The organism is Paraburkholderia sp. CNPSo 3281 (assembly GCF_024206515.1).
Taxonomy (GTDB): Bacteria; Pseudomonadota; Gammaproteobacteria; order Burkholderiales; family Burkholderiaceae; genus Paraburkholderia; species Paraburkholderia nodosa.
The window spans coordinates 112,821-228,163 of the sequence record NZ_JAMBPS010000004.1 but is presented as its reverse complement, the minus strand read 5'-3'; the positions used below and the strand labels follow the sequence as shown (position 1 = coordinate 228,163).

The following is a 115,343-nucleotide window of genomic DNA, read 5'->3' as shown; positions in this document are numbered from 1 at the left end:
GTTGCCCAAATCTGCGTGGTCCTGAAACCGGGAACGGCTGCGAAAGCATGGCCCGGTTCTTCGGAATCGCTCAAGATTACGGACTTGCCATTGTTTTGGCCGGTCACAACGCGACGTACCATTTCGTATCTCTCCTAGTCCTGAATAACCACGACGTTGACGAAGCCCGTGACGCGCTTTGCCGCGTCTTCCAGCGCTTCATTTGCTTGATCGAGCGTGTAGGTGTGGTTCTTGAACGACGACACATCGAGCGTACCTGCCTCGATCATCGCAACCAGATCCTGGCCTTCGCCAACCGTGAACCAGAGCGAGCCGATCACCGACAGCGCCGAGCACATCATTTCGTGCATGTTTACCGGCACTTCGTTGATCTGGGCGCCGATTTCCACGAACTTGCCGCCGCGACGCAGAGCACCGAATGCGTCTTTGGTGACTTGCATGTTCGGGCCCGGAGCGATAGCGTCCACCACCGAATCGACACCCACGCCGTCCGTCTGCTCTTTGGCCCATGCAGCCAGGTCCGACGATCTGTTGGCGACCGAGTACGTCAGGATACGAGCCGGGTCGATTGCCTTGACCTGCGCCAGCGTTTGCTCGTTGCGAGCCACGACCAGGATCTTCGTCGCGCCCATGGCACGTGCGATCAGCGTGGCGCACAGGCCCAGCGTGCCCGTTCCGCCGATGATCATCACCGACTTGCCGGCCGCGACTTGTGCTTTGCGCAGACCCGAATAGGCCGTGCCGAGATAGCCCATACGCGCACCGATTTCGAACGAAACCTTCTCGCCGAGCTTCACCAGACCGTCAGCAGGCGCCGTAGCGTATTCGCTGAGGCCACCGTACGGGTACTCTTCATACAGGAACTGCGACTTCGGTCCGAAACCGAAGTAGCCCTGGAATGCGTAGGCTTCGCAGTTGATGGGCTCGCCCACGCGGCAGGCGTGGCACGAACCGCACGAACGGCCCGGATTGATGTATACGCGGTCGCCGACCTTGAGGCCCTTCACTGCGGGACCGACTTCAGCCACCACACCCGCCGCGTCCAGACCGTAGACGGCGGGCAGTGCCGCATGCGCCAGATACGGTTTTTCCGAACGGTAGTTGGTGATCACATTGCCCAGATTCGGAACGATGCCAGAAGCCTTGAGCTTGATCACGACGTCGGTCGGCCGCTTGAGCGTCGGATACGGAATCGTATCAATGCTGAACGTGCCCGACGTGTTGTCGTGGAGGCGCGCAGCGCGCATGTATCGGCCTTCGTTGCTCATTCGTGCGTCTCCTTAAAATGCTCCTGACGCACAGTGCGCCAGGAACCGTCACTACGTGTCCGCTCTGGATCAGAAAGAATGAATCAGGCCGAGGCTGAATGCCGTTTGGCGGCCACCCGAAGCCGGACCCGCAGCCATCAGGATCCATGCCGGACCACCCGACGATTGCTGGAATGCCAGCGTGGAATACAGGCTCGTGCGCTTCGACAGCAGATAGATCAGCGAAAGCGTTTCCTGATTCACGTGCTGCTCGTTCAGCACGTCGTTGCCCTTTTGGTACTGATACGAGAAGTGCGCGTGCAGCGGAGTGGACAGTTCATACGTCAAATCGGCTTCGTAGACGTCGATGCGTGCACTATTTTCCGTGTTCTCCGTATTCGTATACAGCGCAGCGAATTCAGCAGCGCCCAGGATGTACGAAGCACCAACGCCGAAGTTACGAATACCGTCATTACCGTCGTTCAACGACGGATACTTGATATACGTGTATGCGCCATTCAGCGAAAAACCACCATTGCGGTAGTTCACACCGAAGCTCTGTGCCGAGTTTGAACCGAAGTTGCCTGCGACGCCGCCGAAGCTGTACAGACCACCGAAGGAGAGGCCGTTGTACGTCGGGCTCGTGTACTTGATGGCGTTCGGGATCGCCGAACCCAGGAGACGGTCGAAGTCGAATGAGCCGTTGCCGGGACCGCCGCGCGGGCTATCGAGGCCCTGGAACGAGCTTTGGCGCAAGTTCATTGCGTTGACAACGGGGAATGCGGGACCCCAGCGCTCTGCAACCAGCGAATCGAACATAAAGTCGATTTGATTACCGGCGGTCAGCGTACCCCACTTTTCGTCCTTAAGACCAACGTATGCCGTATGGCCGAACAGACCGTTGATCATCGCGCCGTTGTTCATGTTGAACTGGCCTTCCAGCTTGAAGATCGCCTTGGTGCCGCCACCAAGATCTTCACTACCCACGAAACCGAACAGATCAGGTGCTTGAGTATCCGGGTCGATGGACACCAATTTCTTGCCACCGACGTTCGACGTGTACATGACACCCGAGTCTATAAGGCCGTAGATCTGAACGGATTGTGCGTTGGCGTTGACTGCCACTACCGACCCGATCAGTAGTGCAAATTGTTTGATCTTCACTTCTGGCTTCTCCTCACCTGTCAGCACCCACCTGATTTACGGGCACCGTGTTTAGCGCTGTGTCCTTGGGGACCGCGATTTATGACTCCCCTCTGCAATCGAGGGAGTCACCTCCGTGCGTGACGGCTAACCGTCACCAATTTTATTTTTGAGCTTTGAGCAGATCCAACGCCACGTCAACGATCATGTCTTCCTGGCCACCGACCATACGGCGCTTGCCCAGTTCGACCAGAATGTCCACGGTGTTCAGACCGTACTTCCTGGCCGCGACTTCTGAGTGACGCAGGAACGACGAATACACGCCTGCGTAGCCAAGGGCGAGCGTTTCACGGTCCACACGAACGGGGCGATCCTGGAGCGGGCGCACGATGTCATCGGCCGCATCCATCAACGTCATCAGATCCGTGCCGTGATTCCAGCCCATGCGTTCTGCCGCGGCAACGAATACCTCCAACGGCGCATTGCCGGCGCCGGCGCCCATACCGGCGAGCGATGCGTCGATACGATCACACCCTTCTTCCACGGCAACGACAGAGTTTGCAACACCCAGCGACAGGTTGTGGTGGGCATGCATGCCCGTCTGCGTTGCGGGATCGAGGACCGCCTTCAAAGCACGGAAGCGATCACGGACGTCTTGCATCGACAGCGCACCGCCGGAGTCCACGACATAGATCGTGGTGGCGCCGTAGCTTTCCATAAGCTTCGCCTGCCCAGCCAGTGCTTCCGGCGTGGTCATGTGGCTCATCATCAAAAAGCCCACGGTATCCATGCCGAGTTCACGTCCGTATTCGATATGCTGCTTCGATACGTCGGCTTCCGTGCAGTGGGTAGCAACACGGACCACGCGCGCACCCGCCTGGTAGGCAGCCTTCAGATCGTGAATCGTGCCGATGCCGGGCAGCAGCAGGGTCGCGATCTTCGAATGCGTCACCACGTCAGCAACCGCCTCGATCCACTCCAGGTCCGAGTGTGCGCCGAAGCCGTAGTTGAAGCTCGAACCCTGCAGACCGTCACCGTGCGCGACTTCGATAGAATCGACGTTCGCCTTATCCAGCGCGCGTGCGATGTCCTGCACGTTCTGGATCGAATACTGATGGCGAATCGCGTGCGAGCCGTCGCGTAGCGTAACGTCCGAGATGTAGAGTTTCTTGCCCTGAGTCATTTGCAGTCCCCTTATGCGCCGATCATGGATTGAGCCATGCGCTCTGCGGTACGCATGCCGGCGCTGGTCATGATGTCGAGGTTGCCTGCATAAGCGGGCAGGTAGTGTGCGGCCCCTTCCACTTCGAGGAAGATCGAGGTCTTCAGACCGCTCAACTTGCCGAGTCCGGGAATGTTCAGGTTCTGAACTTCATCGAACTGGACCTTCTGCTTCAGACGATACTTGACAGCTTTAGAAGGCTTGCTCATGTCTGTCTCCTTGCTTTCTGGTTATGAAGCTACAACCACAGAAACTTAAAGGCCAAGCTCGCTTCGGTCGCGGGTAAGCGTGTCGATCACCGCGTACAGGATTTTTTCGGCGCAGGGCATCAGGTCGGGAACGTAGGTGGCGCCCATGCCGCCCAGTCCCTCGGCAACAGGCACTGGCGCGCCCTGAGCCGGCCACGGCCAACCGATGCGAGCAGTCGGCACACCGTAACGACGCAATGCCGCACCGTCCGTTTGACCGGCCAGCATGTCAGGTACGCCATGCGGACGGCCCTCGATGTGCTCCCAACCTCGCCTGGCCGACTGAATAATCCAGTTTTCTGGGTCAGTGGTGCCGCCCGGGACCGAGCCGTACATCTCCCAGTCCATCGTGATTTCCCGATGACGAGTCTTCACGTCCTCGATGAAGTTCGCGAACTGTGCCTTGACATCAGCGGGGCTCGTCCGGGGATTCACACGAACGTCGAAGAAAATCTCTGTGACTGCGGACGGGAATGCAGGTCTTTCGATCTGACCGCCACGAACGCCGGCAATCCAGCCATGGGGCTCGATAACGCCCGACGTATTGCGTTTCGTGTATTCAGGAAGCCATGCTTGCAGCTCCTGAATCACCGTGGCAGCGGGAACCACCGACGAACGGAAACCCGGCACGTCGTGCGGGATACCCGCATAGCCCATCGTGCCCTTGACTGTGATCTTGAACCACGCCATACCCGGCTCTTCGTGGTAAACCCAGTTCCACGGCTTCATGATGATTGCGAAATCGGGGTACATGCCACGATTCAGCAGATTGATGACGCCATTCGACATGCCCGAATGACGCTCCTTGATGTCAACGGGCATACCGCCATCGGCCATACCGACAAGCAGATTGCCATTCAGCGGAACACCCGTTTCCAGCACTGCCGTTGCCACTTCAACGTGCGTGGCAATCATGCCCTTCGGATTCGAAGCGCCGAGGCCGAATACCCAGTCTTCGATCTGCCTGGCGTGCGGCTGCAAATCGGCTTCTTGACCGGGGCCGGAAAGAATCTCTTCTTCCTTGGTGCGATCCAGGTGCGTGTCAATAGGCGCATAAAGCAGCAACGACGCGCCGCCACCGGTGCCCCGGTGCTCACCCATAACCGATCGGCTGATGGCCGAGTTGTCGTACGTTTTCGTTTGCAGCCCGATCATCTCCATGTGCTGCTGCATATAGTCAGCAGCATCACGCGTCGAACCCGTAGGGCTGTGAATGTCCGTCAGCTCGAACAGCAGCTTTTGAAGACGCTTCGAACTCAGGTTGGCCTTAGCCCTTTCGTACCATTCGGTTTGCTGAGCCGAAAACGGGATTTGCTTCGTAGGATTGAATTCCATGTGCCCATTCCTCAATTCGATGCAACAAACTGCTCTGCGAAAATCAAGTCCGGCTTCATGCCCAACTCGATCAGACGCCTGGTTGCCGCGTCGATCATCGGCTGCGGGCCGCACAGATAAGCCACCGTGTTCGGATCCGTCACATCCCCTTCCTTGAGGGCCGAGACCGGTGACCCTTCGTGCATGTCTTCCGTAGCGTTGCGATCCACGCAGATGCGGGTCTTCAACGTCGGCAACCAGTGCTGACGCAGTTCCATGTCATCCAGCGCAAACAGCGCCTCAGGGACCGCGCAACCAAACGAGAGCAGCATCGGCGGCTTCTTGCCCGAGGCCTGCCTGAGGCCATCGATCATCGACAGGATCGGAGCCAGACCCGTCCCACCGGCAACGAAGATGTGCGGCGCGCGACGATGCTCTTCGCGCAGGAAGAACGCGCCATAGGGGCCCTTCATCGTCAGAACCTGGTCCACTTGCGCCTCGTTTTCGAGGAACGTGGACATCGCCCCATTGGGCAGCAGCCGGACCAGAAATTCCATCTTCGGCAGCGTCAGCGAGGTAGACGACGGGCTGTAGCTGCGGAGAACACCCAAACCCGGGACCGTGATCTGCATGAACTGCCCGGGCCTGAATTCGAGCCAGTTGCCTTCGGCCAGCTCGACAGTCAGACGCATGACATTGGGCGCGATACGCTCCACGGAGTCGATGAAGACCTTCACCTCCTGGGCGACCGACGAGCCGACTTCCGAACCGTATGCGACGTTGATTGAACAATCCGATTCAGCCTTCGTCACGCAGAGCAGCCGGTTTCCTTCTGCGTATTCCGAAGCCAGGAGCGTCGAACTGGCGCCAGGGATAGTCACGGCCTCACCTTCCGCGAGCTGGCACGTGCAGGACGCGCAGGCCCCGGCCTTGCACTGATACAGCACAGGCACTTCTGCCTTGATTGCGGCTTCGAGAATGTTTTCACCCGACCCGGCGGCAAATGTACGGCTCACGCCGTCTGCGAAGTTAATGGTTACCTGATGAGCTTGGGTCATGACTTAATCCGCAAAATAAACACTTTCAATATCAATCAAGCCAACCCAGGCGGGACCTGACGATGCCAATCACTGTGGCGCTGCAATACCATGCCGACCATACACAGCAGGTCATCTTGATACTTGCGGCCAACCAGTTGCCCACCGATGGGCAATCCTTGCTCGGTAAATCCAATGGGTACCGACAATGCGGGGTGTCCCGAGGCGTTGAACGGCGACGTGAACTGAATCAGACGCCGGTTAGCCTCAGGATCCGAAGCCAAACCCGCCAACTGTTCATACGTCGGTGCCGCATAGGGCTGCACCGGAGCCAATACGACATCCACTTCTGTGAATACCGCGTCCATCTCGCGGGTAAACTGCTGAGCATCACGAATGATTCGCTCGTAGTCCACAGCCTTGAATTCGCGTCCCTGATCAATCAAACGGGCCAGTGCGGGACCGTATTCAGCGGCCTTGTCGGGATACGTCGCTCCATGAGCAACAGCTGTTTGAACCCCGCAGTGATGCTCCCAGTTGGAACTGGTCGCCCGCGTATCCGGAACCTTGATGCTCTTGATTTCGCCGCCCGCCTCAGCAAGGATGACCTTGACCTGCTGAATCGCGCGCTGAATCACGGGATCGACGCCATCCGAAATCCACGATTCGTCCACGCCGATTCGCAATCCCTTGAAGCCTTTCAGGAAATTGTCGAATCGTTGCTCGTCGATGGTAGCGAGCAGGCGTTGCGTATCGTGACCACCAATGATTGCGAGAAGGAGCAGCACATCACGGGCCGAGCGAGCCATGGGGCCCACGTGATCCAGCGATGCGGCCAGTTCCATCGTGCCCTTACGGCTGATCGTGCCGTAAGTCGTTTTCAATCCAGTCAGATTGTTAGCTGCACTGGGGAAACGCACCGAGCCACCCGTATCCGAACCGAGCGTGCCATAGCACAGACGAGCCGCCGTAGCGACACCGCAACCCGAGGAACTCGCACCACACCAATGCGCGGCACCCCATGGATTAACAGGATCAGGGATCGTCGGATGGTGGATGGCAAATGCGCCCTCCGTCATTTGGAGTTTGCCCAGCATCACCGACCCTGCATCTTGCAGGCGTTGCACGACCGTCGCGTTTTCCGTGGGTACGCGCTGGGCATGGATCGGCATACCACCGGCAGTCACTATGCCCTTGGTATCGAACAAATCTTTAACTGCGAGCGGAATACCGTGCAGGGGGCTCCTTACGTCCCCGGATCGAATCTCCTGCTCTGCTTGCTCTGCCTGCTTCAACGCCAGCTCAGGAGTGACACGAGCATAGCTATGCAAATTCGCGTCCAGTGCTTCCACGCGGGCCAGAATCGCCGTGGTGACTTCTACCGGACTGATCTTGCCACTGCGAATCTGCAACGACAGGTCGTAGATTTCGAAATTAGTCAGGTCGCGTGGAAGGCTGCTCATGACGGATACGGATGATAAGTTTAGTTATGTCAAGGCCTGATGGCACACAGAAACGAGAATGGAGACCGAGAGGAATACGAACCGATCTCCTTCCTCGTAGACGGGCATCAGGGTGCTATAAGGTGTCAAGGAGAACTGATAGGCACCCTGACGAGTGCCGACCAATCCTTAGAACCAGACTTGTTCTACAAAGTACGCCGGGCGCTTGCCATCAGCGAGTTCCTTGAAGCGCGTGCTATGAGTCTTCACTGCACCGTAGACGCCCTTGCCAGGCTTCGCGATGCCACGGTTGTGGCGCGAAGCGAGCTTGCGCCACGTGACCGGTGAGATGTCGGTCGACACCAGTTGCTCGTCATCCCAGCCCGTGCCGTCCGCGTAGAAGTGCTGCATACCTTCGCGGGCGTAGAGGTCGCAGTCGTTGAAGCCGTGCAGGCACAGCTCCTTGTACACGCGGTCAAAGCGGTACTTGAACTTCTTGCGATCTTCTTCGGTCGGGCAGATGCGGACCAGCACTTCCCAGTACTCGTGCAGATCGTCCGTGATCGGAACGTACCACTCGTATTGAACGACGTGCTCTTCCGGCCAGTTTTCGACCATGAGGACGCCCGGAAGGACCACCGACGTGCGATAGAAGCGACCGTTCAGGTTGTCGATCTTGAGGCCCAGTTGCTTGTTTTCCAGCACCGGCTGCCACTTGTCCGTGAACAGCCATTGCATCATGCCCTTCGGACCATTTTCGTCTTCAACGACCTGAATGCAGTCGTCCGAGACCGGCAGAATGCCCAGCGGGAGCACCCAGTCGTTCACGTGAACGATGGAGTTGTCCTTGTGAACCAGGATGTGCGCGTTGTCGAAGCCGTTTTCGCACGCGATACGCCAGTTGCCGAAGCCCGTGCGGTGCATGCCGTGAGCGACTGCGTTTTCGTCCAGGATCGATGGCGTGTCCGGCCACAGCGGGTGCGGGAAGCGCTCGTTGTTTTCCGGGAAACGGAACGGCAGGTCATCCGACAGCGGGGGAACGTCTTCGAGCGGGAAGTCGTCTTCACGAACGAATACGAAGATCATGCCCGCGACTTCCTGAACCGGGTACGTCGTGATACCGGTCGTGCCGATCAGCTTGTCGTCCGGATTAGCAACGATGGTCGAGAGCTTGCCGTCGTCCAGATTGAACGTGAAGCCGTGGTACCAGCACGTGATCGTTTCCTTGCTGAAGCACATCGGCTTCTCGGAGAGACGAATGCCACGGTGGACGCACTGGTCCTTGACTGCGTAGACCTTGCCATCGACGCGTCGCAGCACGATGGGCACGCCGGCGATCATGATGCCCTTAATGCCCGTCTGGAGTTCTTCTTCGTTCTCGGTCGTGGTTTCCACCAGTTCCTTGCTGAACATCGCCGGATACCAGTGGTTGATGAAGCCCCAAGCTGCGTCCTTGTAGGGCTGGTATTGCGATTGCGACTTTGCATCGTTGTAGCGCGAATCGCTGATCGAATGCTGCGCTACGCGACGGCGAACAACAGTTTGGTCCGACATCTGTATGTCTCCTCGGAGGGGGTTAGCCCTTGTAAAGGGGGTAATTTTTTGCGCACCAGGTATGGCAGTGACCGCAAAACAAATCGTATTTCCCGACCGCGCAGTCGACACTCCAATGACTACGAGCCCTATCCCATCTGTGCATTCAATATGCGTTTCGAGGGTTTATCCCTACAAACGAAAACGGGGCTCCTGAGAGCCCCGTTCGGGTTGGCGCTTGACTTGATCAACTATTTCATTCGTAGTACTTTGAGTTTGGAGCGTGGCGTAATTGTCCGCAAGGGCAAGCCCTTCGCATCATCGGAAGCATTTGGCGAGGCGGCGCGCAATTTCCGGATTCTTGCCGCACGTGGTGGAGATCTTCAGTTGACGCTCAGCCGGGGGCGTCAGGTGCGAGTTCGTGACACTCACCCGTTAGCCCGCTTAACGAGTTAGTGTTTCGCTAGGGGTCTCGCCAAACCAACGTTTGTAATAAGTGGTGAAGTGCCCTAGATGGGCAAAACCCCACTGATACGCTACCGCTGTCACCGTTGTATTTTTTGGGTCAGAGTTCAACAACTGCTCGCGCACCCGATTGAGCCTGATGCTCTTCAGCAGGTGCATGGGTGATGTATTCCGGTACTTTCTGAAGCCTGTGTATAGCGAACTGGTGCTGACCCCAACGTGCTCCGCAATGGTCCCCACCGTAATAGGCTCGTGCGCCCGCTCCTCGATGAAAAGCTCGGCTTTCCTGATAAACGCCGGAGTCACGGAGCGTGACCGATCTTCGTTGAGTGCCAGACTATGATTGCTTGCTTGACTGATGAGCAGCAGTGAGCCAATCATCTGTTCGATTTGCGCTGCCAACAGCGGCGATGACGAAGGCGTACCGCCCAGGTAGTCGAAGAGCCACTGCATGGTGGAAGCCCACCGTCTGCCGGCTGCGGAATCGAGCGGCATCGCAGTTTCGAATTCCACCCGGGTATGCGCTTCCTTGCCGAGATGCTGTCCACACAGGCGCTCCACCAAACCGCGATCAATACGGAGAATCAGCTTTTCGGTGCCCGTCGCATGAACGATTTCATGTTGTTGTCCGGCATTAAGAATCGAACCTACCGTAGGCGATGAACTGACGGACTGGTTGCCATTGGTGATGTGCTCACCGCCACTGAGTGGCACCTGTACTAAATAGAAATCATCAAATGTAGTCGGTCGAATCCTGAGTTCGCCGCCGTAGCTCATTCGTCCAATGCCGATTGATCCGTACTTTCGATACATTAGACGCGCATCGAGTTTGCCGCGCACATCAATATTTCGAAGTTCGTTCTCGCAGAATGTACGCGTCCCCCAATCTCTGGCCTGCTCTATATCCCGGGTCCGAAATAGCTCGGCCTCATTTGAGGGACTGGAGTCATCGTCAGCCTCAGAATGAAACTCCTCTTTCTGTTTCATTGATTAATAACTCGGAAGATATTCAGCTATTTGGGATCGGGATCGGATTTTAAATAATTATACATTCCTTAAAACAACTCACCCATACGTGTCTCCCCTACAACGCGAACTGGCCCTGATCAATCGCGGAGGTCGAATTCAGCTGTTGCCGATGATTTCCTCGGGCGCGCATTCGATGCGGGGTCGGAGTTCAATAAACGCACAAGGAACCCCACCCCACCGTCTCCGTCTATTTTTGACTGCTCTCTTGAATGCTTTGATCGCGCTCAAGATCGTTGCTCGCAGACTATGCCAACCCCACTTGGTGAACTATCCAATTCGTGCACGGACTATCCCGATACTGCAAGAACCGTAGCCCCGACTGGGTCAACGCTGAACAGGAAGGTAAGCTTGGCGGAGCGGGCACGAACGAAAACACGAATGGATTGCTGAGGCAGTACTTCCCGAAAGGTACCGATCTCTCCGTCTACTCACAGGGCAGGCTTAATGCCGTGGCAAGGCGGCTCAATGAGCGCCCCCGAAAAACACTAAACTTCGATACATCGGCTGAGCGATTTCATCAAACCGTTGCATCGATCGGTTGAATCCGCAGCCGCCCTCCGCCGATCCCCACCTTCCCCCCAAACTCCGCAAAGCAATCAAAAAGCCCCTCTCCATTCGGAAGAGGGGCTTTCGCGTAACGTGTGATGCGTTAGTGCGACGTGCTGCGAGACCACGCAAGACAGTCCGTCAACGCAATGCCTTACTGGCCGAAGTAAACCGGCTTCAAACCGGTAATAGCCGTGGGTGCGCCAGATGCTGACGATCCGCTGACCATCCCGCCGTAACTGCTCCCGCCGTTCTGCGCGGTCACGCGCGCTTCGGCAGCCTGGATATCGGCGGGATAGCTTGCATTGTCGCCGTCCCCGACATGATAGCCAGCCTGTTCGAGCTGGACGAGCTCGGCGCGAACTTGTTCAGTCGTCACGGCGCCGTTCGTCTGCGCGAACGAGAGAACCGGAGCAGCCGCGATAGTCAGGACAACGACAGTTTGAGCAAGGTATTTCATGATGAGTTACCTCCAACGATTGCCACGTACGGTTCGACAAGTCTTCCTGTATGCAACCGGCGTCAACGGCCCATCGATGCAGTGAAGCAGGGTGCGTTCAAGCGAGCTGGCCGCACATCCGACTGACCTCGGCGCCAGGGGAGCCGCCCAGTCACGCGAGCGCGAGCGGCGCCATAACTAGCCGTTTCACTTCGCTGATTTCCTCCTGTAACGAACGAAATCCTGCTCAAAGCGAACCTCTTTGCGTCGAGCACGACTGTGTTGAACATATGCAAACGATTCCGCGCTTGAGGGCAGCTACAGCGAGCATCGAGCAGGCTCGCATCGCCATGCGCTTGCCCGTCGCACGGGTCCGGCAGAGGCACTGGCGGCAGAGCGCTCAGTGTTGGCCAGTTACGACTGTATGCGCCGACCCCATGTGCATGAACCAGGCGCCCGTCCTAAAAGAGGCTAGGGGATTGCCTTATTCAGTGGGCAGACTCAGCCCTATTGGCTCTCGATCCACTGAATTGCGAACCGCGTCAGCTCCTTGCCGCTACGGATGTTCAGCTTTTCCTTGATATTGGCCTGGTGCGCTTCGATGGTCTTCACGCTCCGGTTCAGCTTCTCTGCGATATCGCGGCTGCTGAAGCCGAGCCCGATCAGGTGCAGAACTTCGAATTCCCTTTCCGAAAGGTTCGCAATTTGGCCCTCGGGCTTTTTGTGTGGGACGGCAAGCGCCCGCGCGAGCTTTTCATGCATGGCGGCGCTCATGTAGATGTTGCCTGCCAGCACTTCGCGGATGGCACTCACGACATGCTCCGTGGCCTCGAGTTTCATCAGATACCCGTTTGCCCCGGACCGCAGTGCGCGTTCGGCAAACAAGCTTTCGTCATGCATGCTGAGGACAAGGATCGCGAGATCCGGATAACGGTGCCGCAGCGTCTTGACCAGCTCGAGGCCGGAGTCCGTCTGCAGACTAATGTCCACAATGGCCATGTCGGGCAGGCATTCCATCGCCGCGAGCGCTTCTTCGGCGCTGCCCGCCGCACCGCAGACGTGCAGATCCTCTTGCAGATTGAGCAAGAGCGTCATTCCGTCCCGGATGATGGGGTGGTCATCCACGATAAGGATTTGAGTCGCACGGCCTGGGCTAGCGCAATTCCTCTGCATGGCCAGTACCCTCCGGTAGCGGATAGCTAATGGCGACGGTGGTGCCGCCCAAGCCGTTGCGGGTCACGGTGCAGGAGCCGCCCAGAAGGCTTGCCCGGTGACGCAGGTTGTGCAGTCCAAGACCCGCGGCACGCTCCATTTCTTCCGGGCCGATGCCTACCCCGTCGTCACTGATCGAAAGCGTCTGGAGACCGCCCGCCCGCTCGAGGTCGATCCAGATGCGGTGGCCATGACAATATTTCAGCGCGTTGTTGACGGCTTCCTGTGCTGCCCGGTACAGGTTGATCTGCAGCAGCGGGTCCAGCAAGTCCACATCCGGCGCGATCCGCAGCTTGCAATCTACGCCGTTGAGCGCGCCAGCCGTCTCCGCCAGCGCATGCAATGCGTCCGCAAGTCCGCCATATTCCATCGCGACCGGATCCAGGCCATGGGCAATCCTGCGGGTCATCAAGGACGCCTGCTTCACCAGGCCCACGACGATAGCGGCGTCGGCGGCGGCCGGGTGACCCTGCGTCTGCAGTTTCTGATTCAAGGCGGCGCAGTACAGGCCGAGACTGGTCAGGTGTTGCCCGAGCCCGTCGTGCAGTTCCTGGCCGATGAGTTTCTGTTGCTGATCGCCGATCTGGATCAGTTCCCCTTCCAGCAGACGGCGTCGCCCCATCTCCTCTTTTAGCTCGTTGTTCGCCTTCTCCAGGTCTTCGGTGCGCTCCTCGACGCGTCGCTCCAGTTCGATGCGGGCCGCCTGCAGCAGGTCATGGGCGCCCCGTTCCTGAGCGCGTGCCGCCGCCAGCAACAGTCCCGTTACCGCCGCGACGTTCGCGAAGGCACACCACCTCACGAGGCTGTCCACAGGAGAATCGGCAGCAAAGGGCCCCGTGCCGTGGGTAGTGCCCCAGATGGCCACGACTGAGACCATCAGCGTCACGATGCTGGCGCCCAGGCGATCGAAGCGCAGGGCCGCCCAGATAATGAATGGAAAGACCGCCAGAGCGGCAGGATAGTAGCCGTGCCCGGCAAGTTGCGGGGCACCGAAAATAAGGTAGCTGACCCAAAAGGTCGCCGCAATGAGTCCGCACGCTTCCATGATCCGCTGTGCGGATCGGAGAGGGTTCGAATACGTGAGGAAGCTGAACAGGGCCGGCGCCACGACGAGGACCCCCATCATGTCGCCGAGCCACCATTTCAGAAAGGCTGCGGCATACCCGGCGACCGGCACGAGTCCCCCTCCCAGCAGAGCGGTCGTGCCGACCAGCGCACTGACTGCAGTACTCATCACCGCAGCGAGAGCGATGAAGGCCAACACATCGTTGATGCGCTCCAGGGTGATCTGGAATCGTGTCGCGCGGTTCAGCAATAGCGCTGCCATCAACGGTCCAGCCATCGAGCCGATGCCTATCGCCGCGGCGACGGCTGCAGGCACGCCTCCCGACACGTTGGCGAGAAAGGAACCAACGACAATACCCGGGGCGACTCCGACGCCCAGAGCGAGCAGCGCAACGAGAGCGATGCCACTTGAGGGCCATACAAGAGAGATTGCGCCGCCCACTACCGCATAGGAAAGGCCTAGCTTTGCACCTGCGAAATACGCCAATGCAACCATTCCGGTGTGCAGGAAGAGGCTGAATCTGGAAGTGTCCCGAATGGCAGCCATTTTCGCTTCCAATCCAGAAGCCGGGGTGCGAATACGCTACGTGCTCCCTGTGGGTGAACGCGGAGGGAGCCCCGTCAGTCAGTGAGTCACTCGGCGCTTGTTCCCGACCTGACCTCATGATTGTGGGGGCACGCACCGCGTTAATCAAACACTACACAGCGCTCTTTGTGCGTGAATTACTTCACGTTACGGCTGCACTCCGATGACGGTCGCCAACGCCGCAACCGTCGAATCGCTTACGTCCTCATGTCGAAGCGCCTTTCAACAACGTCAGGTTCTCCGCTCGTTGGTGCGGGCATGACGACCGTCACGCGAGCCTGGCTTCGCCGTCGCGTCAACGTTGCGCGAATGGAGTCACCTGAACGGCGCTTGTCAGATCGATCTGGATCCCCAAAAAAGCGCCGGGCTAAAAAGCCCGGCGCGGAGTTCGCAGTAGAGGCAACAGGGCCCGGCACTCCCACGACGTGTCGGGCGCCATTGTCGATGCGATTCTCCCGGCACACCGTGATCAAACTCGAAGACCGTGGCGTCCGCCGCGCGCCGCCTCGCACGCCAGCGAACCCACGCTTGAACTCAGCCGTCGCGGAAGATAAAGCTATACGCGCTCAAAGCCGGCACGCCGCCCAGATGCGCGTACAGCACCTTCGACCCCGGCTCGAATTCGCCGCGGCGCACTTTGTCGATCATGCCGTGCATCGACTTGCCCTCGTACACGGGATCGGTCAGCACGCCCTCCAAGCGCGCGCACAGGCGAATCGCCTCCAGCGTGCCTTCGTTCGGCAATCCGTACTCCGGGCCAGCGTAACGCGTGTCGAGAATCACGTCCTTTTCGCTGATATCGCGGTTGAGATCGACGAGCCCGGCGGTATGACGCGCAATGCGCGTGATCTGCGCGTGGGTCTTCTCCGGCGTAGCCGAAGCGTCGATGCCGATTACGCGGTCCGCACGGCCATCCGCTGCAAAGCCGACCACCATGCCCGCCTGCGTGCTGCCCGTCACCGAGCACACGACGATGTAGTCGAACTTGAAGCCCAGCTGCGCCTCCTGGGCCCGCACCTCCTCGGCAAAGCCCACGAAACCGAGGCCGCCGAGCGGGTGCTCCGAGCAGCCCGCCGGTATCGCATACGGTTTGCCGCCCGCCGCGCGCACGCTTTCGAGCGCCTCCTCCCAACTCGGTCGAATGCCGATGTCGAAGCCGTCGGGTACGAGCCGCACGTCCGCGCCCATCATGCGCGACATCTGGATGTTGCCGACCCGGTCGTAGACGGCATCGGAATAGTTGACCCAGTTCTCCTGGACCAGCACGCACTTCATGCCGAGATGTGCGGCGACGGCTGCGACCTGCCGCGTCTGGTTCGACTGGATGCCGCCAATCGAGACCAACGTGTCGCAACCTTGAGCGAGCGCGTCGGGAATCAGGTATTCGAGCTTGCGCGTCTTGTTGCCGCCGAACGCAAGTCCGCTGTTGCAGTCCTCGCGCTTCGCATAGAGCTCGACCTTGCCGCCGAGATGCTGGCTCAGGCGCTTGAGCGGCTGGATGGGCGTGGGTCCGAACGTGAGTGGATAACGGGGGAAACGCTGGAGGTTCATCGAATATCTCCGGGAGGTCGGCACATGCGGGGCGTGGTCAACGGTCGGTGCGCGCCTGGAACGCGCAACCCGATGGAGAAATGTTAGGCGCGTTGCCGCGAAATGAGCTTGCTAAACAAATATCGACAGCCTACGTTTAAAGCATTCGCTTTGACTCCAGAGCAGTTTTAATTTGCGAAGCGACTAAAGGACGCAATGAAATTAGCCAGACGCTCTCCCACTACGCCGAATGAGCCGCTCGCATTGGATCGCATCGATCGCGCGATCCTCAGGCATTTGCAGCAGGACGCATCGATTTCCAACGTCAGCCTCGCGGCCAAAGTGAAGCTCAGCGCGCCCGCGTGCCTGCGGCGTGTCGAACGGCTCAAGGAGTCGGGGCTGATACGCGGGATCGTAGCGTTGCTCGATCCGAAGGCGCTCGGCGCAGGCATGCTGGTCGTGATCGGCTTCGTGCTCGACCGCTCGACGCCCGAGGCGTTCGCCGCATTCGAAAAAGCGGCACAGAAGGTTTCAGGCTGCGTGGAATGCCACGTCGTCACCGGCGAATTCGATTACTTCATGCTGGTGCGCACGCGCGACAACGAAAGCTTCAACCAACTGCATGCAGAGCAGTTGTTGTACTTGCCGGGCGTGCGGCAGGTCCGCAGCTTCATGGTGCTCAAGGAGATCCTGTCGACGCACGCGTTGCCGCTGTGACGGTGCGCGCGCGAATGCGATCCATTGAATTGGATGCGTGAATTTCGATGCGGCGCGGGGAAATGAATCAGGATGATGAAGCAACGTGCCCGAAGGCCACGCGTTCTGTTGGTGGAGGTAAGCGGGATCGAACCGCTGACCTCTTGCATGCCATGCAAGCGCTCTCCCAGCTGAGCTATACCCCCATGCAGAACGGCTTCCGCGCCAGTGGGATGACGCAGAATCGAGCAATGTCAGCTAATGGACCTGCTCGAAGAGCGGCGATTATATACGTCGCGCACGCAACCTCGCAAGCAGTCTCGCGCGCTCGCCAGGAACTATACTGGAGTCCTTACGATTACCCGCAAAAGCAAAAAGCCGGCTTATGAGCCGGCTCTCTTGCGCCATTCTCAGCACAAGCGCGAGAATGCAGTTCATTCCAGTATCACCACGCAGTTTCAGCGCACGAGACTCGATTCAATTTTGGTGCCGACGGCGAGACTCGAACTCGCACAGCTTTCGCCACTACCCCCTCAAGATAGCGTGTCTACCAATTTCACCACGTCGGCAATCCAATACAACCCGGGACTCGTTAGATCCCGTCCATTCTCGCCTCGTGGGCTCGAAGGGTCGCCATTGTATCGACTCGCCGCGCATTTTTGAAGGCCCTGCGCGAAGATTTTTTAAGGCCCCGCGCCAACACTTAAAACTCCAGCGTTGAGGTCAATTCCAGCGTACGTCCGAGTCCTACGCCTAGTTGATTCGACCCCGCCGCACTCCAGTAGCGCCGGTTGGCCGCGTTCTCCAGATTCGCCTGCACCGAAACGCGTTTGCCGTACACGCGCGCTGCGTAACGCACGCCTGCGGTCAACAGCGTATAGCCGCCAATCTGCGCCTGGTTCGCGTTGTTCACCTGGCGCGGCCCCACGTAATAGATGCCGCCATTCACCGAAAGACCCGCGAGCACCGGCACGCGATATTCGGCAAACAGGCTCGCCGTGACGTGGGGCGTATTCTCCGGCGTCTTGCCGACGAGCGTCGGGTCGGAAGAATCGATCTGCTTCGCGTCGAGATAAACCGCCGATGCAGTGAGCGAAACGTCCTTCGTCACATCGCCCTGCACCGAAAACTCCACGCCGCGATAGCGCGCGTTGCCGTCCATCACATAGACGTTGTCGGCATTCGTTTCGGCGCTGGCCTGTTTGAGGTTGAAGAGCGCAAGCGATACGAGCGCATTGCCGGCGAGGCGCGTGCGCACGCCCACTTCCTGCTGCCGGCTCACTGCCGCGGGCAGGATCTGGTTCGCGTTGACGGCCGTAGCCGGCGCGCTGCCCGCCGATTCGAGCGCTTCAACGTAGCTCGCGTAGACGCTCGTCTGCGGCGTGATGCGGTAGGTGATACTGCCCGAGGGCGACGTGTGGTTGATATCGGAATCCGGCGTACCGGCCTGCGAGGTCATGTACTCCGAGCGACGCACGCCGGCCACGACCTGCAGGCGCGGCGTGATGTCGATCTGGTCGAACACATAAACGCCGCTGTTGCGCACGTGCTGCGCGTAGAACTGCCGCGCGCCGCCGCTTTGCTTGAGCGTCGTGATGTCGATCGGATCGTAGAGGTTTTGCGCCGCCGTATAGGTGTACGTCGTGAAGTCCGGCTGAAACAGCCAGTTCTGCACGACACCGGTCGTGACCGTATGCGTGAACGGTCCGGTCTTGAAGTCGCCGTTCACTTCGAGGCGCACGTTCTTGTTCTCGTACATCTGCCCGTATTGCTGGCTGCCTTGCAGCGTGCCCGCGCCGGTTGCGACGTTGTACTTCTGGAACACCCAGGCCCAGCGGTCGCGCCGCGTGATCGACTGGCCGAGCGAGAGCATCGCGCTCCATTGGTCGTTGAACGCATAGTCGGCGCGCACGAGCTGCGACGTGGCGCTCGCCGTTGTCGGCCTGTTGTTCGGCACGAGCAGCTTCGAGGGGTCCGGCATGGCAGGCAGCGTGATTTTGCCGTTCCCGGCGGCAAGCGGCGCGATGCCAGCCTGCTCGACCACGCGCGTTTCGATGTGCTCGAGATCGTATTGCAGCTTGAGCTTGTCGTTCGCGCGCCAGTCGAACGCGGCGCTCACGAACTTGCGGTAGCCGCGATCGCCTTCAATGGGCGTTTCGACGTGCTCGTCCATCGCGTTCACGCGGATGCCGAACTGGGCGCTCGGGCCGAAGCGGCGTGCTATGTCGGCGGCGGCGCCGATCGATCCGTTCGAGTCGCCGAGCACCGAAATGCTCGTGACGGGCGCGCTGCCCGCGCGCTTCATCACCATGTTGACGATGCCCGCCGGCGCGCCGAAGCCGTAGTACAGCGCGGACGCCCCCTTGAGCACTTCCACGCGCTCCTTGTTCTCCATCGGCATCCAGATGTTGTTGTCGATGGGAAGCAGGCCGTCGAGATAGAAGCTCGAGCGATTGTCGAGCGGGATGCCGCGCACCGAGAGGTTGTCGTACGCGAGTGCGCGCAATCCCGCCGGCGCGTGCCGCCGCCCGGGGTAATAGAGGCAGGGCCCGTCGAGCGGCGGCGTCCAGTCCTCCAGCACGCGCACGAGCGTGCCCGCCGCCAGGTCCGCGTTCACGTTCCATTCGGTCAAATACGCAAGGCCGAGTCCGTCGCGCGCGGCCGCGAGCATGAGACCGGGCTCGTCGAGCGTCAACGCGCCCTCCACGTCCACGCGCACGGCCTGCCCCCGCCGCTCGAACTCCCATTGGTAGATTTGGCCGCTCGGCATGCGGCTGCGTATGCAGCGGTGTGACTTGAGGTCGGCGGGCGTGCGCGGCGGCTTATGCTTCGTAAAGTAGTCTGGACTGCCAACCACGGCGAAGCGCTGACGGTCGCCGAAAGGCACGGCGATCATGTCCTGCGGCACCGTATCGGCCAGACGAATGCCGGCGTCGTAGCCTTCGACCACGATGTCGATGAGCCGCCCTTCCGTGACAAGATCGAGCTTCATCTCGGGATAGCGCTGCAGATAAGCGATAAAAACGGGCATGACCTGTTTCGCCGCGCCCACCGAAGCGTTGATGCGCAACGTGCCGGAGGGCGTGTCGCGAAAGCTCCCCGCCTGGTCGAGCGCCTCGCGGATGGTGGACAACGCCGGCGCAACGCTGCCCACGAACTGCGCGCCGGCCTCCGTCAACGCCACGCTGCGCGTGGTGCGGTTGAAGAGCCGCACGCCGATGCGCGCTTCGAGCGCCGCCACCGCGTGGCTGAGCGCCGAGGTCGACACGCTCAGTTCATCCGCTGCCGCACGAAAGCTGCGATGCGCGCGACGGCCAGCACGGCTTCGAGTTCCGCCAGGCCCGATGTTTTCATTGTCCCAAATCGCTCAACAGGTCATGCAGCATTGTACGGCTAGCCAACGCAATGCCAGGCGTCTATCTTGCCCTCTTCGACTCACGTTTTCTGGAGCGACCATGCAGACCATCGACAAGATCTATATCGACGGCGCGTTCGTCATGCCGCACGGCGAGGAGTCCTTCGACCTCTTCAACCCCGCGACCGAGGCCGTGGTCGGCCGCGTACGCCTCGCCGACGCGGCGGACGCGGACGCGGCCATTGCCGCCGCGAAGCGTGCGTTTCCGGCGTTTTCGCGCACCACGAAAGCGCGGCGCATCGAGATGCTCATGGCGCTGCACGAGGCGGTCGTCGCGAGCGAGGACGCGCTCTTCGAAGCGATCGTGCAAGAGTACGGCGCGCCGGTCTCGCGCGGCCGCTGGATGGCGCAGCATGCCTCCAACGTGCTGCACGACGCCGCGAAGACGCTGGAAGGCTACGCGTTCACGCGGCGCGCAGGCACGGCCGAGGTCACCATGCAGCCACTCGGCGTGGCGGGGCTGATCACGCCCTGGAACAGCGACGCGGGCTTCATCTGCGGCAAGCTCGCGGCCGCGCTCGCAGCGGGTTGCACGGCCGTCATCAAGCCGAGCGAGATGAGCGCGATCCAGACGCGCATCGTGACCGAGGCGCTGCATTCGGCGGGCTTGCCTGCGGGGCTCTTCAACATCGCCACGGGTCGCGGCGACGTCGTGGGCGCACGCATCGCCGAACACCCCGACGTCGCCAAGATCTCGTTCACGGGTTCGACCGCAGTAGGCAAGACGATCCTGCGCACGGCGGCGGAAACGCTCAAGCGCGTGACGCTCGAACTGGGCGGCAAGTCGCCGGTCATCGTGCTCGACGACGCGAATTTCGACGAAGCTGTGCCGCTCGCACTGCAGGCTGGCTTCATGAACAGCGGGCAAGCGTGCATCGCGGGCACGCGCATTCTGGTGCCGCAGTCGCGGCTCGTCGAATTCGAAGCGCGCGTCGGGCAAGCCGTGGCGCAGATTCAGGCGGGCGATCTGCGCGACACGCACACGAGCGTCGGCCCGATGGTGAGCCAGAAGCAATGGGAGCGCGTGCAGCGCTATATCGGCATCGGCATCGACGAAGGCGCACGCCTGATTGCGGGCGGCGCGGGGCGGCCCGAGGGTATCGAGTCGGGCTGGTTCGTGCGTCCCACCGTGTTCAGCGGCGTGACGAACGATATGACCATCGCGCGCGAGGAGATTTTCGGGCCGGTGCTTTCGATCATCGCGTATCGCGACACGGAGCACGCGATCGAGATCGCCAACGACACGCCCTACGGCCTGCAAGCCTACGTGCTCTCGCCCGACATCGCGCGCGCGCGAGGCGTGGCCGCACAGATCGAAGCGGGCCGCGTGCTCGTCAACACGCTCGCACATGAGCCGGCTGCGCCGTTCGGCGGCTTCAAGCAATCGGGCATCGGGCGCGAATACGGCACCTTCGGGATCGAAGCGTTTCTGGAACCGAAGTCCACGCTCGGCGTGCTTTGATGCGTCGCTAAGCGCATCAAAATACAAACGCCCCAGTTGTGCTGCTGACCGGGGCGTTTGAACTGCGCTTTAGCGCGCTACATCAGAAGACCATCAGAAGGTCTGCCAGTCGTCATCGGACGTGGCCGTTGCCGGTTCACGGCGTTCCGCCTTCGCAGCGGGCGCAGCGGCGGCACGCACGGGCGCGGGCCTCGAAGGTGCGGGACGCTTGACCGTTGCGCTCGCAACGACATTCGTCATCGGCGCGATGCTCGTCGTTGCCGCACGTCCCGCAGAACCGATGTTGAACACCGATACCAGCTCGCGCAACGCCGCTGCCTGCGAGGACATCGACTGCGCCGCCGCCGACGCTTCTTCGACGAGCGCCGCGTTCTGCTGCGTGACCTCGTCCATCTGCGTGACCGCCTGGTTGACCTGCTCGATGCCGGTGCGCTGCTCGCCCGAGGCCGCCGAAATCTCGTTCATCAGATCGGCAACGCGCTTGACCGATTGCACGATCTCACCCATCGTGCGGCCCGCGTCGTCCACGAGCGCCGTGCCGTTGTTCACGCGCTCGACCGATATGCTGATGAGTTCCTTGATCTCGCGCGCCGCCGTCGCGCTGCGCTGCGCGAGTGTACGAACTTCGCCGGCCACCACCGCGAAGCCGCGGCCCTGCTCGCCTGCACGCGCCGCTTCCACCGCCGCGTTGAGCGCCAGGATGTTGGTCTGGAATGCGATGCCCTCGATCACCGAGATGATCTGCGCGACCTGCTCGGAGCTGTTCGCGATATCGCGCATCGTATCGACCACGCGGCCCACCACTTCGCCACCGCGCGTGGCCGTTTGCGACGCCTGGCCCGCCAGCGTGTTGCCCTGGGTCGCGTTATCGGCGTTCTGCTTGACAGTCGCCGTAAGCTCTTCCATGCTCGCAGCCGTTTCTTCGAGCGAAGCGGCCTGCTCTTCGGTGCGCTGGCTCAGGTCGGTGTTGCCCGCCGCGATCTGCGCAGAGGCGGAGGCAATGCCTTCGCTGCCCGTGCGCACGCGGCCTACCAGGTCGACGAGCCGCTCGTTCATGTGACGCAGCGCGCCGAGCAACTGGGCCGCCTCGTCGGTGCCGTCCACATCGATGCGTGCGGTCAGATCGCCGCGCGCCACTGTTTCGGCCACGTCCACGGCCCGAGCGATCGGGCCCGTGATCGAACGCGTGATGAAGAGCGCAATCGTCGCACCAAAGCCAATGGCGATCACGATCAGCGCGATGGTCCACGCGACCGCGCTGTGGTACGCCGCCTTCGCCGTGGCGACTTCGGCGGTCGAGCCATTGTGATTGAGGGTCACGTCCTGGTTGATGAGATCCATGACCGCCACGAACGACTTCGCCGATGCGCTCGAAACCGCAGCGCGGGCGTCCGGCGATCCGCCATCGGCGGACATGACCAGGGCCTCGATCTTCTTGTCGTCGTCCAGATATTGCGACCATGCCGCGCCGATCGAATCGAACAAGCGGCGCTCTTCGGCCGAAGAGAGCAACTTCGAATAGCTGTCGAACAGCGTGCCGAACTGGCTGATCATCCGGGCGTGCTGGTCGTGCAGCGAGGCCTTCTCGCTGGCGTCGCTGGCGATCAGCATGCGCAGCGACGTGCGACGCACGTCCTGCGCCTGATTGCGCATGTTGCCGAGCGTCTCGACGCTGGGCAGCCAGTCCGTGGCGATTTCCTGCGTGCCGTCGAAGATGCGCGACGCCTGCAGCAGCCCGATCCCGCCCACCGCGCCGAGCAAGAGCAACACAATGGCAAAGCCCGCGCCGAGACGCGGGCCGATTTTGATTCTGGTAAGGAATGACATGGGGACGCCGTAGTGAGAGGTCACCCGTATTGACGACATCGACGCCAAAAAATTAAGTCAATGTTGCAAATATAACAACGCGTAAGGAAAGCGAACGGCAAGCGAACGATCGGTCTCTTCTCATACGATTGCCTCTCATACGATTAGGATACCGTATCAATTACGTTAGAAACTCGCCACCCATACTCCGACCTGTGCGATCGCCGCATCGCGCTGCGCTGAACTCGCGTGCGTCGCGCCCGTCAGATACGTCGTGACGAGAATGGGCGCGCGCCCGGTGGGCCAAATAATTGCCACATCGTTCGCCGTACCCCGGTCGCCGGTGCCGGTCTTGTCGCCCACGCGCCAGTCCTTCGGCAAGCCTGCGCGCAAACGTGCATCGCCAGTCTTGTTGGCAACGAGCCATGCAATGAGCTGCTCGCGCGATGCCGCAGAAAGGCGCTCGCCCAGCAGCAATTCGCGCAGGTTCGCGACCATGGCGGCGGGTGTGGTCGTATCGCGCGGGTCGCCTGGTATCGCTTCGTTGAGCGTGGTCTCGTTTCGGTCGAGGCGCGTTACCGGGTCGCCAATGCTGCGCGCGAAAGCGGTGATCGCCGAAGGGCCGCCAATGCTCTCCAGCAGCAGGTTGGCCGCCGTGTTGTCGCTGCGCGTGAGCGCCGCTTCGCACAGTTCGGCGACCGTCATGCCCTCGCCGCCCGCGCGCGGTCCGCTCACCGGCGAATACGACACGACTTGCGCAGGCGAATACACGACCTTGCGCGCGAGGTCTTCCTTGCCGTGATCCTTGCGCGTCAACACGGCCGATGCGAGCAACACCTTGAACGTGCTGCACATCGGAAAGCGCTCGTGCGTGCGCCACCCGCGCACGTGCCCGTTCGCCGTATCGAGCATCGCCACGCCGAGACGCCCGCCTGCCTGCGCCTCGATGGCGGCGAGCTGCTTGTCCGCTGCGCCAGCGGGCGTCGCGTCCGCTTCCGGCGCCGTTCCCACCGTCGCGCCGAATGCCTGAGATGCAACGCCAGCTATCGCACCGCCCAACACCGTCATCGTGAATCTACGTCGCGTGATCATGGCCTCTCCTTGAAGAGCCGCCACTATCGCCTGTTCTCCGCGAGGTGACAAACGATGATAAATTGCGCGCTGCCCCAGAAAAACTTATAGACCGATCATGCGCACGTATCTGCCCCTTAATGCCTTGCGCGCCTTCGAAACGTCGGCGCGGCACCTGAGCTTCACACGCGCGGCGAGCGAGTTGAACGTCACCCAGGCGGCCGTGAGCCAGCAAGTCCGCACGCTCGAGGAACGGCTTGGCGCGACCCTCTTCAAGCGTCTGCCGCGCGGCCTTGCGATCACCGACGAAGGTCTCGCGCTGCGCCCCGTGCTCACGGATGCGTTCGACCGCATCGAAGCCGTGTTGCGGCAGTTCGAAGGCGGCCATTTTCACGAGGTGCTGACCGTGGGGGCCGTGGGGACCTTCGCGGTGGGCTGGTTGATGCCGCGCCTGAAGTCGTTTCACGACGCACATCCGTTCGTCGAGCTGCGCATCATGACGAACAACAATCTCGTCGATCTCGCAGGCGAAGGGCTCGACTTCGCCATCCGGTTCGGCGACGGCACCTGGCCCGGTTCGCGCGCCGCGAAGCTGTTCGACGCGCCGCTCGCCGCGCTCTGCACGCCCGATATCGCACACCGTCTGCAACGCCCCGCCGATCTCGCCAACGAAAAACTGCTGCGCTCGTATCGCGCCGACGACTGGACGCTCTGGTTCGAAGCCGCCGGGCTCGCGCCGCGCCCCGTGCGCGGGCCCGTGTTCGATTCGTCGCGCCTCATGGTGGAAGCGGCGATGCAGGGTGCGGGCGTCGCGCTCGCCCCGGTTTCGATGTTCGAGCGCGATCTCGTGGCGGGCAGGCTCGTGCGGCCCTTCGATATCGAGGTGCAGGCTGGCAGCTACTGGCTCACGTCGCAAAAGGGGAAAACGGCGACGCCCGCCATGCGCGCGTTCAAACAATGGATCGTGAAAGAAGCCGGTAGCGCCGAGGATGGGTGATTGCGCCGTTATCCTCGCGGTTATCGTGCTACGCACTGGCCTGCGTGTGCCGCGCGTGAAGCGGCGTTCGCGATCTCTGCAGGCGGCCTCGGCACGCCGAACCCGCCTGCGACTTCCGGGCAAACGGGCACGAGTCGTCCCTCACGCTGCCACTGCTCGATCAGTGCATGCGCAACGGTTTTCGCCGAGCCGTCGTATCGAACCGGGCGGCCAAGCAGGCAAGCGCTAACGAGTATTCGGGGGAGCATGCGCGATGAAATTCTGTTGCACGAATGCCCCGTATTTTACGCGCCGAAGTCGAGCAACACCTTGCAGGTTTCGCGCGGATTGTGCTCCGCCAGCTCGAACGCGCTACTCACCTCGCGAAAATCCACCTTATGCGTGATGATCGATTCCGGCGTGACGAGTCCGCGCTCGAGCCAGTCGATCACGGTCGGGAACATCGCGCAGTTCAGGCGCGAGGCGCACAACGTGAGCTCCTTTTTCGTCAGCTCCTGCTGAGCGATGGCCGAAGGCGTCGACGAAAAGCCGAGCAGCCCGATACGCCCCGCGGGCGCCGCGAGCCGCACCGCTTCTTCGAGTATGGACGGATGGCCCACCGCATCGAAAATCAGCGTTGGGCCGTCTTCCACGCCGCGCGCGCGCAGCGCGTCGGCGAGCGGCTCGTTGCGTGTGTTGATCGTTTCGTCGGCTTGCGCCCCGCAACGACGTGCGAGTTCGAGCCGCTCGTCGAGCTGATCCGTAATGAATGCACGCACGCCGTACACGCGCTTGAGCACCTGCAGGATCGTCAGTCCCACGGTGCCCGCGCCGTAAATCAGCGCAACGTCGCTGTCCAGCACGCCGGTGCGCGCCGTGACGTTCGCCGCCACGGCAAACGGCTCCACAATTGCCGCGCACGATTGCGCGATACGCTCGGGAATGCGGTACGCGTTGCGCGCGGGCGCGCACACATACTGGCTAAAACCGCCGTCGCGATGCACGCCCAGCACGACGAGATTACGGCACACGTTCTGCCGCCCGATCTGGCATGCGTGGCAACGCCCACAGCTGATGACGGGATCGACGGCCACGAGTTCGCCCACGCGCGCGGCATCGACACCCTCGCCCACGGACTCGATGCGGCCCACGAACTCGTGGCCGATGATTCGTGGATACGACACGAACGGATTGTGCCCGCGATAGATGTGCAGGTCCGAGCCGCAGATGCCCGCATAACGCACCCGTACACGCACTTCTCCCGCTGCGGGCGTGGGCGTGGGCATCTCGCGCACGGCGAGGCTGTTCGGTCGATCGACTACGACGCTCAACATAGTGGACGCTTCCATGGATATTTGATCAGGTATGCCTACCAGTTCCACATCGACCCGTCGCGCAGACGGGCGACCGGCAGATAGGCGCGTTCATAGGGATATTTCGCAGCCAGCGTCTCGTCGATGTCCACGCCAAGCCCCGGTGCGTCGTCCATCAAGAGGAAGCCGTTCTCGAAGCGGTACTGATGCGGGAACACGGCATTCGTGAGCGCGTTGTGCGGCATCAGTTCCTGAATGCCGAAGTTCGGCGCCCACAGGCCGAAGTTCACGGCGGCGGCCATGCAGACCGGCGAAAGATCGGTGGCGCCATGAAAGCCCGTGCGCACCTGGTACATGGCCGCGTAATCGGCAATGCGGCGCATATGCGTAATGCCGCCCGCGTGCACGATGGTCGCGCGGATATAGTCGATGAGCTGCTCGCGTATCAGGTCCTTGCAGTCCCAGATCGAGTTGAACACCTCGCCCACCGCGAGCGGCGTGCTGGTGTGACTGCGGATCAGGCGGAAACTCTCCTGGTTCTCGGCCGGTGTCGCGTCCTCCAGCCAGAAGAGGCGATACGGCTCCAGGTCGCGGCCGAGGCGCGCGGCCTCGATCGGCGTAAGGCGGTGGTGCGCGTCGTGCAGCAAATGCGGGCCGAAGCCCACGGCCTCGCGCACCTTGCGAAAGAGTTCGGGCGTATGGCGCAGATAGAGCGCCGTGTCCCACGGCTCTTCGGGCGGCAGCCCCTTCTGGGCGGGCTCGTACTCGCCCTTGACCTTGCCCACGCCATACACCTTGTCGAGACCGGGCACGCCCGACTGCACGCGAATCGCCTGGTAGCCCTCCTCCACATGCTGACGCACCGCGTCGATGGCCTCTTCGTGGTCGCGCCCGTTTGCGTGGCCGTAGACCATCAGCCCTTCGCGGCTCTTGCCGCCTAGCAGCTGATACACGGGCATGTTCGCGAGCTTGCCCTTGATATCCCAGAGCGCCATGTCGATCGCGGCGATCGCCGTCATCGTGACCGGGCCGCGCCGCCAGTACGCGCCGCGATAGAGGTATTGCCAGATGTCCTCGATATTGCGTGGGTCGCGGCCCACGAGGCACGGAAACACGTGATCTTCGAGGTACGCGCGCACGGCCAGTTCGCGGCCGTTGAGCGTAGCGTCGCCGAGACCGTACACGCCTTCGTCGGTCACGATCTTCACGGTCACGAAATTGCGGCCAGGGCAGGTGACGATCGTCTGCAGCCGTTCAATCTTCAATTGCTGTCTCCACTCTCTTTCATTCGACGAAATAGTCGGGCACGCGCGCCTGCACTTCCGGCAGATGCGAGCCCACGCGGTCGATATGGCTCGCCACCGTCGCGCCCAGTTGCGCGAAGTTGCGCGAGGCCATATGCGCGAGGATCAATTCGTGCTCGCGCAGCGCGCGCTGCGCATGGTCCGCCACACGGTCGAGCAGCAGCCAGCGCACGCGGTCGAACTGGCGCTTCATTGGCTGCAGCATTTCCCACACATGCGAGCGGCCCGCGAATTCGAACAGGCGCCGGTGCATCAGCTCGTCGAGATCGAAAAAGCGGTCCACGTCGCCGCGCGCGACGGCGTCGCGCTGGTCGTCGACGATCCGGCCGATCTCCGTGAGCTGGTCGAGCGTGATGGTCTGGGCCAGCTGCACGTGGTTCGCGCATTCGAGCGTGCTGCGCGCGAAGCGTCCCTCTTCGAGCTGCGAAATGGAGATCGGCGCGACGATCGTGCCGACCTTGCGGTAGATGTTCACGAGATGTTCGTCGGCGAGTTGCGCGAGCGCTTCGCGCACCGGCGTGCGGCTCACCTGCAGCGCTTCGGCAATCGCGGCCTCGGAAAGGCTGGCGTGCGGCGGCAGCGCGCCGCGCACGATGGTGTCGCGCAGAAAGGCGTGCACCTGCGGGCGATAAGAAGCGTCGGGGTTGGCGACGAACCCGCTCAGTGCGGCGAGGATGGTGTCCTCTTGCGGTTCGATAACGGTCTGGCTCATGGCGGGTAACCGGTGATTGTTTGTACCATGGTAGCAAATACGCTTTACGGTCACTTCCTAGCGTTAACCCCGATAAAACGAGATAAAACATCGGACTAAGCTTCGGTCATTCGCATATGTACCATGGTACAACGCAATGACAACACCCCTCCTGTGTGAGCGCTCACTAACTACCGCCGCGACAGCCGTACGCCAACCGGGGTACGACCGCCAGCGCGTGCGCCCCGGCATCGTCCATCTCGGGCTGGGTGCGTTTCATCGCGCGCACCAGGCGCTCTATACGGAAACGCTGCTTGAGCGCGGCGACACGCGTTGGGGCATCGTCGGCGTGAGCCTGCGCGAGCGGCGCGTGCCGCAGGCGCTGGCGGCCCAGGACCACCTCTATTCGGTCACCGAGCGCAGCGGCGAGACGGCGGCGAGCCGCGTGGTCGGCGCGCTGCGCGGCGCGCTTTACGCGCCCGAGGCGATGGACCGGGTGCTCGGCACGATTGCGGACCCCGGCGTGGCCATCGTGAGCCTGACCGTGACCGAGAAGGGTTACAGCATCGCGCCCGCCAGCGCCGAACTGGACGCCGGCGACCCGGGCACCTGCCACGACCTCATGACACTCGATGCGCCGCGCACCACGCTTGGCGTGCTCGCCGCGGGCATCCGCAGCCGCCCGGCCGGCGCGCCGCTCACCGTGGTCTGTTGCGACAACATGCAGGCCAACGGCGACACGCTGCGCAGGCTGCTGATCCAGTATGCGGAGCAGTTCGACCCGGCCCTCGCGCGCCGCATCGGCGAGACGATCGCGTTTCCCAACACGATGGTCGATCGCATCGTGCCGGCCGCCACGCCCGCGTCGCTCGACGCGGCTGCCGTGCAACTCGGCCTGCGCGACGAAGCCGCGATCGTATGTGAGCCGTTCACCCAGTGGGTCATCGAAGACCGCTTCAGCGGCCCGCGCCCCGCGTGGGAAGACGCGGGCGCGCTGCTCACGCGCGATGTGCATCCGTACGAGGCCATGAAGCTGCGCCTCCTGAACGGCTCGCATTCGGCGATTGCGTACGTGGGCCAGTTGCGCGGGCGCGAAACCGTTTCCGACGCGATGGTCGATCCCGCCTTGGCCGCCTTCGTGCGCGCGCTGATGACCGAGGACCTGCTCGCCACCGTGACGGTCCCGCCCGGCTTCGACGTTCATTCGTACTGCCAGGATCTGCTGGCGCGCTTTGCCAACCCGACGCTCGCGCACCGTACCAGCCAGATCGCGACGGACGGCACGCAGAAAATACCGGTGCGCTGGCTACCCGCGCTGCGCGAGAGCCTCGCGCGCGGTATCGAGCGTCCTCATCTCGAACGCGCGCTCGCCGCCTGGCTGCACTACCTCGCGACCGAACGCAGCGACGCGGGCACGTCGCTCGTGGTGAGCGATCCTGGCGCCCCCGCGCTCGCCGCGAAGCTGCGCGGCGCGAGCACGGCGCTCGACACCGTACAAGCCGCCCTCTCGCACACGAGCGTCTTTGGCGCAACGCCCTGGCCGCAGGCGTTCGTCGAGCGGCTCGCCCGGCATCTGCAATCGCTGCGCCGGCACGGCACGAACGCGCTGCTGGCCTGCCCCGCGCCGGCCTGAAGCCGCACGCGCGCCGAACTGGATAAAGACTGGAGACAGAACATGAAGCAACGCACGATGGGATGGATAACCGTATTCCTGTTATTCCTCGTCTATGGCATCAACTACCTCGACCGGGTGGCGCTCTCGATCACCGCACCGCTCGTTCAAAAGGACCTCGGCATCGATGCGGCGCAGATGGGCATCGTGTTCAGCAGCTTCTTCGTAGGCTATGCGCTGTTCAATTTCGTGGGCGGCCTCGCGAGCGACAAGCTCGGGCCGAAGATCGTGTATGTCCTCGCGGTCGGGCTGTGGTCGATCTTCTGCGGGCTCACGGCCGTGGCCGTGGGCTTCGCGAGCCTGCTCGTGCTGCGCGTGCTGTTCGGTATGGCCGAAGGGCCGCTCTGCGCAGGCGCCAACAAGATGGTCAACAACTGGATGCCGCGCGACATCGCCGCGACTTCCATGGGACTCCTGAGCGCCGGCTCGCCGCTCGGCGGCGCAATTGCCGGCCCGGTGATCGGGCTGCTCGCGATCAGCTTCGGCTGGCGCCCTGCGTTCTGGATCATCTGCGCGATTGGCCTCGTATGGTGCGTCGCGTGGATGCTGCTCACCGCCAACCGTCCTTCGGAAAGCCGCTTTGTCAGCACGCTCGACGAAGCCGAGCCCGCGCGGCGGGGACCGAGCGTCGCGCACACGACCCACGCGGTGCCCGACAGCGCCGCTTCTTTGCCGCTCTCGGCATGGCTGCGCCAGCCGCTCGTGATCGCAACGGCCGTGGCGTTCTTCGCCTACAACTACGTGCTGTTCTTCTTTCTGAGCTGGTTCCCCAGCTACCTCGTGCAGGCGCATCACCTCAACATCCGCGAGATGAGTCTCGCCACCGTCGTGCCCTGGCTCGTGGGCACCGTTGGCCTCGCGGCGGGCGGCGCGATCTCCGACGCGATCTTCCGCTGGACCGGCAAGCTCATGCTCTCACGCAAGATTGTCCTTTCCACTTGCCTCGCCGCGACGGGCGTGTGCGTGGGCGTCGCCGGCCTGGTGCATACGGCTGTCGCGGCCATCGCGCTGATGTCCATTGCGCTCTTCCTGCTCTATGTGACGGGCGCGCTCTACTGGGCGATCGTGCAGGACGTCGTGCATCCCGCCAGGGTGGGCAGCGTGAGCGGCTGCATGCACTGCGTGGGCAGCCTTTCGGGCGTCATCGGGCCGGCAGTGACAGGCTTTCTGGTGGAGCGCAGCGGTTCGTTCGCCACGGCGTTCGCGCTGGCCGGTGTGGTTGCGGTCACTGGCGCGGCGCTCTCGGCAATTTTCATTCGCGACGCTCGCAAGAGCGCGCCGCTCACGGACAAGGCGTATTCGTAACCAGCGTGTGAGCTAGCGTGCGCGAGCGGCGACGTCACATCGTCATCGCGAGCCGCGTGGCCTGATCGATAGCACGCAACGCATCGAGTTCGGCGGCAACGTCAGCACCGCCTATCACCTTCGGTTTCGCTGCGCGCGCAACGAGTTCATCGTAAAGCGTACGGTTCGAATTTTGCCCCGCGCACAGCACGACATGATCGACGGCGAGCACATGTGGCTTGCCATCGACGCGATAATACAGGCCTTCGTCGTCGATCGCGTCATAGGTCGCGCCCGACGTCATCATCACGCGCGCCTTGCGCAAGCGGGCCTTCAAGATCCATCCCGTCGATTTGCCGAGGCCCCTGCCGAGCGGTTCCTCCTTGCGCTGAAACATGTGAACGCTACGGCGCGGCGCACCATGAGCGTCGATAGGCGTTAAGCCGCCCGCATCCGCATTCGCGGGATCGACGCCCCACGCGCGGAAAAACACGCCACGGTCCAGCGATTCCTGCGCGTCGCCCAGCAGATACTCGGCCACGTCGAAACCGATGCCGCCCGCGCCGATGATCGCCACGCGCGCGCCGAGTTCGACCCTGCCCGCGAGCACGTCGATATATGACACTGCCTTCCGATGATCGACACCAACGATATCGGGGACGCGCGGCGTGACGCCGGTGGCGATGACGATCTCGTCGAAAGCCTCGCTGGCGAGTTCATCGGCCGTTGCGGCTTGCCCAAGCCGCAACGTCACGCCAAGCCGCTTTAACCCCACCTCGAAATAGCGCAGCATCTCGTGAAACTCGGCTTTACCGGGCACGACCTTCGCAAGATTCAGCTGGCCGCCCAGCCGCGCATGCGCTTCGAACAGCGTGAGCGTATGGCCCCGTTCGGCGGCGTTGATCGCGAACGCCATGCCGGCCGGCCCGCCGCCCACGACCGCGATACGTTTGGGCTGCAAGGCCTTGCCCGCCGCGAATTCGATCTCGCGCCCGGCGCGCGGATTGACGAGGCATGTCGCCGTGCGTTCCGTGAAGATGCGGTCGAGACAAGCCTGATTGCAGCCGATGCACGTGTTGATTTCGTCGGCCATGCCAAGCCGCGTCTTCTTCGCGAAGTCGGGGTCGGCCAGCAGCGGGCGCGCCATCGAAACGAGATCGGCCACACCCGAGGCGATCAGTTCCTCCGCGATCTCAGGCGTGTTGATACGGTTCGACGCCATCACGGGAATCGACACCGACTGTTTGACGTTGCGAATCGCGTCGCGCCAGGCCGCGCGCGGCACGCACGCCGCGATGGTCGGCACCGCCGATTCGTGCCAGCCCACGCCCGTGTTGATGAGATCCGCGCCAGCCGCTTCGATCTCCTTCGCAAACGCCGCGATCTCGGCGCCGTTCATGCCGCCTTCCACGAGGTCGATGGAAGAGATGCGGTAGATCAGCATGCGCTCGCGGCCCATTTCCGCGCGCACGGCGCGCACGATGTCGAGGGCAAAGCGGATGCGACCTGCGAAGCTGCCGCCGAATTCGTCGTCGCGCGCGTTGGTGACCGCGGCCGTGAACTCGTTGATGAGATAGCCTTCCGAGCCCATGATCTCGACGCCGTCGTAGCCGGCCAGAACCGCCAGCGCCGCCGTGCGGGCGAAGTCGCCGATGGTGGCGCGCACTTCCTCCGTGCTGAGCGCGCGCGGCGCGTACGCGTTGATTCTCGCCTTGGCGGCCCTGGGCCCCACGCACTCCGGCACCTTTGCATAACGGCCCGCGTGCAGGACCTGCAGCACGATCTTTCCACCCGCCTCGTGAACCGCGCGCGTCACGGCGCGATGCTCGTCGAGTTGCTCCGCGCGATTGAAGAGCGGGCCTCCCGCCTCCATCACGCCTTCGGGATTCGGCGAGAATCCGCCGCTCAGAATCAGGCCGATCTCGCCGGCCGCGCGCGCCGCATAGAACGCGGCGAGGCGCTCATGCGGACGGTCGAGCGTTTCGAGCCGCGTGTGCATCGCGCCCATCACCATGCGGTTGGGGAGCAGCGTCGCGCCAACGCGAAGCGGGGTCAAAAGCCGGTCGTAGGTCGCCATGGGGATGTCTCTTGATATTCTCGTGCGTCGTTTCCACACTCTAGGCGAGCCTCCAAATTACGTCAACATCATGATATATATTGAGGGCACGAGGAGGGGTATTGTCCAAATAGACGGCGTGCCCACTTCCCTTCACTATTTTCGTATCAGGTATTTGTCTCATTGCCCGCCGCACTCGCGCGGCGACCGAAAGGCGCCCATGACCCAGAACGACCCTTCGTACGATCAATCCGTCTCGTCGATTCACAACCGCTTGTTCTTCCGGCTGTTCCAGGCGGGCAACACGCTCGACCGGCAGACGACCAAGGCGCTCGGCATCACGACCGTGCAGTGGTCGGTGCTCGGCGCACTGTCGCGCCCGCAGGTGGCAGAGGGCATGTCGTTTTCCGAACTGGCCGACTATCTCGTGGTGAGCCGCCAGAGTCTCGACGGCGTGCTCAAGCGCCTGGAGCGCGACGAGCATGTGCTGCGCGTGGCCGACACCGTGGACCGGCGCGCGAAAAAAGTCGTCCTCACGGACCAGGGCAAGGTGTTCTGGGAGAGCCTGCAGCCGAAGATCTACGAGTTCTATCGCCAGGCGCTCGCGAGCTTTCGCTTCGACGACAAGGTTTCGCTCGTGCACTTCCTGAATCAGCTGAACAAGGGCATGGATGAGATCGATCTAGGCGAACCGGCGCAACGCGAGCAGGAGTGAATGCACGCTCGCGCTTTCATATCGTGCAACGCGCGCCCGGTGTGTGCAAATTTCGCATTTCCGGATGGGGGCGAGCAATTGCACATGGAAGGACACCTTCTCTTATCGTGAAAGACATCACGTAAGCCATTGAACAACAAGGAAATTACGGCACCAAAAACCGCGGGGAAGGCGTCTTTCGCTGCGATAGACTGAAACCAATGACGCTTCTGATTCGCTTGTTATTCAATGGAGACTAATGATGGACGTGTATATCGAACCGTTACCGAGAGGCCAATGGGGGCCAATCGATGGTTACGCCCTGGAGTTCGAGGACGGTAGCAAATTCGCCGAGAACATCTTTCGCTCCGAGCTTCTCGCGATCAGCGAGATCGTCCTGCGAGGCTATAAGCCGCTGCTGGCCAAGGTCCGCATTACGGACAAGCACGCCAACGCGCACTGGAAGCGCCCCGACACTGCGCGCTGACGCGCTCACGCTCGACGGCATGGTTTGCCGTCGAGCTGTCCGGACAACGAGCACAACATCGTTGACGCCTCTGGCCGCCTTCTGCATGATCGTCCTCATGAACGCGCACATCCTCACCAAGACGACTACCACGACCGCTTCCGGCGGGTCGTGAGTTCGGTGCGCGCACGTTAGATTTCGTATCGATCACAAGGCCCCGCCAGCAATGGATGGGGCCTTGTCGTTTCTCCGTGCGTTGCGGGCGCAACTACCGGAGAACCACCATGCCCAGCCTCGCTCGCGAACGCCGCGCCCTTCTCATCATCGATATGCAGGAAGGCTTGTTCAACGGCCCCAATCCGCCGTTTGAGGGTCAGCGCGTGCTCGCCAATTTAAAAACCTTCGAGCACGAGCTTACCGCGCGAGCGGTTGGTTTCCACGAGCTCGTGCGCCCGGCGCAAGTTCGCCGCATTGATGGTCCCAAAGCTCTCGTTCAGGGTCGTGCGCAACACGCCTTCGTCGATGAGCGAAGCCATGCGCTCGAGCAGATCGTGCTGGCGAATCTGGTCTTTCGTCCCGAACATCGAACGCGTAAACATGAACTCCCAATGCAGGGCCACGCTCTTCGTCTTGAGCTTGCGGAAGTCGACCAGCTCCGGGTCGTCGATCAGCGCGAGATGCCCCTGCGGGTTGATCGAGGCGACGATCTCGTCGAAGTGACGGTCGGTCTGATTCAGGCTCGCGATATAGTCCACGCCTTCCATGCCGATACGCTTGAGCTCCTGCGAAAGCGGCTTCGCATGATCGATGACGTGATGCGCGCCCAGTTCGCTCACCCACTTCGACGTTTCGGGCCGCGAGGCCGTGCCGATCACCGTGAGGCCCGTGAGCCTGCGCGCCAACTGCACGAGAATCGAGCCCACGCCGCCCGCCGCGCCGATTACGAGCAGCGAGTCGCCGGACGACACCGTGCCTTCGGGCACCTTGAGGCGGTCGAACAGCAACTCCCACGCCGTAATGGAGGTGAGCGGCAACGCGGCCGCCTCGGCGAAGTTCAGGCTTTGCGGCATGCGGCCCACGATGCGCTCGTCCACCACGTGCAGTTCGCTGTTGGTGCCCGGGCGCAGCAGCGAGCCCGCATACCACACCCGGTCGCCCGGCTTGAAGAGCGTCACGTCCCGGCCCACGGCGCGCACCACGCCGCTCGCGTCCCAGCCGATCACTTTCGGCTCGCCGTTCTCGGGCGCCATGCGCGCGCGCACCTTCACGTCGACCGGGTTGACCGACACCGCGTGCACTTCAACGAGCAGATCGCGCGGGCCCGGCTGCGGGTCGGGGAGTTCGAGATCGATCAGCGATTCGGGGTCGCTGATGGGGAGATTGCGGTAATAACCAATCGCTTTCATCGTGAATACCTCCAGACAGTCAAATTGCGGGAACCCGGCTTGGTTGAACAAGCGGCTCGAAGTGATAGAGGTCGGGATCGGCCGAGAAGTACGGCCACAGCGTGTGCAGGAAGGCCTGGAAATCGCCGTGCATCATGAACGCGCTCTGTGCGTCGAGGGAGTCCCATTCCACTTCCAGCACGTAGCAGCCTTCGTCTTCGCACTGCGGACCGAGACGGTGCCCGCGATAACCCGGCTTGTTCGTGAGCAGCGGGCATACGCGCAGCCAGGCCGCCTCGAAATGCGAAATCTTGTCGGCCCGCAGATAAAAGCGGCCTATCGCGACGATCATGCAAGCCTCCGTGCCGTTCGTGTTGGTATGAATAATCGGCCAGTGCGCTCGGCGCGCATAGCGGCAAACGGCGAATTCAGCTTCAAAGCTGCTTTGAAGATCGAGGGGGCGATCGAGCGGCGGGGGCTTGAGAAAGACAAATGCAGGCCGGCCCTGATAGCGGTCGAGCCGGGTATCGGACCAGCGAGCGGACTGACTGCGCGATTACACCTCAGGCAAGAAACGCGGCAATGCGATCGCGCAGCAAATCGCGCAGTGCGTTGACGGTCGGCGAGAGCATCGTGCGGTGCGCGCAGACGAGATGCAGCGGCGCGCCTTCGCCCTGAAACGCGTCGAGCGCGGTTTCGAGGCGCCCCGCCTGGATATCGGCGAGCACGTCCAGGCGCGACTTGTACGCAAGGCCGTGCCCCGCCACGGCCCAGCGGCGCACGAGTTCGCCGTCATCGCTGCTGCGGTCGCCGTGCACGTTCACGACGCTCGCTTCGTCGCCGCGGTAGAAGGTCCAGCGGTCGTGCAGCGTGTCGCTCAGCGCGAAGCGCAGGCAGTTGTGGCGCGAGAGATCGGCGGGCGTCGCGGGTTTGCCGTGACGCGCGAAATAGCCGGGCGCGGCACACAGCACGCGGCGGTTGTCGGGCGCGAGCGGCAGCGCCACGAGCGAGGAATCTTCGGGCACGCCGTAGCGGACCGCTACGGCAACCGGCGACCGGAACATGTCGGTCACGTGGTCGCCAATGTGCACCTGGAACGACACCGCGGGATGCTGCGCCTGAAAGTCGTCGAGCCAGGGCGCGAGCACGTTGCGCCCGAGGTCGGAGGGAATCGACAGCGACACCGTGCCGCCGATCATCTTGCGCCCATGCGCCACGGCGTTCTGGCCGGCTTCCACCTGCTCCATGACGCCGCGCGCGTATCCGAGGTAACGCTCGCCGTCCGGCGTGAGGCGCAGGCTGCGTGTGGAGCGTGCGAGCAGGCGCGTGCCGAGTTCGGTTTCGAGGCGCTTGAGTCCCGCGCTCGCCACCGCGGGCGTGAGATCGAGCTGGCGCGCGGCGGCCGAGAGGCTCCCGTTGTCCGCTGCATTGATAAAGATGACGAGGTCTTCCAGTCTGATCATGTACCGTCGCGTCTCGTTGGGCTGCGCGCGCCTCGGAAGCAGGCGCCGCGGTCATGGAACAAGCGAACTGTACACGAAGGCACCGCGTGTGCGGGCAGGCCCGAACAGGCAAAAAAAGCCTGCGAATCTCCTGCCTTCCGGTTGTTGAACAAACTTTGGCTTACCGTCGCGCGATTCCTATACTCCCCAGCAGACATCCCGCGAAGGCTGTGCCGTGCGCCATCGGCATCGCGAATGCGGGCACACGTCGTTCATACAGGAGTACGAGGCAATGCTGAATTATCCCGCCGCCTACCAGTCGACCAAGGGCTCCGCGCTCGACGTGAACAAGCCCTTTTACCGCCGCATCGCCGAAGAGCGAGATCAGCGCGAGCTAATCGAGTCGATCGTCGTGCCGATACGCTCGGGGCAAGCCTGGAGCGTGCCCGCGGGACACGTGTTCCGCATCGTGACGATCGAAGGCCCGCAGGTGGCCGACCTCAACTTGTGGAACCGGCACGATCCGCGCGAACGCATGTGGGCTTCACGCACGCGCCAGCTTCAGCAGGCGCACGTGAGCACCTTCGACCGCCTGTGGTCGACGCTGCCCTTCCTGCGCCCGCTCGTCACCATCACCGACGATAGCCTGGCCGACTACGGCGTCGACGAGCATGGCGGGCGCGTTCACGACCTGCTCGGCACACGGTGCGACCCCTACGTGAACCGCATGCTGACCGGCGAGGACTTTCATTTCCACTGTCACTCGAACCTCACGCGCGCCATCGCGCCGTATGGGCTCACCGAATACGACGTGCACGACGTGCTCAACGTGTTCCAGTGCACCGGCCTGAATCTGGAGGACAAGTACTTCATGAAGGCCTGCCCGGCGAAGAAGGGCGACTATCTCGAGTTTTTCGCCGAGATCGACCTGCTGTGCGCGCTTTCGACCTGCCCCGGCGGCGATCTTTCACTGCCGATGTGGGGACCCGATGCACGCGACCCGCTGGAAGTCTGCCGGCCGCTCGGCATCGAGATCTACCGGCTCGCGCCCGCGCTGCTGGAAGGCTGGTCTTCGCCACCTGTCGCCGAATATCGCGGCCTGCACGGCATGGCGTTGCAGCAGCCGGACTGGAAGTGCGGCTGCTGAATCGCTGCGGCTCTAGCTTACTGCTGCTTTTCGACCTTCTTCGGCTTCGGCGGCGATTCGACCTTCGCATACTGGAATGCGGGCGTGGCCTTCAGCGCTTCCTTGGTTGCGCCGGGCAGATAGAGATTGCCCTGGCGCACGTCGAGCGAGGCGATGGGCACGGCCACGTCGTGCGAGCCGACGCCGAGGAAACCGCCCGCCGAAACGATGGCCGCGGAAACCGAGCCGTCCGGCGCCACGATCAGGTCGCGCACGGTGCCGATCTTCGCGTTATCGTCGTTATAAACGGGCTTGCCGAGTACGCTCTTCTTCACGCTCCAGCCTTCGAGCAGCGCCTGCGACTGCTCGACCGAAACGCTCAAGGGCTGCGCGCCCGCGATCTGGGCATTCGCGCTGGCACTGGCCAGCACGGCGCTGAATGCGGCTACGGCTAACATCGTCTTGCGGAAAAGCATTTTCTTTCGCTCCTGTATTCCGGTTATTTCGCCGCGCAGGTCGTTGCGCGTCAGCGCGAGACTGCAGGCGGGATGTCATGTTAGCCGGTATGGGGCGGCGCTGCGCTCAAGCTGCTTACGCGAGCAATCACGCGGCAGGTGGGCGCAAAGACGCTGCCAAGCCTTCGGAAGGCCTCGGCGAACCGTCACTAGAGAAAATCGGGCAGCGCGCGCATCCTCGCTTAGTAAGGAAGACGGTCGGAGTTCGGCTCGGACATCGCACCACCCGCAAAAGGCTGACGCGCTCGCGCGAGTCCGTGCAATATAAGCGAACGCGCGCGTCGCCTTTATATGGCTCCTGGAGAACGACATGTCCGCCCTGCCTGCCCGCCACAATCGCGCCAAGGCCAAACTCGCGGCCGGCGAGAACCTGACGGCTTTCATGGTCGAGCTGCCGAGCGTGGGGCTCGTGCAGGTACTCGCCGCGAGCGGCGTGGACGTGCTGATCTTCGACATGGAGCACGGCCCGATCGACATGCAAAGCCTCCACGCCATGGTGGCCGCCACGCGCGGCACGCCGGTCACGCCCATCGTGCGGATTGCGTGGACCGAGCCCTGGCTCGTCAAGACCGCGCTGGAAACGGGCGCCATGGGCATCAACTTCCCGATGATTTCCACGCCCGAACTCGCGCGCAAGGCGAGCGAGTCGCTGCGCTATCCGCCCAACGGCTCGCGCGGCTTCGCGCCTTCGCTCGCCGCCGCGCGCTGGGGCGTGAGCGGGCCCGATTACATTCGTGTCGCGGATTCGGAACTGCTCAACATCATCACGATCGAGGACGCACAATCCATCGAGCAGCTCGATGAGATTCTCGCGGTGCCAGGCATCGACGTGGCGGCGATCGCCTCGTTCGATCTTTCGATGAGTCTTGGCGTGCCGGGCCAGTTCGATCACCCGGAGTTGCAGGCGCTCGTGCGCAGGGCCGAGGAGAAGGTGCTGCGCGCGGGCACGCCGCTGGGCGGCGTGGCGCTTGATGCGCAAACGGCGCAGAGGAAGCGCGCCGCCGGCTATCGCATGTTGCTGCTCGCGTTCGACGTGATGATGATCGAGCAGGCGGCGCGCGGCATCGTCGAGGCGGCGACGGCGCCCGCGGATAAAAGCTAGGGCGACTCGCGCTTTCTCACTCCATCATCGCCGGCAACGCTCCACTAGCGAAGAAGACGTGGCCGCACGGCTCGCTGACATCACGGGAAACGAAGGGGCGCGCATCGTGCTCGACGCAATCGGCGGTTCACTGTTCGAGCCGCTCACGGCTTCGATGTCGCGCGGCGGCATACTGATCGAATATGGCGGCCTGAGCCGCGAGCCCACGCCGTTTCCCTTGCCCGCAGTTCTGGGCAAAACGCTGACGTTGCGCGGCTACCTCGTTCATGAGGTAATTGGCAATCCTGATTGGCTGGAGCGGGCGAAAGCCTTCATTCTGGACGGCCTGAAAGTGGGCGCACTACGGCCCGTCATAGCCAGGACGTTCTCTTTTGAGCAGATCGTCGAGGCGCACCGTTATCTGGAGTCGAACGAGCAGTTCGGAAAGGTGGTCGTCACGCTTTGAACCTCGCGCCGACAATGCGCCAGTTCACGACGAAGCCGCGGCACACTGGGCGCAAAGCCCGAAAACGACGAGACTCGAATGCGTATAGCGAAAGCGCTTCGCCGCCGCGATGGCGGCGTGCTGTTCCTGCAGCATCGGCTCGTCGATGTCCACCACGGTCTTGCAGATCTCGCACACGAGATGCGCGTGCGGCGCGCCACGCCCAAGCTCGTACACCACGCGCGTTTCGCCAACCCATGTGCTGTCGAGCAGGGACGATTCCATCAGTTGCGCAAGCGCGCGATACACGCTCGCCAGGCTGCATTGCTCCACATCTTTCGCAATGCGGCGAAAGACCTGGTCGGCAGTCAGATGCTCGTGCGGCGCATCATGAAATACCTTCAGCACGGCCACGCGGCTGGATGTAGGGCGCAGGCGCGCGCTCTTCAGTTCGGAGTAGACCGTTCTCATACGCAGGGAAAAACACGTCGGCAAGGCCGACAGTTTCCCCGAGAATGCTTAAGGTTTCCTTATGTCAGTATGTTGAGTGTCAGGCGGCCCCACTTTATGCTGCGTCGCCGTATGGATCGAGAAAGTATTGGACTGGCGGATCCTGAACAGAAGCACGACCTGAGGCCCGCATGGCTTCCAAGCCCACGGTGATCTTCGGCGCGTTCGACCGGCACAACTTTGGCGACCTGCTGATCGCGCGGGTGGCGGCGCGCATGCTGCAACGCCGCGAACTGCTGTTCGCCGGGCTCGCCGCGCGCGATCCGCATGGCGATGGCGGGCCCGCCACCGTCGCACTCGCGCGCATCGCCGCGTTCGCACGCGGCCGCTCGGTGAACGTGATCCACGCAGGCGGCGAGTTGCTGACCTGCAATGCGTGGGAGGCCGCCGTGATGCTCGCACCGCCGCGGCGCGTGCCGGCGCTCATTGCCGACGAGGATACATGGCTGCGCGACGGGCGCGCGTGGGCGCACCGGCATGTTGGCGTGGCGTCGCTCGCGCCGTATGTGCTTTCGAAATCCGCGTTGCCGGGCGTGCGCGTGAAGCATCTCTCGTTCAACGCGGTGGGGGGCGTCGATCTCGATGCACGCAATGCGCAGTTGGGCGCTGACGTGCTCGCCGCACTGCGATCCGCGGATGCGGTGAGCGTGCGCGACCGTCAAACCCAGACGCTGCTCGCGCAACGGGGCATCGAAGCCCGCCTGATACCGGACCCCGCCACGCTGACGGCAGCCCTGTTCGGCACGGCAATACGCCGGCACGCCGCCACCCTCGCGCTGCGCGACGTGCGGCAGGCGTTCCCGCACGGTTATGCAGCCGTGCAATTCAGCGCTGACTTCGGCGACGATGCAACGCTCGATACGCTAGCCGCCCAGCTCGAACTCACGGCGTGCGGGCACGGCCTGGGTATTGTGCTGTTTCGCGCGGGCGCCGCTCCCTGGCATGACGACCTGGCGGTGTACCAGCGGCTCGCGGCGCGACTGCGCGCGGCTCATGTTCGCGTGTTTGCTTCGCTGAACGTCTGGGACATCTGTGCGCTTATCGCTGGAAGCCGCATCTATTGCGGCAGCAGCCTGCACGGTCGCATCGTCGCGATGGCGTACGCGCTTCCTCGCGTCAATATCAGTCGTCCTGATCATTCTTTCGCGGGAAGCAAGCATGCGGCATATGTGCGGACATGGGAAGCGGCAGGCCTCACCGGCGTTGTGAATCTGGACAATCTTGCCGATGCGGTCGCCAACGCACTGGCGACCGATCGCGAATCACTGCGCGAAACCGCATCCGCACTCGCACGGCGGTATCGGATGGAATTCGAAACGGTGGTTGCTGCGAATCGACTATAGGCCGTGCGAATGATCTATGAGATGGCGACGACACTGCCCTCGGTCAGATAAGCGAGTCATTTTTCGCACAACCATTCGCAATTTTTTTCATGCATACGCCGTCCCGTGAACTGCGCCGCCCGTGCGCGATTCGCCAGATCGATACTGGTTTACCCGGTCCGGTTGAAAGTAAAAAAATACCATTCAATCTACGTTTTATACATGGACCCACCGCCTTGCGCGCAATTAACCTTGTCGAAGGTTATTCGATGCGTCTATCGCCGGAATCCACATCGATCACGCAAAGAAACATGCAATCAACGGAGATCAGATTGAGCAGCGAAACCACGTATGGCCATTAGCTTGCCCCGCCCAGGTACGCAACAAAGCGCGCCGTAACCGGATCTTCCCGCATGGAAGGCCATGCGAGTCCCACGCGCCACTTCGCGACTGGCCGCGTTGAGCGTGGTCGTGCTGCCGCCGCCGCCAAAGCGCGCCGTTGGCCAGCCTGTTCCAGGGCTGGCGTTGCTCATCCCAGGGATCAGGGTTGGCGTTTGCCGCGGGCACCAGCAGGTTTGCCAGTTGGCGTACGCGAACCCGCAACTGGCTTGGTGGCGGGTTTGCTGCGCGGCTTTTGCACGCTGAATGGGCTACCGCTCGTGAAACTTGTGCCCCTATCCGCGGCCACAGCGCGCGGTGCCGCAGGTTTGCGCCTGTTTTCGCCACTTTGCGGGAGCGGTTTTTTGCTGGGCCCCTGCATGGCGCCCGGCGCAGCTTGAAGCACTTTGGGCTTCTTGGGCTTTTTGGGTTTCTTGATGATCTGGCCCGTCGCGCTGGTTTGCGGCACGCGGTGTTCGGCTTCAAAACCCGGCTCTTCTTCGCGGGGCAGCGTTTGCCGGATCAGCGCTTCAATCGCGGCCAGTTGCGGCGCTTCATCGGCACACACGAGCGACACCGCCACGCCGCTGGCACCCGCGCGGCCGGTACGGCCAATACGGTGCACATAGTCTTGCGCCACGATCGGCAGATCAACGTTGATCACCAGCGGCAGATCGTCGATATCCAGCCCACGCGCAGCCACATCGGTGGCTACCAGCATATTGACTTCGCGCATCTTGAAGCGCTCCAGCGCACGCAGTCGCGCGGGTTGCGGTTTGTCGCCGTGGATGGTGTCGACCGCATAGCCCGCTTCATCCAGCATGGCCGCCAGATAATCCACGCCACTGCGGGTTTTGACGAACACCAGCGCGTGCTCCCAGTTGTTCTCGGCCACAAGGTGCATGAAGAGGTCAGGCTTGTTCCTCTTATCCACCGGCACCACCCACTGCTTGATCTTGCTGGCCGTCGCATTGGGCCGGCTGACGCTGATATTGACCGGGCTGCGCAGAATGCCCGCCGCCATGGCGCGGATATCATCGGTAAACGTGGCGGAGAACAGCAGGGTCTGACGCTGAGCGGGCAAGGCAGCAAAGACGGCGTTGAGTTCGCGCGCAAAGCCCAGATCCAGCATGCGGTCGGCTTCATCCAGCACCAGCGTTTGGACTTGGTCAAACTGCACTGCGTTCTGGCGATTGAGATCCAGCAAACGGCCCGGCGTGGCAACGAGCACATCCACGCCTTTGCGCAACTTCATCATCTGCGGGTTGATACTCACGCCGCCGTAGGCAGCCAGCAATCGCAAGTCGAGGCCTTTGCCGTAAGCGATAAAGCTTTGCAGCACTTGCTCAGCCAGTTCACGCGTGGGCACCAGCACCAGCACACGCGCGCGGTTGCTGGACACCGCCGGGCCGTGTAGCACCAGCCGTTGCAACAGCGGCAGCGCAAAACCCGCCGTTTTGCCAGTGCCGGTCTGTGCCCCGGCCATGACGTCCTTGCCACTGAGCACGGCGGGAATCGCCTTGGCCTGCACCGGCGTAGGTGTGTGGTAATTGAGGTCTTGCACATTACGCAGCAAGGGATCGATCAGGCCAAGCGAGGCAAAAGACATTGGCGTATTCCGGGCTAAAACCGTAATTCTAGCGGTTACCGCGCTGATTTCGCCGCGCAGAACCGGTGGTCAAGAAGATCGATTTGAACGCCGCTGAATAACGTAGCGGTGCCGTGCGCCGCGCCGGCATCATCGCTGGACATGAAAGGTTTCGTTTTTGTGTGTCATCGTACAGAACCACTTCATGTGCTACTGTAGGTACCCAGAGCCAGCAGGACGTTTCAGTCGAACACCAGAAGGATCCTCATGGAATTCAACAATGGCGCTGTACTAGAAGCTCTTCGACTTGCTTTGCATCGACAAATACCGTGGCACAAGCGACCGCCAATCTTCACGTTGCTTCGCTCGCACGGTTTGATCCAGACCGTAGACCAGGCACCTCCCCCCAGCACGAAGTTTCTCCCCACATTACAGATTGCCGTCCTGACGGATAAAGGACAGAGCGAAATCCGGCGCATCGAGGCGTCAAAGCACGTTTCGGGATGGCTGGACGACGACTACTTTGCAACGTTCCTTGCAGGGGTAGTGCTTGCCTGACCACGCATCATTGTGTGTCTGCGATCGGGATATTCACGAATCGGGCCAGATCGCCTCGGGGGCTCTCACGGGGCATTCAGGGAGATTACTCGCCTACGCTGCTGGCGTTCGGACCGCGCGGCTCGACTAGCCGGCGGTCTTCGAGACCCGGTTTTCCAGAAGCAGCTTGCCAACTGCCGCATAATTTCGTTGCTGGGCTACGACGTGCTGGGCCCCGGCGTGAAGGTCACGCCCGCATGGCAGTCACCGCGCGAAGCTGCGTGCGGCCGGTATTCGCGAATGCGACGAGTTCCTCCAGCGCTCCTTTGGCCACACCTACGGAGAAGGCGCTGTGCATCACGGGAATGAGTTCCAGCACGCTCTGATAGAGCGGCCCTGGAAGACAAGGCACGCCGCCCTCGATATCGAAGAAGTTGCTTTCCGGCACGAACTTGTCGGCGATCGCGATGTGATGACTACCGGGGCCCTTGAGCCCTGCCACGTGCCACGTATCCTCGATCTGCCATTCGGACGCTGGGAGAATGAAGCCGCGCAACTGTGGCGGCCCGTCTTCGCCGGCGTAACCGGGAAGCGGCTTTCCGTCTTTCGTCGTCACGCAGAACCCCACCATCCATTCAGCCTGCTGACAACCGCTAGCGAACGGCCAGCGCCCGCTCACGCGCCAGCCGCCCGGCGCCGGCTGTGCGGTGCCCGCAGGTTGGGATGACCCGGCGAGTATGACGTCCGGACCCGATTCGTACACCTGATCATAGGTCCGAACGTTCAGCAGGGAGGCAATCAGCGCGCTTCCACTGGCAATCATCGCGGTCCAGCCCAACGACCCATCGATCTTTGCGAGTTCGACGATCACCCTGAGCCCCTTCGGAAGATCCAGCTCCGTTCCGCCGTGACTCCTGGGTACGAACATGCGATAAATGCCAATCGCTTTAAGCGTCTCCACCAGGTCTGAAGGCATCCGGCGTGCCGCCTCGATTTCGGCTGCGCGCGATCGAATGCTCGGCGCCAGTTTGCGGATTTCATCAAGCATACGGTCGACTTCATGGGTCATGGCGTGGGTCCTCATGTGAGTATCGCGGAGCGACTTTTTCAGAACGCCCTTGATCCACGAGTTATTCCACGCGATGGTAAGCGTCACGCCTGGAACGCGCTCCTGATGACATCTCCATCGGCTCGCAGCGCAGCGCCCGTCGTGGCCGACGAAAGCGGACTGGCGATATAGGCCACGAGCGACGCAACTTCTTGCGGCGAACCAAATCGCTTGATGAGCGATGTGGGACGGACCTTCTCGAAGAACTCTTTTTCGAACGCTTCAAACGATTTGCCATCGGCCTTCGCAAGTGTTTCCACGAATTCGCCAACGCCGCGCGACTTTGTCGGCCCAGGCAGGATGCTGTTGACGGTAATGCCCGTGCCGGCAACGGCTTCGGCCAGCCCGCGCGAGACCGCAAGCTGCGCGGTTTTCGTCATCCCGCAATGGATCATTTCGGTGGGAATCTGCACACCGCTTTCGCTCGAAATGAAAATAATGCGCCCCCAGTCAGCCTGCCTCATCGCGGGCAAAAACAGGCGAGCGAGGCGCACGCCGCTCAGGACACAGGATGCCGCCTGGAGGTTCAGGTACGCGTAATCGAGGCGCCGCCATCGACGAGCGATGCGGTGCCGGTTACGAACGACGAATCGTCCGACGCGAGGTAGAGGACCGAACGTGCGAGTTCCTCCGGCTTCGCGACGCGCTTGAGCGCATGCAGTCCGGTCACGAACGCCTGCGACTCGTCGGTGTCGTTCATGCCGCGATACATGTCCGTGTCCACCGCGCCCGGCAACACCGCGTTGACGCGCACGCCCTGCGCGCCATACTCTGCGGCGAGCGCCTGGGTCAAGCCGATCAGCCCGGCCTTGCTCGCCGCGTAGGCCGCAGTGCCCGGAAACGCGAACGAATAACCGACGAACGTCGACGTGAAGATGATCGATCCGCCGCCGCGCTTCAGCATTTCGGGAATCTGGTGCTTCGCACCGAGGAAGGCGCTGGTCAGATTGGTCGCCAGCGCAGCGTTCCAGCCAGCCTCCGAAATGCCGGTGCTCGGGCCCATTTCGCCCAGCGTGCCGGCGTTGTTGTAGGCAATGTCCAACCGGCCGAAGCGGTCGACTGCGAGCGCGACCAGCGCCTTCGCGAAGTCCTCCGACTGAACGTCGCCGGCTAGATACACGGCTTCGCCACCTTCGCTGACGATCTCCGCGGCGAGCGTTCCAAGTTCCGCCGCGCGCCGTGCAGCGAGAACCACCTTGGCGCCTTCCTTCGCAAACAGCTTGGCCGTTGCACGGCCAATCCCTGAACTGGCGCCGGTCACGATGGCGACTTTTCCTGTCAAGCGTTGCATTTTCAATCTCCTGAAGTCCTGCGTTGGCCAGTGCCCTGTGCCCCGGTCTGTGAGCGAAATATAGGCTTCAGTTCTGCTTGCAGAAAGGCATAAAACATGGTCCTATCATTCAGCTTTTGTGAATGTTCGGAGAGGGTATGGACCGCCTGCGCGCCTTTGAAGTTTTCGTAACGGTGGTGAGCCGCGGCGGCTTCGCGCGCGCAGCCGATGCGCTCGGCACGTCGCCCGCCAACGTCACCCGTTATGTGAATGAACTGGAAGCGCATCTGGGCACGCGCCTGCTCAATCGCACGTCACGTACGCTATCTCTGACCGAGGGCGGCGAGACGCTTTACGCCCGCTGCAAGGCCATTCTCGACGATGTCGCGGAGACAGAAGGGCTTGTGGCATCCGGGTCGGTCGAACCGCGTGGAAGACTGCGCATCAATGCGCCCGTGAGCTTTGGGATTCGGTATCTGGCACCGCTGTGGCCCGGGTTCATGCGCAAATATCCCGGCATCGAGCTCGACGTCGCGCTGATCGACCGCGTCGTTGATATCGTCGATGAAGGCTACGATCTCGCGATTCGTATCTCTCGCGCCGGCCCCACTAGCCACGCAGCCCGCAAGCTGGCGACATCGCAAAACATCCTGTGCGCGTCGCCGGCGTATCTGGCCCACTTCGGACATCCGACCTTGCCGGCGGACCTGATGCAGCATCGCTGCGTCGGGTACACCTATGCGGCGACCGGCGACGAGTGGCAACTCATCGACCGTAACGACAAGACCCACGCTGTGAGGGTCGACTGCCACATGCATACCAATAACGGCGACACGGCACGCGCAGCCGCGCTCGCAGGGCAAGGCGTGATCTGGCAACCGACGTTCCTGATCGGCGACGATCTACGTGCCGGCAAACTCGTTCACGTGTTACCGGAGTATCGCCTGCCTGAGATCGACATACTCGCTATGTACCCGAGCCGTCGACATCTGAGCGCCAGAGTGCGCGTAATGATCGACTTCCTGGTCGAAGCGTTCAGCGGTGTGCCTCCATGGGATCGCGCCAGTCAGAGCAGGTAGATGCCAATGCGGCTCCGGTGGTGGTTTTTCAGCGAAATCGGACCAAAATTCCAGACACGCCGTTGCCATACACCCAATTATCTAAACGCATTGAGGAAGCGAGGCTCCCCGCTTCTTGGAAACCTTGCGCCTCCCCTCTAAAAGCTTGACGGACTGACTCAGGGTGTGAAGCGGCCCGCCAAGACACAGTGTCGAAATCGGCGGCTTCCAGGTTAGCAGCGGTCATCCCTTAAAACATGAAGGACAGTCAGGTGAACCGCTTTATTGTCGTCGCCGTTTCCGTGTGATCTAACACCGCGCGTCAAGTCAGGCCCTCTGTTTTGCATTGCACGGGATTTGGGCAATCGGGCTGGGTAGGCGCCCCAAACATGGCGATCGTAAGCCGCACTGCCTTCGTTGGGGCAGGCGGGCGACGATAACGCGGCCGTGCCGGCCGCCGGCGCGGCGAAGAGTTGAGCTTCCTCGTACAATGCGTGCGGTGGCCGCCGATGCGATGCGCCGCAGCTTATTCCCCAGCCACACGCGTCGTCTCGGCCATCCGGCATGCGGCGACCAGGAGAGGACGGCGATGATAAAGCAGAAGATTTCTTTCGAGAACAGTCAGGGTGAATCGCTGGCCGGACTTCTTGAGCTTCCTGACAAACCTGTCGCATATGCGCTGTTCGCACATTGCTTTACTTGCGGTAAGGACTTGAAGTCCGCGTCGAAGATCGCACGGGCGCTGACTGAGCAGTCGATTGCCGTACTTCGCTTCGACTTTACCGGGCTTGGTAACAGTGACGGCGATTTCTCCAACAGTAACTCTTTGATCCAGAAGTGCAGCAGTTTGGGCGGTGACCAACCAGAATTGGAAGCGCATTGCCTGCCCGCAGGCGGCCGGGGCAGTTGTGTTGCAACTTAGGCTTCGCGAAATCGGTCCCACACCACAACGTCTTTAGCATTGTCGCACTGCGTACAGGTAGTCACAGTTCGCCCAACGTTCCGGTTGTGTAATTGTGAGGTCACCGTTCGGATTCGTCGCAACGCTGAAAAAGGAGAAAGTGAATGAAGGCTATTCAGGCAATCAAGCTGGCCGGTGGCGCTCTGATCGTCGCCGTTTCGGTCAGCGCATGGGCGCAGGGGAACGATACGGGCACGGCGCCTGCCACTTCGCAATCGTCGAAGCAGGCCAACCACGCATTGGAAAAGAAAGTGCGTGCCGCGCTGGATCACGCGAAGGACATCAAGCCGGAAAATATTGTGATTCGCGCTCGCGGTGGCGCGGTGACGCTGGAAGGCACCGTTCCGGATTCCTCGCAGGTCGACAAGGCCACTCAAGTCGCTCAGGGCGTTGCCGGCGTGACCTCGGTCAAGAACGCATTGACGATCAAAGAAGTGGGTCAGTAAGGCTCGCCTTTGGCGAGGCCGCCCTTTCGTTTGCGCGAGGGTGCGGCTTCGCCGTTCCCCCTGATATATCCTCGACAGTTCCTTTCATTCAGCCGACCACCGGGATCACCATCGACGACACCAGTCCCGCAGCATCCGTCTGCGTGACGAACGCGCGATGCACGCGCAGCGGATAGTAGCTCCCGGAAGGCAGGAATAGCGTGTCGCGCTCGCTGAGGAGCGCCCTGGTGCACTCTGGTCGGGGGGCTGCGTGAATCGATTTTCGACGACAGCTGGAGAGCCACGCGCGATGGCAGGTTCGCCTTGGTGGCTCGGGGTACCGCGTCGACTGATGGCGGTTGCGTGAGAATCAGGTGGATGCAATGGCGCCATGAGTCACGGCAGTAGCGTCTCCAGGATATCGCAGGCTGAGAATGACGCGGTTCATTCGCCAGGCCAGCCGCTTGCAGAGATGCATTCGGTTAACGCATATCGGGTCTTTACCCATGCCCTTTGGAGTGCCTGCCGACTTCCTGTCATATCCATCCGCGCAAGAATGACATGACCGTCGCCGATGGGGTACCGGGAAGTGCCATGCCCGTCACTGATTCGCGGTAAGACCAGGCCCCCACCATCGGGCTATGTCCTATCGATATTCCGACTCACTGTCGGTTCGCTAAGGGAACACATCATGAACAAGCTCACTGCCACCATTCTCGCCAGCTGCTTCTCGTTCGCGACCGCGGGCGCTTTCGCTGATGATAGTGTGCCAACCGACGCGACCGCCAACGACGCGCCGAGTCAGGAGATAACCGCAAAGAGCGCAACAGCATCAGACGCGATGAGCGCCGACAGCGCGGCCAAAGACGGGATGAAAGAAGATGCGATGAACCATGACGGCATGGCCGGAGATGAAACAAAGAATGCCGAGGTGAAGGAGTAGTGTCGATCCGAAGTGATCCGCTGATGCCAGACCAGAAGACGCTTCCCGGAGGCGCTCCACGGATCACCCTCACCAGGCACCCGCGCCGTAGTCAGGCCCTTCAAAGCCTTGACGGTTTCGGAACGTCCGTTGCCTGGAGAGCCGACGTACGAATGTCAGCGTGAGAACGGTGGCCAGCGTCGGCAACTGGCTCGAACTGCGTCCCACGAGCGAGCACGACGATAGCCCCTGCCGCGCCTATTCGTGTAAAAGGCATAGGGCGCCTGCGGATTCGACCCGTCGATGCAAAACAATCGAAGCTGCGGACGAGCGGATGCTTGTCGAACGTTCAGCTCTTCCACCGTGGTCCTCTTGCGGGAGCGGGAGGGCGTAGTGTGGATTCACGCATTTCGGGAATGGTTCATCGCTGTGTTTGCTAGCCGGTCGGCCAGATACCACACGTAGCTTTCGCTGTAGACAACTGGTGCGCCTTCCGCGGACGCGGTTGCGCCGACTGAGCGGCAAACGAAAACTACCAACGGTCCGGCCAGAAAACGAATAATCATGCTCATCAAGTTCTTGCTCCCGGGCTTTCGATATCTGCCCGATTGTCGCCAATCTCAGGCAACCAGTCCAACGCCCGTTCCTGGCCGACTACGGCCCGACGCGGTTGGCCGTAGCCGACCCGCAGCTGATCACCGGCGCCCGTGGTGATCAGGAGGAAAAGCCCCAGGCAGGCTGAAGGCCATCAACCGACGGTATGCTCCTTGACCGCGCTATCCCTCACACGCCGATCAGCGAGCCAATGAGACAGACGGTCAAACCACAGGTGCACGACCGGCGTCGTAAACAACGTCAGCATTTGCGAAACGATCAGTCCGCCGACAATCGCGATGCCGAGCGGCACGCGCAGTTCGGCACCCGCACCGTGCCCGAGTGCGAGCGGCAGCGCGCCGAATAGCGCGGCGAGCGTCGTCATCATGATTGGACGAAAGCGCAGCACACAGGCCCGGCGGATCGCCTCGCGCGGCGACAGGCCTTGCTCGCGCTCGGCCACCAGCGCGAAGTCGATCATCATGATCGCGTTCTTCTTGACGATGCCAATCAGCAGAATGATGCCGATCATCCCCATGATCGACAGATCCTCACCGCATAGCATCAACGCAAGCAAGGCGCCCATGCCCGCCGAAGGCAGCGTCGAAATGATGGTGAGCGGATGGATGGCGCTCTCGTACAGGATGCCGAGAATCAGATAGACCACCACGAGCGCCGCGGCGATCAGATACGGCTCGCTCGCGAGCGACGCCTGGAACGCCTGCGCCGTGCCCTGAAACGATCCCGTCAAACTATCGGGCTTGCCTGCTGCGAGTTCGGCCTGGTGAATCGCCGTCACCGCGTCGCCCAGCGACTGACCCGCCGCCAGATTGAACGAGATCGTCACGGCGGGGAACAGGCCCTGATGATTCACCGAGATTGGCGACACATTGTTTTCGATCGTGGCGAGCGTATTGAGCGGCACCAGTTCATTCGTGAGCGGCGAACGCACGTAGAGATGCGCGAGTGCATCCGTCGTCAGTTGAAAGCGTGGATCGACCTCTTCGACGACGTGGTACTGATTCAATTGCGTGAACAGCGTCGCAATCTGCCGCTGGCCGAATGCATCGTAGAGCGTGTCGTCGATGGCTTGCGCCGTGATGCCAAAACGCGAAGCCGTGCTGCGGTCAATTACGAGTGTTGCGCTGGTAGCGGCGGCTTGCTGGTCGGATGTGACGTCAGCGAGTTGCGGCAGCTTCGACAGGCGATCGGTCAGCACGGCCGCCCAGTGATTCAGTTCGCTGATGTCGGGGTCCTGCAACGTGTACTGATACTGCGCAGCGCTGATGCGGCCACCCACCTGAATATCCTGGCGAACCTGCATCGACAATGAAATGCCCATGACCTTCGCCAGTTGCGGCTTCAGACGATTGAGAACCTGCGCGGCACTGTCCTTGCGCTGGCCAAAGGGTTTCAGGTTGATCATGACGCGCCCCTGGCTCACGGTCGGATTGGCGCCCATCCAGAAGTAGACGTTGTCGACGGCAGGATCGGCTTCGATCAGATGGCCAAGCTGCTGCATCTTCTGGGACATTGAGCGCGGCGAGATATCTGGCGCGGCTTGTGCGACGCCCATGATCAGCCCGGAGTCTTCCTGCGGAAAAAATCCCTTCGGGATCGCGACGAACAACGCGCCGGTGGCGACAATCGTCGCCACTGTGACAGCCAGCATCAGCTTCGGGCGGTTCAGTACCCAATCGAGGCCGCGCTCGTAGCGCTGCTCCACGGCAGTGAAGACCGCTTCAAGCCCTGCTTCGAGGCTGTGCATCCAGCCGCCGCCATCCGGCTTGGGCAAACGGATTAGCCAGCCACACAGCATCGGAGTGACGGTCAACGAGACCAGTGCCGACATCACGATCGCCGCGCTCACCGTCACTGCGAATTCGCGGAACAGCCGGCCGACGATGCCGCCCATCAACAGGATCGGAATGAACACCGCGATCAGCGAGATCGTCATCGAAATGATGGTGAAGCGCACTTCCATCGCGCCGAGCAGCGCGGCCTTCATTCTGGGCACGCCTTCTTCGACATGCCGCATCACGTTCTCGATCACCACGATCGCATCGTCCACCACGAAGCCCACCGCGATGGTCAGCCCCATCAACGACAGATTGTCGAGGCTATAGCCCAGCAGGTACATCGCGCCGAACGTGGCGACCAGCGAAAGCGGAATCGTCAGGCTCGGAATGATGGTCGCCCATAAGTTGCGCAGGAACGAGAAGATCACCATGACGACGAGCGCGATTGTCAGCATCAGCGTGAACTGCACGTCATGCACGGATGCATTGATGGTCTGCGTGCGATCGCCCACTACGTACAGGTGCGCGGCTGCGGGTAGCGACGCCTCGAGCGCGGGCAACTTCGCCTTTATGTTGGCGATCGTCTGCACGACGTTGTAGCCCGGCTGCTTGTGAATGTCGAGAATGATCGCGCGTTCGTGCTGGAGCCACGCAGCCTGCTGATTGTCTTCGGCGGCGTTCAGCACTATGCCGAGATCGGAGAGGCGAATCGGCGCGCCATTCTTGTACGCGACCACCAGATCGCGATACTGCGACGCGGTGGTGATCTGGTCGGTCGCGTTGAAGATCACCGAGCGGTCGGGACCGTTCAGGCTACCCTTCGGTGCATTCACCGTCTCCACACCGACGATCGAGCGCACATCCTCCAGCGTCAGACCGCGTGCGGCGAGCTTGTCAGGATCGAGCTGGATGCGCACTGCGGGGCGCTGCTGGCCGTGGAAATCGACCAGACCGACACCGGGCATCTGCGAGATCTCTTGCGCGAGATAGTCTTCGGCGTAGCTGTCGAGTTGCGTGAGCGTGAGTGAAGGCGAAGTCAGCGCCAGAGACAACAACGTGAAGTCGGCGGGGTTGACCTTTTGATACGTCGGCGGGTTCGGCAGATTCTTCGGCAGCGTGCCGCCGGCCGCATTGATCGCCGTCTGCACGTCTTGCGCCGCGCCGTTGATGTCGCGCGACAGGTTGAACTGCACGACGATGCTGGTGTTGCCGAGCGCGCTGGACGACGTCATCTGCGTCACGCCCGCAATCAGCGAGAGTTGCCGCTCCAGTGGCGTCGCCACCGAAGTCGCCATGGTCTCCGCACTTGCGCCGGGCAACTTCGCCACAACCTGGATGGTTGGAAAATCGACTTGTGGCAGCGGCGCGACCGGCAGCAGGAAATACGCCACCCCGCCGGCCAGCAGCACCGCGATCGCCAGAAAACTGGTCGCGATGCGCCGCTTGATGAACAATTCCATGAGGCTCATGACGGATTGTCCTGATTAGCGTGGCTGTCTGCCGGGTTGGCATTGGCCGGCGCCTCGGCAACCGCCGCTACCGTGGTCGCCGCCACATGCACACCCGGATTCAACCGGCTTTGTCCATCGAACACCACGAGATCCGTGAGCGCGATGCCACTGCGAATCTCCGTCATACCGTCGACGGTGACGCCGGTTTGCACCGGACGCATCTGCGCCGTACCGTTCGCGGTGATCACGTACAGCTGCGTGCCGTTCTGCGTATTCACCAGCGCGCGGCTCGGCACCGCAAGCCGCTTTGCGTCGGTACGCATCAGGACACGCGCATTCACCAGTTCGCCGGGCCACAGCGTGCGGCCCGTGTTGGTGAATGAAGCCTTGAGTTTGATCTGGCCGGTCGTGGCATCGACCGTGCTGTCGATGAACACGAGCGTGCCGTCGGCGAGCGCGGTATCGCCGGCACGCGTGGTGACATTCACCGCGAGCTGCGCTTTCGCCTGATTGGCGAGCAGTTCGGGCAGCACGTCCTGCGGCACGGAGAACAGCACCGTGATCGGCTCCATCTGCGTGACGGTGACGATACCGGTCGTGTCGGTCGGATGCACGATTGCGCCGATATCTGCCTCGCGCGCGCCGACGCGTCCGGTGAACGGCGCGGCGAGCGTGGTGAAGCTCAGTTGCAGCCGGTCGCTCTGCACCAGCGCGGCGTCCGCTGCAACGGTCGCGGCGAGCGCCTCGACCTGCGCCTTCGCGGTATCCACGGCCTGCGTCGTCGCCGCGCCGATGCCGACCAGTTTCGCGTAACGCGCGAGATCGAGCCGCGCGTTATCGAGCGATGCCTGGTCTTTGCGCTGCGCCGCTTCCGCCTGTTGCAACTGGGCGGTGAGCGGTCCCTGATCGAGCTGCGCGAGCAGCTGGCCGGCTTTGACGTCCTGTCCTTCGGTGAAGGCGACGCGCTGCAACTGGCCGTCCACGCGCACCTTGACGTCCACGGTATTGAGCGCCTGAACCGTACCCACTGCGGCGACGCGGATCGGAAAATCGCGGCTCACCGGATGGCCGGCATTGACCGGCACGGCGGCCGCCGCCTTGACAGCTGGATGCTTCGGCCAAAACCACACGACCAGAATCGCGACAAGGACGACGCACGCCATGACGAGAGGCGCACGGCGGCGCGTACGGGGCGCCTCGTGGTGCGGAGAGTCTGCAGGTTTCATGAGCGGGAAGGCATAGAAGAGGAAGCGGTGGTGCTATCGGTCACGCCGAAGCCGCCGCCGAAAGCGCGAAACAGGCTCACCGATGCCTGCAGGCGCGCGAGCCGCGCCTGCACCAGTGTGTCTTCGGACTGATACAGCGTGCGTTGCGCGTCGAGCACGGTCAGAAAGTCAACCGTGCCGAGCTTGTACTGGGCCTGCGCGAGCACGGCGGCTTTACGGGCGGCGTCGGCGGCGTTCTGGTCGGCGGCTTCCGCCAGCTGCTGTTGTTGCGCCGCCGTGAGCGAATCTTCCACGTCCTGCAGCGCGGTGATGACGGCTTGCCGGTAGTCCGCGACGCCCTTCGCTTCGGCCGCCTGGCTCGCGTGCAACTGGCCACGCAGTGCGCCGCCGTCGAAGATCGGCGCTGCCAGCGACGCCGCAAGACTGGCGAACGGGCTCGACAGAAAGTGCGACAGCGACCGGCTGCTCAGGCCGCCGTCCGCGGTCAGCACGATGTTCGGCAGAAAGGCCGCGCGCGCCGCGCCAACACTCTGATTCGCCGACTGCAACTGCGCTTCCTTCGAACGGATGTCGGGGCGCGTTTCCAGCAGGCTCGCGGGCAGATTCGGACGCGGTTGGGGAATTGGGATGTCGGCGAGCGCGGTGTCGCTGACCGTGAACTGTTCAGGCGCGGTGCCCGCCAGCACCGCAAGCGCATGAATGCTGGTGTCGAGCTGCTGTTGCAGCGCCGGCACGGCAGCCTGAAACGTGGCAAGCGCGTTGCGCTGCTGCTGCACCTGCAATTCGGTCGCGACGCCCGCCTGTTGCTGCGCGAGCAGCAATTGCAGAATGTGCCCGGCATCGTCAGAAATGGAACGCGCAATCGCGAGCCGGCGGCGCAGGCTCTGCACCTGAAAATACGTGTCGGTGACCGATGCGGTTAGCGTCAGCGCCACCGTATCGCGATCGAACGCCGACGCGCGCGCGAGCAGATCCGCCGCGCTGGCGTTGGCGGCGTTGAAGCCCCAGAAGTCCACCTCGTAGCTGGCTTCGGCGAAGAGACTCTGGCTCTTCGTGGTCGAACCGCGTCCCTGATGGCTGCGATCGAAAGTGCCGTCGAGTGATAGCGATGGATACTGCGGCGCGCCGGCTTTCTCTGCGTTGCCGCGTGCCTGTTCGACGCTCGCAATCGCCGACGCCAGCGTGAAGTTGTTGCGCAGGCTACGCTCGACCAGCCCGTCGAGCGAGGGGTCGTGATACTCGCGCCACCAGCCGCTTCTGACGGGCACCGTATCGGCGAGCGACCCACCGGCCGCACCGTCGAAAGATTGCGCCAGTGGCACGCCCGGCCGTTGCCAGGCAGGCACAAGGGAACACCCGGCCAGCAACGCGACGCCCAGCACACACAAGGCGGCGCGCAGGCACCAGAGGCACGATACGCGCGCAGGAGGACTGACTGCGCGCGAAAGCGGCGCCAAACGGGACAGTCCTGACATTGGAGAACGCTCCGGCAACTGGAAATGTCGCCAGATTAGCCAGCGGGGCCTGTCGGCGCTCTCGCCCGATGATTAAATTAATTTAATGGGGCACAACAAGCCGCGTTGGTGCTCCCAAGCCAGGCGTGCGAGGCTTGCAGCGCGAGTCAGGGTGCCGGGTTCAGCACGTATCCCGCGCCGACCACCGTATGAATCAGCGCCACCGGGAAGTCGCGATCCACCTTCGCCCGCAGCCGATGCAGGTGCATGTCGATGATGTTGCCGCGCGGCTCGAAATCGTAATTCCACGCCGCCTCGAGCAGCATGCTGCGCGTCACAACCTGCCCCTCGCGGCGCGCCAGACATTCGAGCAACAGGAATTCGCGGTGCTGCAGACGCAGATCTCGGCCGCCGCGGCTTGCTGTCCGCGCCCGCGTGTCGAGCACCAGATCCGCGCATTCGAGCCGCTCGCTCATCCTGCTGCGATCCGCCCGGCGCGCAAGCGCCTCGATTCTTGCCAGCACTTCGACAAAAGCATACGGCTTGACGAGATAGTCGTCGCAGCCTGCGCGAAGCGCCTCCACGCGTGCGTACAGGTCACCGACCGCCGACAGCATCAGCACCGGCGTTGTATCCCCACCGGCGCGCAACTGCTGGACGAGAGCCACGCCGTCGAGCGCCGGCAAGCGCCGATCAGTCACAATTACGTCGTAGATGCCCTCTCGCGCATAGGCGAGCCCGGTCGCACCGTCGGCTACCGTGTCGACAATCAGACCGCTCTCGCTCAGGCCACGCGCCAGGAACTGGCTGGCGCGCGTATCGTCTTCGATCAGCAGGATTCGCATGCGCAATCGGGGCAATGGGGGGCTTACATTAAAATTATTTCATGTTGGCGCGAAATGCCTGTACAGCTTCGCGCGGCATACTGCGGACATCGTAGGTACGAGCGTAGTGTAAAACGGCCGGCAGGCGCACGTTCGACGCTCGCTCATTTCTGGAAAAGGCATGTCGAACGTATTGGTCGTCGAGGACGACGAGCAGACCCTCGCGGAGATCGTCGAAGCGCTCACGGATCACGGCTGCAAGGTCGAAACCGCGAGCACAGGGCGCGACGGTTTGATGCTCGCGGTCGCCAACACTTATGACGCTATCGTGCTCGATCGTATGTTGCCGGGCGGCCTCGAAGGGCTCGGCATGCTGTCTGCATTGCGCATCGCCGGCGTGCTCACGCCGGTGCTGATCCTGAGCGCGCTGTCCGCGGTCGACGAACGTGTGCGCGGTTTGCGGGCCGGTGGCGACGACTATCTGACCAAGCCGTTCGAGTTCATCGAACTGACCGCGCGGCTCGATGCGTTGATGCGCCGGCGCGAGGCGGCGCCCGGCGTGCAGGAGTACCAGGTCGGCCCGTTGCGTCTGGACCCACTCAAACGGGAAGTGACCTGCGCCGGCCGCCCGGTACCGCTGCTGCCGCGCGAGTACCGGCTGCTCGAATACCTGATGCAGCACGAAGGCCAGGTGGTGAGCCGCACCATGCTGTTCGAGGCGGTATGGGACTACCGGCTCGACGAGCGGACCAACGTGATCGACGTACATATCAGCCGTCTCAGGAAGAAGCTCGACCCGGACGGGACGGCTCCGATGATCGATACCGTGCGCGGTTCGGGGTACATGCTGCATGCGCCTGCCTGAATTGCACCGCACCACCGGCTTTCGCCTCGCCACGCTGTTTCTGGTGCTGTTCGGCGTGATCGCGTTGCTGCTGTTCGGTTACCTGTACCGCGAGATCACTGGCTTCGAACAGGAACGCATCGATGACTGGCTGATTCGCGAGCACGCCCAGTTGAAACGCGAATTGCCGGACGTACTTGTCGCGCGATTCGAACATCAGAACCAGTTCGACCCGCGCCGCCAGCGCCCGTTCGGCCTGTTCGACGCCAGCGGCAAACATCTTGCCGGCGGCTATGCGGGCGATCAGCCGGCGATCCCCGTGTTCGACAAGCCGTTTTCGATGCGCCTGGCCAATCTGCCGGGCCACCCGCCTGGCAGATGCATCGCCGCTCGCCTGCCCGATAGCCGCATCGCGTTGCAATGCCAGAACACCCTCGAACTCGACCACTTCGACGACGAACTGCTGCATGCACTGCTCTCCACCGCGATGATCACGCTCGTGATCGGCCTGATCGGGGCGAGCCTGATTGGCATTTCGGCGATGCGGCGGCTCGATGCGGTGACCGCGTCGATTGAGGAAATCGTCGCGGGCAATCTCAGCAGGCGTTTGCCCGTGCATTCGAAACGCGACGACGTGGATCGGCTGGTCGGCGTCGTGAACGGGATGCTCGACGAAATCGAACGCCTGATGAACGAAGTCAAAGGTGTGTGCGATGCGATTGCGCATGATCTGCGCACGCCGCTTACACGGATGCTCGGCGGACTCGAACGTGCGCAACGGCGCGCCAAAACCGAGGCGGAGTTTCGTGCGGTAATTGATGAAACCATCATGGAAACCAGCGGCCTGCTACGCACTTTCAACGCACTGCTGCGTATTTCGGAAATCGAAAGCGGCGTGCGCCGCGCCGGCTTCGCCAGCGTCGATCTGGCCGCCGTCGCCGACGATGTGTTTGAGTTCTACGAGCCGGCTGCCGAAGACAGGCAGATTAGCTTCGAGCTACGACGGACCGTGTCCGGGCCGCTGGAGATCCAGGGCGATCCGAATCTGCTGTTCGAGGCACTGGCGAATCTGGTGGAAAATGCCATCAAGTTCGCGCCGCATGGCGGAGCCGTGCGTATCACGCTATGGCAGCACGCAAGAGGCGCTGGCTTGACGGTCGAGGACAATGGCCCAGGCATCGCCCCGGCCGAGCGCGATGCCGTCCTGCGCCGCTTCTATCGTGGCGAGGCCAGCCGTCATACGCCCGGCAGCGGCCTGGGGCTCAGTCTTGCCGCCGCCGTTGCCGCCATGCACGGCATGATGCTGGAGTTTCACAATGCGGACGCCGGTTGTGAGATCAGTCTCTTCAAACCCACTCAAAGTCACCTGGCGCATAACCGATGATCGATCGACAGCTGCCGGCGCACCGAGCCCACTCATTAGGGTTCTCGCAGGACCCAGGTCCAATCGAATGAGCAAAGGGAAACCGCCCCAACCAATCCTCGCAGTCTCCAGCAGCCGCTCATTCAACGATGAATGACCTCTACAGCGCACACTCCCGCAACTGCTGCGCGAGCAGACCCGCGTGCGCAGTCAGGGCCGAGAAGTCGCGCGCACAGAGATAAAGCCGCCGCGTGGCCCAGGCCTCCGCCAGTGGCGCTCGAAATGCCGATCCCGGCTTCGACGTGCATGGCCACATGTTCGATATTGCGCAACTGAATGCGGTAGTCGAGCTGGCGTCCCAGACGCGATGCACGTTTCGCGAGATGAGTCAAGCCCGTTGCGTAGGTTCGCATGCTCTGCGCCTTATTGGAAACGGTGGGAACACTGGCCTTTCTCGCCAGTCTTGCGGCACAGTTCCGCAGACCTCAGCAGTAACGCCCTGGATATCGATTCGACGCGGCTTGTCGAGAGCATCCATCAAATGATGGAGGCCAAAACGATCACTCGCGCATACGATCGGAATAGACGACAACGATAACGCTTGAGCGCTGCAAAGTCTGGCAAGGGGTCGAACCAGGGTTCGGATGAACGGGCCGTTTGCAGCACGAGTCAGCCGGTGTCACTAACCCGGAGGTGGGCCATTATGAAGACGCTAGTCCACACAGTTTGCGCGGTCGCCGTCATTGCTGTGCCAATGGCATCGTTGGCGCAGTCGGATGGAGGGCTGACGCGCGCGCAAGTGCAGGCCGAGATCGCTCAGCTACAGCAAGCCGGCTTCAATCCGGCCAACGCGAATACCGTCGACTTTCCCTCCAACATGCCGGCCACCGAAGCTAGCGCCGCCGGCCAGGGTAGCGGCTACGGCCCTGCAATGAATGGCTCGTCGCAGATGGGCCATCCGGCCAGCCCGACTGGGATGAAGCCGGTGTTCTTCGGCGGGTCGTAAGCTTTTTTCGTCTGACCAGGTCGGGCGATGGAGAGCATGCCGTCTCTCCCTGAGACGGCATGGAGCGTCGTGCCTTGCCCGCTTCGCCCAACTGCGCGGGGCCTGATGGCTCTCGCCGGGGAAGGCGCTGACGGCGGCCGGGACGGGAACGTCAGCGGGACCGTTATACGCTTATTCTGCAATCCTACCAAATAGCCGATACTGGCCTGTTCGCTCATGGTTTGACAGCGAGCATGCAAAAAGCCTTCTCTGTTTCGACAAGCTTCGCTTCGACGAAGCCAGCGGCTGTTAGTCGTTCGATCAATCCGCCCGGCTGTTGGCCCGAATAAGCAGTGAAACCGAGTGCGCCTGCGCCCCCGACTTTCATGGCACGCCGTATCTCGGCCAGGCCGGTTTCGGAGTCCGGCCAAACCTGCATGGAGTTGATGGCCAGCACCTTGTCGAAGGTGTTGTCTTCGAATGGCAACCGCTCCACTGTGCCGATTCGCAGGCGGACCCGGCCACGAGCGATTGCCGCGGCATTCCGGGCTGTGGCGTGCTCCAGCGTTTCCTGTGACGGGTCGATGCCGTCCACATGCCCGGAGGGTGCCGCTGCTGCGAGCAGTTGAATACCCGCGCCGGGCCCAAACCCAGTTTCAAGCACCCGGTCGTTTTCCCGAATCTCGCGTCGAGCCGGACTGATTGGCGAATACCGGATCTTCGCTCTGTGTGGTGCGCTGGATCGCGTGGCCCCGATATGGATCGAGTTGCATCAGCGTCACCATCAACGATTCCGCAAAGAAAACCTGACCGACATGCGACACGTGCGTGCGCTGAGGGTGCGACGCGCTTGCCGTGCGGACCTTGAAGTAAATGTGATTGGTGCGCCCGGCCTGCCCTCCCGGACGTCTCTGCGCACGAGATCTCCGTCGATCCAATAGGGGCCGACTTCCTGCTCGGGCGTGAGCCGGCAAGGCGCGGCGTTCGCTAAGGCGGCAGGACTCGTTTCGATGGCCGCAACGGTCGTGCCGACCGCGATCGTCAGTTGGATGAATTCTCGTCGTGACAGGCGTGAAGTCATGGCTGTGCTGCATTGCACGTGATGGCGGGACGTTACCGGAGCCGGCACGCATGTCGATTACATTTCTATTACGTCTTGTTTCGCACCGGCAGGGCGTACTTGTCCTGATTGCCCCGATTTGGCCGGCTATGCAGAAATGCGCATGGAAGCCGTCGTGAATGGCCAAGACGAAGCGATATTGGCTTCCTATAGTCGCTCTCAGCGTCTCGCCCCGGCGCTTTTTCGTGCGGGGCGGTTCGATCGATACCACGCCTATTCTGGAGGAGCCCAACCCGCAGTCGACGCGAACAAGAGAGTCGTGAACCGGCCGCCGCCCCAACCGCGCGAAGCGGGCAAGCCCGGCCGGTATGCACGCCACAGCAGTAAACCCATGCTTGCCGACAAAGGAAACAACATGCGTTTTGCGAAGACTCTTACCCCTATCGCAGTTGCCGTTGGAGCACTTCTCGCTGTTGCACCGCTCGCCTCGCGCGCGGATACCGTCGTTAAAATCGGTTTTGCCGCGCCACTCACCGGACCGAACGCCAATTACGGCAAAGACCTGGAAAACGGCGTCAAGATGGCCCTCGACGACGCCAAGGCGCAAGGCGTCAAAATCAACGGTCAGCCCGTCTCGTTCGAACTCGTCGCCGAAGACGATCAGGCCGACCCGCGCGTGGGCGTGCAGGTCGCGCAAAAGCTGGTGGACGAAGGCGTTTCGGTCGTCGTCGGCCACTTCAACTCGGGCACGACCATTCCCGCTTCCGAGCTGTACGAAAAGTCAGGCCTGCCCGACATCGATCCGGCCGCCACGAACCCGGTCATCAGCGGCCGCGGCTTCAAGAACATCTTCATGGTGATCTCGAGCGACGCGCAAAACGCGGGCACCGCGGGCGCCTACGCGGTCACGACGACGAAGGCCAGGCGCATCGCCGTCATCGACGACCGCACGGCGTTCGGCCAGGGCGAAGCCGACGAATTCGTGAAGGCCGTCAAGGCGCACGGCGGCGAGATCGTCGACCGCGAGTACACGACGAACCAGGCGACGGACTTCAAGACGCAGCTCACGAACATCAAGAGCAAGAACCCCGATCTGATTTTCGTGGGCGCCCTTAATCCGCAGGCGGCCGGCATCATGAAGCAGATGGCCCAACTCGGCATCAAGGCGCAGTACGTGGGCGGCGGCGGCGTGAAGGATGTGGACTTCGTCAAGCTCGCCGGCGACGTGTCCGAAGGCGCCATGGCGTGGGAGTACGGCCGTCCGCTTGACAGCACGCCGGTCGGCGCGAAGTTCGCCGACCGCTTCAAGCAGAAGTACGGCGTGGACGTGCTCTCTTACGCGCCGTTCGGCTACGACGCGGCGTGGGCCGCCATCAAGGCGATGCAGGCCGCCAATTCGACCAAGCCCGACGACTATCGCGCGAAGATGCAAAGCATCGCCTTCGACGGCATTACCGGCCATATCGAGTACAACGCGAATGGCTCGCTCAAGAACGGTTCGTCCACGGTCTATCAGGTGAAGAACGGCCAGTGGGTGACAGTCAAGACGGTAAGCGGTCTCTGATCGCCCACGCGGACCTCGCCTCGTTCAGGCGAGGTCCGCGTGCAACGCGCGGGGTTGTGCTGCCACTGGCAGCCGCATCTCTAGAAGCTATGCCGGATACCCGCCATGATCCCCAGTTGTCCCGCCCCCGGTGCGGGTGTCGTGCCGCCGCCGCCCTGGCTCACCGTGTAGGCCGCCTTCGCGCTGTTCCACAAATACGCGCCCTGCAGATAAACGGCTGATCGCTTGGAGAGCTGATACGTGCTGCGCAATGCGGCGATCGTGCCGCGCGTGTCGTGGTCGCTATTGACGATGTGGTACACGCCGCCATCGACGATAAAGGCCGCCGTCACCGGATACTGTGCCGTGAGATAGAACTGGTCCGTATGCACGTTGGGCGTTTCAGCCGAAACCGTGTCGACGCGCCTGCCCAGCCAGCCGCCGCCGATGCGCAGCGCGCCGATATGGCCGTAGCCGTTGAGCTGGATGCGCACGTCGGTGTCGCCCGGGTTCGTCAGCGCGAAGGTCGGCGTGCCGTCGTAGAGGTTCGCCGCCGCGCCCGGGCCCCCGTGCTGTTCGTCCCACGCCGCGGCAACGCCGTAGCCATTGCGGTCGTAGCGCAGCATCGCCGACCATTCGCGGCAAGACTGGGCGCTGCCCGGCACAGGCCCCGCGCAGGTGCCCTGGCCCGGCGAATTGCCGGTGCCGGCCGAATCGCGCCCGAATGACCACGTCGCGCCGAGTGTGAAGCCGCCGTAGCTGCCCTTGTAGACGACCGTGTTGTCGCTGCGCGAGCTTGGCAGGTACTGATCGAACGAGGCCGTGCCGCCGTAAATGTCCGGTCCGAGCAAATCGGCGTCGGCGATCGCCCAGAACGTCATGGTGTACTGACGCCCGAACGTCAGGCTGCCATAGGGACTGCTCATGCCCACCCACGCCTGGCGCCCGAACAGCCGGCTGCCCTGGTTCAAGGTGCCGCCGCGCATGTTGAAGCCACTCTCCAGCGCGAAAATCGTGGACCACCCTCCCCCCAGCCCCTCGCTGCCGCGCACGCCCCAGCGCGAGGGCATTTCGCCGGTGATGCCGGGCATGCGCACCACGTTGTCGCCCGCCGCGTTCGCGTGCGAAACGTATTCGATGCCGGTATCGACGATGCCGTAAAGCGTGACGCTGCTCTGCGCGAACGCCGACGCGCTGAGGCCCGCGCAGGCCAGCCCTGCTGCGATCCGAAGTTTCATGATCTCCGTGTTCTCCTGGTGTTCCGGTCTCGCGGACTCGCCGCCAGCCGGACGTTGTTTTGGATTGGACGCGTAAAAAAGCCGACACGCAGTCTTGTTACGTGCCGTTTTTTAGGACTCTTGATTGAACGAACTGGCCGACCGGACGCGATGGCGCGGGTCCACGCCATCGTCCGGTCTCAGGAATGGGTCAAATCCGCTGCTGTCCCGCGCGTTTCGGGATATGACGGCCAACCACGGCCAGCGCGATCAGCACCAGCGCCATGGCGGCGCCGAGCATCGTCAGATAGGCCGCCGCGCCGCCTGCGGTAATCACCACCGCTCCGGCAAACGCGCTCAGGATCGCGCCCACGCGGCCGAACGCCAGCGCCGAGGCCGTGCCCGTCGCGCGCACGCCCGTTGGGTAGACGTAGGCACACAGCGCGTACATGGTCGATTGCACCGCGTTGACGAACAGGCCGTGCAGGCCGAGACCCGCAATCAGCAAGCCCGTGTGCTGGGTCGCGCCCACGCCGAGCATCACCCAGGCGCTCGCCGCGCCGCCCGCGCAGCACAGCAGGAGCGGCCCGCGCGAGCCGAAGCGCGCAATGGCGAGCGCACACAGCAACGCGCCGATCACGCCGCCCAGGTTGTACGCGCTCAGCCCGTAACCGGCGAGCGAGACGCTCAGACCTTCGCTCGTCAGCATGGCGGGCAGCCAGCTGAACGCGCTGTACACGGCGAGCAGGCACATGAAGAACGCCCACCAGATCGCCACGGTGTCGCGCGCGCGGCCGTCGCGAAAGAGCGCTGTGAAGCCCACGTGCTTTTCGGCGCTTTGCTCGCGCATGTCGGTGAACACCGCGTCCGGGGCAACCTCGCGTGCCATGCGGCCCAGCAGGCGCACGAGTTCGGGCCAGCGCTTCGGGCGGCGTGCGAGAAAGCGCGGCGACTCGGGCAGCGCCACAAGCAGCACGAGGGCGAGCACGAGGGGCAGCACGCCGCCTGCGAAAAAGAGCCCGCGCCAGCCGTACACCGGCAGCACTTGCGCCGCGAAAATACCCGCCAGCATGCCGCCGAGCGGCACGCACACGATGGTTGCCGTCACCGCAAACGTGCGAAGGCGCGCGGGCGTGAATTCGGCTGTCATCGTCGTCGAACTCGGCAGCGCGCCGCCAATGCCAAAACCGGCAATGAAGCGCAGCGCGGCGATGGCCGCCACGTTCGGCGCGAGGCCGATCGCGCAGGTCGCGGTGCCGAACACAAGCACGCTGCCCACCACGGCCCAGCGGCGTCCGAAGCGATCCGCGAACAGGCCGGCGAATGCGCTGCCGAAGCCCATGCCGACCAGCCCCGCCGCCACGACGGGTGCGAACGCATTGCGCGTGATGCCCCACTCCTTGATCAGCACCGGAATCGCGAAGCCGATCAACTGGCTGTCGAAGCCATCAACGATGATCGACAGGGCCGCCAGCACCACGGCGATCTTCTGCAGCGTGGAATACGCGCCTTCGTCGAGCGTGCGGCCGATATCGACCGTACCGCCGGTAATGGCGGCGCTCTCGCGCGGCGTCGCTCCCGAAGCGGGGGCGGGCGTGGCATAAGTCATGAATTGTCTCCTTTGCTGCGCTGTGAACGCGCAGTCATTCGTTTGTCATGCTGTCGCGACGTTGATTGGCTAGTTCATACGGATTCCTTTGCATCGACGAGGCGCACGAGATGCAGCAGCGCCGCCGTATTCGGCACGGCGATAGCACGCATGCGCGCGACCTCGACGACCGCGCCGTTGATGGCCTCGATCTCGGTCTTGCGGCGAGCGAGCACGTCCTGAAGCATCGAAGGCCGATGCGCGCGGTGATGCGTGAGCGCGTGCCGCACGTTGTCGGCCACATGTGCTTCGTTCACGGCCACGCCGTGCGCGTGCGCCACCGCCGCGACTTCCGCGACGATCTTGAGCGCGAGCGCTTCGCCGTCCGGCACGTTGGTGAGTTCGCCGACGGTGCAGCCCGTCACCGCGCACAGGCTGTTGAGCGCCGCGTTGAACGCGACCTTCTCCCAGATCGCGGCCCAGACATCGGCGTCCACGGTGCAGGCGAGGCCGGCGTCGTTGAGTGCCTGGACCGCGCGGGCAAGCATCGGCGAATGCGCGCCGTCCGCACTCATCAGGCGAATCACGCCCTGGCCGTGCGAACTCACGCGGCCAGGCCCGTTCTTGTCGGCAGGCCAGGTCGTCACGCCTATCATCACGCGAGCCGGGTCAGCGAACCGCGCGAGACGCTCGGCGTTGCCGAGGCCGTTCTGCAGCGAAAGCAACGCGGTTTGCGGCCCGAGCACGGCGTGCGCCGCGCCGAGCGCCGCCTGCGTGTGCAGCGTCTTGGTGAAAACGATCAGCAGATCGACTGGCGTGGTCGCCGCCTCCGGCCGTAACGCTTCGAGATTCGTGACGACGCGCTCGCCCGCATCGGTCGTAAGCCGCAGACCGGCTTCGTTGATCGCCTTCAAGTGAGCTTCATCGACGTCGAGCAGCGTGACGCGATGGCCCGCAAGATCGAGCAGGCCGCCAAACAGCGAACCCATCGCGCCCGCGCCGAGTATGGCGATATGCATGGCGCGCTCTTAGAACGGATAGTGGCGCGGCGCCGTCTGCAGCGTGATCCAGCGCAGTTCGGTGAATTCGGCAATCCCCGCCTTGCCGCCGAAGCGCCCAAAGCCGCTCTCCTTCACGCCGCCGAACGGCATCTGCGCTTCATCGTGCACGGTCGGCCCGTTGATGTGGCAGATGCCCGATTCGATGCGCTGCGCGACGCGCCACGCGCGCGCCGTGTCGCGGCTGAACACCGCCGACGAAAGCCCGTACGCGTTGTCATTCGCGCAGGCAATCGCAGCGTCCTCGCCGCGCACACGCACGATGCCCTTCACGGGGCCGAACGATTCGTCGTGGTAGAGGCGCATCTCGAGCGTGACGTGGTCGAGCAGCGTGGCGGGCATGAGCGTGCTGTCGGCCTTGCCGCCGCATACGAGCGTCGCGCCTTTGGCGAGCGCGTCGTCGATCAGCGCGTTGCAGCGCTCCACGGTGCTCATGTCCACCACCGAGCCGAGCACGACCGGACCCTTGCGCGGATCGCCGAGCGGCAGCGCGCGGGCGCGCTCGCCGAGACGCGCGACGAAGGCGTCGGCAATGCTCTCGTCGACGATGATGCGCTCCGTCGACATGCAGATCTGCCCGGAATTGGCGAACGCGCCGAACGCGGCCGCGTGCGCTGCCGCTTCGATATCGGCGTCGTCGAGCACGACGAGCGGCGCCTTGCCGCCCAGTTCGAGCACCGATGGCTTCAGATAGCGCGCACAGGTTTCGGCGATGATGCGGCCCACGCGCGTGGAGCCCGTGAAGTTCACGCGGCGCACCTTCGGGTGCGCGATCATGGCTTCGACCACGTGCGCCGCACGGCGGGCGCGTTCGTCACGAAGTTGACTGTGCCGCGCGGCAGGCCCGCCTCCTGCATCGCCGCGACGATGAGACCGTGCGTGGCCGGGCAGATCTCCGAACCCTTGAGCACGACGGTATTGCCGCATGCGAGCGGCAGCGCGATGGCGCGCACCGCGAGGATCACCGACGCATTCCACGGCGCGAGGCCGAGCACGACGCCGGCCGGCTGGCGCACGCCCATGGCGAGGCTGCCGGGCACGTCGGAGGGAATCAGCTCGCCGCCGATCTGCGTGGTGAGCGCGGCAGCCTCGATCAGGCCCGCCGCCGCGAGATGCACGTTGAAGCCCGCCCAGATGCCCGACGCGCCGGTTTCCGCGGCCATCGCAGCGGCGAACGCTTCGGCTTTGGCTTCGAGCGCATGCGCGGCCCGGGTCAGCAGCGCACGCCGCTCGCTCGGGCCCATGGCTGACCACACCGGAAATGCGGCGGCGGCGGCATCGACGGCGGCCACGGCATCTTCCACCGTAGCCGCGGGCGCGCGGCTCGCCACCGTGCCGTCGAGCGGATTGCGGCGCTCGAACGTCGCCCCGTTGCGTGCCTGCACCGCTTCGCCGTCGATCAGCATCGTTACGGTTTGCATGTCCTTTTTCCTCGCTTTACGTGAATTCGATGGGTTGCGCGCGCACCGTTCAGGCGACGAGCATCTCGACCAGCTTCGGGCCCTGCCCGGCCAGCGCGCGGCCAAGCGTATCGCGCAACGGCCCCGCCTCGCTCACACGCACGCCGGGGCAACCCATGCCCGCGGCTAGCGTGACGAAATCGAGCCCCGGCAGGTCGGTGCCCTGCACGGGGTCGGTCGACGCGAAACCGAACACCGGCGCGAAGTCCTGCAACGCGGCGTAGCGCGTGTTGTTCAGGATGACGAAGGTAATCGGCAGCTCGAGCTGCACCGCGCTCCAGATCGCCTGGATCGAGTACATGCTGGAGCCGTCGCCGATCAGCGCGATCACGCGCTCGCCGGGCTTGGCGAGCGCCACGCCCACGGCGGCGGGCATGCCGTAGCCCAAGCCGCCGCTGTCCATCGTGAGGAAGGTGCCGGGGCGCTCGTAGGGCAGATACGTCTGCATCACCGGGCGCGAGCTGGGCGCTTCCTCGACGACGGTCGTGCCCGCGTCGCGCACTTCGGCGAGCGTTTGCAGCGCATAGGCGACCGACATGCGCTCGCCAGGCTCAGTCGGCGGCATGGCGCGCGGCGGCACGGCGCGCGGCGCGGGCATCGCGCGCTCGACGGCCGGCGCGGGCCGCTCCAGCAGATCCAGCACGCCCAGCCTCACGTTGCCCACGGCGGCCATGCCCTCGGGAGTCCACGCGGCGGTGTTCGGATCGTCGATCAACTGGCACAGCGCGGCGCCTGGCGGCACGTGCGGCCCGTGGCCCTCCACGTGATACGTGAAAGCCGGCGCGCCGATCGCGAACACGAGATCGTGCCCGCCGAGCAGCTCGACGATGCGCTCGCGCATGGCCGGCAGAAAGCCCGCGAACAGCGGATGCTTTTCCGGAAAGCTGCAACGGCCCGTCATGGGGGCGACGAATACGCGCGCACGATGACGCTCCGCGAGCCGCACCACTTCGTCGGCCGCGCCCGCGCGATCCACCGCGCCGCCCACCACGAAGGCCGGGCGCGCGCACGCGTCGAGCGCTGCGCCGATGTTCGCCAGCATCGCGGGCTCGGGGCGCGTGGTATGCGCGAGCGAGCGCTCGGGCACGCGTTCGGCCGGCTGGTCCCAGTCGTCCACGGGAATCGACACGAACACCGGACCGCGCGGCTCCTGCATGGCAATCGCATAAGCGCGCGCGATGGCGAGCGGCACGTCCTGCGCGCGCGCCGGCTCGATGCTCCACTTCACATAGGGCTTGGGCAGCTCAGTGGCCTGGGTGGCCGCGAGAAATGGGTCGAACGGCAAGATCGAGCGCGCCTGCTGGCCCGCCGTGACGACGAGCGGCGTGCGGTTGCGAAACGCCGTGAAGAGGTTGCCCATGGCGTTGCCCACGCCCGCCGCCGAGTGCAGGTTCACGAGCGCCGCGTTGCCGGTGGCCTGCGCATAGCCGTCGGCCATGCCGACCACGACCGCTTCCTGGAGGCCGAGCACGTAGCGGAAGTCGGCGGGAAAGTCCCGGAACATGGGCAGCTCGGTCGAGCCGGGGTTCGCGAAGACCGAGGTCATGCCCACGCGGCGCGCGAAGTCGATGACCGCGTCGCGCACGGTAAAGGCGCCGCGGGTCGCCGTGGGGTCCTGCTTCTGCTGGTTCTGCTGAGGCGCGCTGCCAGTCATCCAAGGCCTCCTGTCGAAAAAGCGCGTCGTTCAATGGAGGATCATTATCGCGACGCTACGGGTAACCGAAAATTGCGGATTTCGCCAAAAGGCATTACCTTTGGGCATGACTTACAACCTCCAGCAACTGCAGGCGTTCGCGACCATCGTCTCCGCGGGCAGTCTCGGGCGCGCGGCGGAAACGCTGCACGTAACCCAGCCCGCGCTCTCGCGCGCGATCCGCCGGCTCGAGGAGCAGGTGGGCGCGCCGCTATTCGAGCGGCATTCGCGCGGCATGCACCTCACCGCCGTGGGCGAGGCGCTCCTGCCGCACGCCATCCTGCTGCAGCGGGAAGCCGAGCAGGCGCGCGAGGAAATCGACGCCATGCGCGGCCTCGCGCGCGGCACGATCCGCGTGGGCGCGGTGGGCAGCATTGCGAGCCTCGTGCTGCCGCTCGCCGTGAGCGGCGTGCTGCGGCGCTGGCCGGGGCTGCGCGTCGAAATTCTCGAAGGCGTGTGGGACCGGCTCGCGGATGCGCTCGTCAAACGCGAGATCGATCTCGCGCTCAGCATGGCCGTGCCCGACACCGACGAAATCGCAGCGATCAGCGATTGCCGCTGGGAGGATTCCAGCTACGTGGTGGCGGCGCACGATCATCCTTTGCGCGCGAAGCCCGAACTCACGCTCGCGGACACCCTGAACGAACAATGGGCGATTCCGCCGCGCGGCACGGCGCCATTCGAGCACATGGAGCAGGTCTTCGCGGCGCAAGGGCTGGGCCTGCCGAACGTGGTGGTGCAAACGCGCTCGATCACGGCGCTCAAAAGTCTCGTGGCGCGCTCGGGGTTCCTGAGCTGGATGGCATCGACGATGTACCTCACGGAAAGCAAGGCGGGCGTGTTCGATACGCTGGACATGCCGGGGGTGGAGGGCCGGCGCATGCTCACCGCGTTTCGCCGGCGCCACGGCATTCTGCCGAGCCCGGCGGTGAAGCTGCTGGAGCAGCTGCGCACCTTGACGGCGGTGCCGCACTAACCCAGTTCGTCGTTCGTCACTCCTCGCGCAGGAGACGCCCCGCGTTCGCGATCACCACGAACGTGCCCACGTTGTGCAGCACCGCGCTCGCCACGGCGCTCAGCACGCCTAGCGCCGCCAGCGTGATGACGGCCACCGTCCACGCGAGCCCGATCGCCGCATTCGCCGTCGCGATGCGCCGGCAGCGCCGCCCGAGGCGCACGCTGTCCGGCACGCGGCGCAGGTCGTCGGCGAGCAGCACGATATCGGCGGCGGCCACGGCGATATCGATGCCGCGCTCGCCCATCGCCACGCTAGTCGCGCCGGCCTTAATCGCGAGCACGTCGTTCAGGCCGTCGCCGACCACCATCGGGCGGCGCCCCGCACTGATCTCGCCCAGCACATAGTCGAGCTTGTCGTGCGGCAGCGCATGCGCCACTACGGTGTCGATGCCCACTTCGGCGGCCACGCGGCGCGCCACACGCTCGCGGTCGCCCGTGAGCAGCGTCGCACGCTCGATGCCGAGCGCACGCAGCCCGTCCAACGCGTCGCGGGCTTCCGGGCGCACCGTGTCGGCAAAACCGAACCATGCGAGCAGACGGCCATTCAGCGCGATGCCTGCGCATGGGCCGTCCAGCTCCGCAGGCATCGGCGGCAACACGCTCACGTATTGTGCGAGCAGGTCATGGCGGCCCAGCACGGCTTCACCTTCCGGCACTGTCGCGAGCACGCCGAGTCCGCGCATCTCGCGCGCGTGCGGAGGCGGCGCGGCGTACGGCGTTCCCGGCGCGCCGTAGCGCAACAGCGCGCGACACACCGGATGCGCGCTGACCTGGGCGAGCTGCACGGCCAGCGCCAGCGTGCCGGCTTCGTCCGCGCCCGGCTGCAGCACCACCGTCGTCACGCGCAACTCGCCGTGCGTGAGCGTGCCCGTCTTGTCGATCACGAGCGTATCGATTTCGGCCAGCGCGTCGATAAAGGCCGCATTCCTGAACAAGATCCCGCGCCGCGCGCCCGCCGCAATCCCGGCGATCGCGGTGGAAGGCGCCGCCAGCACGAGCGCGCATGGGCAGGCGGCGACGATCACCGCCAGCATGGCCGAAGCGTTCGCGCTCACGAACCACACGATCGCCGCGATCAGCAGCACGAGCGCGAGGTACGCGTCCATATAGCGTTCGAGCGCCTGCGTGATGGGCGGCTTCGCAGCCTCCGCACGCTGCATCAGCTCGACAACCTTGCCCAGCGTCGAGGCCTTGCCGACGTGCGTGATCTCCACGCGCAGCGGGCCGTCCAGATTCATCGCGCCGCCGAAGACGCGCGCGCCCTCGCCCGCGTCCTGCGGCAACGATTCGCCCGTGATCGGCCCGTTGTCGATGGCCGAGCGGCCGTGCCGCACGATGCCGTCCGCGGGCACGCGCGAGCCGGGCAGCACATCGACGACGTCGCCGGGACGCAGCGCGTCATAGGGCACGGTCTCGATCGCGCCCGCAGCGCTCACGCGCCGCACATCGCCGGCAGTGAGGCGGCCTAGCGCCCGGATCGCCTCCTGCGAGCCGAGCACGCTGCGCTCTTCGAGCGCGTGGCCGAACGTCATCACGATGGGCAACAGCGCGGCCGTCGTCATGTCGCCCACGGCCCACGCGCCCAGCATGGCGAGCGCGATGAGGCGGTCGGTCACGCCGTGCAGGCTCGGTGTTCTGAGGCTGCGCCACGCGCCCGCGAACACGGGCGGCGCGACCACGAGCGAGGCGACCGCCGCCAGCACTTGCGCGAGCGTGGCGTCGCCGCTCGCCAGATGCGGCCACGCGAGCGAGAGCAGCAGCATCGCGCCCGCGAACAGCGCGAGCAACGTGTGGCGCGTGATGGCGCGGCGCTCGGCGTCCGACATGACGAGCGTGGCGACGGATTGCGCTGCGTGACCGTCGTGACCTCCGTGACCTTCGCGCGCACGATCGGGTGCGGGCGCCGATCTGGCTTCCTGTGCGGCGCCGGGTGCGCGATGACTCGCCGGCGTGTCGTATGGCGTGGTCATGGCGCGCGCCCCGGTAGCACGAGGCTCGATGCGTCGTTGGGATCGAGCGTCGTCACGCGCGCGGCGTGCGCGAGCACCGCCTGCACGCGGTCGCGATACGCGCGCGCGAGCAGCCCCGGATCGCGGTTCGCGCCGAGCGCCGCTTCGAGCTGTGCGATCGTCGAGGTTTCCGACTGCGCCGTCGCCACGCGCTCCGCCGCGCTGGCTTGCGCGTCCTGCACGATGCGGTCGGCGCTTTGCTGCGCGTGCTGCCGCGTCTTTTCGGCGAGCGTGCGCGCCTGCGCGACATCGCGTTCGGCGTTCTGCAGCGAAGTCAGCACCGCGTTGAACGCATCGACAGCCGAGGCCGGAAACGACGCTTGCAGATCCATGCGCGAGACCTCGATGCCGAGCCCCGCGTGCGCGGCCGTCAGCGCGTCGAGTTGACGCTGGACCGCGCGCGCGAGATCGCCACGCAATTGTTCGCGGCGCGCGGCCATCTGCTGATCGGCGGCCACCATCTCCGGGCGCGCGACGAGGATTGAATCGAGGTCGCGTTGCGCGGCGGTTTGCGCGACCGCGGCCGAAACGATGCGCTCGAGCGCGGCGTCGAGATGCTCGAGCTGCAACGCATACGCGTAAGGGTCGCTCACGCGGTAGAACAGCGTCGCGCTCACCTGCACGACGCCGTTGTCGCCCGTGAGCACGTAGCCGGAACCCGCGAGCGCGTCGCTGGCATCGCTCAATTGCGCGGGCGCCGCGGGATCGCGCGTGAGCGCGACGATGCGCCTCTCGAGCACACGCTCGCTGCCCGGCACGAGCAGCACCGTTTCGAACGGCCGCGGCAACGCGACGAGCAGCCCCGCGCCCTGGCTGCGCACGTAGGCGCCAAAGCGCATCACGACGGCGCTGCTGTCGGCGGGAATGCGGCGCACGTTCGACGTGGCCCACGCGAGCGCGGCCAGCACCGCCAGCGCCGCCACGAACCAGAATGACAGACGCACCGCCTGTGCGGCGGGTCCGAGCGCCGGAAAATTGTCGCTCGCGCTCATGGCGTGCGCCCGCGTGCGTGCGCAGTGGTTGCGGGCGCAACGACTGCACCCGACGGCGCCGTGGCCGCACCGAGCCCGGGCGGTCCCTGCACCAGCGCGCGGAACGGGGCGGCGTCGGTGCGCAGGATCAGGTTCGTGTTGCTGTTGACGACCGTCCCGAGCGTGTCGAGCGAGCGCAGCATCGTGTAGAGCTGCGGATCGGCGGCGTAGCTCTTGCCGTAGATCGCCGCTGCATCCTTGCGCGATTGCGCCTCGATATCGGCGGCTTTCACGTTGGCGTCGGCGATCAGCACGCGCGCGTCGCGATCGGCATCCGAGCGGATCTGCGCCGCTTCGCGCAGGCCTTCGGCCGTGCGCTGCGCGGCCACGGTCTCGCGCTCGGCGCGCATGCGATCGACTGTCGCGGCCAGCGTCACGGCGGGCAGCGTGAGACGCTCGAGACCCACCTGCACGACGTGCACGCCATAGGCCGCATACACCTGCGCATCGACCTGGCGGCGCAGCGCCTCTTCGAATGCGCCGATGCGGACCTGCGACGGATCGGTGTTCACGAGCGACGCGAGATCGAAGCCGGCCGACGTGGTCTGCAAGGCCGAGCCGACCAGTGAGCGAATCTGGCGCGCGGCTTCGTCGGGTTCGTTGCGCACCGCGCGCACGAAGCGGCCAATGTCATTCGCGTTGGCGGGCACGCGCCATGCCACATACGCCTGCACGATGATGCGCAAACCATCGCGCGTGCCGACGTCCTGCAGGCCGCTCGAGGTCGTGTGCAGGCGCAGGTCCACCGGCACCGCGGCCTCGATGGGCGCGGGCAGGCGCCACGCGAGACCGGGCCGCAGCAGCACGCGCACGGGGTCGCCAAAGCGCGTGACGACGGTGGCCTCGCCCTCGCGCACCTGCACGACGCTCGCCACGATGAGCGCGACGATCACGCAGAACAGCGCGAACGCCACGCGCAACGCAAAACGCCGAGGATTCACGGGCGCCAATCCAGCTGAGCCACCGGAGCCGCCTGCGCCGTGGTCATGATGATGATGAGAATGCGCATCGCCGTGCGTATGCAAAAGGCTCACGTTCGAATCACCTTGCTCTGTCTATGGGGTAACGGGTTACCACGCCTTCTTCATGCCTGCCGCCGTGGCCGGGCTCAACGTGCGCAGGTCGATCGTCGCGCGGCTGCCACTCGCGAGCCGGTCGTCGATCACGGTCACACTCGCGTTTTTCAGTCCTTTCTGCAGGCTATGCAGGTAATACTCGAAGCCGAACGCCGGGCCGCCGAGCTGCTGCGCGATCACATCGGCGTCGAAGCCGATCTGCTGGGCGCGCGCGGCGGCAAGCGTATCCGCCGCGTTCGCGCTGCCCAGCGCGACGGTCTTGATCGCCTGCTGCTGCGCTTGCCCGAGCGCCGCCGCCGCAAAGCCGTGCGCCTGCACCACACTGGCCTGCGCGCGAATCTGCGCGGCCTGCACCCCGTGATACGCGGCGGCCGCGCCCGCGGGCGGATGCACACTCTCGATCACCACGGCCACGACCTCGATGCCACTCGCGAGCCGGTCCAGCTCGTGCTGCACGGCGCCGCGCAACGCACCGGCCATGGCCGTTTGCGGCGTGTCGAGCAGCGACGGCAGCGTACGCGACGCGAGGTAACGCACGACCTCGCGGTTCGCGATCGAGCGCACCGTGTCGGCCATGTCGACCGCTCGATAGAGCGAGGCGCGCGCCGCCGCGTCCGTAAGGCCGACTCGATAATCGAGCCGCACGTCCGCGCTCACGATCTGGAACGCCTGCTGGGCGCCGCTCGTGCCCGCGATCACCTGAGTTGTCTCCCAGGGATGCGCCACGTCCCAGAGGCGATTCAATTGCGCGGGCGCGTCGCCATCCGCGGCAACGGCGGGCGCGGCGCGGCTGCTGTCGTTCGCGCTGCCCGAGACGATCAGTTGATGGACCGCGCCGTTGTCGATCACGCGCATGCGGCCGAAGGGCCAGGGCAGGCCCACATGGAGGCCCGGCTGCCACACGGCGACCGGTGCGCCGAAGCGCTCGTACACGGCGCGCTGATCGGGGCCGAGAATAGTCACGCCGCCGAGTAGCCAGCCCGCCGCCACCATGGCCACCAGCGCGCCTGGCAGGAGGCGAACGAAGCTCTGGAGCGCCCAGTTCTGCCGCAGATCGATGCCATAGCGCATACGCAATTGGGCATTGAGTGCGGCGACCGGACGTGCCTGCACGCTCAGCACGCCCGCGATGCTGCTATGCAGGAAGCGGCCCTCGTCGGGCATTGCCAACGCGGCGTGCAGCGCACGCAGACCGAGTTCGACGGCAATCGCGCCAGAAAGCAGGGCGACGATACGCACGAGCCACGTGAGCGCCTCGCCCGCATAAGCCAGCGCCGCCACCGATGCCGCCATACTCAACGCAGCGACGAGCACCACGCGCAACAGGCCCGCGAGCGCGGCGGATTCGCGCGACTGCGCGGCGCGCTGCGCATGGAAGCGCTCGGCCACGAGCGCGGCAAACGCGATGACGAGCGCAGCGGCTCCCGCGACGAGAAAAGGCGCGGATGCACGTTGCGAAACCGTTGGCGCCAAGGCGGGAGACGTCCACGCAGAGATGGCGAACGCGAGCGAAACGAGTGCGGCGATCGGCGCGATCCACCCTTGCCACGGAAGCGACCGCAGCAGGCCGCGTATGTCGGCGGCCTCCGAATTGCGCTGGAACGCGAGGCGCAAAAGGCGCAGCGAAGTCTTCGAGACCGGTTCGCCGGCTGGCGCGCGCGCCGCCAACAGCCGCGCGCCGAAGACGACGATGAAGAGATTGAGGCACGCGCTCGACATCACGGCGCATAGGCGCGCATCGAATGGCAGAGCAGAAGCGAAGGCGAGCGCGCCGAACACGCAAGCCAGGCCCAACGCGGACCAGCCAAGCCTCGTCTGGCCCGCACGACCACCGAGCCAGCCATAGCCTTCGCGGTGGTCGCGCGATACGCGATGCATCATCAGCAATCCTTACATACAAATTACATGAAACAGGCCCGCGCGTGGCGACCAGCGATCGCGCGATGCTGAAATTCGCGCGCCCAATGTAGCGCGCTCAAAACCGAAACTCAATATAACTGGGCTCGTGCATCCGTGCCCCACTATTTAGCCGATTCGGAGCACAATACCCTCAGTCAATTTAGTCTGCTTTCCGGACGCGAGCGGCCCCTCACGCTGTCACGCCACCATCACCATTCTCGAGCTGCGCATCAACCCAATAGTCATCGTATGGACGGCTTGCTGATTGGACCGGCAACACGCAGGCAGGCGCTCTTCGCCAGCGTATGCGCGTTTGCGATCCTCCTCACGCTCGCGCTCGCGGCGCCGCATGCGCGCGACACTTTGCCCGGCATCGCCCCGTTCATGCCGATGTGCGCGCTCACGGTGTTCACCACGTCGAGCATCGCGGCATTCCTGCTGGGCGCGCGTTTCGCGGCTACGCGCGTGGCCATGCTCGCCGCGCTGGGCGGCGCCTACGCGTTCACGGCCATTACCGTTGCGCTGCAGCTATTGATGTTTCCTGGCGTGTTCGCGCGCACGGGGCTGCTCGGCGCGCTCCCGCATAGCGCGGCATGGATGTGGGTGTTCTGGCACGCGGGCTTTCCCGCGCTCGTCATCGTGGCCGAACTGGTGAGAAAGCGCCTGCCCGCCCCGCCGTTCGCCCGCGAACGTCTCGACGCACGCGGCTGGCTGCTGATCGCAGGCCCGGCGGCAGTCGCGGCCCTGCTCGGCGTGCTCGTCACGCACGTCGATCTCGCCGCGCCGTTTCGCGACGTTGCGAACGCTGCGCCGGCCGCTGCTTCCTCGCCGACGTCGGCCATCGCGAACAATCTCGCGGGCTTGGTGATTTGCGCGCTCAACCTGATCGCCATCGCACTCGTGCTGCTCAAGGGACGGCTGCGCCTCGTGCTCGATTTGTGGATCGTGGTGGCGCTGCTCGCCTCGCTCGTCGACGCCGCGCTCAATACGCTCAGCATCGAGCGCTTCACGGTGGGCTGGTATGTCGCGCGCGTGTTCAGCATGTTCGCGCCTGGCGTGCTCGTGTGCGTGCTCGTGTGGGAAGTGACGGCGCTCTATCGCCAGCTCGCCGAAGAGCACGCCACGCTGATCCGCGCCTCCGCGCGCGATGCGCTCACGCGGGTCTACAACCGCAGCTATTTCGACGAGCAGTTTCGCCAAGCCTTCGAGCGCGCCGCGCGCAGCGGCCAACCGCTCTCGCTCGTGATGCTCGATGTCGATCACTTCAAGCACTACAACGACGCCTTCGGCCATCTGCACGGCGACGCCTGCCTCGGCGCCGTAGCGGGCGCGCTCGCCGCCACGCTTACGAGCACGCTGCACGCGCCAGGCGGCTTCGTCGCGCGCTATGGCGGCGAAGAATTCGCGCTCGTCCTGCCCGATACCGGAGCGGACGAAGCCGCGGCGCTCGCCGAACGCGCACGCGCCGCCGTCGAGCAGCTCGGCATTCCCTCTCCCGCCGCAGGCGGCCTCGTCACGGTGAGCGCTGGCTGCGCCACGCGCGACGCGATCGTTGCGTCGTCCCCCAATGCGCTGATCGAAGCCGCCGATGCCGCGCTGTATGCGGCCAAACACGCCGGCCGCAACCGCGTGAGCCACACAGGTGCGAGCATCGCGTAAAGCGTGCCGATTCGTTGCCGCTTGCGTTGGCATAAGCGGCATTGCGAAGCGCGGCATTGCCATAAGCGCAACGCATTTGGGTTTCAACCAGGTGCTTCCATGTCAATGCATCAATAAAGTGCGTGCTATGGCCTGTATCGGCATTTGCATACGTCGCGCGCAACCCATGCAAAGACATCGACGCAGGCACATTTTGCTCCCTACACGCTTTCAAAATGTAATGAGGAATCGGGATGTCCATTGAAAAATCGGCGGAAATTGCCGCCCGCTTCGACCGGCTGCCGCCGTCGCGCACAGTCTGGTCGATGGTGATCCTGCTGTCGCTCGGCGGCGTATTCGAGTTTTACGACCTCTTCTTCACGGGCTATGTCGCGCCCGGCATGGTGCATTCGGGTCTTTTCACACCGGAATCGCTCGGCTTCTTTTCCGCACTCGGGCCGCTCAAGGTGGCCGGCTTCGGCACTTTCGTGTTCTCGACCTTCGCCGGGCTGTGGGTCGGCGCGCTCGCGTTCGGCCAGGTCGCTGACCGGTTCGGGCGGCGCATGATCTTCACGTGGTCGCTGATCTGGTACATCGTCTGCACGGCGATCATGGCGTTTCAGACAAGCGGCCAGGCGCTCAATATCTGGCGCTTCATTGCCGGCATCGGCATTGGCATCGAGCTCGTGACCATCGACACGTACATTTCCGAGCTGATCCCGAGCGGGGAGCGCGGCCGCGCCTATGCGGTCAACCAGTTCATCACGTTCAGCGTGGTGCCCGTAGTCGCGTTTCTCGCCTATATCCTCAAGGACTCGCATCCTATTGGCCTCGACTACTGGCGCGTGGTGATCCTGATCGGCTCGGTGGGCGCGGTGGTGGTGTGGTTCCTGCGCCGCAGTATTCCCGAAAGCCCGCGCTGGCTCGCGCGCAATGGCCGTGAGGACGAAGCGGAACGCATCGTTGCCGACATCGAGCGGCGCGTTGCCGCCGAAACGGGCACGGCTTTGCCGCCGCTCGGGGCGATCTCACTTGAAAAGGCCGGGCGCGGCTCGCTTGGCGAAATATTGCGTGCGCCGTATTTGCGGCGCACGGTGATTCTGTCGATTTTCAACATGGCGCAGGTGATCGGCTTTTACGGCTTCGCCGCATGGGTGCCGACGCTGCTGATCGCCCGAGGCGTCCATATCACGCAAAGTCTTGCGTACGCCTTTGTGATTGCCATCGCCAATCCGTTCGGACCGCTGATTGGCGTGTGGTTCGCCGACAAGCTGGAGCGCAAGACGCAGATCGTCGGCGGCCTCCTCATCATGGCGATCGTGATTACGCTATTCGCGCAAGCCACGCAGCCGTGGGTGCTGATCGTGCTGGGCGTGCTGTTCACGCTCGCTTCGAACGTGATGTCCTACGCCTATCACGGTTATCAGGCCGAGCTTTACCCTACGCGTATCCGCGCTCGCGCCGTCGGCTTCGTGTATTCGTGGAGCCGCATTGCCGCCGCGTTCGCGGGGCTCGCCATCGGCATCCTGCTCCATCATTACGGTGTGCCTGGCGTAGCGGTGTTCATTGGCGCTTCGATGGTCGTGGGCATCGTGATGATTCTGCTTGGGCCGGTGACGCGCGGGCTCTCGCTCGAAGCGATCAGCCATTGAGTGAGGCGATCGTCAAAACAGGACGTGCGATTTGACGATCATTTGTACGGCTGCGGCCAGCACGCACACGAGCACGACCACGCGAAACGCGAGCGGATGCAGGTTGTCGCGCAACGGTCGAATCAGCAGCATGCCCGCGATGGCGGGCACGCTGGCCGCCGCCGAAATCGCGAGATCGACGAGATTGGCTTGCGCGCCGTGGCTGAACGCCGTGATGAGCGTGATGACCGAAACGACGAGAATGATCGCAATCTGTTTTGTGAAGGCGCGGCCCGTGGCGCCCGAGGCGATCAGATACATGGCGAGCAACGGCCCCGGCACGGCGGCGATGCTCTCCATGAGCGCCGCCCCAAAGCCGAGCACGAAACCCACAGGCTTTGCGAGCGCAGGCGCGAGTTTGAAACGCGGCGAGACGAGCAAAAGCAACGCCGCCACGATCAACGCCACGCCCGAGGCCGCCTGGGCATGATGCGGCTCCAGCGCGATCAGCACCGACACCCCAATCACATTGCCGATTACGGTGCCAATCAATGGCGCCGCGATATTGCGCACGGTAGGCAGCATTTCGCCCCCCTCCAGCGCCTGCGGAATATTGCCGAGAATGATCGGCATGGACAGCAGCAGCACCGCTTCCTTGACCGGCAAAAAATGCGTGACGATGGGCATGGCCACGAGCGGCACGCCAATGCCGGTCACGCCCTTCACCATACCGCCCAGCAAGAGCGCTACCGCAATGCCGAGCAATTGAAGCAGGTCGAGCGACTGCAGATGGGGCGCGAGAAGGCCCGAGGATAATGAAAGGCCGGACATCGGTGACAATCAGGGCAATAGGCGTGCGTCGTTTCGCGCCGCTCATGTGAAAGTGGCCGCGGGCGTCGAAACGCGGGCGCGGCCACCGGTTCGCAAGCGAATATCGCTTATGCGCTTTTCTCAGCGGCTTTATTAAGCAGCCGCTGCGGCTTGTGCCGGCTTTGCGGCAGTTCTACGGCCTGCCGTTTTACGCGCCGCCCGTTTTGCGGGTGCGGCTTTCTTCGCGGGCGCGGCCTTGGCGCGCTTCGCCGCGGTCTTTTTCACCGCCGCCGCATTGGCGCGCGGTTTGCGTGCGACCTTGGTAGCGGCCTTCGTAGCGACCTTTGCCGCGCTGCCGTCGATCAGGAATTTCGAACGGTCTTTCACGTCGCGAATCCATGCCGGCGCACGGCCGCGGCCCGTCCACGTGGCGCCCGTTTTCGGATCGGCGTATTTGGCTGCAACAGTGCGCTTTGCACCGGCGGCTTTGACGCCTTTACCAGGCTTGCGGCCGCGCTTCTTGCCGATAAAACGGTCGATGTCGGCCACGCTCAGGCCATGTCTGGCCATCAGATCGCGAATTTTCGTGAGACCGACCGACGCTTGTTTTTCCACGATCGATTCAGCCTGCTTTTGCAGCTTTGCGATCTTCGATTGAATTGCATCCAGGGTGACCATTCACACCTCCTTATTCACGGTTTTTACGGACACCCTTCAACCGTCACTGGCCGATCGAATTGCGATCTTGTTGGCCGGGGCGTCGCGAAAGACAAGGTGATTATGAAGTCAAATTACGCATGCTGGCAAATTTAAACGAATGTTTTGTAGTGGAAAACATGTTTCCTGATCAGACTATTGATCATTCTGCAAACAAAGTCCTCATGAATTTTCATTGAGCAACATTCGCACCGCTACGCAACGGCAGGCGCGCGCTGCAATTCGACGACATTGACCTGCGCGCCAAATATCTCGCGAATCATGGGCAAAAGGTGATCGTGGTGCGTGAGAAACAACACCTGGGTTTTCGCGGAGAGATTCCGTAATGCCGCGAAACCGGCCTTTGCGCGCTCGTCGTCGAAATTGATGAAGAGGTCGTCGGCAACGAAGGGCAGCGCCGCCTTGTTCACCAGTTGCAATTCGAGGGCCGCGATGCGCAGCGCGAGAAAAAGCTGGTCGCGCGTGCCTTCACTCATTCCACTCACTTCCACGGTTTTGCCATTGCTGCGGCGCGCATGCAATGCGGGCGGATTGCGTTCGTTATCCACTACGAGCCTCGCGAAATCACCGAGCGTGAGTCCGCTGAATATTTCACCCGCGCGACGCAGCATCGGCCCCTGCTTCTGGTCGCGATAGCGATCCGTTGCCCATTTGAGCAGGCGGCTCGCAGTCGCGGCTTCGAGATATTGCTCCGCGGCTTCGCCCATTGCGCTCAGGGCTTCCTGGCGCTTTGCTTCGGCGAGCGCGGCATTGGCCTGGCCGTTGATCGCGTCGAACGCCTGCCTCGCGCTCACCTGTTGCTGCAGGCACTCGCTCAACGCGCGCTCGCCGGTTTCGCGTTTCTGGTTCACGGTTGCGAGCAGCGCGGGCACCTCGGTGATGGGTTGCTCCGCGATCTCCGCTGCGATGGCCTCCTGCGCAAGGCCGTCGCCTTCGCGCACGAGCGTGTCCCGCGCCGCCGAGATCGCTTTCGACAGCGCGCGGCGCGCGTCAGAACGCTCGGCGAGCGGCAATGCCGCGTCGATTTCGTTTGCGCCCGCGAGCCTCAGAATGGGTTCGATGCGCGCCTGTGCGCCCGCCACCGCCGCGGCGGCATCGGCTACGCGCGTGCGGGCAACCTGCACGTCGGCATCGGCCTGGGCGAGGGTTTTCGCCGTTTCGCGCGCGGTAGCGAGTCGCGCTGCAAGCTGACGCGTCACGTCAATGCCATCGCTCGACGCGGGCCAATCGGGCGCGAGCACCTCGGCGAGGCGTCGCGCGTCGGTTTCCAGCATCGCTAATTGTGTGCGGATCGCACGAATGCGGTTGCGGGGTGCTTCGGCGTCCGAAAAAGCGGCTGCAATGGCATTGGCGAGTTCAACGGCGCCTTCCGCCGCCGCGAGCGTTGCCGCGCGCGCGCCGAGATTCGCTTGGGCGAGCGCCTCGCGCCATTGCGTCTGCCACTTTGCATAGGCATCCTGTTCAATCGTCAAACGGGATTGCGCAGCTTCGCTCGCGCGTTCGGCGTCGCGAATGTGCGCTTCGAGACCTTCGCGCTGCACGGCGCTCTTTTGAGCCGATTGCACGACGGTGTCCGCCATGCCGATCAATGTCGTCAGCGCATCGTCTTCATTCGCCTGCGCCACGGGGCGCAAGGTTTCGAGTAGCGCCGCATGCGCGGCGATGCGCGCCGCTCGACGCGCTTCAAGCTCGCTCGCGCGGCGATCGCTTTCACTCTGTGCATTGAGTGCCGCTTCGCGATTCGCGAGCCACGCGCCCATATCCGCAAGCGGCATGCCAGGCAGTTGCGCGTCAATGGCAATTTGCGTCCAGGTGTTGCGAAAGGCTTCGAGTTCGCGCTCGCGTTCGCGTAATGCTGCCAGCTTGCGCTGCGCATTCGCGCGCGCTATTTCGACTTGCTGACGCAAATTCTGCAATGTGGCCGCCGCCTGCGAAGTGCCGAGTTGCGCGTCGACGAGTTCGTCGGCGAGGCGCATCGCGTCGTCCACGGCAGGCGCACCATCCGCGAGACTGACGCGCGCCGCCTTGACTTCGTCCCACGCACTATCGCGGCGCGTACGCGCCGCCTGGACTTGCGTGGTCGTGACAACCTTGTTGCCCTGCGTGAAATGCGTCTCCTGCAGTTCGAAACGCTCGACATCTTCTTGCGCGGCCGCGGCCGCTTCTCGCGCTGCGGCCACCGCGCTCATGCGCTCGCTTTCTTCCTTTTGCAGGGCGGCCAGGCGCGTGGCCGATGGCAGGTCGAGCGCGCGCAGCGCTGCCACCGGCTTGCTCCACTGGCCCAGTAGTTGGCATTTCTCTTCAACCGTGCGCTGCGCATCCGCCAGTTCGCGCTCGAGCGCGCTTTCCTTCGTCACGCTGTTGCGGAATTCGCGTGCATCGTCGAGCGCGGCGTGCAACGCATGCGGCACGTCGATGCCGGGCAGGCGCACAAGCTGCTCCTGCAGTTGTGCGAGCTTGCGCGTCTGTTCGTCATGTGCCTCGCGCGCCGTCGTGAGCGCCTGCTCGCGAAGACCGTGATCGCGCAGCAGGTTCGTCACCGTCTTCAGCGCGAGCGCGCCCGGCAACGCCGCGCGCAATGCGGCTTCGTCATCCGGCCAGCCAAGCTGTGCCGCAGCCGCGAACGCGGCGTCGAGATGGTTGCGGATCTCGGTTTCACGCACCAGCAATTCGCGCGGATGATTGACGCATTCGCCGCGCAGCGCGTCGAGCGCGTCGATTTCAGCGGCGAGCGCAAGTGCCGCACGATCGGGCTCGATCGCATCACGTGACGCTTCTTTGCCGGCTAGATCGGCCTGGCGCGCTTCCTGCACTTTGCGCTCGGCGGCAATGTCGGCTTGCGCCTTTAACAGATCGGCATGCGCGGTGGGCGGTAAATCGACGACCTCGCCCAATGCGGCCAACTCGTTCTGCTTGAGCGAAAGCTCTTCTATATAGGGAGCGAGGCGGCGCACGCGTTCGAGCTTCGAGCGCTGCGACTCGAGGCTGCGCTGCTCGGCGCGCAAATGCTCGATAGCCTGTTCGACCGTTTCGAGCGCGTCTTTCTTCTCGACCCAATCGCGCGTGCGCACCTGCGCGGCCTTCAGTTCGCTCGTTGCCTCGGCGAACGACGTTTCCGCTTGTGCGTACGCACTGCCGCTGCGTCGTGGAGCCCAAAGTTCGGCCGCGCGATTCTCGAGCTCCTCGCGCACGGGCCCGAGGCTCCCCACACCCGCCGCCGATTCGAACAACACCTGGCCGAGCTTGTCCGATGCGTCGAGAATGCTGCGCCCGCCTTCAACGAGCCGCGCATGATCGAGGCCAAACATCTGCTCGAAGAACTCCTTGCTCGTGCCATCGAGAAATGCGGCGAGAAAGTCGTCGGGCAGTTTGTCGTCTTGCGGGGAGCGCAGCGAGTTGCGGCCGCGCGCGCGATGAAATCGTTGCTCGGCCGCGCCGTTTTCCAGCACGCCGCCAATGCGCAGTTCCGGCGTGTTATGGAGAAAATCGAGCGGCGTTTGCAGGCGCATGCCGAACAACAACTCCGAAACAGCGGTCCGCACTGTGGACTTGCCCGCTTCGTTCGGCCCCACGATGACGTGGAAATCGTGCGCCGCGTGGGGAAACGGCAGGGTCGTATCGGTGAACTTGCCGTATTTGATTAAATCGAGTTGCTTGAGACGCACTGGTCATTCTCCCGTGGAAAGACGCGCAAGCAGCGCGGGGCCGACCTGCTCCACCAGCGCGGCGAGTTTGCTCTCGCGGGCGAGTTCGAGCAGTGGCGCGTCTTCTTTCACTTCGCTGCGCACCTTGCCGACGAAGGCGCGCAAATCGCGTTCGAGCAGCGCGAGAAATTCGGCGTCTTGCGTGGCGGCTTCGAGTAGCAGTTTGAGATCGGCGAGCGCTTCGATCTGCTCGTTCTGTGCAGCAGCCGTATCGGCCGCGCTCGTTTCGAGCCTGACCTTTTCCAGCCACAGCTTGTCATTGCCGATAATGCCGATCTGGTTGAGCACTTCCGCGCGCAGTTGCGTAGCGCGCCCGAAAAAGAGTCCATGTGCCGGCGACTTGCCCGTCACCGTCACGCGCACCGCGCGCGGCACGTGCGCGTCTACGGACAGCAGCATTTCGAGCGCAGCGCCGATCTTGCGCGACAGATCCGCGACGCTTTCGCAGTCGCTCGCATCGACACGCACCGACTCCCAGCGCAGCACGTCGAGATAGAGACGCTCGACCTCCGTGCGGCCGCCCTCGACGTTCACGAGTACGGCGCCCCGGCGTCCCGTTTCGCGGATGTGCCGGCCCTGCAGATTGCCGGGGAATACGATGGTCGACTCTTCCGCCCACTGCTGAAATTCGTGGACGTGGCCGAGCGCCCAGTAGTCGTAGCCCTTCGCGTGCAATTCGGAACGCGTGCATGGCGCGTAGGTCGCGTGCGCGGCATAGCCTTCGAGCGCGGAATGGAGCACACCGATGTTGTAGTAACCGGAAACCGGCGATGGGTAGCCCACGGCGAGATTCTCCACCACGACCTTGTCCTTGAAGCTCTGTCCATGCAGCGCCACCTTGATGTCGTCCAGCGCGTGGGTTTCAGGCTTGCGATGATTGAACACCACCACGTTGTCCGGCAATGTGAGCTTCCTGGTCATTTCGCTTTCCGCGTCGTGGTTGCCCCACAACGCGAAGACGCGAATGCCGGCCTTGCGCAGACGTCCCATCTGCTGGCCGAAGAAGATGCCGGTGTTGTGGTCCTTCCAGTCGCCGTCGTAGAGATCGCCGGCGATGACGACGAACGCGACCTCTTCTTCGATGGCCCGATCGACGAGCAGGCGCAACGCCTCCCGCGTGGCATTGCGCAATTGGGCGACCGGCGCATCGGGATAGGCGCTCAGGCCATGTAGCGGGCTGTCGAGGTGTAGGTCTGCCGCGTGGATGAACTTCACGACGTGTCCTCTATTGTGTTTGCGGGCGCCGGATGGAGAAAGGGCGATTGCTGTTTGATCGCGCGAACGGCAAGTGACGCGCGCTGGCGATTTGGGCATGACTGTGAGCCCGGATCGCGAAGCCCTGGAGTGGGGCTCGGCAATGGGGCCCAATTTTAATCGACGCGGATGGGTCGGATTCGGGTAATGTCGTGCGTCGAGGGTGAAGCGCTGCTTCGCACATCGCATCGCCCTAAGTTCGAAAACTACAAAATACGTAGTGAAATATACGATTAGTGCCGATGAGGTGGGCTTTAGCTCGTTGGCCACCCTTCTGATCGTGTTTCGGGGTCGGAGAGCCGTTATACGCGTGAAACAAGTACTAGAATTTGGATTGTTTCAGGCATAAAACGCCCGTGGGATAAGAGTTTCGCCGATTTTTCAGTTTAGAGAGAATTGTTTCACGCCAGTTGATGGCTTTCTGAGGCAGGATCGGCGCGACGCGCCGTTTAGCTTTCTGCGATGGTGCTGTTGTTCTCCTCGTTTAGGTCGATGTGCGGTTGGCTCGCCTATCTGAGGTGCTCGGCTCCTCTGCTGTATATCCTCGATGTTGGCGCGCCGATCGCTACTTTGCTTTCTCGTTTTAGGTGGCCGGAGCACTGGGCGCGCGTCCTACGTTGCTCGCCTCGTCCTCGGTGGCACTGAACGGATTTGTCGGTTAGTTGCATTTGCGATACCCGGCTGTTGAACGGATGAAGGGGATTTATACAGTGACGAGCAGTCGTGCTCCACTGTCGCTTGCCGGCTGAGGAACGAGTAACCGCACGAGCTCAGCACAGGAGCGCGGAGATCAAGCGCCGTGGTACGTCACCGTGACGAGCGGTACTACCCCGCTCCCACGCCGAACACAACGGGCTCGCCTTTGACCTGCAGGCTATCCATCCTGTCACCCGCTTGCCTGCCGGTCCTCCCGAAAAGAAGCGTCGCATGAGAATGACTGGGCGGCGCTGCTTCGGCTATGCCGGAGGCAATCGGGTTGGAATCTCAATGCAAAGCGCAAGCGACGGATGCGAGGACATGGTGCGGCCCGTCGCCGTCAAGACGTCGGCTAAACGGGCGGACTGCGCCCGCACACCGATTCGGCATCAACGCAAAGCGTGAAATTCGTTGTGGCGCGTGGGGCGGGCGCTCATTGCCGAGAAGGTGTCAGGGCGAATCAAGATCGGCGTTGTTCGAAAGCCATGCCTCCAGGCCACGTGGATGGGTCTCCGTCCTGGCGATTCGCGGGGCAAACCAGGAGTTGGCACATCGTGGCGGTTGGTGCATGCGGCACTCAGCAACTGCAAGTTATGGGTGTGGCCGGTACATCGTTCGATGTAGCCCACTGGACCATGCAATGGCCAGGCCCCCGCCTATTGCCAGCAGCACTTGTTCTTTAGGAGGCGATGCCGAATATGGCGCCTCTCCAATTCTTCAAAGCGGCTTGATCTCGGCCGGCGGTGTGTCGAGCGGCACACGGGCGCGCTCGATACGAGGCACGCGCTGTCTACGCTGATTGCAACCGAGGCGGCCGGCGCTGGAGACGTCTGCGCGAGCGGATCGCTTTTTCACACGTGGGGGGGCAAGCGCTTTGGACGTATTCGCTTCCTCACGAACCGCGCACGCCACCGATCTGGCATGTCCCAGATCACAGTCGCCTGAGGCCACTGCTGCGGGGAGCCAACGACCGTGTGTCGATTCGACACACCGCCTCTGCCAGCTAATCAGCACCGGCGCGATGGATCATGGTCCCGCGCACCGCACGATGTGTGCAGCCGGGGAGATGAGCTTATGCCTTGTTTTCGTTCTGCCGCCGATGAGGCGAGTCTTGGATCGCGATCCCCTCAGGCGACGACGGCGAGGAAGCAGCGACAGTGTGTCGACTCGACACACTGATCCGGGCGGCAAGTCAGCTGGAGACCGAACAGGCGATGGATCGCCCTCTCGCTCTTACACACAGCACGATGAACGCGCTGGGGAGATGACCTCACCCCATGCGCACTATCGTGCGTCCCATGGCTCTCGCGGTTTGCAGCCACGGTCCGCGTGTGTCGACTCGACACACGAGCCACGTCGACGAGCACAACGCCTTGATACGCCGGTCCCTACAACCAACCCTCGACGCCCTGGCCAGAACTGGAATCCGCGCGCCACGCACAGCATTCTCATAGCCCACACCTTCCCGCCACGACTCACCTTGCCCATGTGTCGACTCGACACACGCTCATCCCCCGCACGCCCCTCTCGTCCGCCGAGCGGCTGTGTGTCAACTCGACACACAATCTAACCCGCAAAAAGAAAAAGCCCGCCGAAGCGGGCTCCCATCTCCATCAACAACCTCAAGAATCAGCCGGGTTTCACATTGAACAGCTGACTAATCAGCTCCCGGATTTGCGTTTCCTGGGCATCCGACAACACGCCCGTCTTGAGCTTCACCGTAAAGCTGTTGGTGTCTTTGGTAATGCTGCCGGCGTGGCTCTTGCCCGAAAAAATCTTCTCGATGCTGCGCTCGGATACGCTTTCGGTCGACTCCCCCCGACTGGCTTGCGCTCCGATCGCTGCGGCCAGCTTGCCTTGATCCAACGTCCGGCCGACCACGGCCGGCCACAACTCGCGCGCTGCCGAATGACCCGCTGAGCCGAACTTCTTGATTGCCGAAACAACCTCGTCAGCGGCCGACCCGCCGAGCAGACGCGGATTCAAATCAAGATCGCGTCGGATGAAATCCGGCAGATTTTCAAAGGCCAAGAACCGGTACAGGCCTTTGCGCGACATTCCCAACGCCTCGGCCATGCGCTTGCGCGTCGGAAACTCCCGTTCGGCGCGACGCAGCGATTGCCCAATCTCGTAATCGGTGAGGTCTTCGCGGCCAACGTTTTCCACGAGCGCGAGCACTGCCATGTCCTGATCGGAGCACTCGATCACGGAGGCACGAATGTCCTGCGCCTGAATCAGGGCGTGCGCACGAAGACGTCGTTCGCCGGCGATCAGCTGATAGCCGTTCTCCGCACGGCGCACGACGATCGGCTCGATAAGCCCGACTTCACGGATCGATTCGGCTAACGAGGCAAGGCCCTCGTCGCTGAAAATCTTGCGCGGCTGCCACGGGTTCGGCTGAATCGCGTTCACCGGAAGCGTGAGCTTGTCACTCGTGTTCTCCAGTTCCTGGATGCGCTGCTGCGCCACCGCCAACGCGCCGAGCATGCCGGGCCCGGTCTTGAACGCGCTGCTGCGGCGCGGCGGTTCGGCCGGAGCGACGGCTGCGGGCCGTTCGGCCGCTGGCCGCTCCGACGACGAACCGAGTTCACGGGTCTTCGCCGCCATCTTGTCGCGGAATGAACTCACTTGCCGGCCCTCCATTGTTCTACGTAGAGATCGTCGATCCACTGTACGTAATCAGTCAGCGGCTGACGCACGCGCGCCACCGTCTTGTCAGCGAGGTCTCCCTTGCTGATGTCGAACACGGTAGCCATGGCGAGTGCGCCGTTACTCATCGCGGAGCTGGCCGGCACCTCGAGCGCGTTCACCCAGTCCTTGTAAGTCCGCTGCACCCATGAGCGCACGACCGGTGCCGACGACGTCTTGCCGTAGTCGACCTTGGAAAGCAGGACGGAAACGAAGTCGTACGTCTTCTCGTCGCCGCGTTCCATGATCGTGTGCGCGAGGTCCGAAAACAGGCTCCAGAACGAGACCGAGCTGATGAAGTCCAGGCTTTCGGGCACGAGCGGCATGACCATGGCGTCGGCGGCCATGAGCGCGTTGATCGTGAGATAGGACAGCGACGGCGCCGTATCCAGAATGATGTAGTCGTATTGCTTGCGCAGCACCTCCACCCCCTGGCGCAGCAGATCCCAGAACTTGAACCCCGGGTTCTTGATCACGGTACCGGGAATATGGAACTCCGCGGAAAACAGCGTGGGGTGCGCAGGAATGACGTCAAGCCCGTCCCAGTAAGTTTCCTGCACAAAATTCAGCAGACCGCCTTCCATATGCGGGTCGTAGATGAACGGCAGGACCGTGCTATCCTCAGTCACTTCCTTTTCGGCGTACAGACCGCAGAGTTCCGTCAGCGACGCTTGCGGATCCAGGTCGATTAGCAGCACCTTGCGGCCACGCAAGGTCAGGCCTTGGGCGAGACACATGGTCGTGGTCGTTTTCGTCGAGCCGCCCTTGAAGTTGGCAACGAGAATCACCTTGCCGTCGGCATCGCGCACGCCGGTATGGAGCGGTGTCTGATAAATATCGGAAACCTGCTGGACCCAGGTTCGCGCTTCGGGCAGGGTGAAGACCCGGCTGCGCCCGGACCCCTGTGCCACGCCTTGCGGGAGGCCCTCGCGGGTGGCAAGCAGGTTGTTCAGTTTGATGCGATCAATGCCGCACATCTCTGCGACCTGAGCGGACGTGAATGTGGGCGCCATCTTTCGCGGCCGCGGCGCCAGCATCATCTCCCGAAGCTCTTCAGATAGACGACCGGCCTCTTCTGCAAATTCAGTGATCGCGGAAAGATCCACACGTCGATCGATCGACGGCAATTCGATAGTTTTCGCCATTAATACGCTTTTTATCAGAATTTGGATAAAGCGTAGAATACAGCAAAAGCGTATGAAAACACACTAATTGAGGGCGATATGAAAAAAAAATGACCCTTCAAAACGCCCTGTGTTGCCCTCGTTGGACATTCCCAAGGGCAAAGTACCAATGAAACTGGCAACGTCACCTAGGCCTCTGTAGGCCCTTTCCCTCCGGCATGCCTGTTTTTTTTGCAAATCGCCGGGGCCAGAGCACTTCACAGCCACTACGCCGGTCGAGGTTTTTGTGCAAATCCGGCTGCGGAACTTTCCGTGCTGGCTTTATCGCTCGCATGCGCCTCGCGCAGTCACGGTTTTTGTGCAGTTCGGGCGGCTGATCTCCCAGCACGCTCGAATCTGGCGGCCGGGTAACGATTTTTGTGCTTCCAGATTTCTGCTACCCAGCCTGGCCGGCCACAATTGCACAAAAACCGTTACCGTGCTCGCTGAGAAAGGCTTGCGGCGCGCGCCCTGCCACCGGATTGCACAAAAACCGTTACCCGATTTCCTTAGCGCGCCCCAGTACAGCCGCCATTTCACTATCTCCAGGCGGTCCTATTCGACCGGGACGTGCCTCCCCACGCCAAAGTTGCACAAATTTCGTTACCTCACGCAGACGGCAAACAACCAGGCTATCGCACCGCGACCGCACAATAATCGTTACCTCCAGCGTCGGCTTCCAGGATGTGCACAAAAAACGTTGCTATCACGGCGTCGCTCGCCCGTGCACAAAATCCGTTGCCTTGCGTTCCTCGCGCCGGAAAGTCCACCCCTGAGTAGCGCCCCACCGATCTCCGTCATCGCATTCGGTTCAATCCTGGATCGTCAATCGACGTTCTGCACAGAAACCACTTCCATAGACCCCCGGAACTGCACAGAAATCGTTACCTTTCCGCGGGTTTCGGCGGGCGAAGGCCAGATTGAGCTCAGGCGTCCCAATGCTGGGAGCCTTTACACGCGGGGCTTCGAAGCTAATCCACCTTGAATTCCCTGACTGCATCGCGAGACGCAACACGTCAAATTTCGCGTTGAGCATCTTTTTTGCGAGCGGTTTGTTTGTTTACTTAAAGATAAAAACTCACCAACCAACTAACGTACGCATGCATTTTCTTTCATTTCAAACACTTGCTCTGCGAAAGCACCGTTCTATGTGCGCACTGCACCAGTTTATGTGCACCCAGGTGCCGTTTTATGTGCCGTTGTTGTAGAGATATTTGTGCGATCAGGTACGTTTTTTGTGCGCGAGCCGAATTCCATGGCTGTTTGAGGTAACGTTTATTGTGTTGACTTGTGTTTGCGGAGTGATAGAGTGCCCGCCAATGTCGACGGGGAGAGCGGGCGTATGTCGGAGGAGAGCGGGCGAAGGACTACAACACTGCAGATGTCGCTGGGTCTCTTTGAGGAGATGTCCGGCCAGCCGATCAATGAGAGCACGCGGGAGATCGGTTTTCAGCGCAACAACGTGTTCGTCGCCATCAATGGGCTTGGGCTGTCTTCGCGCCGTTTCATCGACGCCGCCTATTTCATTGCCGCCCAGGAACCCGCGCCGCGCGACATCTACGACGTCGACCTGAACTACTTCAAGTGGCTCATGCGCTATGAGAGCCGCAACGTGCGCCATTTGCAGAGCGTCATCAAGGAAGCGCAGCGCGTGCTGATCGAGGTGACCGACACGCCGCCCGACCGCGCGCCGAGCGAAGACGACCAGTGGATTTCCGAGCAGCTGATGGGCAGCGTCAAGATCGGCAAGGGGCGCATCCAGTTCCGCATCCCGCCGCTCATGCTGCGCCACATCACCGGGCCCGACAAGCATCACTGGCTGAACCTGTGCATCACGGCGTCGTTCTCGCAAACCTACGCGCGCGCGATCTACGACTACGTGTTGCCCTTCGTGGCGGCCGGTTTGACCGACTGGATCGAGCTCGACGTCATGCGGCGCTGGCCTGGCAAACTCGGTACGAGCGCGTCGGAGTTCAAGCATTTCCGGCCCAAGTATCTCGATCCGGCAGTGCGCCAGATCAACGAGCTATCGGACATCGACCTCAGCTACGAAACCCGGGCCGACTCGGAAACCTCGCGCAAAATCAACAAGATCCGTTTCCGGATGAAGCGCAAGGACACGGTCGCCGCGCTGCTCTCCCGGCAGCCGGACGCGCATGACCTGCTGCTCACGCTCAAGGATGAGTTCGGCCTGAGCAACAAGCAGTTCGACGTGATCGCCGAGCATCGCATGAGCTGGACCGACGAGCGCATCCAGCAGGCCATCGAATACACGCGTTTCCGGCTCAACCAGGGCAAGGTGACCAAGAGCCCTGCGGGCTATCTGATGAAGGCGCTGAGCCACGACTGGCAGGTCTCGGAGGCCGAGCGCAAGATGGTGGCGATCCAGAGCGAGCTGGCCGTGGCCGCGACCGCTCAGGAGACCGCCAGGACGGTGGCGACCACGGCGGTGAAGCAGAGCATCGCGGCGCGCGACGAAGAGGCGCGCTCGCAGCGCAACGAGGAGGTCAAGCAAGGCCGCGAGCACTTCGAATCGGCCGACGAGAAGACCCGCAAGGAGCTGGTGCGGCTCTACATCGCCTCGCAGGCCGGCAAGCTCATGCTGCGCCGCCTGAAGCTCGAGGCGGGGGCGCTCTCCGACATGAATATCCTCAACCACTCCGATCTGTCGTGGTACTTCGGGCAATTCGTCTACGGGAAGATGAAGCAGCTTGCCGCGCAGTGAGTGTCTTCAATACGCTTGACGGCTGATATGCTGGTGGGCGTATTGCGGCCCTCCCTGCAGCCCGTCACTGCCTCCCGCGCTTACGCGGCAGAAAATATCCAGTCGATCAATGGGTTAGGGCACTCGTTCCTGGCGTTCTCCACAAGCTTGTCAACGAAATCTGTGGGTAACTCTCGCCACCGTGGCTCATTGATCTAACCAAGGCGCTTCGGCGCTCGAGCACATGAGCGCCGAAGCATCTCGTGAGTCATCCCCTGTGATTTTTTCAGAGCGGCATGTCAGCAAAGTTCGGCCTTGGTCTAGCTGGGCAGACTTTGGTTGACACCGCACTGTTTCACGATGGCGACGTCAATCTCGCTCCGCATAGTGTCGTGGTTTTGAAGGTCAAGACGAACCAGGTCGATAAATTCTCTGCCGGCACCTACGATTTATATGCGGGCGCATTCATGCGGATGGAAGCCATCGGAATCCGGTCCAGTCCGCTCTATGTCGATTTCCATTCGGACTACAAGAACCCCACCCGCATCACGTTCGACCGCGACTACCCCTCGACACCCCAGGAGCGCGAGCAGTGGGAAGCGATGCACAAGGCAGAGATGTCCTGGCAACCGGTCAAGCCAGGGCAGACCTTTTCCGAAGACGGCCTGTACCGCGCCGTGCGTACTGACAACGGCCATCGCGGTCTGTTGCTGGTGGCGACCACCGGGCGCGTGACGATGGACGCGGGAGCTGCCCGATGTCACCTTTCCCCCACGCGTCGCCCGAAAACCCTTATGCGACAGGGGGTTGGTGCGGTTGGACGGGAGTTGTCGCCAGCCTTGCCAACAAAATCTCTGGGTAACTCGAACGCCAGCCGCAAACCCGCGCAGACATAAAAAAGGGAAGGCGCAGTGCCTTCCCTTTCTTCACGAAGCGACGACGCCTTACTTCTTCTCGTCGTTCAGCTGCGGCAGCGTATAAGCGGCGCCCGGCGCGAGCAGGCCGACCTTCGAGTACACACGCAGCTTCTCGCGCGTGTCGGTGATGTCGAGGTTGCGCATCGTCAGCTGGCCGATACGGTCGCGCGGCGAGAATGTCGAGGCGACCTTCTCCATCGACAGACGCTCCGGCTGATACGTGAGGTTGTCCGACTTCGTGCTGAGGATCGAGTAGTCGTTGCCGCGGCGCAGTTCGATCTTCACTTCGCCGGTGATGGCGCGCGCCACCCAGTGCTGGGCCGTTTCACGCAGCATGATGGCTTGCGGGTCGAACCAGCGGCCCTGGTACAGCAGGCGGCCCAGACGGCGGCCGTTCTCGCGATACTGCTCGATGGTGTCTTCGTTGTGGATGCCCGTCACAAGGCGCTCATAGGCGATGTGGAGCAGCGCCAGACCCGGGGCTTCGTAGATGCCGCGGCTCTTCGCCTCGATGATGCGGTTTTCGATCTGGTCGCTCATGCCCAGACCGTGACGGCCGCCGATCCGGTTTGCTTCGAGCAGCAGTTCCACGGCGTTCGGGAAAGTCTGGCCGTTCAGCGCGACCGGCTGGCCTTCCTCGAAGCGGATCGTCACTTCTTCGCGGTCGATCTTGACGTCGTCGCGCCAGAACGCCACGCCCATGATCGGGTTCACGATCTTGATGCCGCTTTCCAGGCTTTCGAGGTCCTTCGCTTCGTGGGTTGCGCCGAGCAGATTCGAGTCGGTCGAATAGGCCTTCTCAGCCGACATCTTGTATTCGAAGCCCGACTGGCGCATGAACTCCGACATTTCCGAGCGGCCGCCCAGTTCGTCGATGAACTGCTGGTCGAGCCACGGCTTGTAGATCTTCAGGTCCGGATTGACGAGCAGGCCATAGCGGTAGAAGCGCTCGATGTCGTTGCCCTTGTAGGTCGAACCGTCGCCCCAGATGTTGACGCCGTCTTCCTTCATCGCCGCCACGAGCATCGTGCCCGTCACAGCGCGGCCAATCGGGGTCGTATTGAAGTACGTCACGCCGGCCGTCGAGATGTGGAACGCGCCGCACTGGAGGGCGGCGATGCCTTCCGCCACGAGCTGCGCGCGGCAGTCGATCAGGCGTGCACCGGCGGCGCCGTATTCGGTCGCGCGGCGCGGGATCGAATCGTAGTCGTCTTCGTCGGGCTGGCCCAGGTTCGCCGTATAGGCGTAAGGCACGGCGCCCTTGAGCTTCATCCAGTGCAGCGCGGCGCTGGTGTCGAGGCCGCCGGAGAAGGCGATACCGACCTTTTGGCCGGTCGGAAGGCTTTCAAGAATTGTGCTCATGATGAGAAAGAACCCGGTAGAACGAGAATGCGGAAGGAATTCGGTCGAATCGTCAAGTATGTTGTATCCCCGGCCTTTCGGCAAGCCTGGCGGGGAGGCAAGCCTGGCGGGGAGGGCCACAGGCCCCGTTCGACGCGGCACCCGCGCTAATAAAAGGGGGCCAAGCGAGGGCCCGCGCTCAGCGCAGGCTGTCCCAGGCCGCTTCGATCGCATGCAGGGCGCCCATCACGATCGAACGGTTCAGCGCCGCGGCCAGCACCCCGTCGCGTTCGGCGTAGGCCTCGCACAGCCGCTGGTGGTCGGTGCAGGAACGCTGCAAGCGGCCCGGCAGCGAGGTGCTCAGGTGGCGCAGGCGGTTCGTGCGCATGCGCATGGAGTCCAGCACCTCCTTGAAGATGCCGTTGCGGCTCACGCGCAGTTCCTCGTCGCGAAACGCGACGTTGGCCCAGAAGTAGCCGTCCACGTCACCTTTGGCCGCGACTTCGGCCAGCTTGCCATGCGCGCGCCACAGCGCGGCGATGTCCTCGTCCGTCGCATGCTCGACGATCGCGAGCGACACCTGACCGTAGAGCAGGGTGCGCAGCCCGTAGATCTCGCGCACTTCCTTTAACTGCATGGCGGCCACGCGCGGGCGGCGGCGCGGCGACCAGTCGACGAGTCCTTCGCGCGTGAGCGCGAAAAGCGCCTCGCGCACGGGCGTGCGGCTTACGCCGAAGCGTTTGGCGAGATCGACCGAATTCAGGTCGTCGCCGGGACGCAGCCGGCCTTCGATGATGCCGCGCGCCACCCAGTCGACGATCTCGGCCACGCTCGACTGCTCGCCCGTTTCCGGGGCGGCCATTGCGCCGACATCTTCATCCATGCGCATTCCCCTGAGGCGCCGCGACCGGGCGCAGCGCCGCAGATTGTAACAAATCCAGTACCAGCTTCGCCTTCGAAGTCGCACGCCAGCTATTCAAGTGTATACACTAAGGCGAGAATATCACCGTTCGAAGCGAAGAATCGCCATATAGTGAATCTAACTGTCGACACTAAAAGATAATTCAATCGGCTACCCGTCAGGCAAGGAGACGCCATTTACATGGGAACTGAGATTGCCGGCTCAACGCACGTCGAGGCGAGCGTCTCGGCGCGGCTCGACCGGCTGCCGCCCACGCGGTACTTCCGCGGGCTCGTCGCGCGCATCGCGGTGGGCGGATGGTTCGAGTTCTACGAAATGTTCATGGCGGCCTATATTTCGCTGGGCCTCATCCACAGCGGGCTGTACCGCGCCACCACCGCTGGCCTCTTCGATGTGAACGGCTTCGCCAGCTTTCTCGGCTCGTTCTTCGCGGGCATGTTCGTCGGCACGGTGGCGCTGGGCGGCGTCACCGACCGCTTCGGGCGGCGCATCGTGTTCACGTTCGCCATGCTGACGTACTCCGTGGCGAGCTTCATCGCCGCCTTCCAGCATTCGCCGCTGGGCATGCACGCCTGGCGCTTCGTGGCGGGCGTGGGCATCGGCATGCAACTCATCACTGTCGACACTTATATCTCCGAGCTCACGCCGCGCGATGCGCGCGGGCGCTACACGGCGTTCAGCATCTTCGTCATTCTCACTTCGGTGCCCGTGGTCGCGGTTATCTCCTATGCGCTAGTGCCGCGCACGTTCCTCGGCATGGAAGGCTGGCGCTGGGTGATGATCATCGGCGCGGCCGGCGCGGTGTTCATCTGGTTCATTCGCCACGGCTTGCCGGAATCGCCGCGCTGGCTAGAGAGCAAGGGGCGTGTGAGCGAGGCGCGCCAGATCGTCGACGAGATCGAGCGCAGCCGGGTGAGTTCGATCTTTGTCGGCTTCTGGGTGGCGGCGCTGCTCAAGCACTACGGCGTGCCCGCGGTGTTCCTGCTGATCTCGTCGGCCATGGTCGTGATCGTCGTGGCGGTTGGCGTGTGGGGGCCGAAAACCAACGGTGTACCTCTAGAGGAGTTGTCGCAATGAGTGGTTCCATCGCCGCCGCATTCGCGCAGGGCTTGTATGCGCTGGCACAGCGCCCCTTGCCCGCCGATGTCCTGAAGGAAGCGAAGCGCTCGTTCATCAACGTTGCAGGCACAACGATCGGCGCCTGCATGCATCCGGGCGTGGAGGCGATACTCGCTACCGCGCGCGATCTCGGCGCCGCACATGCGGCGGGCGTGCTGGGCCGCACGGAGCGCATCGACGTGCATTTCGCCGCGCTGGCGAACGGCTTCGCCGGCCACCTCGACGATTTCGACGATACGCATCTTGCCACCGTGATCCATCCCGCCGCGGCCACGCTCGCGGTGCTCACCGCGCTCGCGCCGCAAACGCAGCCCACCGGCGCTCACTGCGTTCGCGCTGGGCTGCGAGGCGCAATTGCGCGTGGGCGTGGCGATCTCGCCTGAGCACTACGACCGGGGCTGGCATATCACGGGCACGTGCGGCGTGATTGGTTGTGCGGTCACGGCGGCGCTCTTGCTCGGCCTCGATGAAGTCAAACTTAAGGAAGCCGTATCGATTGCCGCCTCGATGTTCGTCGGGCAGCGCGAGGCATTCGGCACCATGACCAAGCCTTTTCATCCCGGCAAAGCAGCTGCCAATGGCATCGACGCTGCGCGGCTCGCCCAGCATGGGCAGCGCGCCGCAGAGGACATCTTCGAAGCGCCGGGCGGCTATGCGAGATCGCTCTCGACGAAGGTGGAGTTCGAGCGCATGAACGGCGATTTCGGCGAGCGCTGGGAGCTTTTGTTCAACACCTACAAACCGTATCCGTGCGGGATCGTCGCGCATCCTGCGATCGATGCTGACCTCGCGATTGCGGATCGCATTGCGGATGCCAGTTCGATCGACGCGATCGTGCTGCGCTGCCATCCGCTCGTACCGGAATTGATGGGCAATCCACAGCCGCAAGACGGCCTGCAGGCGCGTTTCAGCGCGATCCATGGTGTGGCCGCCGCACTCGCGCTAGGCGAAGCGCAGGGCGCCATCCGGCGCGGCGCTCGTACGTGCCGTCGCGCTCGGTTACGACACGGCGTGCCGGCGAACGCCAGACGCGCTATGCGATCTCGTACGCGGCGCAACAGGTGTCGGGGTTATGGAGCGGGGTGAAGGATCGCGACCACATCGAACGTGGCCGACCTGCGGCCATTGTTCACGGCGTGATGCGTTCGCTACGGCATGCGCGTTCGGGACGTATCCACGACTTGCTCGTCCTTCATGCCCAATAGGGCGACGGACTCCGTGCCAGGCCGCCGCGTGGCTTTCCAGATCATCAGCAGGTGGTAGTAGAGCCGCGGGCTGAAGCCGAACCGGTACGCGTAGAGATTGCCGAGCGCGAGCTGCAGCCCGGCGCGCGCCTCGCGATTGCGCGCGAGCAGCGAGACCACGATCGGCACGAGGCGGCGCATGGCAAGCTTGCGAGCCGGTTCGAGTTCGGGCGGCAGCGCGAGGCTCTTAAGAAAGCGCCACGCCGAGATCGACGAGGCGTTGATGCTCGTGCGCGTCGCCTGGGATACCGAAACGTCGGTGATGCGATAGCACGAGACGTATTCGTTCACGTAGCACACGCGTTTTGCCGCCAGGCACAGGCGCGTGCCGAACACGTAATCGCAGCAGGTGCCGTAGTGGTCGTCGTAGCCAATGCGCTTGACGAGCGCCGCATCGGCGAGCCAGCCATTGTTGGGGAACATCTGCACGATACCCACGCGGCCCGGCGGGTGTTGCAGCCCCGCGGCGCTGGCCGTGCGCTGATAGGCGATGTTCATGCGTTCGCTAGCCGCGTGCATGATGCGCCCCTCGTGATCGGTTTCGTATTGATCGCCGAACGCCACTTCCAGATCCGGATAACGCTGCCACTGCGCGAGCAGCTTCTCGATGCAGTGCACGAGCAGGTAGTCGTCGTCGTGGATCAGGAGGATCTTGTCTCCGCTCGCCCGCTCGAAGAGGCTGGCCACGTTGGGCGCCTGGCCGAGCGCGGGCACGTTGCGCCGGTAGGCGATGCGCGGGTCGTCGCCGTAACGCGAGGCGATCAGTTGCTGCGTGCGATCGTCGCTCGAATCGTCGCCGATCACGATCTCGATGTTTGCATGCGTTTGCATGAGACACGATTCGATGCAGCGAACCAGCAGTTCAGGCCGGTTGTACGTCGGCAGGCAAATGGAGACCTTCGTTGTTGTCGTCATGGGCAGACCCCAGTGCTTGAGGGATACGGAGACGTCCGCAAAGGCGGGTTCGTAATACGAACTTCATCCGTTGGACATGACGGTAAATGAACAAAACGCGAAAGAAATTGAAAATAAATCGCAAGGAATGCGTTTTGCGCAGCGCGCCCCGCAGAACCCCCAATGGCGGGCATCCGCACAAAATGCCGACGTTCGATCTGATGAATCGGAAAGAAAATCCGGGCCGCAAAATAATGGGGAAGGCGTCGAGGATGGACTGAGTGCCGGAACACTCAGGTCATTCGCGTTAGCATTGGCGCTCCGCCTGAAACGACCGCTCGCATCCATGGCCTCCATCTCCTACGCCCACAAACCGCTCACGCCGTTTCGCCGTGCGCTCGCACGCTTCTCCCTCTCCGAACTCGCGAAATACACGAAACTCACGCTCGGCATGTGGATCGGCTTCGGCGTTCCGTACGCCTGCGGGTTTCCCGAGGCGGCGGTCGCGCTCTCCGGCTCGGCCATGCTCACGCTCGCGCTCGGCAGTTCCATCTCGGCGGCGCGCGGGTACTTCTACAAGCGCGTGATGTCGAACCTCGTGGCGATGCCGATCGGCACGCTCCTGATCTGGCTAACCGCGCCGCATCTGTGGCTGGGTGTGATCCTGCTGCCGCTCGTGATCTTCACGATCGTGCGCATCCGGCCTTCGGTGTTCCAGATGACGAGCATCACCGTGCCCATGACGCTCGTGCTCTACACGGGCGAGCACATACCGTTGCTGGAGCAGCGGCTGATCGGCGTGGTGCTCGGCATGCTGCTCGGCTTCATCATCCAGCAGATTGCCTTTCCGCCCGATCACGGCTTCTGGGCGAACACGCTCGTGAACGACGGCAACGCCCAGGCCGAAGCGTTGCTCACCGAGGTCGCAACGAAAACGCTGGACCGCGCGAAGCTGAAATCGGCGACGGCTGCGCTGCGGGTGTCGAGCAGCAATCTGAAGCAGGCGCACGATCTCCTCAAGTCGGACCTGGCGCAGTCGTGGGTGTCGGCGCATCTGAAGCGCAATCGCGATCGCCTGCCGCTGTTTTCGTGCTACCACGAGCTGTTCGACTCGATCGTCGGCTTCCTCGAAACGCTCGACACGTTCAACGCGCAATACGAGGCGCTCGATGCGCAATGGAAAGAGGCATACCGGCGCGGCCTCGCGCGCCTCGTGGACGTGCACCGGCAACTGGCTTCACAGGCCGACCTGCGGGTGGAACGCCCAGCTCTGCTCGTGGCGCCGTTGACGCGAGAGGAACTGCATGCGCTCGTCGAAGCGCTGCCCGCAACGGGCGTGTTCACGAGCGTCTATCTCGGGCATTTGACCGGCTACGGCATCCTGCTGAGCCGTTTGAGCGACATGCATACCGAACACTTGCGCAAAGCGTGATCGCCGCGCTTCTGGTGGTGATTCTCGTGCCGGGCGTGGCGCTCGGACTCGTGCAACTCATGCGTTGAATGCCTACCGCCCGGCGTGCAAGCGAGCGTCTACCCGTAATTGTCCTGGTGTGGGCGCGTCGCGCCAGTACGTGCAGCGCGGCGCACGCGCAGCGTCCCAACTGCTGTGCCTGCCGGCCTTGCGCGCCCGATTATTCGCGATCCGCGAATGACGTATTCGGGCGTTATCCGGTACTGATTACGCCGCGCTTGCGACTATCTTTGCCTCGTCGATGTCGACGGCGTCCTGCGAGCGTGCAGCGGTGCACGTCACGTCGAACACCGTTTTCGAACATGAGCGTGTGGCGCGGCATCCGGCCGGCCCAAGGAGACAGAGATGAAACCGAACACATGGGACACGGCCTACGAATGGAAGGCCGTAACGCTGCTGGCGCTGGGCTTCGGCCTCGTGGGCCTCGACCGCTGGCTAATCGCGCCGCTGTTCCCGTCCATCATGAAAGACCTCAACCTCAATGCGCAGGACGTGGGCAACTGCATCGGCATTCTCGGCCTTTCGTGGGGCGTGTTCGCGGCAGTCATGGGCGGCATCTCCGACAAGGTGGGGCGGCGCAAGGTGCTGATTCCCGCGATCATCGCGTTCTCGCTGCTCTCGGGCTTCTCGGGCCTCGCAGGCGGCTTTGCTAGCCTGCTGGCCGTGCGCGCGCTGATGGGCGTGGCCGAAGGCTCGTTCTGCCCGACCAGCTTCGCCGCCACAGCCGATGCCTCGCACCCGAAGCGCCGCGGCTTCAATCTCGGGCTTCAGCAAAGCGGCTTCGCGCTGTTCGGGCTCGCGCTTTCGCCGATCATCGCCACGCAGTTGCTGGGCGTGATGAACTGGCGCGGGGTGTTCGCACTCGTCTCGGTGCCGGGCCTGATTCTTGGCCTGCTGATGTACCGCGTGATCCGGGAGCCGCAAGGCGCGCCTGCGCGCAACGCGGGTGCGTCCGCGGCAAAGGCCGAACGCGGCCACTGGCGCGACGTGATCCGCAGCCGCAACATTCCCGTGGCGATGGTCGCGCTGTTCTGCGCCATGACGGGCGTGTTCGTGCTCGGCGCCATGCTGCCGCTCTATCTCACGCAGTACCTTTCGCTCGACATGCAGCGCATGGGCGTGGTGGCCTCGGCAATTGGCTTTGGCGGTTTCGTCGGACAGTTCGGCTTGCCGGGGCTTTCGGATCTGCTGGGCCGGCGCCTGGCGAGCGTCCTCGGCTTCCTGGGCACCGCTGTCATGCTGATCGTGTTTCGCGGTCTCGGCGCGCAGCCGCTCGCGCTCTTCGTGGTGCTGTTCGCGGCGTCGTTCTTCACGCTCGGCCTCGTTTCGCTGCTCTCGGGACCGGTTGCCACTGAAGCCGCGCCGGCTGGCATGGTCTCGACCTCGATCGGGCTCGTGGTGGGCGCGGGCGAAATCTTTGGCGGCGGCGTGGCGCCCGCGCTCGCCGGATTCGTTGCAGCGCATTTCGGTATCCAGAACATTTTGTGGCTGCCCATTGGCGCTGTTTTCCTCGGCGTGCTGGTGAGCCTCTTCCTCAAGGAAACCGCGCCCGCGAAGCTGCGGCGCAGCGAGGCCGCCGCCCCCGCCGCGCCATTGCCTGCAGCGGGGCAGGCCGAGTAGCGTGCGAGCGCTGTCCCTGTCGTCTTCTGCGGTTGCGCAGCCCGTGCAGGAGCGGCGCGGGCGACTGGGAGCGGGCCCTATACTTGGATGGCCCGAACCCGTGAAGAAGAGAGGAGCATGGACCGATTCCTGAGCATCGAAGCCTTTGTGCGCGTGGCGGAAACGAGCAGTTTCGCGGAAGCGGCCCGGCAACTCGGCGTGACCAGTTCGGTCGTGACGAACCGGATCCAGCAACTGGAGAAGTTCGTCAACGCACCACTCTTTCATCGCAGCACGCGGCACGTGCGCCTCTCCGAAGTCGGCGAGGCGTTTTATCGTGAATGCGCGGAGGTGGTGGGGCGCGTGAACGAGCTGACCGACCAGATGCGCGAACTGCGCGCCACGCCCACGGGCAGGCTGCGCATCCAGATATTGCCGGGTTTCGCGCTCGGCCATTTCGGCGCGCCGCTCGCCGAGTTCAACCGCCGCTATCCTGGCATCCAGCTCGATGTGATCGTCAACGACCGCGTGGTCGATCCGATCGAAGAAGGCTTCGACGTCGCTTTCCAGATTTTCCCGCCTATTTCCGATTCGCTGATCGAACGGCGGCTCTTTTCGGTGCGGCGGCTCTTTTGCGCCACGCCCGCTTATGTGGCAGAGCATGGCGCACCGCAGCATCCTCGCGAATTGCTGCAGCACACCACAGCACTCTATTCGGGCTATCCCTCGCGCAACCGCTGGACGATGGCGCGCGGCGACGAGGTCGTGGAGATCGAGTTGCCCGGCATGATCCGCTCGAACTCGGTGCATTTGCTGCGCGACTACGCGCTCACGGGCGGCGGCGTGGTGTGCCTGCCTACGCTCGTGGCGAGCGAGGCGCTCCTCAACGGCACGCTCGTGCCGATTCTTACCGACTACCACCTTTCGGCATTGAGCTTTGCAGCCGTGTATCCCTCCACGCAGCGTCAGGCCTTGAAAGTGAAGGCGCTGGTGGAGTTTCTGGCCGAGTATCTGGGCCCCGAGCCCGCGTGGGACGTGCCGCTGATCGAGCGCGGCTGGGTGCGCTAGCGCTTGCGGCGCTTGCGGCGATTGCCTGCCGCGATTGTTTGCGAAACGCGAATGCCGTAGTCGCCTGGCCGCTGGTTGTAGCCGACCCGCAGCGCTCCTAAAGTTGATTCCAACGACACCTTCCAAAACAGGAGACAGCCATGACCGATTCGACGTTCCACACCGTCTTCGGCTCGCTCGAGCAGTACCGCAAGGGCGAGATCGAAATCACGAGCGGCGACGCTCGCCACTATGTTTTCTCGAACGTCTTCGAAGTTGCCGCAAGCTCGGCGCCCTACGAGAAGGTCGTGGTCGGCAAGAACCTCGAATACGTGATCGAGGTGCTGCGCACCCAGGGACAGTCGCGCTGGTTCGCCTGCGCACACGATGAGTTCGTCATCCTGATGGATGGCGAAGTACGTATCGACTTCGTCAAGCTCGATACGCCGCTCAAGGACAGTAAGGGCACGGTCGACGCAGGCGAGCAGCCTGCAGGCCGCAAGATGGGCCACGTGGTGCTGCGCAGCGGGCATCAAGCGCTGCTGCCGGCAGGCTGTGCGTACCGCTTCAGCGCACAAAAGGCTGGCGTGGCGCTCGTGCAGACCATGGTCGGTGAACTGTCCGTCCAGAAGTGGGCTGATATCTGCCTGCACTGAACGCACACACGCCAACCCATCACTCGACTACTGGAGACACCAAATGGCCACCCTCGAAACCCTCGACCATTCCGCAGGCTTTGCCGCCGACACCGTACGCGCGAGCGAGCCCGACGCCGTGACCGGCTATCGCCGCTACACGCTCGGCGCCTTCGAATTTACGCGCGACGAATACTTCGTCAAAGTGCTGTGGCCCGCGAAGGGGCAGACCCGCACGCACGCCATCCCCGCCGACGCCTTCCTGCGCGCGATGATGCGCGACGTGGCCTGGGGTTTCTTCTACGGTTGGGTCAATTTCGACCACGTGTTCGGCACGCGCAACCACTACGGCAAGGTGGACGTGTATGCGGGCTCGTTCAACGGCATCATGAAGGATGCCGGTGTGGACTATATCGAGACCTTCGAAACGCCCACCATCATGGCGACCTTCAAGGCGATCCTGCACGACTGGACCAACGAAGGCTTCGACCCGTTCGCCGCGCCCGAGGAAACCGGCACCGCGTTCGGCCGCAAGCATGGCGAGAACGACGCCGCGATCGAGCGCACGCGCATCGCCACGCGCCGCATGCCGGGCCTCGAAGGCGACTCGCCGCTGCGCGACGACCTGCCCGTGAACCGCGCTTTCGCCGACGTGCCTCAGGACAGCCCCGAAGTGCACGCCGAGCCCGGTTTCGAGGGCGAGCTGCACGCGTTCAATCTCTTCAAGTACCTCTCGCGCTCGGACGTGACGTGGAATCCTTCGGTCACTTCGGTGTGCGGCCAGAGCCTGTTCTGCCCGACCACGGAGGAGTACATCCTGCCGGTCTTCCACGGCAACGACCGCGTGGAGTGGTTCCTGCAGCTCTCCGACGAGATCGTCTGGGACATCGGCGACAAGAACACCGGCGCGCCGCGCGCCCGCATCACCATGCGCGCGGGCGACATCTGCGCGATGCCCGCCGATATTCGTCACCAGGGCTATTCGACCAAGCGTTCGATGCTGCTCGTGTGGGAGAACGCGACCGCCGGTTTGCCCACGCGCTACGAGAGTGGCGAACTCAAGCCGTATCCGGTCGAGTTCTGAACGAGTTTCGCAGTTAGGCAGCAGCCTTAAGCATCAATCGAGGATTTACTCATGCAAACGCAATTGTTCATCGACGGCCGCTTCGTTGACGCCGTCGAGGGCGGCACCATCGACGTGCTCAATCCACACGACGGCTCGCTGATCACGAAGATCGCCGCAGCCACCGCCGCCGACATCGATCTGGCCGTGGCCGCCGCCACGCGCGCCTTCCCGCAGTGGGCGGCGATGCCGGCCGCCGAGCGCGGCCGCCTGCTGCTGCGTCTCGCCGACGCCATCGAAGCGAACGGCGAAGAACTCGCGCAACTCGAATCGCTCGACACCGGGCACCCGATCCGCGACTCGCGCACACTGGACGTGCCGCGCACGGCGGCGTGCTTCCGCTACTTCGGCGGCATGGCCGACAAGCTGCAAGGCTCGGTCATTCCGGTCGAAGCGGGCTTTCTCAACTATGTGCAGCGCGCGCCCATTGGCGTGGTGGGCCAGATCGTGCCGTGGAATTTCCCGCTCATGTTCACGAGCTGGAAGATGGGCCCGGCGCTCGCGGCCGGCAACACGGTCGTGCTGAAGCCCTCCGAAATCACGCCGCTTTCCACGCTGCGCATTGTCGAACTGATGGCGGAAGTGGGCTTTCCCGCCGGTGTCGTCAACATCGTGCCGGGCTACGGGCATGCGGCCGGGCAGCGGCTCGCGGAGCACGAGGGCGTGGGCAAGATCGCCTTCACCGGGTCGACGGCTACGGGGCGGCGCATCGTGGAGGCCTCGCAGGGCAACCTGAAGCGCGTGCAGCTCGAACTAGGCGGCAAGGGCGCCAATATCGTGTTCGACGACGCCAATCTCGACGCCGCCATCAATGGTGCGGCCTGGGCGATCTTCCACAACCAGGGGCAGGCCTGCATTGCGGGCTCGCGTCTGGTGCTGCACGAGCGCATTGCCGACGAATTTCTTGAGCGCTTCGTCGCGCTCGCCACTTCGATTCGTGTCGGCAATCCTTTGGACCCCGAAACAGAAATGGGGCCGCTCACCTCGCTGCAGCATCTGGAGCGCGTGAAGGCCTTCGTGGACGTGGCGCGCGAGCAGGGCGGGCGCGTCCTCACGGGCGGCAGCGTGCCGCAGGATCCCGCGCTCGCCAACGGCTACTACGTGCGCCCCACCGTGATCGAGGCGAAGACGCCGGACGATCGTATCGCGCAGGAAGAGGTGTTCGGCCCGTTCGCGACCGTGCTGCGCTTCAAGTCCGACCAAGAGGCACTCGCCATTGCCAACGGCACCGACTACGGTCTCGGCAGCGGCCTGTGGACGCGCGACCTCTCGCGCGCACACAGCATCGCGGGCAAGATTCGTGCGGGCATGTGCTGGGTGAACTGCTACAAGCGCGTGAATCCGGGCAGCCCGTTTGGCGGCGTCGGTCAATCGGGCTACGGCCGCGAAATGGGCTTCGAGGCGATGCACGACTACACGGAGGCCCGCTCGGTGTGGGTCAACGTGGACGCCCAGGTGCCGCCGCACTTCAAACGTTGAGGTACGTATGGATCGCTTCGTTTATCAGGGCTTGCCGTCGCGCGTGGTGTTCGGCTGGGGCAACCTCGCGCGGCTGCCCGAAGAAGTGGACCGGCTCGGCGCGCGCCGCGCGTTGATCCTCTCGACGCCCGAGCAGCGGCCGCTCGCTGAAGAAGTCGCGCGCCTGCTCGGCGAGCGCGCCGCGGGCATCCATGCCGAAGCGGTCATGCACGTGCCGGTGGAGGTCGCGCGTGCCGCGCGCGAGAAGGCGGCGGCACTGGACGCGCAGTGCTGCGTGGCCGTGGGTGGCGGCTCGACCATCGGCCTTGGCAAGGCCATCGCGCTCGAATCGGCGCTGCCGATCGTCGCCGTGCCCACCACCTATGCGGGCTCAGAGATGACGCCCATCTATGGGCTCACCGAAGGGCGCCTGAAAAAGACCGGGCGCGACCTGCGTGTACTGCCGCGCACCGTGATCTACGACCCGTCGCTCACCGTCTCGCTGCCCGCCGGCATTTCGGCGGCTTCGGGCGTAAACGCCATGGCGCACGCGGTGGAGGCACTCTATGCCGAGGACGCGAACCCGGTGATCAGCCTGATGGCCGAAGAATCGATTCGCGCGTTGGGCGAAGCGCTGCCGGTTGTCGTGCGTCGCCCGGACGACGCGGCGATGCGAAGCCGCGCGCTCTACGGCGCGTGGCTCGCGGGCAGTTGCCTCGCCGCTGTCGGCATGGCGCTGCATCACAAGCTCTGCCACACGCTCGGCGGCACCTTCAACCTGCCGCACGCGCAAACGCATGCGGTCATGCTGCCGCATACGGCGCACTACAACCACGCGGCCGCGCCAGAAGCGCTCGAGCGCGTGGCGCGTGCGCTCGGCGGCGCGCATGCGGACGAAGCCGGGCCACGGCTCTTTGCGTTGAATGAGTCGCTTGGCATGGCGCTGTCGCTCGAGGCAATCGGCATGCCCGAAGCGGGCCTCGACGAAGCGGCCGATCTCGCGTGCACGAATGCCTACCCCAATCCGCGACCGTTGGAGCGCGCGGCTATCCGTGCGCTGCTGCAACGGGCGTGGGAAGGCGCGGCGCCGCGCTAGTCGGGTGGCGCCACGCCGCGTGCGTGGCGCACACAACAATGGAAAGGAGACAACCATGTCGATACATGGCACCGAAGCCGAACGCGCCTTGACGGAACAGGTCGTGAGCCGCTTCGCGAACACACCCGACGCGCGCCTGCGCAAGCTGATGCAAAGCCTTGTGCGGCACTTGCACGCCTACGTGCGCGAAGTCGAGCCGACGGAGGCGGAGTGGTTCGCCGCGATTCGCTTCCTGACCGAGACGGGGCAGATGTGCGACGACGTCGTGCGCCAGGAATTCATCCTGCTTTCCGATACGCTGGGCGTCTCGATGCTCGTCGACGCGATCAATCACCGCTACGCTTCCGGCGCGACCGATACGACCGTGTTCGGCCCGTTCTACATCGACGGCATGCCGGAACGCGCCTATGGCGAGAACATGGCGTTCACGCCGGGTACGCCGGCGCTCGTGCATGGCCGCGTGCTGACGACCGGCGGCCAGCCCGTGGCGAATGCACTGCTCGACGTGTGGCAGACGGCGGACAACGGCATGTACTCGGGGCAGGACACCGAACAGCCGCACGGCAACCTGCGCGGCCGTTATCGCACCGACGCCGAAGGCCGCTACGCGATCCGCACCATCGTGCCCGTGTGCTATCCCATTCCGACCGACGGCCCGGTGGGCCGCATGCTCAACGCCACGGGGCGGCATCCGTGGCGGCCCGCCCATCTGCACTTCATGATCACGGCGCCGGGCCACAGCGCGCTCGTGACGCATCTGTTCAACCAGAACGACCCATATCTGGATTCGGACGCGGTGTTCGGCGTGAAGCCCTCGTTGCTCGTCGATTATCGCGAGCACGCGGCGGACGGCGCGGCCGCGCAGCAGTTCGGCTTCGAGGGCGGCTTTTGCGAGGCGCGCTACGACTTCGCGCTGGAGCGCGCATGAGACCGCACACGCGTTACTACGCCGTATTCGCCACCGACAAGCCCGGCATGCGCGACGTCCGCGAGCGCGTGCGTGCGGTGCATCGCACCTATCTGCGCGCGGCCTCGCAGCGCGGGGTGTTCGTGCGGCTGGGCGGTTCGACGCTCGCGCCGCATTGCGACGCGCTCAACGGCACGCTGCTCGTGATCGAGGCGGAAGGATACGACGACGTGATGCGCTTCGTCCGCGACGATCCCTATACGCTGGCGGGCTTGTTCGAACACGTCGAGATCCGGCCTTGGGACTGGAATCTTGGCAATCCTGAGCAAAGAGTGTGAGCCATGCTGACCGTGAGCCTGTGTTGCCTTGACGACGTGCCCGACGGCGGCGCGCGCGTGATCGACGCCGCGCTGGCGGGGCGGCCGGTCGTCGTCGTGCGGCGGGCCGGTGAAGTATGGGCGTACGCGAACCGCTGCCCGCACTTCTCGGTGCCGCTCGACTACGAGCCTGGCCGTGTGCCGACGTATCGCGCACAGGTGATCATGTGCGCGCATCACAGCGCGTTGTTTCGCTTCGAAGACGGGCAGTGCATCGAAGGCCCGTGCGCCGGCGCGAAGCTCGATGCCATTCCCGTGTGGCTCGACGCGCAGTCCAACGTCGTGGCGCATTGCGGCGGCGCCTGACTGTCTTCCACGCACGGGGGATCGATGCTCGCGCTGAGTCCGGCATCGGATTGGACATGGCGCAAGAACAGTGCGAGAAGTTCAGGCCGCAGCCCGTCGCCGCGCTGAGCGGCGAGCGCGTGAAGGGGGAGGAGCGGAGCAAGCGGTGACATGATTCGACTCCCTATGTGAAACGTTGCGTTGGTGGCGCGGTCAGGCCCGCTTGATGAGCCCGAGCTGCGTGAGCGCGGTTACGCCGTCGTCGAGCCCGATCTCCTCGACGATCCTGCCGTCTTTGAGGCGCAACACCGTCGTGCCGGTGAAATGCATCTTGCGGCCGCTCGCCGCCGGCAACGATCCCGCGAGAAAGTCCCCGAACGCCGGGCCCGAATGGGTGCCGCCGCCTTCCCACTGACCCACCACGAACTCGCCTTCGGCGATGAGGCCGGCGGCGCCCCAGAAGTTCAGATCGGGGAATGCCGCGCGAAAGCCGGTCATGAACGCCTTGATGTCTTCGCGTCCGCGGCGCGGCTCGTGCAGCGAATACTTGAGCAGCATGTCCGGCGCGGCTAGCTCGTCGACGACGCTGAGGTCGCAGGTTTCGCCCCAGAAACGCGTGAACCAGCGGCCAACGATCGCCTTGTTGTCCTCTTCCATCGACATGTTCGACTCCTTGCTGATCTCGATTCATGGCGAAGCAGGATTGCTCCGCCTGAAATGAACGATATCGACCGGCAAACCGCGCAGATACCCGTTTCTTGCCGTGACATTCGTGTGGCATTCACGCGGTGGCGCGCGCCGAATTAGAGCGCAACATTCGGATCGGAACGCGCGACTCGTAGGCGTATCGTGGGTCTGTAGGCGAGATCGGCGAAAATGCCGCTTGCGAAAGGAGGGACACACGCGATGAAAACCGGAGCCATGCGGGCAGAGAAGCCGGAATCCGGAACATATGACTGGGTCGAGATCGAGCGATCACTCGACACGCGCGGCTATGCCGTCCTGCCCCGCGTGCTCAGGCCCGAGCAGTGCGCGCAGCTTGCCGCCCTGTACGCGAGGGACGATGGCTTTCGCTCGCGCATCGTCATGGCGCGTCACAATTTCGGGCGCGGGGAATACAAGTACTTCGCGTATCCGCTGCCGTCGCTGCTTCAGCGGTTAAGGCATGCGCTCTATCCGTACCTCGCGCCTATCGCCAACCGCTGGAACGGGCAACTGGGGATCGACACGCAGTACCCGGCCGATCTCGACGCCTTTCTCGATCAATGTCACCGCGCGGGGCAAACGCGCCCGACACCGCTCATCCTCGCATACGGTCCGGGCGACTATAACTGCCTGCACCAGGACCTTTACGGCGAGCACGTGTTTCCGCTGCAGGTGGCGATGCTGCTCTCACGGCCCGGCGTCGACTTCGAGGGCGGCGAGTTCGTGATGACGCAGAGCGCGTCGAACGGTCAATGCGCCGAAGTGATTCCGCTGGAGCAGGGCGACGCGGTGCTGTTCACCGTCAACCAGCGGCCGGCTGCGAACCGGCGCGGCGGCACGCGCCGGGTCGCCATGCGGCACGGCGTGAGCGTCGTGCGCAGCGGCAAGCGTCATACCGTCGGCCTGATTTTTCACGATTCACGTTAGCGCGCGCACGACGCGAAGGAACGCATCATGCAACTGTTTCTCAGCCATATCGAGTCGCCGCTCGGCGACCTCATGCTGGTGAGCGATGCGCAGCAGCGGCTGCATGCGCTCGAATTTTCCGATCACCGCTCGCGCCTGCATCGTGGTTTGCGCGGACGCCACGGCAGTGCCGAATTGATCGACGCCGTCGCGCCGGCTTCGATTGCCGACGCCATGACGCGCTATTTCTCGGGCGAATTGAACGCGCTCGATCCTCTTCCGGTCGTCATGGCGGGTTCGGACCTGGAAGAAAAGGTCTGGGCCGCATTGCGCCAGATTCCGGCTGGCAGCACCACCAGTTACGGCAAGCTCGCAAAAGCGTTGGGATTCGAAGACCCGCGCGCGGCGATCGACATCGGCGCGGCGAACGGCGCAAATCCCATCGCTATCGTCGTGCCGTGCCATCGCGTGATTGCCAGCAACGGCGAGTTGAAGGGCTACGCCTGGGGCCTGCATCGCAAGCGCTGGCTGCTCGAACACGAGAAGGCGATTCCCGCCACGTGCGAGCTTCCGCAGACGGCAACGCTCCCAGGCTTTTGAAACGAATATGTCCTCGCCCATGACTCTATCTGCCGACACGTTCGATAAGCTGGATTGGAGCGCAATCGCCGCGCAACTGGACAGCGAAGGCTATGCGGTACTGCCTCGGCTAGCCGGCACGGAGGAAGCCCGCATGCTCGCGCGCGAGGCCCTTGCCTCGAACGCATTGCGCCGCGTTTCGCTGGATTCGCTCGATCTCGGCCGTGGCGATTTGCTGTATTTCGGCGCTGCTCTGTCGCAGCCATGGGCGCAATGGCGTGCGGACCTCTATCGTCAGTTGGCGCCCATCGCCAATCGATGGAACGAGATGCTTGGCATGCTTTATCGATTCCCGGAGGATCTGGATGCATTTCTGGAGCGCAACCGGCGAGCGGGGCAGACCCAGGTGCAGTCGCATTTGAACCAGCTAGGCACCGACGACTATCTGGCGCTCCATCAACGCAGTGAAGGTGAGCACGTATTTCCGCTGCAAGTGGTCGCCTTGCTCTCGGCGCCGGGGAAAGACTTCACGGGCGGCGAACTGGTACTGACGGAGCAACGTCCGCGCATGCAGTCGCGCCCGACGGTCGTTCCGCTCGGGTTGGGCGACGCGGCGATCATCGCCACGGCCCAGCGGCCATTCAAGGGCAGCAGCGCGTATTACCGGGTGAACGTTCGGCACGCCATCAGCCGCGTGCGCAGCGGCGAGCGCATTGGCGTCGAGTTGTCGTTCCACGAAGCGCCGCAAGCGGCAAACGATCAACGCGCGTTCGATCTCAACACCTGATCTCTGCCGCGCAGTCGCGCTGAGGCGCGCGCAGGTCTGCAAATCCGGCGCGGCAGATGCAACTAACTGTCAAGCCTGCCAACCCCCGACCCGCGCCGCGCCGCGGCGGCATCGATTCGCCTTCATGCGATGCACATCGCCCAGGGACTTCCCTTAAAAAGATTTTATCGACTATTTATCGATAAATCGTCGTGATAGATTCCCGGGCTGAATCGGGCGCAATGGGGAAGCGCGCGCCCGCGCTGTCGTGTCCACGAGACCGGCGGAAAGACATAAGGCGGAGGAGAGATGCTGGTTTTGATAGGGGTGCCGATCGTGGTGATCGGCTTCGCATTGCGCCTGAACGCGCTGCTCGTCGTGACCGCGGCGGGCATCGCAACGGGGCTTGCGGGCGGGCTGCACACGGTCGAGATCGTCAGCGCCTTCGGCAAGGCGTTCGCCGAGGTTCGCGGTCGTGGCCGCCTACACTTTCGGCATGGCCCTCTTCACGATGATCATGGGCAACGCGTTCGCCGCCTTTCCGGTGATGACCGCCGGCATCGGCCTGCCGTTGATCGTGCATCAGTTCCACGGCAACCCGGCGATTCCTGGCGCGATCGGCCTGCTCTCGGGCTTCTGCGGCACACTGATGACGCCGATGGCCGCGAACTTCAACATCGTCCCCGCGGCGCTGCTCGAATTGAGCGACAAGAACGGCG

General features: G+C 63.4%; 91 protein-coding genes, 2 tRNA genes and 9 pseudogenes (2 of these 102 cut by a window edge). 44 read left to right on the top strand and 58 right to left on the bottom strand.

Annotated elements, in window-relative coordinates; genetic code table 11:
- The 10 genes and pseudogenes from M3I56_RS06925 to M3I56_RS06880 form a co-directional block, all read right to left on the bottom strand.
- A protein-coding gene (locus M3I56_RS06925; protein ID WP_254353127.1) for a cupin domain-containing protein crosses the window boundary here: on the bottom strand, positions 1-122 show its beginning. The gene continues 412 nt to the left of window position 1, outside the view; only the first 122 of its 534 coding nucleotides appear in the window; the start codon lies at positions 120-122; its stop codon lies off the left edge, out of view.
- Positions 123-134: 12 nt separating this feature from the next.
- A complete protein-coding gene (locus M3I56_RS06920) occupies positions 135-1,268 on the bottom strand; it encodes a zinc-binding dehydrogenase (protein ID WP_254353126.1) in 1,134 nt (377 codons plus the stop codon).
- 69 nt (positions 1,269-1,337) lie between these two features.
- A complete protein-coding gene (locus M3I56_RS06915; protein WP_254353125.1) occupies positions 1,338-2,411 on the bottom strand; it encodes a porin in 1,074 nt (357 codons plus the stop codon).
- Between the two features lie 142 nt (positions 2,412-2,553).
- Positions 2,554-3,573 (bottom strand): 4-hydroxy-2-oxovalerate aldolase, encoded by a 1,020-nt coding sequence (dmpG, locus tag M3I56_RS06910; protein WP_254353124.1) that lies wholly within the window; start codon positions 3,571-3,573, stop codon positions 2,554-2,556.
- Between the two features lie 11 nt (positions 3,574-3,584).
- Positions 3,585-3,794: pseudogene (locus M3I56_RS06905) on the bottom strand (acetaldehyde dehydrogenase); the annotation flags it as partial.
- A gap of 72 nt (positions 3,795-3,866) precedes the next feature.
- A complete protein-coding gene (locus M3I56_RS06900; RefSeq protein ID WP_254353123.1) occupies positions 3,867-5,195 on the bottom strand; it encodes a M20 family metallopeptidase in 1,329 nt (442 codons plus the stop codon).
- A gap of 11 nt (positions 5,196-5,206) precedes the next feature.
- A complete protein-coding gene (locus M3I56_RS06895; RefSeq protein WP_254353122.1) occupies positions 5,207-6,232 on the bottom strand; it encodes an FAD-binding oxidoreductase in 1,026 nt (341 codons plus the stop codon).
- Between the two features lie 35 nt (positions 6,233-6,267).
- Positions 6,268-7,674 carry an amidase gene (locus M3I56_RS06890; RefSeq protein ID WP_254353121.1) on the bottom strand — a complete coding sequence of 469 codons (1,407 nt, stop codon included), beginning with the start codon at positions 7,672-7,674 and terminating at the stop codon, positions 6,268-6,270.
- Positions 7,675-7,842: 168 nt separating this feature from the next.
- Complete coding sequence (locus M3I56_RS06885) at positions 7,843-9,207, bottom strand: Rieske 2Fe-2S domain-containing protein (RefSeq protein ID WP_254353120.1); 1,365 nt, start codon at positions 9,205-9,207, stop codon at positions 7,843-7,845.
- 423 nt (positions 9,208-9,630) lie between these two features.
- Positions 9,631-10,638 (bottom strand): AraC family transcriptional regulator, encoded by a 1,008-nt coding sequence (locus tag M3I56_RS06880; protein ID WP_254353119.1) that lies wholly within the window; start codon positions 10,636-10,638, stop codon positions 9,631-9,633.
- A 401-nt stretch (positions 10,639-11,039) separates the two neighbouring features.
- Here M3I56_RS06880 and M3I56_RS06875 point away from each other — a divergent pair.
- Positions 11,040-11,222, top strand: a pseudogene (locus M3I56_RS06875) (transposase); the annotation flags it as partial.
- Positions 11,223-11,380: 158 nt separating this feature from the next.
- Here the strand turns inward: M3I56_RS06875 and M3I56_RS06870 are convergent.
- From M3I56_RS06870 to M3I56_RS06855, 4 genes are all read right to left on the bottom strand, one after another.
- Positions 11,381-11,686, bottom strand: a complete 306-nt coding sequence (locus M3I56_RS06870; RefSeq protein ID WP_254353118.1) for a DUF4148 domain-containing protein — start codon at positions 11,684-11,686, stop codon at positions 11,381-11,383.
- A 486-nt stretch (positions 11,687-12,172) separates the two neighbouring features.
- A complete protein-coding gene (locus tag M3I56_RS06865; RefSeq protein ID WP_254353117.1) occupies positions 12,173-12,790 on the bottom strand; it encodes a response regulator transcription factor in 618 nt (205 codons plus the stop codon).
- Between the two features lie 28 nt (positions 12,791-12,818).
- Positions 12,819-14,489, bottom strand: coding sequence for an MASE1 domain-containing protein (locus tag M3I56_RS06860; RefSeq protein ID WP_254353116.1), 1,671 nt, complete (start codon positions 14,487-14,489; stop codon positions 12,819-12,821).
- A 573-nt stretch (positions 14,490-15,062) separates the two neighbouring features.
- Positions 15,063-16,079 carry a 1-aminocyclopropane-1-carboxylate deaminase gene (locus M3I56_RS06855; RefSeq protein WP_254353115.1) on the bottom strand — a complete coding sequence of 339 codons (1,017 nt, stop codon included), beginning with the start codon at positions 16,077-16,079 and terminating at the stop codon, positions 15,063-15,065.
- 195 nt (positions 16,080-16,274) lie between these two features.
- Here M3I56_RS06855 and M3I56_RS06850 point away from each other — a divergent pair, with 195 nt between their 5' ends.
- Complete coding sequence (locus M3I56_RS06850) at positions 16,275-16,775, top strand: Lrp/AsnC family transcriptional regulator (RefSeq protein WP_254353114.1); 501 nt, start codon at positions 16,275-16,277, stop codon at positions 16,773-16,775.
- 109 nt (positions 16,776-16,884) lie between these two features.
- Here the strand turns inward: M3I56_RS06850 and M3I56_RS06845 are convergent.
- The 4 genes and pseudogenes from M3I56_RS06845 to M3I56_RS06830 all read right to left on the bottom strand — a co-directional run.
- A tRNA-Ala gene (locus M3I56_RS06845) sits at positions 16,885-16,960 on the bottom strand.
- A gap of 278 nt (positions 16,961-17,238) precedes the next feature.
- Positions 17,239-17,323: transfer RNA gene (locus tag M3I56_RS06840), tRNA-Leu, on the bottom strand.
- A 134-nt stretch (positions 17,324-17,457) separates the two neighbouring features.
- Complete coding sequence (locus tag M3I56_RS06835; protein ID WP_254353236.1) at positions 17,458-19,230, bottom strand: TonB-dependent siderophore receptor; 1,773 nt, start codon at positions 19,228-19,230, stop codon at positions 17,458-17,460.
- 18 nt (positions 19,231-19,248) lie between these two features.
- Positions 19,249-20,108 (bottom strand): annotated as a pseudogene (locus M3I56_RS06830) (LysR family transcriptional regulator); the annotation flags it as partial.
- A 101-nt stretch (positions 20,109-20,209) separates the two neighbouring features.
- Between M3I56_RS06830 and M3I56_RS06825 the strand changes: the two are divergent.
- Positions 20,210-21,631, top strand: coding sequence for an aldehyde dehydrogenase family protein (locus M3I56_RS06825; RefSeq protein ID WP_254353113.1), 1,422 nt, complete (start codon positions 20,210-20,212; stop codon positions 21,629-21,631).
- Positions 21,632-21,724: 93 nt separating this feature from the next.
- On the opposite strand, the gene M3I56_RS06820 is transcribed toward M3I56_RS06825, so the two are convergent.
- Positions 21,725-23,458: a methyl-accepting chemotaxis protein gene (locus M3I56_RS06820; protein WP_254353112.1), complete on the bottom strand. Its 1,734-nt coding sequence runs from the start codon at positions 23,456-23,458 to the stop codon at positions 21,725-21,727.
- A gap of 165 nt (positions 23,459-23,623) precedes the next feature.
- Positions 23,624-24,505, bottom strand: coding sequence for a class A beta-lactamase (bla, locus tag M3I56_RS06815; RefSeq protein WP_375541688.1), 882 nt, complete (start codon positions 24,503-24,505; stop codon positions 23,624-23,626).
- Between the two features lie 121 nt (positions 24,506-24,626).
- Between bla and M3I56_RS06810 the strand changes: the two genes are divergently transcribed.
- Positions 24,627-25,505 (top strand): LysR family transcriptional regulator, encoded by an 879-nt coding sequence (locus tag M3I56_RS06810; RefSeq protein ID WP_302056683.1) that lies wholly within the window; start codon positions 24,627-24,629, stop codon positions 25,503-25,505.
- A 56-nt stretch (positions 25,506-25,561) separates the two neighbouring features.
- Here M3I56_RS06810 and M3I56_RS06805 read toward each other — a convergent pair.
- The 4 genes and pseudogenes from M3I56_RS06805 to M3I56_RS06790 form a co-directional block, all read right to left on the bottom strand.
- Positions 25,562-25,753 (bottom strand): annotated as a pseudogene (locus tag M3I56_RS06805) (DUF523 domain-containing protein); the annotation flags it as partial.
- Between the two features lie 36 nt (positions 25,754-25,789).
- Positions 25,790-26,818, bottom strand: a complete 1,029-nt coding sequence (locus M3I56_RS06800; protein ID WP_254353234.1) for a Zn-dependent oxidoreductase — start codon at positions 26,816-26,818, stop codon at positions 25,790-25,792.
- Positions 26,819-26,853: 35 nt separating this feature from the next.
- Positions 26,854-28,062, bottom strand: coding sequence for a D-mannonate dehydratase ManD (manD, locus tag M3I56_RS06795; RefSeq protein ID WP_254353110.1), 1,209 nt, complete (start codon positions 28,060-28,062; stop codon positions 26,854-26,856).
- A gap of 19 nt (positions 28,063-28,081) precedes the next feature.
- Positions 28,082-28,813, bottom strand: coding sequence for a GntR family transcriptional regulator (locus M3I56_RS06790; RefSeq protein ID WP_254353109.1), 732 nt, complete (start codon positions 28,811-28,813; stop codon positions 28,082-28,084).
- A gap of 136 nt (positions 28,814-28,949) precedes the next feature.
- Here M3I56_RS06790 and M3I56_RS06785 point away from each other — a divergent pair, with 136 nt between their 5' ends.
- Both M3I56_RS06785 and M3I56_RS06780 read left to right on the top strand, forming a co-directional pair.
- Complete coding sequence (locus M3I56_RS06785; protein ID WP_254353108.1) at positions 28,950-30,425, top strand: mannitol dehydrogenase family protein; 1,476 nt, start codon at positions 28,950-28,952, stop codon at positions 30,423-30,425.
- Between the two features lie 42 nt (positions 30,426-30,467).
- Entirely contained in the window at positions 30,468-31,769 is a 1,302-nt protein-coding gene (locus tag M3I56_RS06780; RefSeq protein WP_254353107.1) for an MFS transporter, read from the top strand.
- A 34-nt stretch (positions 31,770-31,803) separates the two neighbouring features.
- On the opposite strand, the gene M3I56_RS06775 is transcribed toward M3I56_RS06780, so the two are convergent.
- Positions 31,804-33,825, bottom strand: coding sequence for an FAD-dependent oxidoreductase (locus M3I56_RS06775; protein WP_254353106.1), 2,022 nt, complete (start codon positions 33,823-33,825; stop codon positions 31,804-31,806).
- A 199-nt stretch (positions 33,826-34,024) separates the two neighbouring features.
- On the opposite strand from M3I56_RS06775, the gene M3I56_RS06770 reads away from it, so the two are divergent.
- Complete coding sequence (locus tag M3I56_RS06770; protein ID WP_254353105.1) at positions 34,025-34,519, top strand: MarR family winged helix-turn-helix transcriptional regulator; 495 nt, start codon at positions 34,025-34,027, stop codon at positions 34,517-34,519.
- Positions 34,520-34,757: 238 nt separating this feature from the next.
- The gene (locus tag M3I56_RS06765; RefSeq protein WP_254353104.1) at positions 34,758-34,985 is read left to right on the top strand and encodes a hypothetical protein; all 228 of its coding nucleotides are present in this window, start codon (positions 34,758-34,760) and stop codon (positions 34,983-34,985) included.
- A gap of 371 nt (positions 34,986-35,356) precedes the next feature.
- Here the strand turns inward: M3I56_RS06765 and M3I56_RS06760 are convergent, their stop codons facing one another.
- The 3 genes from M3I56_RS06760 to M3I56_RS06750 all read right to left on the bottom strand — a co-directional run bounded on the left by M3I56_RS06760 (position 35,357) and on the right by M3I56_RS06750 (position 37,812).
- Positions 35,357-36,370, bottom strand: a complete 1,014-nt coding sequence (locus tag M3I56_RS06760; protein ID WP_254353103.1) for a zinc-binding alcohol dehydrogenase family protein — start codon at positions 36,368-36,370, stop codon at positions 35,357-35,359.
- Positions 36,371-36,389: 19 nt separating this feature from the next.
- Positions 36,390-36,701, bottom strand: a complete 312-nt coding sequence (locus M3I56_RS06755) for an antibiotic biosynthesis monooxygenase (RefSeq protein WP_254353102.1) — start codon at positions 36,699-36,701, stop codon at positions 36,390-36,392.
- Positions 36,702-36,912: 211 nt separating this feature from the next.
- Complete coding sequence (locus M3I56_RS06750) at positions 36,913-37,812, bottom strand: LysR family transcriptional regulator (RefSeq protein WP_254353101.1); 900 nt, start codon at positions 37,810-37,812, stop codon at positions 36,913-36,915.
- Between the two features lie 271 nt (positions 37,813-38,083).
- Between M3I56_RS06750 and M3I56_RS06745 the strand changes: the two genes are divergently transcribed.
- A complete protein-coding gene (locus M3I56_RS06745; protein ID WP_254353100.1) occupies positions 38,084-38,938 on the top strand; it encodes a DUF1989 domain-containing protein in 855 nt (284 codons plus the stop codon).
- 17 nt (positions 38,939-38,955) lie between these two features.
- Here the strand turns inward: M3I56_RS06745 and M3I56_RS06740 are convergent, their stop codons facing one another.
- Entirely contained in the window at positions 38,956-39,393 is a 438-nt protein-coding gene (locus M3I56_RS06740; protein WP_254353099.1) for a PRC-barrel domain-containing protein, read from the bottom strand.
- 349 nt (positions 39,394-39,742) lie between these two features.
- Here M3I56_RS06740 and M3I56_RS06735 point away from each other — a divergent pair, with 349 nt between their 5' ends.
- Both M3I56_RS06735 and M3I56_RS06730 read left to right on the top strand, forming a co-directional pair.
- Complete coding sequence (locus tag M3I56_RS06735) at positions 39,743-40,534, top strand: HpcH/HpaI aldolase/citrate lyase family protein (protein ID WP_051481735.1); 792 nt, start codon at positions 39,743-39,745, stop codon at positions 40,532-40,534.
- 58 nt (positions 40,535-40,592) lie between these two features.
- The gene (locus M3I56_RS06730; RefSeq protein WP_245623751.1) at positions 40,593-40,979 is read left to right on the top strand and encodes a zinc-binding dehydrogenase; all 387 of its coding nucleotides are present in this window, start codon (positions 40,593-40,595) and stop codon (positions 40,977-40,979) included.
- A gap of 24 nt (positions 40,980-41,003) precedes the next feature.
- On the opposite strand, the gene M3I56_RS06725 is transcribed toward M3I56_RS06730, so the two are convergent.
- Positions 41,004-41,429, bottom strand: coding sequence for a Fur family transcriptional regulator (locus tag M3I56_RS06725; RefSeq protein ID WP_254353098.1), 426 nt, complete (start codon positions 41,427-41,429; stop codon positions 41,004-41,006).
- A gap of 170 nt (positions 41,430-41,599) precedes the next feature.
- Here M3I56_RS06725 and M3I56_RS06720 point away from each other — a divergent pair, with 170 nt between their 5' ends.
- Positions 41,600-42,811 (top strand): polysaccharide pyruvyl transferase family protein, encoded by a 1,212-nt coding sequence (locus tag M3I56_RS06720; protein ID WP_254353097.1) that lies wholly within the window; start codon positions 41,600-41,602, stop codon positions 42,809-42,811.
- A 520-nt stretch (positions 42,812-43,331) separates the two neighbouring features.
- On the opposite strand, the gene M3I56_RS06715 is transcribed toward M3I56_RS06720, so the two are convergent.
- A complete protein-coding gene (locus tag M3I56_RS06715) occupies positions 43,332-44,777 on the bottom strand; it encodes a DEAD/DEAH box helicase (RefSeq protein ID WP_254353096.1) in 1,446 nt (481 codons plus the stop codon).
- A gap of 246 nt (positions 44,778-45,023) precedes the next feature.
- On the opposite strand from M3I56_RS06715, the gene M3I56_RS06710 reads away from it, so the two are divergent.
- On the top strand, positions 45,024-45,314 hold the full coding sequence (locus M3I56_RS06710; protein WP_254353095.1) for a hypothetical protein: 291 nt from the start codon (positions 45,024-45,026) through the stop codon (positions 45,312-45,314).
- A gap of 226 nt (positions 45,315-45,540) precedes the next feature.
- Here the strand turns inward: M3I56_RS06710 and M3I56_RS06705 are convergent, their stop codons facing one another.
- The 3 genes and pseudogenes from M3I56_RS06705 to M3I56_RS06695 form a co-directional block, all read right to left on the bottom strand.
- Entirely contained in the window at positions 45,541-46,449 is a 909-nt protein-coding gene (locus M3I56_RS06705; RefSeq protein ID WP_254353094.1) for an acyl-CoA dehydrogenase family protein, read from the bottom strand.
- Positions 46,446-46,907: pseudogene (locus tag M3I56_RS06700) on the bottom strand (SDR family NAD(P)-dependent oxidoreductase); the annotation flags it as partial. The pseudogene M3I56_RS06700 and the gene M3I56_RS06705, both read right to left, overlap by 4 nt.
- A 20-nt stretch (positions 46,908-46,927) precedes the next feature.
- Entirely contained in the window at positions 46,928-47,692 is a 765-nt protein-coding gene (locus tag M3I56_RS06695; protein WP_254353093.1) for an SDR family oxidoreductase, read from the bottom strand.
- A 137-nt stretch (positions 47,693-47,829) separates the two neighbouring features.
- On the opposite strand from M3I56_RS06695, the gene M3I56_RS06690 reads away from it, so the two are divergent.
- From M3I56_RS06690 to M3I56_RS06675, 4 genes are all read left to right on the top strand, one after another.
- A complete protein-coding gene (locus M3I56_RS06690) occupies positions 47,830-48,750 on the top strand; it encodes a LysR family transcriptional regulator (RefSeq protein WP_254353092.1) in 921 nt (306 codons plus the stop codon).
- Positions 48,751-49,318: 568 nt separating this feature from the next.
- Positions 49,319-49,651 (top strand): hypothetical protein, encoded by a 333-nt coding sequence (locus M3I56_RS06685; RefSeq protein ID WP_254353091.1) that lies wholly within the window; start codon positions 49,319-49,321, stop codon positions 49,649-49,651.
- Between the two features lie 143 nt (positions 49,652-49,794).
- Positions 49,795-50,136: a BON domain-containing protein gene (locus tag M3I56_RS06680; protein ID WP_254353090.1), complete on the top strand. Its 342-nt coding sequence runs from the start codon at positions 49,795-49,797 to the stop codon at positions 50,134-50,136.
- A 670-nt stretch (positions 50,137-50,806) separates the two neighbouring features.
- Positions 50,807-51,058, top strand: coding sequence for a pentapeptide MXKDX repeat protein (locus M3I56_RS06675; protein WP_254353089.1), 252 nt, complete (start codon positions 50,807-50,809; stop codon positions 51,056-51,058).
- A 727-nt stretch (positions 51,059-51,785) separates the two neighbouring features.
- Here the strand turns inward: M3I56_RS06675 and M3I56_RS06670 are convergent.
- From M3I56_RS06670 to M3I56_RS06655, 4 genes are all read right to left on the bottom strand, one after another.
- Positions 51,786-54,899, bottom strand: a complete 3,114-nt coding sequence (locus tag M3I56_RS06670) for an efflux RND transporter permease subunit (RefSeq protein ID WP_254353088.1) — start codon at positions 54,897-54,899, stop codon at positions 51,786-51,788.
- Positions 54,896-56,044, bottom strand: coding sequence for an efflux RND transporter periplasmic adaptor subunit (locus M3I56_RS06665; RefSeq protein ID WP_254353087.1), 1,149 nt, complete (start codon positions 56,042-56,044; stop codon positions 54,896-54,898). Before M3I56_RS06665 ends, M3I56_RS06670 begins: the two co-directional genes overlap by 4 nt.
- A gap of 59 nt (positions 56,045-56,103) precedes the next feature.
- Positions 56,104-57,582 (bottom strand): efflux transporter outer membrane subunit, encoded by a 1,479-nt coding sequence (locus tag M3I56_RS06660; RefSeq protein WP_254353086.1) that lies wholly within the window; start codon positions 57,580-57,582, stop codon positions 56,104-56,106.
- Positions 57,583-57,728: 146 nt separating this feature from the next.
- Entirely contained in the window at positions 57,729-58,406 is a 678-nt protein-coding gene (locus tag M3I56_RS06655; protein ID WP_254353085.1) for a response regulator transcription factor, read from the bottom strand.
- Positions 58,407-58,566: 160 nt separating this feature from the next.
- Between M3I56_RS06655 and M3I56_RS06650 the strand changes: the two genes are divergently transcribed.
- From M3I56_RS06650 to M3I56_RS06640, 3 genes are all read left to right on the top strand, one after another.
- Entirely contained in the window at positions 58,567-59,250 is a 684-nt protein-coding gene (locus tag M3I56_RS06650) for a response regulator transcription factor (RefSeq protein WP_254353084.1), read from the top strand.
- Positions 59,251-59,293: 43 nt separating this feature from the next.
- Positions 59,294-60,613, top strand: a complete 1,320-nt coding sequence (locus tag M3I56_RS06645) for an ATP-binding protein (protein WP_254353083.1) — start codon at positions 59,294-59,296, stop codon at positions 60,611-60,613.
- Between the two features lie 682 nt (positions 60,614-61,295).
- Entirely contained in the window at positions 61,296-61,598 is a 303-nt protein-coding gene (locus tag M3I56_RS06640; RefSeq protein WP_254353082.1) for a DUF4148 domain-containing protein, read from the top strand.
- 214 nt (positions 61,599-61,812) lie between these two features.
- Here the strand turns inward: M3I56_RS06640 and M3I56_RS06635 are convergent, their stop codons facing one another.
- Entirely contained in the window at positions 61,813-62,259 is a 447-nt protein-coding gene (locus M3I56_RS06635; protein ID WP_309249134.1) for a class I SAM-dependent methyltransferase, read from the bottom strand.
- Between the two features lie 793 nt (positions 62,260-63,052).
- Here M3I56_RS06635 and M3I56_RS06630 point away from each other — a divergent pair.
- Complete coding sequence (locus M3I56_RS06630) at positions 63,053-64,201, top strand: branched-chain amino acid ABC transporter substrate-binding protein (protein ID WP_254353080.1); 1,149 nt, start codon at positions 63,053-63,055, stop codon at positions 64,199-64,201.
- A gap of 80 nt (positions 64,202-64,281) precedes the next feature.
- Here the strand turns inward: M3I56_RS06630 and M3I56_RS06625 are convergent, their stop codons facing one another.
- The 5 genes and pseudogenes from M3I56_RS06625 to mdlC form a co-directional block, all read right to left on the bottom strand.
- Positions 64,282-65,418 (bottom strand): porin, encoded by a 1,137-nt coding sequence (locus tag M3I56_RS06625; RefSeq protein WP_254353079.1) that lies wholly within the window; start codon positions 65,416-65,418, stop codon positions 64,282-64,284.
- Between the two features lie 190 nt (positions 65,419-65,608).
- Positions 65,609-67,006 (bottom strand): MFS transporter, encoded by a 1,398-nt coding sequence (locus M3I56_RS06620; protein WP_254353078.1) that lies wholly within the window; start codon positions 67,004-67,006, stop codon positions 65,609-65,611.
- Positions 67,007-67,080: 74 nt separating this feature from the next.
- Complete coding sequence (locus M3I56_RS06615; protein ID WP_254353077.1) at positions 67,081-68,004, bottom strand: ketopantoate reductase family protein; 924 nt, start codon at positions 68,002-68,004, stop codon at positions 67,081-67,083.
- 9 nt (positions 68,005-68,013) lie between these two features.
- Positions 68,014-69,464 (bottom strand): annotated as a pseudogene (locus tag M3I56_RS06610) (aldehyde dehydrogenase).
- 49 nt (positions 69,465-69,513) lie between these two features.
- On the bottom strand, positions 69,514-71,157 hold the full coding sequence (gene mdlC / locus M3I56_RS06605) for a benzoylformate decarboxylase (RefSeq protein ID WP_254353076.1): 1,644 nt from the start codon (positions 71,155-71,157) through the stop codon (positions 69,514-69,516).
- A gap of 106 nt (positions 71,158-71,263) precedes the next feature.
- Here mdlC and M3I56_RS06600 point away from each other — a divergent pair, with 106 nt between their 5' ends.
- Positions 71,264-72,172 carry a LysR family transcriptional regulator gene (locus tag M3I56_RS06600; RefSeq protein WP_254353075.1) on the top strand — a complete coding sequence of 303 codons (909 nt, stop codon included), beginning with the start codon at positions 71,264-71,266 and terminating at the stop codon, positions 72,170-72,172.
- A 16-nt stretch (positions 72,173-72,188) separates the two neighbouring features.
- Here the strand turns inward: M3I56_RS06600 and M3I56_RS06595 are convergent, their stop codons facing one another.
- The 4 genes from M3I56_RS06595 to M3I56_RS41540 form a co-directional block, all read right to left on the bottom strand.
- On the bottom strand, positions 72,189-74,183 hold the full coding sequence (locus M3I56_RS06595) for a cation-translocating P-type ATPase (protein ID WP_254353074.1): 1,995 nt from the start codon (positions 74,181-74,183) through the stop codon (positions 72,189-72,191).
- A complete protein-coding gene (gene hflK / locus M3I56_RS06590; RefSeq protein ID WP_254353073.1) occupies positions 74,180-75,214 on the bottom strand; it encodes a protease modulator HflK in 1,035 nt (344 codons plus the stop codon). Before hflK ends, M3I56_RS06595 begins: the two co-directional genes overlap by 4 nt.
- Entirely contained in the window at positions 75,211-76,194 is a 984-nt protein-coding gene (gene hflC / locus M3I56_RS06585) for a protease modulator HflC (protein WP_254353072.1), read from the bottom strand. The genes hflK and hflC overlap by 4 nt, the downstream gene beginning before the upstream one ends.
- A gap of 129 nt (positions 76,195-76,323) precedes the next feature.
- Positions 76,324-78,210 carry an SPFH domain-containing protein gene (locus tag M3I56_RS41540; RefSeq protein ID WP_254353071.1) on the bottom strand — a complete coding sequence of 629 codons (1,887 nt, stop codon included), beginning with the start codon at positions 78,208-78,210 and terminating at the stop codon, positions 76,324-76,326.
- A 267-nt stretch (positions 78,211-78,477) separates the two neighbouring features.
- On the opposite strand from M3I56_RS41540, the gene M3I56_RS06575 reads away from it, so the two are divergent.
- Both M3I56_RS06575 and M3I56_RS06570 read left to right on the top strand, forming a co-directional pair.
- Positions 78,478-79,887, top strand: a complete 1,410-nt coding sequence (locus tag M3I56_RS06575) for a diguanylate cyclase domain-containing protein (protein WP_254353070.1) — start codon at positions 78,478-78,480, stop codon at positions 79,885-79,887.
- Between the two features lie 305 nt (positions 79,888-80,192).
- Positions 80,193-81,518, top strand: coding sequence for an MFS transporter (locus M3I56_RS06570; protein WP_254353233.1), 1,326 nt, complete (start codon positions 80,193-80,195; stop codon positions 81,516-81,518).
- 12 nt (positions 81,519-81,530) lie between these two features.
- Here the strand turns inward: M3I56_RS06570 and M3I56_RS06565 are convergent, their stop codons facing one another.
- From M3I56_RS06565 to M3I56_RS06540, 6 genes are all read right to left on the bottom strand, one after another.
- Complete coding sequence (locus M3I56_RS06565; RefSeq protein ID WP_254353069.1) at positions 81,531-82,328, bottom strand: sulfite exporter TauE/SafE family protein; 798 nt, start codon at positions 82,326-82,328, stop codon at positions 81,531-81,533.
- Between the two features lie 132 nt (positions 82,329-82,460).
- Complete coding sequence (locus M3I56_RS06560; RefSeq protein ID WP_375541685.1) at positions 82,461-82,856, bottom strand: H-NS family nucleoid-associated regulatory protein; 396 nt, start codon at positions 82,854-82,856, stop codon at positions 82,461-82,463.
- 362 nt (positions 82,857-83,218) lie between these two features.
- Positions 83,219-86,689 (bottom strand): YhaN family protein, encoded by a 3,471-nt coding sequence (locus M3I56_RS06555; protein WP_254353068.1) that lies wholly within the window; start codon positions 86,687-86,689, stop codon positions 83,219-83,221.
- A gap of 3 nt (positions 86,690-86,692) precedes the next feature.
- Positions 86,693-87,943 (bottom strand): DNA repair exonuclease, encoded by a 1,251-nt coding sequence (locus tag M3I56_RS06550; RefSeq protein WP_254353067.1) that lies wholly within the window; start codon positions 87,941-87,943, stop codon positions 86,693-86,695.
- A 2,364-nt stretch (positions 87,944-90,307) separates the two neighbouring features.
- A complete protein-coding gene (locus M3I56_RS06545; protein ID WP_254353066.1) occupies positions 90,308-91,306 on the bottom strand; it encodes a ParB/RepB/Spo0J family partition protein in 999 nt (332 codons plus the stop codon).
- Positions 91,303-92,511, bottom strand: a complete 1,209-nt coding sequence (locus M3I56_RS06540; RefSeq protein WP_028208684.1) for an AAA family ATPase — start codon at positions 92,509-92,511, stop codon at positions 91,303-91,305. The genes M3I56_RS06545 and M3I56_RS06540 overlap by 4 nt, the downstream gene beginning before the upstream one ends.
- Before the next feature lie 1,360 nt (positions 92,512-93,871).
- On the opposite strand from M3I56_RS06540, the gene M3I56_RS06535 reads away from it, so the two are divergent.
- A complete protein-coding gene (locus M3I56_RS06535) occupies positions 93,872-95,254 on the top strand; it encodes a replication initiation protein (RefSeq protein ID WP_254353065.1) in 1,383 nt (460 codons plus the stop codon).
- A 275-nt stretch (positions 95,255-95,529) separates the two neighbouring features.
- Positions 95,530-96,129: a hypothetical protein gene (locus M3I56_RS06530; protein ID WP_254353064.1), complete on the top strand. Its 600-nt coding sequence runs from the start codon at positions 95,530-95,532 to the stop codon at positions 96,127-96,129.
- Positions 96,130-96,177: 48 nt separating this feature from the next.
- Here the strand turns inward: M3I56_RS06530 and argG are convergent, their stop codons facing one another.
- Both argG and M3I56_RS06520 read right to left on the bottom strand, forming a co-directional pair.
- On the bottom strand, positions 96,178-97,512 hold the full coding sequence (gene argG, locus M3I56_RS06525) for an argininosuccinate synthase (RefSeq protein WP_069263475.1): 1,335 nt from the start codon (positions 97,510-97,512) through the stop codon (positions 96,178-96,180).
- 178 nt (positions 97,513-97,690) lie between these two features.
- Complete coding sequence (locus M3I56_RS06520; RefSeq protein ID WP_254353063.1) at positions 97,691-98,374, bottom strand: GntR family transcriptional regulator; 684 nt, start codon at positions 98,372-98,374, stop codon at positions 97,691-97,693.
- A gap of 219 nt (positions 98,375-98,593) precedes the next feature.
- Between M3I56_RS06520 and M3I56_RS06515 the strand changes: the two genes are divergently transcribed.
- From M3I56_RS06515 to M3I56_RS41530, 3 genes and pseudogenes are all read left to right on the top strand, one after another.
- The gene (locus tag M3I56_RS06515; protein WP_254353062.1) at positions 98,594-99,490 is read left to right on the top strand and encodes an MFS transporter; all 897 of its coding nucleotides are present in this window, start codon (positions 98,594-98,596) and stop codon (positions 99,488-99,490) included.
- Positions 99,487-100,159 (top strand): annotated as a pseudogene (locus M3I56_RS41535) (MmgE/PrpD family protein); the annotation flags it as partial. The gene M3I56_RS06515 and the pseudogene M3I56_RS41535, both read left to right, overlap by 4 nt.
- A gap of 63 nt (positions 100,160-100,222) precedes the next feature.
- Complete coding sequence (locus M3I56_RS41530) at positions 100,223-100,618, top strand: hypothetical protein (RefSeq protein WP_375541687.1); 396 nt, start codon at positions 100,223-100,225, stop codon at positions 100,616-100,618.
- 62 nt (positions 100,619-100,680) lie between these two features.
- On the opposite strand, the gene M3I56_RS06500 is transcribed toward M3I56_RS41530, so the two are convergent.
- On the bottom strand, positions 100,681-101,691 hold the full coding sequence (locus M3I56_RS06500) for a glycosyltransferase family 2 protein (RefSeq protein WP_254353059.1): 1,011 nt from the start codon (positions 101,689-101,691) through the stop codon (positions 100,681-100,683).
- 325 nt (positions 101,692-102,016) lie between these two features.
- Here M3I56_RS06500 and M3I56_RS06495 point away from each other — a divergent pair, with 325 nt between their 5' ends.
- From M3I56_RS06495 to M3I56_RS06450, 10 genes are all read left to right on the top strand, one after another.
- The gene (locus M3I56_RS06495; RefSeq protein ID WP_254353058.1) at positions 102,017-103,102 is read left to right on the top strand and encodes an FUSC family protein; all 1,086 of its coding nucleotides are present in this window, start codon (positions 102,017-102,019) and stop codon (positions 103,100-103,102) included.
- Between the two features lie 384 nt (positions 103,103-103,486).
- Positions 103,487-104,761 (top strand): MFS transporter, encoded by a 1,275-nt coding sequence (locus M3I56_RS06490; RefSeq protein WP_254353057.1) that lies wholly within the window; start codon positions 103,487-103,489, stop codon positions 104,759-104,761.
- Positions 104,762-104,878: 117 nt separating this feature from the next.
- Entirely contained in the window at positions 104,879-105,808 is a 930-nt protein-coding gene (locus M3I56_RS06485; protein ID WP_254332789.1) for a LysR family transcriptional regulator, read from the top strand.
- Positions 105,809-105,948: 140 nt separating this feature from the next.
- On the top strand, positions 105,949-106,443 hold the full coding sequence (locus M3I56_RS06480; RefSeq protein WP_254353056.1) for a hydroxyquinol 1,2-dioxygenase: 495 nt from the start codon (positions 105,949-105,951) through the stop codon (positions 106,441-106,443).
- Positions 106,444-106,486: 43 nt separating this feature from the next.
- Positions 106,487-107,506 (top strand): hydroxyquinol 1,2-dioxygenase, encoded by a 1,020-nt coding sequence (locus tag M3I56_RS06475; RefSeq protein WP_254353055.1) that lies wholly within the window; start codon positions 106,487-106,489, stop codon positions 107,504-107,506.
- 51 nt (positions 107,507-107,557) lie between these two features.
- Positions 107,558-109,024 (top strand): aldehyde dehydrogenase family protein, encoded by a 1,467-nt coding sequence (locus tag M3I56_RS06470; RefSeq protein WP_254353054.1) that lies wholly within the window; start codon positions 107,558-107,560, stop codon positions 109,022-109,024.
- Between the two features lie 7 nt (positions 109,025-109,031).
- Positions 109,032-110,099 (top strand): maleylacetate reductase, encoded by a 1,068-nt coding sequence (locus M3I56_RS06465; protein ID WP_254353053.1) that lies wholly within the window; start codon positions 109,032-109,034, stop codon positions 110,097-110,099.
- Between the two features lie 55 nt (positions 110,100-110,154).
- Positions 110,155-111,027, top strand: coding sequence for an intradiol ring-cleavage dioxygenase (locus tag M3I56_RS06460; RefSeq protein ID WP_254353052.1), 873 nt, complete (start codon positions 110,155-110,157; stop codon positions 111,025-111,027).
- Positions 111,024-111,344, top strand: coding sequence for a YciI family protein (locus M3I56_RS06455; protein WP_254353051.1), 321 nt, complete (start codon positions 111,024-111,026; stop codon positions 111,342-111,344). The genes M3I56_RS06460 and M3I56_RS06455 overlap by 4 nt, the downstream gene beginning before the upstream one ends.
- Positions 111,345-111,347: 3 nt before the next feature.
- Complete coding sequence (locus M3I56_RS06450; RefSeq protein ID WP_254353050.1) at positions 111,348-111,689, top strand: Rieske 2Fe-2S domain-containing protein; 342 nt, start codon at positions 111,348-111,350, stop codon at positions 111,687-111,689.
- 192 nt (positions 111,690-111,881) lie between these two features.
- Here M3I56_RS06450 and M3I56_RS06445 read toward each other — a convergent pair whose 3' ends face one another.
- The gene (locus tag M3I56_RS06445; RefSeq protein WP_254353049.1) at positions 111,882-112,331 is read right to left on the bottom strand and encodes an ester cyclase; all 450 of its coding nucleotides are present in this window, start codon (positions 112,329-112,331) and stop codon (positions 111,882-111,884) included.
- A 243-nt stretch (positions 112,332-112,574) separates the two neighbouring features.
- On the opposite strand from M3I56_RS06445, the gene M3I56_RS06440 reads away from it, so the two are divergent.
- The 5 genes and pseudogenes from M3I56_RS06440 to M3I56_RS06420 all read left to right on the top strand — a co-directional run.
- Positions 112,575-113,300 (top strand): 2OG-Fe(II) oxygenase, encoded by a 726-nt coding sequence (locus M3I56_RS06440; RefSeq protein WP_254353048.1) that lies wholly within the window; start codon positions 112,575-112,577, stop codon positions 113,298-113,300.
- 27 nt (positions 113,301-113,327) lie between these two features.
- Positions 113,328-113,879, top strand: a complete 552-nt coding sequence (locus tag M3I56_RS06435; RefSeq protein ID WP_254353047.1) for a methylated-DNA--[protein]-cysteine S-methyltransferase — start codon at positions 113,328-113,330, stop codon at positions 113,877-113,879.
- Positions 113,880-113,898: 19 nt separating this feature from the next.
- A complete protein-coding gene (locus M3I56_RS06430; protein ID WP_254353046.1) occupies positions 113,899-114,645 on the top strand; it encodes a 2OG-Fe(II) oxygenase in 747 nt (248 codons plus the stop codon).
- A gap of 288 nt (positions 114,646-114,933) precedes the next feature.
- Positions 114,934-115,104, top strand: a pseudogene (locus M3I56_RS06425) (5-oxoproline transporter, DUF969 family subunit); the annotation flags it as partial.
- Positions 115,091-115,343, top strand: a pseudogene (locus M3I56_RS06420) (5-oxoproline transporter, DUF979 family subunit); its annotated part runs 83 nt beyond the window's last position; the annotation flags it as partial. The pseudogenes M3I56_RS06425 and M3I56_RS06420, both read left to right, overlap by 14 nt.

What these genes read in the sequence shown, in the direction of transcription:
- M3I56_RS06680 (WP_254353090.1), top strand. Translation starts at nt 49,795, where the DNA reads ATGAAGGCTATTCAGGCAATCAAGCTGGCCGGTGGCGCTCTGATCGTC.
- M3I56_RS06750 (WP_254353101.1), bottom strand. Translation starts at nt 37,812, where the DNA reads ATGATCAGACTGGAAGACCTCGTCATCTTTATCAATGCAGCGGACAAC.
- M3I56_RS06685 (WP_254353091.1), top strand. Translation starts at nt 49,319, where the DNA reads ATGATAAAGCAGAAGATTTCTTTCGAGAACAGTCAGGGTGAATCGCTG.
- M3I56_RS06790 (WP_254353109.1), bottom strand. Translation starts at nt 28,813, where the DNA reads ATGAGCCAGACCGTTATCGAACCGCAAGAGGACACCATCCTCGCCGCA.
- M3I56_RS06870 (WP_254353118.1), bottom strand. Translation starts at nt 11,686, where the DNA reads ATGAAATACCTTGCTCAAACTGTCGTTGTCCTGACTATCGCGGCTGCT.
- M3I56_RS06860 (WP_254353116.1), bottom strand. Translation starts at nt 14,489, where the DNA reads ATGGCTGCCATTCGGGACACTTCCAGATTCAGCCTCTTCCTGCACACC.
- M3I56_RS06640 (WP_254353082.1), top strand. Translation starts at nt 61,296, where the DNA reads ATGAAGACGCTAGTCCACACAGTTTGCGCGGTCGCCGTCATTGCTGTG.
- M3I56_RS06490 (WP_254353057.1), top strand. Translation starts at nt 103,487, where the DNA reads ATGAAACCGAACACATGGGACACGGCCTACGAATGGAAGGCCGTAACG.
- M3I56_RS06650 (WP_254353084.1), top strand. Translation starts at nt 58,567, where the DNA reads ATGTCGAACGTATTGGTCGTCGAGGACGACGAGCAGACCCTCGCGGAG.
- M3I56_RS06880 (WP_254353119.1), bottom strand. Translation starts at nt 10,638, where the DNA reads ATGAAACAGAAAGAGGAGTTTCATTCTGAGGCTGACGATGACTCCAGT.
- M3I56_RS06450 (WP_254353050.1), top strand. Translation starts at nt 111,348, where the DNA reads ATGCTGACCGTGAGCCTGTGTTGCCTTGACGACGTGCCCGACGGCGGC.
- M3I56_RS06765 (WP_254353104.1), top strand. Translation starts at nt 34,758, where the DNA reads ATGATGGACGTGTATATCGAACCGTTACCGAGAGGCCAATGGGGGCCA.
- M3I56_RS06435 (WP_254353047.1), top strand. Translation starts at nt 113,328, where the DNA reads ATGCAACTGTTTCTCAGCCATATCGAGTCGCCGCTCGGCGACCTCATG.
- M3I56_RS06720 (WP_254353097.1), top strand. Translation starts at nt 41,600, where the DNA reads ATGGCTTCCAAGCCCACGGTGATCTTCGGCGCGTTCGACCGGCACAAC.
- M3I56_RS06710 (WP_254353095.1), top strand. Translation starts at nt 45,024, where the DNA reads ATGGAATTCAACAATGGCGCTGTACTAGAAGCTCTTCGACTTGCTTTG.
- M3I56_RS06820 (WP_254353112.1), bottom strand. Translation starts at nt 23,458, where the DNA reads ATGTCATTCCTTACCAGAATCAAAATCGGCCCGCGTCTCGGCGCGGGC.
- M3I56_RS06740 (WP_254353099.1), bottom strand. Translation starts at nt 39,393, where the DNA reads ATGCTTTTCCGCAAGACGATGTTAGCCGTAGCCGCATTCAGCGCCGTG.
- M3I56_RS06470 (WP_254353054.1), top strand. Translation starts at nt 107,558, where the DNA reads ATGCAAACGCAATTGTTCATCGACGGCCGCTTCGTTGACGCCGTCGAG.
- M3I56_RS06565 (WP_254353069.1), bottom strand. Translation starts at nt 82,328, where the DNA reads ATGTCCGGCCTTTCATTATCCTCGGGCCTTCTCGCGCCCCATCTGCAG.
- M3I56_RS06630 (WP_254353080.1), top strand. Translation starts at nt 63,053, where the DNA reads ATGCGTTTTGCGAAGACTCTTACCCCTATCGCAGTTGCCGTTGGAGCA.
- M3I56_RS06475 (WP_254353055.1), top strand. Translation starts at nt 106,487, where the DNA reads ATGGCCACCCTCGAAACCCTCGACCATTCCGCAGGCTTTGCCGCCGAC.
- M3I56_RS06785 (WP_254353108.1), top strand. Translation starts at nt 28,950, where the DNA reads ATGACAACACCCCTCCTGTGTGAGCGCTCACTAACTACCGCCGCGACA.
- M3I56_RS06780 (WP_254353107.1), top strand. Translation starts at nt 30,468, where the DNA reads ATGAAGCAACGCACGATGGGATGGATAACCGTATTCCTGTTATTCCTC.
- M3I56_RS06675 (WP_254353089.1), top strand. Translation starts at nt 50,807, where the DNA reads ATGAACAAGCTCACTGCCACCATTCTCGCCAGCTGCTTCTCGTTCGCG.
- M3I56_RS06715 (WP_254353096.1), bottom strand. Translation starts at nt 44,777, where the DNA reads ATGTCTTTTGCCTCGCTTGGCCTGATCGATCCCTTGCTGCGTAATGTG.
- M3I56_RS06570 (WP_254353233.1), top strand. Translation starts at nt 80,193, where the DNA reads ATGGTGATCCTGCTGTCGCTCGGCGGCGTATTCGAGTTTTACGACCTC.
- M3I56_RS06770 (WP_254353105.1), top strand. Translation starts at nt 34,025, where the DNA reads ATGACCCAGAACGACCCTTCGTACGATCAATCCGTCTCGTCGATTCAC.
- M3I56_RS41530 (WP_375541687.1), top strand. Translation starts at nt 100,223, where the DNA reads ATGAACGGCGATTTCGGCGAGCGCTGGGAGCTTTTGTTCAACACCTAC.
- M3I56_RS06920 (WP_254353126.1), bottom strand. Translation starts at nt 1,268, where the DNA reads ATGAGCAACGAAGGCCGATACATGCGCGCTGCGCGCCTCCACGACAAC.
- M3I56_RS06800 (WP_254353234.1), bottom strand. Translation starts at nt 26,818, where the DNA reads ATGTTGAGCGTCGTAGTCGATCGACCGAACAGCCTCGCCGTGCGCGAG.
- M3I56_RS06885 (WP_254353120.1), bottom strand. Translation starts at nt 9,207, where the DNA reads ATGTCGGACCAAACTGTTGTTCGCCGTCGCGTAGCGCAGCATTCGATC.
- M3I56_RS06515 (WP_254353062.1), top strand. Translation starts at nt 98,594, where the DNA reads ATGGGAACTGAGATTGCCGGCTCAACGCACGTCGAGGCGAGCGTCTCG.
- M3I56_RS06480 (WP_254353056.1), top strand. Translation starts at nt 105,949, where the DNA reads ATGACCGATTCGACGTTCCACACCGTCTTCGGCTCGCTCGAGCAGTAC.
- M3I56_RS06465 (WP_254353053.1), top strand. Translation starts at nt 109,032, where the DNA reads ATGGATCGCTTCGTTTATCAGGGCTTGCCGTCGCGCGTGGTGTTCGGC.
- M3I56_RS06520 (WP_254353063.1), bottom strand. Translation starts at nt 98,374, where the DNA reads ATGGATGAAGATGTCGGCGCAATGGCCGCCCCGGAAACGGGCGAGCAG.
- M3I56_RS06445 (WP_254353049.1), bottom strand. Translation starts at nt 112,331, where the DNA reads ATGTCGATGGAAGAGGACAACAAGGCGATCGTTGGCCGCTGGTTCACG.
- M3I56_RS06530 (WP_254353064.1), top strand. Translation starts at nt 95,530, where the DNA reads ATGTCAGCAAAGTTCGGCCTTGGTCTAGCTGGGCAGACTTTGGTTGAC.
- M3I56_RS06500 (WP_254353059.1), bottom strand. Translation starts at nt 101,691, where the DNA reads ATGACGACAACAACGAAGGTCTCCATTTGCCTGCCGACGTACAACCGG.
- M3I56_RS06900 (WP_254353123.1), bottom strand. Translation starts at nt 5,195, where the DNA reads ATGGAATTCAATCCTACGAAGCAAATCCCGTTTTCGGCTCAGCAAACC.
- M3I56_RS06455 (WP_254353051.1), top strand. Translation starts at nt 111,024, where the DNA reads ATGAGACCGCACACGCGTTACTACGCCGTATTCGCCACCGACAAGCCC.
- M3I56_RS06825 (WP_254353113.1), top strand. Translation starts at nt 20,210, where the DNA reads ATGCAGACCATCGACAAGATCTATATCGACGGCGCGTTCGTCATGCCG.
- M3I56_RS06755 (WP_254353102.1), bottom strand. Translation starts at nt 36,701, where the DNA reads ATGATCGTCGCGATAGGCCGCTTTTATCTGCGGGCCGACAAGATTTCG.
- M3I56_RS06535 (WP_254353065.1), top strand. Translation starts at nt 93,872, where the DNA reads ATGTCGGAGGAGAGCGGGCGAAGGACTACAACACTGCAGATGTCGCTG.
- M3I56_RS06430 (WP_254353046.1), top strand. Translation starts at nt 113,899, where the DNA reads ATGACTCTATCTGCCGACACGTTCGATAAGCTGGATTGGAGCGCAATC.
- dmpG (WP_254353124.1), bottom strand. Translation starts at nt 3,573, where the DNA reads ATGACTCAGGGCAAGAAACTCTACATCTCGGACGTTACGCTACGCGAC.
- M3I56_RS06760 (WP_254353103.1), bottom strand. Translation starts at nt 36,370, where the DNA reads ATGAAAGCGATTGGTTATTACCGCAATCTCCCCATCAGCGACCCCGAA.
- M3I56_RS06775 (WP_254353106.1), bottom strand. Translation starts at nt 33,825, where the DNA reads ATGGCGACCTACGACCGGCTTTTGACCCCGCTTCGCGTTGGCGCGACG.
- M3I56_RS06665 (WP_254353087.1), bottom strand. Translation starts at nt 56,044, where the DNA reads ATGGCGTGCGTCGTCCTTGTCGCGATTCTGGTCGTGTGGTTTTGGCCG.
- M3I56_RS06890 (WP_254353121.1), bottom strand. Translation starts at nt 7,674, where the DNA reads ATGAGCAGCCTTCCACGCGACCTGACTAATTTCGAAATCTACGACCTG.
- M3I56_RS06615 (WP_254353077.1), bottom strand. Translation starts at nt 68,004, where the DNA reads ATGCATATCGCCATACTCGGCGCGGGCGCGATGGGTTCGCTGTTTGGC.
- M3I56_RS41540 (WP_254353071.1), bottom strand. Translation starts at nt 78,210, where the DNA reads ATGATGCATCGCGTATCGCGCGACCACCGCGAAGGCTATGGCTGGCTC.
- mdlC (WP_254353076.1), bottom strand. Translation starts at nt 71,157, where the DNA reads ATGACTGGCAGCGCGCCTCAGCAGAACCAGCAGAAGCAGGACCCCACG.
- M3I56_RS06670 (WP_254353088.1), bottom strand. Translation starts at nt 54,899, where the DNA reads ATGAGCCTCATGGAATTGTTCATCAAGCGGCGCATCGCGACCAGTTTT.
- M3I56_RS06855 (WP_254353115.1), bottom strand. Translation starts at nt 16,079, where the DNA reads ATGAACCTCCAGCGTTTCCCCCGTTATCCACTCACGTTCGGACCCACG.
- M3I56_RS06745 (WP_254353100.1), top strand. Translation starts at nt 38,084, where the DNA reads ATGCTGAATTATCCCGCCGCCTACCAGTCGACCAAGGGCTCCGCGCTC.
- M3I56_RS06625 (WP_254353079.1), bottom strand. Translation starts at nt 65,418, where the DNA reads ATGAAACTTCGGATCGCAGCAGGGCTGGCCTGCGCGGGCCTCAGCGCG.
- M3I56_RS06655 (WP_254353085.1), bottom strand. Translation starts at nt 58,406, where the DNA reads ATGCGAATCCTGCTGATCGAAGACGATACGCGCGCCAGCCAGTTCCTG.
- M3I56_RS06440 (WP_254353048.1), top strand. Translation starts at nt 112,575, where the DNA reads ATGAAAACCGGAGCCATGCGGGCAGAGAAGCCGGAATCCGGAACATAT.
- M3I56_RS06460 (WP_254353052.1), top strand. Translation starts at nt 110,155, where the DNA reads ATGTCGATACATGGCACCGAAGCCGAACGCGCCTTGACGGAACAGGTC.
- M3I56_RS06695 (WP_254353093.1), bottom strand. Translation starts at nt 47,692, where the DNA reads ATGCAACGCTTGACAGGAAAAGTCGCCATCGTGACCGGCGCCAGTTCA.
- M3I56_RS06495 (WP_254353058.1), top strand. Translation starts at nt 102,017, where the DNA reads ATGGCCTCCATCTCCTACGCCCACAAACCGCTCACGCCGTTTCGCCGT.
- M3I56_RS06725 (WP_254353098.1), bottom strand. Translation starts at nt 41,429, where the DNA reads ATGAGAACGGTCTACTCCGAACTGAAGAGCGCGCGCCTGCGCCCTACA.
- M3I56_RS06620 (WP_254353078.1), bottom strand. Translation starts at nt 67,006, where the DNA reads ATGACTTATGCCACGCCCGCCCCCGCTTCGGGAGCGACGCCGCGCGAG.
- M3I56_RS06850 (WP_254353114.1), top strand. Translation starts at nt 16,275, where the DNA reads ATGAAATTAGCCAGACGCTCTCCCACTACGCCGAATGAGCCGCTCGCA.
- M3I56_RS06660 (WP_254353086.1), bottom strand. Translation starts at nt 57,582, where the DNA reads ATGTCAGGACTGTCCCGTTTGGCGCCGCTTTCGCGCGCAGTCAGTCCT.
- M3I56_RS06735 (WP_051481735.1), top strand. Translation starts at nt 39,743, where the DNA reads ATGTCCGCCCTGCCTGCCCGCCACAATCGCGCCAAGGCCAAACTCGCG.
- M3I56_RS06485 (WP_254332789.1), top strand. Translation starts at nt 104,879, where the DNA reads ATGGACCGATTCCTGAGCATCGAAGCCTTTGTGCGCGTGGCGGAAACG.
- M3I56_RS06895 (WP_254353122.1), bottom strand. Translation starts at nt 6,232, where the DNA reads ATGACCCAAGCTCATCAGGTAACCATTAACTTCGCAGACGGCGTGAGC.
- M3I56_RS06810 (WP_302056683.1), top strand. Translation starts at nt 24,627, where the DNA reads ATGCGCACGTATCTGCCCCTTAATGCCTTGCGCGCCTTCGAAACGTCG.
- argG (WP_069263475.1), bottom strand. Translation starts at nt 97,512, where the DNA reads ATGAGCACAATTCTTGAAAGCCTTCCGACCGGCCAAAAGGTCGGTATC.
- bla (WP_375541688.1), bottom strand. Translation starts at nt 24,505, where the DNA reads ATGACGGTGTTGGGCGGTGCGATAGCTGGCGTTGCATCTCAGGCATTC.
- hflK (WP_254353073.1), bottom strand. Translation starts at nt 75,214, where the DNA reads ATGAGCGCGAGCGACAATTTTCCGGCGCTCGGACCCGCCGCACAGGCG.
- M3I56_RS06595 (WP_254353074.1), bottom strand. Translation starts at nt 74,183, where the DNA reads ATGACCACGCCATACGACACGCCGGCGAGTCATCGCGCACCCGGCGCC.
- M3I56_RS06690 (WP_254353092.1), top strand. Translation starts at nt 47,830, where the DNA reads ATGGACCGCCTGCGCGCCTTTGAAGTTTTCGTAACGGTGGTGAGCCGC.
- M3I56_RS06575 (WP_254353070.1), top strand. Translation starts at nt 78,478, where the DNA reads ATGGACGGCTTGCTGATTGGACCGGCAACACGCAGGCAGGCGCTCTTC.
- M3I56_RS06540 (WP_028208684.1), bottom strand. Translation starts at nt 92,511, where the DNA reads ATGGCGAAAACTATCGAATTGCCGTCGATCGATCGACGTGTGGATCTT.
- M3I56_RS06600 (WP_254353075.1), top strand. Translation starts at nt 71,264, where the DNA reads ATGACTTACAACCTCCAGCAACTGCAGGCGTTCGCGACCATCGTCTCC.